This is a genomic window from Bradyrhizobium sp. 160 (genome assembly GCF_023073735.1).
Classification (GTDB): Bacteria; Pseudomonadota; Alphaproteobacteria; order Rhizobiales; family Xanthobacteraceae; genus Bradyrhizobium.
Genome location: NZ_JADPKD010000013.1, coordinates 169,064 through 281,166 on the forward strand (window position 1 = coordinate 169,064; position 112,103 = coordinate 281,166).

At 63.7% G+C, this 112,103-nt stretch carries 111 protein-coding genes and 1 pseudogene (1 of these 112 cut by a window edge); 79 read left to right on the forward strand and 33 right to left on the reverse strand.

Translation table 11 applies throughout. The annotated features are described in order from the left end of the window. Positions 1-34, forward strand: the 3' portion of a protein-coding gene (gene fghA, locus IVA98_RS06970; protein WP_247302043.1) for an S-formylglutathione hydrolase. The gene continues 812 nt to the left of window position 1, outside the view; only the last 34 of its 846 coding nucleotides appear in the window; its start codon lies off the left edge, out of view; it ends in the stop codon at positions 32-34. Between the two features lie 49 nt (positions 35-83). Here fghA and IVA98_RS06975 read toward each other — a convergent pair whose 3' ends face one another. Further along, a complete protein-coding gene (locus tag IVA98_RS06975; protein WP_247302045.1) occupies positions 84-656 on the reverse strand; it encodes a DUF3280 domain-containing protein in 573 nt (190 codons plus the stop codon). Between the two features lie 59 nt (positions 657-715). Between IVA98_RS06975 and pedA1 the strand changes: the two genes are divergently transcribed. The 6 genes from pedA1 (at position 716) to IVA98_RS07005 (ending at position 5,786) form a co-directional block, all read left to right on the forward strand. Beyond that, on the forward strand, positions 716-1,897 hold the full coding sequence (gene pedA1 / locus IVA98_RS06980; protein ID WP_247302047.1) for a lanthanide ABC transporter ABC transporter substrate-binding protein PedA1: 1,182 nt from the start codon (positions 716-718) through the stop codon (positions 1,895-1,897). Between the two features lie 232 nt (positions 1,898-2,129). Beyond that, positions 2,130-3,089, forward strand: a complete 960-nt coding sequence (locus IVA98_RS06985; RefSeq protein WP_247302049.1) for a YVTN family beta-propeller repeat protein — start codon at positions 2,130-2,132, stop codon at positions 3,087-3,089. Further along, positions 3,086-3,892 (forward strand): lanthanide ABC transporter ATP-binding protein PedB/LutE, encoded by an 807-nt coding sequence (gene pedB, locus IVA98_RS06990; RefSeq protein ID WP_247302050.1) that lies wholly within the window; start codon positions 3,086-3,088, stop codon positions 3,890-3,892. Before IVA98_RS06985 ends, pedB begins: the two co-directional genes overlap by 4 nt. Beyond that, a complete protein-coding gene (pedC, locus tag IVA98_RS06995; protein WP_247302063.1) occupies positions 3,889-4,737 on the forward strand; it encodes a lanthanide ABC transporter permease protein PedC in 849 nt (282 codons plus the stop codon). Before pedB ends, pedC begins: the two co-directional genes overlap by 4 nt. Beyond that, complete coding sequence (locus tag IVA98_RS07000) at positions 4,734-5,342, forward strand: hypothetical protein (protein ID WP_247354574.1); 609 nt, start codon at positions 4,734-4,736, stop codon at positions 5,340-5,342. Before pedC ends, IVA98_RS07000 begins: the two co-directional genes overlap by 4 nt. 144 nt (positions 5,343-5,486) lie before the next feature. Further along, positions 5,487-5,786, forward strand: a complete 300-nt coding sequence (locus IVA98_RS07005) for a copper-binding protein (protein WP_247280501.1) — start codon at positions 5,487-5,489, stop codon at positions 5,784-5,786. A 168-nt stretch (positions 5,787-5,954) separates the two neighbouring features. On the opposite strand, the gene IVA98_RS07010 is transcribed toward IVA98_RS07005, so the two are convergent. Beyond that, entirely contained in the window at positions 5,955-6,512 is a 558-nt protein-coding gene (locus IVA98_RS07010; protein ID WP_247302069.1) for a PQQ-dependent catabolism-associated CXXCW motif protein, read from the reverse strand. Next, positions 6,509-7,393, reverse strand: coding sequence for a substrate-binding domain-containing protein (locus IVA98_RS07015; RefSeq protein ID WP_247302072.1), 885 nt, complete (start codon positions 7,391-7,393; stop codon positions 6,509-6,511). The genes IVA98_RS07010 and IVA98_RS07015 overlap by 4 nt, the downstream gene beginning before the upstream one ends. A gap of 127 nt (positions 7,394-7,520) precedes the next feature. Here IVA98_RS07015 and IVA98_RS07020 point away from each other — a divergent pair, with 127 nt between their 5' ends. After that, a complete protein-coding gene (locus IVA98_RS07020) occupies positions 7,521-8,447 on the forward strand; it encodes a quinoprotein relay system zinc metallohydrolase 2 (protein ID WP_247302075.1) in 927 nt (308 codons plus the stop codon). A 42-nt stretch (positions 8,448-8,489) separates the two neighbouring features. Beyond that, positions 8,490-9,308, forward strand: coding sequence for a quinoprotein dehydrogenase-associated SoxYZ-like carrier (locus tag IVA98_RS07025; protein ID WP_247302078.1), 819 nt, complete (start codon positions 8,490-8,492; stop codon positions 9,306-9,308). A 193-nt stretch (positions 9,309-9,501) separates the two neighbouring features. Here the strand turns inward: IVA98_RS07025 and IVA98_RS07030 are convergent, their stop codons facing one another. Then, positions 9,502-9,861 (reverse strand): hypothetical protein, encoded by a 360-nt coding sequence (locus tag IVA98_RS07030; protein ID WP_247302080.1) that lies wholly within the window; start codon positions 9,859-9,861, stop codon positions 9,502-9,504. Between the two features lie 87 nt (positions 9,862-9,948). On the opposite strand from IVA98_RS07030, the gene IVA98_RS07035 reads away from it, so the two are divergent. Genes IVA98_RS07035 through IVA98_RS07050 form a run of 4 tightly spaced genes read left to right on the forward strand, consistent with a single transcriptional unit; the run spans position 9,949 to position 12,790 of the window. Further along, positions 9,949-10,947 (forward strand): ABC transporter substrate-binding protein, encoded by a 999-nt coding sequence (locus tag IVA98_RS07035; RefSeq protein WP_247302083.1) that lies wholly within the window; start codon positions 9,949-9,951, stop codon positions 10,945-10,947. A 1-nt stretch (position 10,948) separates the two neighbouring features. Then, a complete protein-coding gene (locus tag IVA98_RS07040) occupies positions 10,949-11,686 on the forward strand; it encodes an ABC transporter permease (RefSeq protein WP_247280494.1) in 738 nt (245 codons plus the stop codon). Further along, entirely contained in the window at positions 11,676-12,386 is a 711-nt protein-coding gene (locus tag IVA98_RS07045; RefSeq protein WP_247302086.1) for an ABC transporter ATP-binding protein, read from the forward strand. The genes IVA98_RS07040 and IVA98_RS07045 overlap by 11 nt, the downstream gene beginning before the upstream one ends. Before the next feature lie 50 nt (positions 12,387-12,436). Next, positions 12,437-12,790, forward strand: a complete 354-nt coding sequence (locus tag IVA98_RS07050) for a hypothetical protein (RefSeq protein ID WP_247302089.1) — start codon at positions 12,437-12,439, stop codon at positions 12,788-12,790. Between the two features lie 10 nt (positions 12,791-12,800). On the opposite strand, the gene IVA98_RS07055 is transcribed toward IVA98_RS07050, so the two are convergent. The 5 genes from IVA98_RS07055 to lanM form a co-directional block, all read right to left on the reverse strand. Next, positions 12,801-13,010, reverse strand: a complete 210-nt coding sequence (locus IVA98_RS07055) for a hypothetical protein (protein ID WP_130211758.1) — start codon at positions 13,008-13,010, stop codon at positions 12,801-12,803. Positions 13,011-13,152: 142 nt separating this feature from the next. Then, complete coding sequence (locus IVA98_RS07060) at positions 13,153-14,058, reverse strand: DUF6662 family protein (RefSeq protein ID WP_247302092.1); 906 nt, start codon at positions 14,056-14,058, stop codon at positions 13,153-13,155. 24 nt (positions 14,059-14,082) lie between these two features. After that, complete coding sequence (gene pqqA / locus IVA98_RS07065; RefSeq protein WP_008562446.1) at positions 14,083-14,163, reverse strand: pyrroloquinoline quinone precursor peptide PqqA; 81 nt, start codon at positions 14,161-14,163, stop codon at positions 14,083-14,085. Between the two features lie 228 nt (positions 14,164-14,391). Beyond that, positions 14,392-14,715, reverse strand: coding sequence for a hypothetical protein (locus tag IVA98_RS07070; protein ID WP_247302094.1), 324 nt, complete (start codon positions 14,713-14,715; stop codon positions 14,392-14,394). A gap of 123 nt (positions 14,716-14,838) precedes the next feature. Then, positions 14,839-15,231: a lanmodulin LanM gene (gene lanM, locus IVA98_RS07075; RefSeq protein WP_247302097.1), complete on the reverse strand. Its 393-nt coding sequence runs from the start codon at positions 15,229-15,231 to the stop codon at positions 14,839-14,841. A gap of 337 nt (positions 15,232-15,568) precedes the next feature. On the opposite strand from lanM, the gene IVA98_RS07080 reads away from it, so the two are divergent. The 5 genes and pseudogenes from IVA98_RS07080 (at position 15,569) to IVA98_RS07100 (ending at position 20,271) form a co-directional block, all read left to right on the forward strand. Then, complete coding sequence (locus IVA98_RS07080; protein WP_247302101.1) at positions 15,569-17,233, forward strand: methanol/ethanol family PQQ-dependent dehydrogenase; 1,665 nt, start codon at positions 15,569-15,571, stop codon at positions 17,231-17,233. Positions 17,234-17,243: 10 nt separating this feature from the next. Further along, positions 17,244-17,600 carry a c-type cytochrome gene (locus tag IVA98_RS07085; protein WP_247302104.1) on the forward strand — a complete coding sequence of 119 codons (357 nt, stop codon included), beginning with the start codon at positions 17,244-17,246 and terminating at the stop codon, positions 17,598-17,600. Then, a complete protein-coding gene (locus tag IVA98_RS07090) occupies positions 17,597-18,526 on the forward strand; it encodes a substrate-binding periplasmic protein (protein ID WP_247302106.1) in 930 nt (309 codons plus the stop codon). Before IVA98_RS07085 ends, IVA98_RS07090 begins: the two co-directional genes overlap by 4 nt. 200 nt (positions 18,527-18,726) lie before the next feature. After that, entirely contained in the window at positions 18,727-19,716 is a 990-nt protein-coding gene (locus IVA98_RS07095) for a Bug family tripartite tricarboxylate transporter substrate binding protein (RefSeq protein ID WP_247302109.1), read from the forward strand. Between the two features lie 130 nt (positions 19,717-19,846). Continuing rightward, a pseudogene (locus IVA98_RS07100) lies at positions 19,847-20,271 on the forward strand (hypothetical protein). A gap of 48 nt (positions 20,272-20,319) precedes the next feature. Here the strand turns inward: IVA98_RS07100 and IVA98_RS07105 are convergent. Continuing rightward, on the reverse strand, positions 20,320-21,288 hold the full coding sequence (locus tag IVA98_RS07105) for a helix-turn-helix domain-containing protein (RefSeq protein ID WP_247354575.1): 969 nt from the start codon (positions 21,286-21,288) through the stop codon (positions 20,320-20,322). 510 nt (positions 21,289-21,798) lie between these two features. Between IVA98_RS07105 and xoxF5 the strand changes: the two genes are divergently transcribed. The 7 genes from xoxF5 (at position 21,799) to IVA98_RS07140 (ending at position 29,682) form a co-directional block, all read left to right on the forward strand. After that, positions 21,799-23,604: a lanthanide-dependent methanol dehydrogenase XoxF5 gene (xoxF5, locus tag IVA98_RS07110; RefSeq protein ID WP_247302112.1), complete on the forward strand. Its 1,806-nt coding sequence runs from the start codon at positions 21,799-21,801 to the stop codon at positions 23,602-23,604. Between the two features lie 110 nt (positions 23,605-23,714). Next, the gene (locus tag IVA98_RS07115; RefSeq protein WP_247302298.1) at positions 23,715-24,206 is read left to right on the forward strand and encodes a c-type cytochrome, methanol metabolism-related; all 492 of its coding nucleotides are present in this window, start codon (positions 23,715-23,717) and stop codon (positions 24,204-24,206) included. 60 nt (positions 24,207-24,266) lie between these two features. After that, the gene (locus IVA98_RS07120) at positions 24,267-25,376 is read left to right on the forward strand and encodes an S-(hydroxymethyl)glutathione dehydrogenase/class III alcohol dehydrogenase (protein WP_247302114.1); all 1,110 of its coding nucleotides are present in this window, start codon (positions 24,267-24,269) and stop codon (positions 25,374-25,376) included. A 30-nt stretch (positions 25,377-25,406) separates the two neighbouring features. After that, positions 25,407-25,970, forward strand: coding sequence for an S-(hydroxymethyl)glutathione synthase (gene gfa, locus IVA98_RS07125; protein ID WP_247280480.1), 564 nt, complete (start codon positions 25,407-25,409; stop codon positions 25,968-25,970). Positions 25,971-26,603: 633 nt separating this feature from the next. Further along, positions 26,604-27,056 carry a (2Fe-2S)-binding protein gene (locus tag IVA98_RS07130; RefSeq protein WP_247302116.1) on the forward strand — a complete coding sequence of 151 codons (453 nt, stop codon included), beginning with the start codon at positions 26,604-26,606 and terminating at the stop codon, positions 27,054-27,056. A 1-nt stretch (position 27,057) separates the two neighbouring features. Next, on the forward strand, positions 27,058-29,370 hold the full coding sequence (locus tag IVA98_RS07135; RefSeq protein WP_247302118.1) for a xanthine dehydrogenase family protein molybdopterin-binding subunit: 2,313 nt from the start codon (positions 27,058-27,060) through the stop codon (positions 29,368-29,370). Positions 29,371-29,424: 54 nt separating this feature from the next. Further along, positions 29,425-29,682: a hypothetical protein gene (locus IVA98_RS07140; protein ID WP_247280477.1), complete on the forward strand. Its 258-nt coding sequence runs from the start codon at positions 29,425-29,427 to the stop codon at positions 29,680-29,682. A gap of 259 nt (positions 29,683-29,941) precedes the next feature. Here the strand turns inward: IVA98_RS07140 and IVA98_RS07145 are convergent, their stop codons facing one another. The 4 genes from IVA98_RS07145 to IVA98_RS07160 all read right to left on the reverse strand — a co-directional run bounded on the left by IVA98_RS07145 (position 29,942) and on the right by IVA98_RS07160 (position 34,125). Then, positions 29,942-31,669: a methanol/ethanol family PQQ-dependent dehydrogenase gene (locus IVA98_RS07145; protein ID WP_247280476.1), complete on the reverse strand. Its 1,728-nt coding sequence runs from the start codon at positions 31,667-31,669 to the stop codon at positions 29,942-29,944. A 116-nt stretch (positions 31,670-31,785) separates the two neighbouring features. Further along, on the reverse strand, positions 31,786-32,439 hold the full coding sequence (locus tag IVA98_RS07150; protein ID WP_247302121.1) for a QcrA and Rieske domain-containing protein: 654 nt from the start codon (positions 32,437-32,439) through the stop codon (positions 31,786-31,788). 235 nt (positions 32,440-32,674) lie between these two features. Then, a complete protein-coding gene (locus IVA98_RS07155; RefSeq protein ID WP_247280627.1) occupies positions 32,675-33,139 on the reverse strand; it encodes a group III truncated hemoglobin in 465 nt (154 codons plus the stop codon). Between the two features lie 134 nt (positions 33,140-33,273). Further along, entirely contained in the window at positions 33,274-34,125 is an 852-nt protein-coding gene (locus IVA98_RS07160) for a 3-hydroxybutyryl-CoA dehydrogenase (protein WP_247302122.1), read from the reverse strand. Between the two features lie 237 nt (positions 34,126-34,362). Between IVA98_RS07160 and IVA98_RS07165 the strand changes: the two genes are divergently transcribed. The 5 genes from IVA98_RS07165 to IVA98_RS07185 all read left to right on the forward strand — a co-directional run bounded on the left by IVA98_RS07165 (position 34,363) and on the right by IVA98_RS07185 (position 37,179). Continuing rightward, the gene (locus IVA98_RS07165) at positions 34,363-34,707 is read left to right on the forward strand and encodes an ArsR/SmtB family transcription factor (RefSeq protein ID WP_247354576.1); all 345 of its coding nucleotides are present in this window, start codon (positions 34,363-34,365) and stop codon (positions 34,705-34,707) included. 11 nt (positions 34,708-34,718) lie between these two features. Further along, positions 34,719-35,198: an ArsI/CadI family heavy metal resistance metalloenzyme gene (locus tag IVA98_RS07170; protein ID WP_247302126.1), complete on the forward strand. Its 480-nt coding sequence runs from the start codon at positions 34,719-34,721 to the stop codon at positions 35,196-35,198. Between the two features lie 15 nt (positions 35,199-35,213). Further along, the gene (gene arsC, locus IVA98_RS07175; protein WP_247302128.1) at positions 35,214-35,624 is read left to right on the forward strand and encodes an arsenate reductase (glutaredoxin); all 411 of its coding nucleotides are present in this window, start codon (positions 35,214-35,216) and stop codon (positions 35,622-35,624) included. Continuing rightward, on the forward strand, positions 35,624-36,328 hold the full coding sequence (locus tag IVA98_RS07180; protein WP_247302131.1) for an aquaporin: 705 nt from the start codon (positions 35,624-35,626) through the stop codon (positions 36,326-36,328). The genes arsC and IVA98_RS07180 overlap by 1 nt, the downstream gene beginning before the upstream one ends. A gap of 152 nt (positions 36,329-36,480) precedes the next feature. Next, a complete protein-coding gene (locus tag IVA98_RS07185; RefSeq protein WP_247302134.1) occupies positions 36,481-37,179 on the forward strand; it encodes an ABC transporter permease in 699 nt (232 codons plus the stop codon). On the opposite strand, the gene IVA98_RS07190 is transcribed toward IVA98_RS07185, so the two are convergent. Then, positions 37,153-37,962 carry an ABC transporter substrate-binding protein gene (locus IVA98_RS07190; protein WP_247302137.1) on the reverse strand — a complete coding sequence of 270 codons (810 nt, stop codon included), beginning with the start codon at positions 37,960-37,962 and terminating at the stop codon, positions 37,153-37,155. The two genes, IVA98_RS07185 and IVA98_RS07190, sit on opposite strands and share 27 nt — an antisense overlap. 173 nt (positions 37,963-38,135) lie before the next feature. On the opposite strand from IVA98_RS07190, the gene IVA98_RS07195 reads away from it, so the two are divergent. The 4 genes from IVA98_RS07195 to blaBJP all read left to right on the forward strand — a co-directional run bounded on the left by IVA98_RS07195 (position 38,136) and on the right by blaBJP (position 41,286). Continuing rightward, positions 38,136-38,447, forward strand: a complete 312-nt coding sequence (locus IVA98_RS07195) for a hypothetical protein (RefSeq protein ID WP_247337272.1) — start codon at positions 38,136-38,138, stop codon at positions 38,445-38,447. A gap of 603 nt (positions 38,448-39,050) precedes the next feature. Continuing rightward, a complete protein-coding gene (locus IVA98_RS07200; protein WP_346657689.1) occupies positions 39,051-39,896 on the forward strand; it encodes a hypothetical protein in 846 nt (281 codons plus the stop codon). Between the two features lie 61 nt (positions 39,897-39,957). Continuing rightward, complete coding sequence (locus tag IVA98_RS07205; protein WP_247302148.1) at positions 39,958-40,233, forward strand: Plug domain-containing protein; 276 nt, start codon at positions 39,958-39,960, stop codon at positions 40,231-40,233. A 168-nt stretch (positions 40,234-40,401) separates the two neighbouring features. Beyond that, positions 40,402-41,286: a BJP family subclass B3 metallo-beta-lactamase gene (gene blaBJP / locus IVA98_RS07210; protein WP_247302150.1), complete on the forward strand. Its 885-nt coding sequence runs from the start codon at positions 40,402-40,404 to the stop codon at positions 41,284-41,286. Between the two features lie 88 nt (positions 41,287-41,374). Here blaBJP and hutU read toward each other — a convergent pair whose 3' ends face one another. From hutU to hutI, 3 genes are read right to left on the reverse strand one after another with little or no spacing between them, the layout of a single operon-like run. Beyond that, positions 41,375-43,042 (reverse strand): urocanate hydratase, encoded by a 1,668-nt coding sequence (hutU, locus tag IVA98_RS07215; RefSeq protein ID WP_247302153.1) that lies wholly within the window; start codon positions 43,040-43,042, stop codon positions 41,375-41,377. Positions 43,043-43,051: 9 nt separating this feature from the next. Then, the gene (gene hutH / locus IVA98_RS07220) at positions 43,052-44,611 is read right to left on the reverse strand and encodes a histidine ammonia-lyase (RefSeq protein WP_247302156.1); all 1,560 of its coding nucleotides are present in this window, start codon (positions 44,609-44,611) and stop codon (positions 43,052-43,054) included. Then, entirely contained in the window at positions 44,608-45,822 is a 1,215-nt protein-coding gene (gene hutI, locus IVA98_RS07225) for an imidazolonepropionase (RefSeq protein ID WP_247302158.1), read from the reverse strand. The genes hutH and hutI overlap by 4 nt, the downstream gene beginning before the upstream one ends. A gap of 82 nt (positions 45,823-45,904) precedes the next feature. Here hutI and IVA98_RS07230 point away from each other — a divergent pair, with 82 nt between their 5' ends. From IVA98_RS07230 to IVA98_RS07260, 7 genes are all read left to right on the forward strand, one after another. Beyond that, positions 45,905-47,263 (forward strand): formimidoylglutamate deiminase, encoded by a 1,359-nt coding sequence (locus IVA98_RS07230; protein WP_247354578.1) that lies wholly within the window; start codon positions 45,905-45,907, stop codon positions 47,261-47,263. After that, on the forward strand, positions 47,260-47,988 hold the full coding sequence (gene hutC, locus IVA98_RS07235; RefSeq protein WP_247302179.1) for a histidine utilization transcriptional repressor HutC: 729 nt from the start codon (positions 47,260-47,262) through the stop codon (positions 47,986-47,988). Before IVA98_RS07230 ends, hutC begins: the two co-directional genes overlap by 4 nt. A 107-nt stretch (positions 47,989-48,095) precedes the next feature. Continuing rightward, positions 48,096-49,040, forward strand: coding sequence for an ABC transporter substrate-binding protein (locus IVA98_RS07240; protein ID WP_247337280.1), 945 nt, complete (start codon positions 48,096-48,098; stop codon positions 49,038-49,040). 71 nt (positions 49,041-49,111) lie between these two features. Then, on the forward strand, positions 49,112-49,885 hold the full coding sequence (locus IVA98_RS07245) for an ABC transporter permease (protein WP_247354615.1): 774 nt from the start codon (positions 49,112-49,114) through the stop codon (positions 49,883-49,885). Further along, on the forward strand, positions 49,882-50,667 hold the full coding sequence (locus IVA98_RS07250; protein ID WP_247302184.1) for an ABC transporter ATP-binding protein: 786 nt from the start codon (positions 49,882-49,884) through the stop codon (positions 50,665-50,667). Before IVA98_RS07245 ends, IVA98_RS07250 begins: the two co-directional genes overlap by 4 nt. After that, complete coding sequence (locus IVA98_RS07255) at positions 50,660-51,892, forward strand: Zn-dependent hydrolase (RefSeq protein WP_247302186.1); 1,233 nt, start codon at positions 50,660-50,662, stop codon at positions 51,890-51,892. The genes IVA98_RS07250 and IVA98_RS07255 overlap by 8 nt, the downstream gene beginning before the upstream one ends. 1,028 nt (positions 51,893-52,920) lie before the next feature. Then, positions 52,921-54,081, forward strand: a complete 1,161-nt coding sequence (locus IVA98_RS07260; RefSeq protein ID WP_247302189.1) for an MFS transporter — start codon at positions 52,921-52,923, stop codon at positions 54,079-54,081. 65 nt (positions 54,082-54,146) lie between these two features. Here IVA98_RS07260 and IVA98_RS07265 read toward each other — a convergent pair whose 3' ends face one another. Continuing rightward, entirely contained in the window at positions 54,147-56,468 is a 2,322-nt protein-coding gene (locus tag IVA98_RS07265; RefSeq protein ID WP_247302192.1) for a molybdopterin guanine dinucleotide-containing S/N-oxide reductase, read from the reverse strand. Between the two features lie 200 nt (positions 56,469-56,668). Between IVA98_RS07265 and IVA98_RS07270 the strand changes: the two genes are divergently transcribed. After that, on the forward strand, positions 56,669-57,019 hold the full coding sequence (locus IVA98_RS07270; RefSeq protein ID WP_247302196.1) for a RidA family protein: 351 nt from the start codon (positions 56,669-56,671) through the stop codon (positions 57,017-57,019). Between the two features lie 315 nt (positions 57,020-57,334). On the opposite strand, the gene IVA98_RS07275 is transcribed toward IVA98_RS07270, so the two are convergent. Beyond that, positions 57,335-58,288 (reverse strand): cation diffusion facilitator family transporter, encoded by a 954-nt coding sequence (locus IVA98_RS07275; RefSeq protein WP_247354579.1) that lies wholly within the window; start codon positions 58,286-58,288, stop codon positions 57,335-57,337. Positions 58,289-58,419: 131 nt separating this feature from the next. Further along, positions 58,420-59,202, reverse strand: a complete 783-nt coding sequence (locus IVA98_RS07280) for an SDR family NAD(P)-dependent oxidoreductase (RefSeq protein ID WP_247354580.1) — start codon at positions 59,200-59,202, stop codon at positions 58,420-58,422. 166 nt (positions 59,203-59,368) lie between these two features. On the opposite strand from IVA98_RS07280, the gene IVA98_RS07285 reads away from it, so the two are divergent. The 5 genes from IVA98_RS07285 to IVA98_RS37160 all read left to right on the forward strand — a co-directional run bounded on the left by IVA98_RS07285 (position 59,369) and on the right by IVA98_RS37160 (position 64,212). Beyond that, complete coding sequence (locus IVA98_RS07285) at positions 59,369-60,544, forward strand: zinc-dependent alcohol dehydrogenase (RefSeq protein WP_247302202.1); 1,176 nt, start codon at positions 59,369-59,371, stop codon at positions 60,542-60,544. 11 nt (positions 60,545-60,555) lie between these two features. Continuing rightward, on the forward strand, positions 60,556-61,098 hold the full coding sequence (locus IVA98_RS07290) for a hypothetical protein (protein ID WP_247302204.1): 543 nt from the start codon (positions 60,556-60,558) through the stop codon (positions 61,096-61,098). Between the two features lie 49 nt (positions 61,099-61,147). Then, positions 61,148-62,746, forward strand: coding sequence for an alpha-amylase family glycosyl hydrolase (locus IVA98_RS07295; RefSeq protein ID WP_247302207.1), 1,599 nt, complete (start codon positions 61,148-61,150; stop codon positions 62,744-62,746). A gap of 150 nt (positions 62,747-62,896) precedes the next feature. Continuing rightward, a complete protein-coding gene (locus tag IVA98_RS07300; protein WP_247302210.1) occupies positions 62,897-63,076 on the forward strand; it encodes a CsbD family protein in 180 nt (59 codons plus the stop codon). Next, positions 63,073-64,212 (forward strand): DUF305 domain-containing protein, encoded by a 1,140-nt coding sequence (locus IVA98_RS37160; RefSeq protein ID WP_247302213.1) that lies wholly within the window; start codon positions 63,073-63,075, stop codon positions 64,210-64,212. The genes IVA98_RS07300 and IVA98_RS37160 overlap by 4 nt, the downstream gene beginning before the upstream one ends. Positions 64,213-64,349: 137 nt before the next feature. Here the strand turns inward: IVA98_RS37160 and IVA98_RS07310 are convergent, their stop codons facing one another. The 5 genes from IVA98_RS07310 to IVA98_RS07330 are packed head-to-tail and all read right to left on the reverse strand — an operon-like array spanning position 64,350 to position 69,667. After that, positions 64,350-65,354: an NAD(P)H-dependent flavin oxidoreductase gene (locus IVA98_RS07310; RefSeq protein WP_247302214.1), complete on the reverse strand. Its 1,005-nt coding sequence runs from the start codon at positions 65,352-65,354 to the stop codon at positions 64,350-64,352. Between the two features lie 23 nt (positions 65,355-65,377). After that, complete coding sequence (locus tag IVA98_RS07315) at positions 65,378-66,565, reverse strand: acetyl-CoA C-acyltransferase (RefSeq protein WP_247302216.1); 1,188 nt, start codon at positions 66,563-66,565, stop codon at positions 65,378-65,380. A gap of 14 nt (positions 66,566-66,579) precedes the next feature. Beyond that, the gene (locus tag IVA98_RS07320; RefSeq protein WP_247354581.1) at positions 66,580-67,710 is read right to left on the reverse strand and encodes an acyl-CoA dehydrogenase family protein; all 1,131 of its coding nucleotides are present in this window, start codon (positions 67,708-67,710) and stop codon (positions 66,580-66,582) included. A gap of 23 nt (positions 67,711-67,733) precedes the next feature. Beyond that, entirely contained in the window at positions 67,734-68,915 is a 1,182-nt protein-coding gene (locus IVA98_RS07325; protein ID WP_247302219.1) for an acyl-CoA dehydrogenase family protein, read from the reverse strand. A gap of 14 nt (positions 68,916-68,929) precedes the next feature. After that, complete coding sequence (locus tag IVA98_RS07330) at positions 68,930-69,667, reverse strand: SDR family oxidoreductase (protein WP_247302222.1); 738 nt, start codon at positions 69,665-69,667, stop codon at positions 68,930-68,932. A gap of 360 nt (positions 69,668-70,027) precedes the next feature. On the opposite strand from IVA98_RS07330, the gene IVA98_RS07335 reads away from it, so the two are divergent. Further along, positions 70,028-70,771, forward strand: a complete 744-nt coding sequence (locus IVA98_RS07335; protein WP_247302224.1) for an SDR family NAD(P)-dependent oxidoreductase — start codon at positions 70,028-70,030, stop codon at positions 70,769-70,771. Continuing rightward, the gene (locus IVA98_RS07340) at positions 70,771-71,448 is read left to right on the forward strand and encodes a glutathione S-transferase family protein (protein ID WP_247337288.1); all 678 of its coding nucleotides are present in this window, start codon (positions 70,771-70,773) and stop codon (positions 71,446-71,448) included. The genes IVA98_RS07335 and IVA98_RS07340 overlap by 1 nt, the downstream gene beginning before the upstream one ends. A 26-nt stretch (positions 71,449-71,474) precedes the next feature. On the opposite strand, the gene IVA98_RS07345 is transcribed toward IVA98_RS07340, so the two are convergent. Both IVA98_RS07345 and IVA98_RS07350 read right to left on the reverse strand, forming a co-directional pair. Then, positions 71,475-72,674 (reverse strand): CaiB/BaiF CoA transferase family protein, encoded by a 1,200-nt coding sequence (locus IVA98_RS07345; RefSeq protein WP_247302226.1) that lies wholly within the window; start codon positions 72,672-72,674, stop codon positions 71,475-71,477. 73 nt (positions 72,675-72,747) lie between these two features. Then, positions 72,748-73,380 carry a 2-hydroxychromene-2-carboxylate isomerase gene (locus IVA98_RS07350; protein WP_247302227.1) on the reverse strand — a complete coding sequence of 211 codons (633 nt, stop codon included), beginning with the start codon at positions 73,378-73,380 and terminating at the stop codon, positions 72,748-72,750. Between the two features lie 234 nt (positions 73,381-73,614). Between IVA98_RS07350 and IVA98_RS07355 the strand changes: the two genes are divergently transcribed. Then, positions 73,615-74,127: a winged helix-turn-helix transcriptional regulator gene (locus IVA98_RS07355; RefSeq protein WP_247302229.1), complete on the forward strand. Its 513-nt coding sequence runs from the start codon at positions 73,615-73,617 to the stop codon at positions 74,125-74,127. 170 nt (positions 74,128-74,297) lie between these two features. Here the strand turns inward: IVA98_RS07355 and IVA98_RS07360 are convergent, their stop codons facing one another. Both IVA98_RS07360 and IVA98_RS07365 read right to left on the reverse strand, forming a co-directional pair. Continuing rightward, complete coding sequence (locus IVA98_RS07360) at positions 74,298-76,100, reverse strand: AMP-binding protein (RefSeq protein WP_247354582.1); 1,803 nt, start codon at positions 76,098-76,100, stop codon at positions 74,298-74,300. Between the two features lie 134 nt (positions 76,101-76,234). Then, positions 76,235-77,434, reverse strand: coding sequence for an ABC transporter substrate-binding protein (locus tag IVA98_RS07365; protein ID WP_247302233.1), 1,200 nt, complete (start codon positions 77,432-77,434; stop codon positions 76,235-76,237). Between the two features lie 565 nt (positions 77,435-77,999). On the opposite strand from IVA98_RS07365, the gene IVA98_RS36930 reads away from it, so the two are divergent. From IVA98_RS36930 to IVA98_RS07420, 12 genes are all read left to right on the forward strand, one after another. Continuing rightward, positions 78,000-78,122 carry a hypothetical protein gene (locus tag IVA98_RS36930; protein ID WP_256466521.1) on the forward strand — a complete coding sequence of 41 codons (123 nt, stop codon included), beginning with the start codon at positions 78,000-78,002 and terminating at the stop codon, positions 78,120-78,122. A gap of 88 nt (positions 78,123-78,210) precedes the next feature. Beyond that, a complete protein-coding gene (coxB, locus tag IVA98_RS07370) occupies positions 78,211-79,221 on the forward strand; it encodes a cytochrome c oxidase subunit II (protein ID WP_247354583.1) in 1,011 nt (336 codons plus the stop codon). Continuing rightward, positions 79,218-81,131, forward strand: coding sequence for a cytochrome c oxidase subunit I (gene ctaD / locus IVA98_RS07375; RefSeq protein WP_247302236.1), 1,914 nt, complete (start codon positions 79,218-79,220; stop codon positions 81,129-81,131). The genes coxB and ctaD overlap by 4 nt, the downstream gene beginning before the upstream one ends. Then, positions 81,128-81,727: a cytochrome c oxidase subunit 3 gene (locus tag IVA98_RS07380; protein WP_247280435.1), complete on the forward strand. Its 600-nt coding sequence runs from the start codon at positions 81,128-81,130 to the stop codon at positions 81,725-81,727. Before ctaD ends, IVA98_RS07380 begins: the two co-directional genes overlap by 4 nt. Beyond that, positions 81,724-82,077, forward strand: a complete 354-nt coding sequence (locus IVA98_RS07385; RefSeq protein WP_247337294.1) for a hypothetical protein — start codon at positions 81,724-81,726, stop codon at positions 82,075-82,077. Before IVA98_RS07380 ends, IVA98_RS07385 begins: the two co-directional genes overlap by 4 nt. Next, positions 82,065-82,988 (forward strand): cytochrome c oxidase assembly protein, encoded by a 924-nt coding sequence (locus IVA98_RS07390; protein WP_247302240.1) that lies wholly within the window; start codon positions 82,065-82,067, stop codon positions 82,986-82,988. The genes IVA98_RS07385 and IVA98_RS07390 overlap by 13 nt, the downstream gene beginning before the upstream one ends. A gap of 58 nt (positions 82,989-83,046) precedes the next feature. Beyond that, the gene (locus IVA98_RS07395) at positions 83,047-83,838 is read left to right on the forward strand and encodes a heme-binding protein (protein WP_247302242.1); all 792 of its coding nucleotides are present in this window, start codon (positions 83,047-83,049) and stop codon (positions 83,836-83,838) included. Positions 83,839-83,942: 104 nt separating this feature from the next. Then, the gene (locus tag IVA98_RS07400; RefSeq protein ID WP_256466522.1) at positions 83,943-85,778 is read left to right on the forward strand and encodes a methanol/ethanol family PQQ-dependent dehydrogenase; all 1,836 of its coding nucleotides are present in this window, start codon (positions 83,943-83,945) and stop codon (positions 85,776-85,778) included. Then, complete coding sequence (locus IVA98_RS07405) at positions 85,762-86,601, forward strand: substrate-binding domain-containing protein (RefSeq protein ID WP_247302244.1); 840 nt, start codon at positions 85,762-85,764, stop codon at positions 86,599-86,601. The genes IVA98_RS07400 and IVA98_RS07405 overlap by 17 nt, the downstream gene beginning before the upstream one ends. After that, positions 86,601-87,236: a c-type cytochrome gene (locus IVA98_RS07410; protein ID WP_247302246.1), complete on the forward strand. Its 636-nt coding sequence runs from the start codon at positions 86,601-86,603 to the stop codon at positions 87,234-87,236. Before IVA98_RS07405 ends, IVA98_RS07410 begins: the two co-directional genes overlap by 1 nt. 20 nt (positions 87,237-87,256) lie before the next feature. Then, the gene (locus IVA98_RS07415; RefSeq protein WP_247302248.1) at positions 87,257-87,634 is read left to right on the forward strand and encodes a c-type cytochrome; all 378 of its coding nucleotides are present in this window, start codon (positions 87,257-87,259) and stop codon (positions 87,632-87,634) included. Positions 87,635-87,639: 5 nt separating this feature from the next. Next, complete coding sequence (locus IVA98_RS07420; protein ID WP_247354584.1) at positions 87,640-90,039, forward strand: membrane-bound PQQ-dependent dehydrogenase, glucose/quinate/shikimate family; 2,400 nt, start codon at positions 87,640-87,642, stop codon at positions 90,037-90,039. A gap of 10 nt (positions 90,040-90,049) precedes the next feature. Here IVA98_RS07420 and IVA98_RS07425 read toward each other — a convergent pair whose 3' ends face one another. Next, positions 90,050-91,849 carry an SDR family oxidoreductase gene (locus IVA98_RS07425; RefSeq protein WP_247337298.1) on the reverse strand — a complete coding sequence of 600 codons (1,800 nt, stop codon included), beginning with the start codon at positions 91,847-91,849 and terminating at the stop codon, positions 90,050-90,052. A gap of 506 nt (positions 91,850-92,355) precedes the next feature. Between IVA98_RS07425 and IVA98_RS07430 the strand changes: the two genes are divergently transcribed. Further along, entirely contained in the window at positions 92,356-93,141 is a 786-nt protein-coding gene (locus IVA98_RS07430) for a Crp/Fnr family transcriptional regulator (protein ID WP_247302253.1), read from the forward strand. Here the strand turns inward: IVA98_RS07430 and IVA98_RS07435 are convergent. Both IVA98_RS07435 and IVA98_RS07440 read right to left on the reverse strand, forming a co-directional pair. Beyond that, positions 93,081-94,034, reverse strand: a complete 954-nt coding sequence (locus tag IVA98_RS07435; protein ID WP_247302255.1) for a hypothetical protein — start codon at positions 94,032-94,034, stop codon at positions 93,081-93,083. The two genes, IVA98_RS07430 and IVA98_RS07435, sit on opposite strands and share 61 nt — an antisense overlap. A 38-nt stretch (positions 94,035-94,072) precedes the next feature. Next, entirely contained in the window at positions 94,073-94,360 is a 288-nt protein-coding gene (locus tag IVA98_RS07440; RefSeq protein ID WP_247302257.1) for a hypothetical protein, read from the reverse strand. A gap of 329 nt (positions 94,361-94,689) precedes the next feature. On the opposite strand from IVA98_RS07440, the gene IVA98_RS07445 reads away from it, so the two are divergent. The 16 genes from IVA98_RS07445 (at position 94,690) to IVA98_RS07520 (ending at position 111,830) form a co-directional block, all read left to right on the forward strand. Beyond that, a complete protein-coding gene (locus tag IVA98_RS07445) occupies positions 94,690-95,790 on the forward strand; it encodes an inositol-3-phosphate synthase (RefSeq protein ID WP_247302259.1) in 1,101 nt (366 codons plus the stop codon). After that, positions 95,790-96,386, forward strand: a complete 597-nt coding sequence (locus IVA98_RS07450; protein ID WP_247302260.1) for a histidine phosphatase family protein — start codon at positions 95,790-95,792, stop codon at positions 96,384-96,386. The genes IVA98_RS07445 and IVA98_RS07450 overlap by 1 nt, the downstream gene beginning before the upstream one ends. Then, entirely contained in the window at positions 96,383-97,486 is a 1,104-nt protein-coding gene (locus IVA98_RS07455) for a CgeB family protein (RefSeq protein WP_247302262.1), read from the forward strand. The genes IVA98_RS07450 and IVA98_RS07455 overlap by 4 nt, the downstream gene beginning before the upstream one ends. A gap of 2 nt (positions 97,487-97,488) precedes the next feature. Further along, positions 97,489-98,298, forward strand: a complete 810-nt coding sequence (locus tag IVA98_RS07460; RefSeq protein WP_247302264.1) for a sugar phosphate nucleotidyltransferase — start codon at positions 97,489-97,491, stop codon at positions 98,296-98,298. After that, the gene (locus IVA98_RS07465; RefSeq protein ID WP_247302273.1) at positions 98,295-99,062 is read left to right on the forward strand and encodes a TIGR04290 family methyltransferase; all 768 of its coding nucleotides are present in this window, start codon (positions 98,295-98,297) and stop codon (positions 99,060-99,062) included. The genes IVA98_RS07460 and IVA98_RS07465 overlap by 4 nt, the downstream gene beginning before the upstream one ends. After that, on the forward strand, positions 99,059-100,012 hold the full coding sequence (locus tag IVA98_RS07470) for a glycoside hydrolase 5 family protein (RefSeq protein ID WP_247302275.1): 954 nt from the start codon (positions 99,059-99,061) through the stop codon (positions 100,010-100,012). Before IVA98_RS07465 ends, IVA98_RS07470 begins: the two co-directional genes overlap by 4 nt. After that, positions 100,000-101,205, forward strand: coding sequence for a phosphopentomutase (locus IVA98_RS07475; RefSeq protein ID WP_247302277.1), 1,206 nt, complete (start codon positions 100,000-100,002; stop codon positions 101,203-101,205). The genes IVA98_RS07470 and IVA98_RS07475 overlap by 13 nt, the downstream gene beginning before the upstream one ends. A gap of 214 nt (positions 101,206-101,419) precedes the next feature. Beyond that, entirely contained in the window at positions 101,420-102,532 is a 1,113-nt protein-coding gene (locus tag IVA98_RS07480) for an NAD-dependent epimerase/dehydratase family protein (protein WP_247302279.1), read from the forward strand. Next, entirely contained in the window at positions 102,532-103,596 is a 1,065-nt protein-coding gene (locus tag IVA98_RS07485) for an NAD-dependent epimerase/dehydratase family protein (protein ID WP_247302281.1), read from the forward strand. Before IVA98_RS07480 ends, IVA98_RS07485 begins: the two co-directional genes overlap by 1 nt. Further along, complete coding sequence (locus tag IVA98_RS07490; protein ID WP_247354585.1) at positions 103,593-104,879, forward strand: TIGR04295 family B12-binding domain-containing radical SAM protein; 1,287 nt, start codon at positions 103,593-103,595, stop codon at positions 104,877-104,879. Before IVA98_RS07485 ends, IVA98_RS07490 begins: the two co-directional genes overlap by 4 nt. Continuing rightward, the gene (locus IVA98_RS07495) at positions 104,876-105,988 is read left to right on the forward strand and encodes a glycosyltransferase family 4 protein (protein ID WP_524536348.1); all 1,113 of its coding nucleotides are present in this window, start codon (positions 104,876-104,878) and stop codon (positions 105,986-105,988) included. Before IVA98_RS07490 ends, IVA98_RS07495 begins: the two co-directional genes overlap by 4 nt. Then, entirely contained in the window at positions 105,985-107,115 is a 1,131-nt protein-coding gene (locus tag IVA98_RS07500) for a CgeB family protein (protein ID WP_247354586.1), read from the forward strand. The genes IVA98_RS07495 and IVA98_RS07500 overlap by 4 nt, the downstream gene beginning before the upstream one ends. Next, positions 107,112-108,200, forward strand: a complete 1,089-nt coding sequence (locus tag IVA98_RS07505; protein ID WP_247302289.1) for a CgeB family protein — start codon at positions 107,112-107,114, stop codon at positions 108,198-108,200. Before IVA98_RS07500 ends, IVA98_RS07505 begins: the two co-directional genes overlap by 4 nt. Then, the gene (locus IVA98_RS07510) at positions 108,197-109,321 is read left to right on the forward strand and encodes a CgeB family protein (RefSeq protein ID WP_247302290.1); all 1,125 of its coding nucleotides are present in this window, start codon (positions 108,197-108,199) and stop codon (positions 109,319-109,321) included. Before IVA98_RS07505 ends, IVA98_RS07510 begins: the two co-directional genes overlap by 4 nt. An 11-nt stretch (positions 109,322-109,332) precedes the next feature. Beyond that, positions 109,333-110,388 (forward strand): UDP-glucuronic acid decarboxylase family protein, encoded by a 1,056-nt coding sequence (locus IVA98_RS07515; RefSeq protein WP_247302292.1) that lies wholly within the window; start codon positions 109,333-109,335, stop codon positions 110,386-110,388. Between the two features lie 650 nt (positions 110,389-111,038). Then, entirely contained in the window at positions 111,039-111,830 is a 792-nt protein-coding gene (locus tag IVA98_RS07520) for a Crp/Fnr family transcriptional regulator (RefSeq protein ID WP_247298845.1), read from the forward strand. The last annotated feature ends 273 nt before the right edge of the window (positions 111,831-112,103 follow it).

Below are 112,103 nucleotides of genomic sequence, written 5' to 3' on the forward strand. Positions count from 1 at the left end.
TCTGCACTGGCACGCGGAGAGATTGACGGCGTGATCCTTCTTACCCTCCCCTGGAGGGGCCCTGGAGGGGAGGGTAAGAGCCCTTACTCCGGCTTGCCGTAATTCGGCGCCAGCAGGCGGTTGCGGATCAGATAGCTCATCGTGCGCGTCCACGCTTCGTCGCTGTTGCCGCGCATGTCGGCGCTGGCAACCGTGACCATGTTGCCGGTCTTCACGTCGCGCAGATAGATGTTCAGGTTGATGATCAGGTTCGAGACCTTCTGCACCAGGCCGGTGATCTCGAGATCGGCACCGAGCTGGCCGGCGAGCTTGAGGTCGCAGCCGCCGCAGGCCTGCAAGTTCGCGTGACGGGCGGCATCCCTGATTGGCCCGATGTCGAGCAGCTGGAACTTGCCTGAGTCAGCCAGTTCCTTGCGCAGCTGCTCGCTGATGCGCTCCAGCCGCGCCTCTTCAAGCCGCGAGCCGTAGAACTCGCCAGGCAGGCTGGTGTCGATCAGCTCGAAATCGAACACCGCCAGTTTCGGCGGGTCGGCAAGCGCGACCGACCCCATCAACAACAATGCAGCGAGACATAGCAGCGCTCGCAGGATCGTGATTCCAGTCCCCGCGCGTGCGAGGACGAAATGCGGGGTTGCATGCCCTGACAAATCGGTCATGCTTTAGCAGAGACAATTCTCCACCGGCGGTCAAGCCGGAGAGATCGTCCGGAGGAAACATGATCCGATGGTTGGTCGGCCTGATCGGCTTGGGTGTCGCCGCGACGAGTGCGCTCGCCGCTGACCCTGTTACGATCGGCGTCGGCTATCTCGGCGTCGCCGGCACCAGATCGACACTGTCGCTGGTCGAGCAGCCCGCGGAGAATGACGGCGTCGCCGGCGCCCGCCTCGCCATCGAGGACAACAACACCACCGGGAAATTTCTCAACCAGCGTTTTATGCTGGAGGAGCGCCGCATCAAGGAAGGTGAGGATCCGGTGCAGGCCGCTACCGCGCTCGCCGACAAGAACGGTTTCATCATCGCCGACCTGCCGGCCGATATGCTGCTGAAAGTCTCGGACGCCCTGCGCGCGCGGGGCACGCTGCTGTTCAACGTCGGCGCAGTCGACGAGCGGCTGCGCGAGGCCGATTGCCGCGCCAACGTCGTCCACACCGCGCCGACGCGCGCCATGCTGGCGGATGCGCTCGGTCAGTACCTGGTGTGGAAGCAGTGGAAGCGCTGGCTGCTCGTGGTCGGCTCGCATGACGAGGACAAGCTATTCGCCGACGCACTGCGTCGCACCGCGACCCGGTTCGGCGCCAAGATCGTGCAGGAGCGCACGTTTGAAGACAAAGGCGGCGCACGCCGGACCGACTCCGGCGTGACGCTGATCCAGCGCCAGATGCCGGTGTTCACGCAACAGGCGCCGACCTATGACGTGCTTGTTGTCGCCGACGAGAGCGAGGTGTTCGGCGCGTACCTGCCCTATCGCACCTGGGATCCGCGGCCCGTCGCGGGCTCGGCCGGTCTCGTGCCGCGCAGCTGGGACGCGGCGCAGGATCAATGGGGCGCAATCCAGATGCAGAACCGCTTCGTCAAGCTGAACTCGCGGCGCATGACCGCGCTCGACATGCAGGCCTGGACCGCGGTGCGCATGATCGGCGAAGCCACCTCACGCACCAATTCCGGCGAGGTCAAGAAAATCGCCGATTTCATCAAGGGCCCGGATTTCTCGGTCGCCGCCTTCAAGGGGACGCGGCTTACCCTGCGCGACTGGAATCTCCAGCTTCGCCAGCCGATCCTGCTGGTCGACGGCCGCATGGTGGTGTCAGTCTCGCCGCAGGAGGGATTCCTGCACCAGGTCTCCGAACTCGACACGCTCGGCTACGACCGTCCGGAGAGCAAATGCAAGCTGAAATGAGCAATTTGAGATGAGTTCGAGCATCCACCGCGACGACGCTGCGCCCCCTCCGCCGCTTGCGGGGGAGGGTTGGGGAGAGGGTGTCTCAGTAAGGAAGACTCCCCAAGAGGAGCGAGCCCTCTCCCGCATCGCATCTGTCGATGCGATACGACCTCCCCCGCAAGCGGGGGAGGTGAAGGCAGCCCGCGCACAACCTCAGCGCATCGAAGAGCAACGACGCTTGCATACGCTGATGTTGCCCCTCTCGCTGTTTGCCGGACTAGCGCTTGCCACCGCACCCGCGCATGCATTCATCGCTTATGTCTCGAACGAGAAAAGCAACACGGTGTCTGTGATCGACACCGACAGTTGGACCGTGACCAAGACCATCAAAGTCGGCCAGCGTCCGCGCGGTATCGATTTCACCCGTGACGGCAAGTTCGTGATGGTCGCGGTCGGCGACGACGACACCATCCAGGTGATCGACGCCAAGACGCAAGGCGTGGTGGACAGCTTGCCCTCTGGGCCCGACCCGGAATTGTTCGCTCAGGATGCCGCGGGGAAAATCCTCTACGTCGCCAACGAGAACGACAACACTGTGACCGTGATCGACCTCGAGAAGCGCGCCCGGCTCGGCGACATCCAGGTCGGCGTCGAGCCCGAGGGCATGACCATCAGCCCCGATGGCAAGACGCTGATCAACACGTCCGAGACGACCAACATGGCGCATTTCATCGACACATCGTCGCGCCAGATCATCGCCAACGTGCTGGTCGACGCGCGGCCGCGCTTTGCCGAATTCAAGCATGACAGCTCGGAAGTGTGGGTCTCCTCCGAGATCGGCGGCACCGTCTCGATCATCGATCCCAACAAGCATGAGGTGATCGGTAAGGTCACCTTCGACATCCCGGGCTTGCGGAAAGAGGCGATCCAGCCGGTCGGCATCGGCATGACCAAGGACGACAAGACCGCCTTCATCGCGCTCGGCCCCGCCAACCGCATCGCCGTGGTCGACGTCGCGACCCGCAAGGTGCTGAAATATTTGCTGGTGGGGCAGCGGGTCTGGCACATGGCGTTCACGCCGGATGAAAAATACCTGCTCACCACCAACGGCGTGTCGAATGACGTCTCCGTCATCGACGTCGCCGCGCAAAAGGTGATCAAGACCATTCAGGTGGGCGAACTGCCCTGGGGCATCACGATCGCGCCATGACCAGCCCTGCCCCCATCGCCGAACCGCGTGAGACGCCGAGGCTGGAATTGGCCGCAGTGCCGGCGCTATCGATCGACGGCGTCAGTCATTCTTACGGGCCACGGCGGGCACTGACCGACGTCTCCTTCAACGTGCAGCCCGCGAGCTTCACCGCGCTGCTCGGCCTCAACGGTGCCGGCAAGAGCACGCTGTTCTCGCTGATCACGCGCCTGTTCGGCATCCAGGCTGGCCGTGTCGCCATCTTCGGTCACGACATCAGCAAAACTCCAGGCGAGGCGCTGCGGCTGCTTGGTGTCGTGTTCCAGCCGCGTACGCTCGATCTCGACCTTTCGCTGACGCAGAACCTGCTCTATCACGCCGCGCTTCACGGCATCAGCCGGCGTGAGGCGGCTTCACGTAGCGCCGAGCTGCTCGGACGCATCGGGCTCTCCGAGCGCGCCGGCAGCAAGGTGCGCGATCTCTCGGGCGGGCAGATGCGGCGACTGGAGATCGCACGGGCACTGCTGCACCGGCCGCGGCTGCTGTTGCTGGACGAGCCGACCGTCGGGCTCGATGTTAAGGCGCGCGCCGACATCATCGGCCATGTCCGCCAGCTCGTGACCGAGCAAGGCATCGGCGTGCTCTGGGCGACGCATCTGTTCGACGAGGTCATGCCCAATGACGATCTCGTGGTGCTGCACCAGGGCAAGGTGCTGGCGCAGGGGCCGATGAGCCGCGTCCTCACGGAAGTCGGTGCGCAGGACGTCAACACCGCCTTCATGCGCCTGACCGGCGCGCAAGCGATGCCGGGAGGCATCGCATGAGCAGCATCACAACCCGCGAGGCGCCGCGCGGCTTCTCGTTCGCGGAGTACATGACCTGCCTCTCCGGCATCGTCTGGCGCGAAGGCCTGCGCTTCCTGCATCAGCGCGAGCGCTTCGTCTCGGCGCTGGTGCGGCCATTGGTGTGGCTGTTCATCTTCGCTGCCGGCTTCCGTCAGGTGCTCGGCATCTCCATCATCCCGCCCTACGAGACCTACATCCTCTACGAGGTCTATATCGCGCCCGGCTTGATGGCGATGATTCAGCTCTTCAACGGCATGCAGTCCTCGCTGTCGATGGTCTATGACCGCGAGATGGGCAACATGCGCACGCTGCTGGTCAGTCCACTGCCGCGCGGCTTCCTCTTGTTCTGCAAGCTGCTGGCAGGCACCGCGGTGTCGCTGCTCCAGGTCTATGCGTTCCTCTTGATCGCCTGGTTTTGGGACATCACGCCGCCATCCTCGGGCTATCTCACCGTGCTGCCGGCCCTGATCCTGTCCGGCCTGATGCTGGGCTCACTAGGCATGCTGATCTCCTCCGGCATCAAGCAGCTGGAAAACTTCGCCGGCGTGATGAATTTTGTTATCTTCCCGATGTTCTTCGCCTCCTCCGCGCTCTACCCGCTCTGGCGGGTCCAGGAGGGCAGCCCTTATCTGTATTACCTCTGCGAGGCCAATCCGTTCACTCATGCGGTCGAGCTGATACGATTTGCGCTATACGGGCAGCTCAACTGGATCTCGCTGGCGGTGGTCGCAATCTGCACAATCGTGTTCATGATCGGTGCGATTTTCGCCTATGATCCGTCGCGCGGGCTGGCGCGACGCGGGCCTGCGGGAGGCGAAGGATGAGGGTTCTGGTCCTGGCTGTCATGGCAATTGTGCTGTCCGGCATGGCCGCGCGCGCGGCCGATCCGCGCTATCCCGACTGGCCCTGCACCCAAGCCAAGGTGCCGGAGATTTCGCTCGCGGCCGTCTGGGCCGGCCCGCCGCTCGACGACGTGCAGAACAAATGGAAGGACGATGCCAAGATCAGCGCGCTCGTCGCAAAGCTGTCGGCGCGCAAGACGCCGCTCGACGAGGCCGAGAAGTTGGTGAAGGAGTTTCTGGCCGCCTCCGCGTCGGACAAGACGGCGAACGCCAAGCTGCTGTTCGCCGGCCTGTTCGACACGCTTAACGCCCAGCGCTCCCAGGTTATGAACGGCCTCGAACGCGTCAGCCGCAAGCAGCGCGAGGCCGCCGACAAGATCCGCGAGGAAACGCTGGCGCTCCAGGCGCTCCAGGGCGTAACGCCCCGCGACGATGCCAAAATCGAGGCGCTCAGCAACGAACTGATCTGGAAGACCCGGATCTTCGAGGATCGTCACAAAGTGGTGCGATTTGTCTGCGAGGTTCCGACCATGATCGACCAGCGCCTGTTCGCGCTCGGGCGCGTGATCCAGCAGGAAATGGAATAGCGTCAGGCTCGCTGACAGCTCACGAAAGTTCCCGCGACATCGCCGCGATCGTTAACCTTCCGGCGCGCTATCTGGCGGAACCAAATCGCTCTAGGATGTCTTGTCGAAGTCAATCCAGGACATCCAAGACATCGGGAGGCCTCGATGGGAACAACGAAATTCATCTTCGCGAGCGTTGCGGTCATCACCATGTTCGCATCCAGCGCCTTTGCCGACGATCTGACCGGAATGATCACGCGGATCGATCGGCTCAACGGCACGATCTCGATCCAGCAGACGCAGAAGGGCACCGTCGGCGCCAGCTCAGGAAGCGCCGGCGCGCTCCAGGAGTACAAGGCAAAGGACGCTGCGATGCTGGATGCCGTTCATGCCGGCGACAGGGTGACCTATACCGCCACCGAGACCAACGGCACGGGCACGCTGACGAAGTTGCAGAAGCAGTAGGTGCGGTCTTCGCCTTCACTTCTCCAAGCTGCGACACAGCGTCATGGCCGGGCTTGTCCCGGCCATCCACGTCTAGCCACGCGCAACGAAGAACGTGGATGCCCCGACCTTCGCGCCGACGCGGCTTCGGCGCGCAGGCGGGACAAGCCCCGGCATAATTGTGTGTCGTTACGGCTCCGGGCGCGGCTCCGGCTGCGCTTCCTCGGTCGGGAGTTTTGCGCCCTCCCAGCCGTCGGTGCCGTCAGGGTACCAGGCGATGTTGGAGTAGCCATACGCCAGCGCGCGCTTGGCGGCGTTCCACGACATCCAGCAATCGGCCAGGCAATAGATCACGAGCAGCGCGGCCTTGTCGCCGCGCGAGGCACGCGCGAGGCCGCGCTGCAGGTAATCGTCCACGGCCGGCGGCAACGCGCCGTAGCCGGTGTCCGGCAACCACAGGCTGCCCGGAATGTTCCTGCGCGGTGCATCTCGCCACACGGTGCCTGCGGGAAGGTTCTTCGGCTTCGGCGGCCGCGGCATCACGTCGACGAAGGCACCGCTTTTCGCCCGCCAGATCGCCTCGGCTTGCGCCGTCGTCAGCACGCGGGCGCCGGCGAGCGTCGCCGGCACCGGCGCGCGGTAATTGTCGGTGCGGTAGCCTTCAGGCTCGAACGGCTCCTGCTGCTGTGCCAATGCCGGCCCTGTCAGAACAGCGGCGAGCAGCGCAACGGCAAGATGCCGTTTCATGGCGTCTTCTTGGCCGTCTCCGCGCCGAGCGGCCGATTGTTCTCGTCCAAAAGAGGTACGCCGAAGTCGAGCAGGATCTTGTTGATCTCGCCCTGGTTCTCCTGGATTAGCTTGTTGAGCTGCCGCTTCCAGTTCTGATCGGCCGGGCGCACGCCCATGCCGATGCGATAGACCAGCTTCGGCCCGGTGGTTTCTTTGACCAATGGCGTAACGTGAAGCGAAGCGCCGGCCTTTTTTGCATAATAGCCGGCCATCGGGCCCCACAGCACGCCGGCGTCGATCTTGCCGGCGGCGAGGTCGTCGATCATGGCCTGCGCCGAATTGTCGAAGCGGGTGTCGATCATCAGCGGATAGGGCTTTGCATCGCCCATCAGACCGGCTATCGCCATGTTGGTCGCCGGCGGCGTGCCAGCGACGATGCCGACATGCTTGCCCTTCAGCCGCGCGTCCTCCAGCGTATCGACGTCCTCGAGTCCGCTGCCGACCTTGGCGACCAGCGCATAAGTCGTGCGGTAATAGGGATTGGTGCCCTGAACGAGGTCGTCGCCCTGCGGGAAGCCCATGATGACGTCGCAGCGATGCGCACCCAGCGTCATGCGCACGAAGCCGGTGGCCTGCGGGAAGAAGACGTAGTCGAGCTTCTTCTGGAGCTTGTCCGCCAAGAACTCGGCGAGCTTGTTCTCGAACCCCTCACCCTTCTCGTTCGAGAACGGCAAATTGCGCGGGTCGGCGCAGACGCGCAGCACCTTTGGATCGACCAATTCGAAGGAGAGGTCGCCGGTCTCGTTGGTCTGCGCGATCGCAGCATTGCCGAACGCGCAGGACGCCACCAGGATCCACAGTGAAAACAACCAGCGACGATGTCGTCCGGCCTCCGTCATCGCGCTTCCTCCTCGTTTTGTTTGAATGTATCCATGCAACGCATGACGCGCCATGTCTTGCCAGCTTTGTGTTGGTGTTGCTTTGTTGCAGCGCAATGCAGCAAACACTCTGAACTGAGGCGGAAAAGTGTCTCACATCGCTTCAACAATCGCAGTCCTGTTCCTGCTGGGGTTCGTCACGCTAGCACGCGCCGAGGCATCCGAATTGCCTGTGAGCGAAGTCGCGCCGGGAATCTTCGTACACTCCGGGACCATCGCCCTCATGACCCGCGAAAACGAGGGCGACATCGCCAACGTCGGCTTCATCGTGGGCGGTGATGCGGTGGCTGTGATTGATACCGGCGGGAGCTACCGCGAAGGCAAGGCGCTGCTGGCGGCCGTGCGGGTGAAGACGCCCAAGCCGATCCGCTACGTCATCAACACCCACGGCCATCCCGATCATGTTTTCGGCAATGCGGCCTTCGCCGATGGAAACACCATCTTCGTCGGCCATCACAAGCTTCCCCAGGCGCTCGCGACGCGCGGGCCTTTCTATCTCGACAATTTTCGCCGCATCATGGGCAATCAGCTGATCGATCCCGTGAACATCATTGCCCCTACCCTGCTCGTTTCGGACACGACGACGCTCGATCTCGGGTCGCGCCGGCTGACCCTGCGGGCCTGGCCGGCCGGGCACAGCGACAATGATCTGACTGTGTTCGATGAGACGACCAAAACCTTGTTCGCGGGCGATCTCGTCTTTCTCCGCCACATTCCGGTCGTGGACGGCAGCATCCGCGGCTGGCTAGACACTTTGAAGGAATTGCAGGCCATTCCGGCGCTGCGCGTCGTTCCTGGTCACGGCCCCGTGAGCGACTGGCCTGCCGCGCTGACCGATGAGCGACGCTACCTGTCAACGCTGCTGTCCGACGTCCGCGCACTGAACAAGAAGGGCGAGCCGATCCGAACCGCCGCCGACAAGGCCGCCGGGTCGGAACGGCCGCGCTGGGCGTTGTTCGAGGACTACAATGCCCGCAACGCAACCGCAGCATTTTCAGAAATTGAATGGGAGTAGCGGGCGCGCTACGATGGGCGAAACGCCCGCAGGACCATGACCATGTTGGGATGCACACGCCGCCTGGCCTTGACCGCCGTACTGCTTGGCATCGCGTTCGCGATGCCGGTGCAGGCGGAAGAGGCCGACGACCCCTGGCCGGGCTTGGTGCAGGACATCTTCAGCAACCGTCCGATGAACGACGGCAGCACCGTCATCGGCATCGAAATGCCCTATCGCGCCGAGGATGCGGCCATCGTGCCGGTCACGCTGCGCAGCAAGCTGTCGCCCGGCGATGCGCGGCGCATCCGTTCGATCACGCTGGTGATCGACCGCAATCCCGCTCCGATGGCAGCGAAGTTCGAACTCGGACCGGATGCCAATGTGACGGAGATCTCGACGCGCGTGCGCGTCAACAATTACACCGACGTGCATGCGGTCGCCGAGCTCAGCGATGGCCAGCTCTATGTCTCCAAAGTCTATGTCAAGGCCTCTGGCGGTTGCTCTGCGCCGGCGGCAAAGAACGTCGAGGAGGCCAAGAACCGCCTCGGCCAGATGCGCTATCGGCAATTCGCGCGCGAGGACGCGCCGGCGAGCCGCGTCCGCGAGGCGCAGATCATGATCGGCCATCCCAACAATTCCGGCCTGCAAATGGACCAGGTCACGCAGCTCTATATCCCGGCCTTCTTCATCAACCAGCTCAAGCTGACGCAGGACGACAGCCCGGTGCTGTCGATGGAAGGCGGCATCTCGATCTCGGAAGATCCCAATCTGCGCTTCACCTACGTCTCCAACGGCGCCAAGCGCTTTCGCGCGGAGGCGAAGGACACGGATGGGCACGTGTTCCGCAATGAGTGGGACGTGGAGAAGCCGGGGACGTAAGGCGAGGAGCACCCTCCCTTGGAGGAGACCGGGACGAGCGTAGCTCGCCCGTGGGTCGGCTCCCATGGAGCGCAGCGGAATGTGAGACGGGGTGGGGTGACGGTCTCTCCACACCCAACAGTGCCCGAGGTGGAGAGATCACCCCCCGCTCGCGCTGCGCGCAATCGACCCTCCCCCTCCATCGCCGCACAACTCAAAAGCACCTCACCTCGGCTTCGGCCTGCGCGCGCCGGAGATCATTCACCGCCGAGTTCGCCTGCTCCGAGGTGCGGAACTGGACGCCGAGATTGCCGCGGACCTGGGACATGCTGAGCGCGGTTTCCGCGGTGACGTAGCGCTCATAGGGCACGATCGAGGCGACTACGTCGATCGAGCACGAACATTGCTCGATCGCAGACCGCGTCTCGCCATTGGCTTTCATGCAGCCGTAGACGTACTCCGCGCGCGCCGATGTCGGATAATCATTGGCGTCCTCGGCCCGCGCCGCGCACGCGGTCACTGCCAATACGGTCAATGCGGCGACAATCGGTCGTAGCTGTCCCGCCAGTTTCATACGCATCCTCCCGCTGGTTGCGACCAAAGCTATGCTATGCGTATTGTCCTGAAAAGCACTCCGTCAGAGGAAACGGCTCACAAGGTGATGAGAGCACGTGGTGTGATAAGAGCACTCGGTCGAACATTGGTGCTCGCAGTGACGCTGGCGTCGACGCTGGCCGTACCCGGCCGCGCCGCCGAGACCATCCGCCTTGCGGTGCAGAAAACCGGAACATTCTCCTGGGAGCTGGCCGCGATCCGCGCGAACGGTCTGGACAAGGAGGCCGACCTCTCGCTCGAGGTCACCGAGCTCGCGAGCACGGAAGCGGGCAAGATCGCGATGCGCGCAGGTGGCGCCGATATCATCCTGTCGGACTGGCTATGGGTGTCGCGCGAGCGCGCGCTCGGCGCCAAGCTCACTTTCTATCCCTATTCCAGCGCGCTTGGCGCGGTGATGGTGCCGGCGGCTTCTCCGATCAAGACGCTCGCCGACCTCAGGGGACGCAAGCTCGCGATCGCCGGCGGAGCGATCGACAAGAGCTGGCTGCTGCTCCAGGCCCGCATGAGGCAGGATGGCATCGACCTGAAGTCTGCGGCGACCATCGTCTATGGCGCACCACCCCTGATCGCGGCCAAGGCGCTCGACGGCGAGATGGATGCGAGCCTCAATTTCTGGAATTTCTGCGCGCAGCTCGAGGCCAAGGGCTTTCGCCGCCTCGCCGGCATCGAGGACATCCTGCCAAAACTCGGTGCCAAGGGCCCGGTCGCCGCGGTCGGCTATGTCTTCGACGAGAGCTGGGCGGCAAGCCATCGTGACGCCATCGCGCGCTTCATCGCAATGACCCGAAAGGCCAAAGAGCTGCTGGTGACCTCGGACGCGGCCTGGGACAAGGTCGCGCCGCTCACCGGCACTGCCGATCCGGTCCTGCTCAAGACCTATCGCGACCGCTATCGCGACGGCATCCCGCGCCGGAGCATCGCCGACGAGGAGGCGGATGCGCGCGTGCTCTACCGCGTGCTCGCCGAGATCGGTGGCCGCGATCTCGTCGGGCCGGCGGCCGAGCTCGATCCCGGCACCTTCTATCACGCAGTCCCCGGAGACTGAGGTGCTGCGTCTTGTCTCGTCTGTCCTGTTCCTCGCAATCTGGTGGATCGCCGCGCTGTTCGTCGGCGGCGCAAAGCTGCCCTCCCCGCCTGCCGTGCTCGAGGTGATGATCGCGGAAGCCGCGAGCGGCGCGTTGTTCCTGCATCTCGGCGTCACGCTGGCCCGCGTCACACTCGCCTTCGTGCTGGCAATGTCGCTCGGCAGCGCCATCGGCTATCTGATGGGACGGGTGAAGCTTGCCGACCGGCTCGGCGATCCCTGGCTGATCCTGCTGCTCAATTTGCCGGCCTTGGTCGTGATTGTGCTGGCCTATATCTGGGCTGGCCTGACTGAAGCCGCCGCGATCGCAGCGATCGCCATCAACAAGCTGCCGACCGCCATCGTCACCTTGCGCGAGGGCACCCGCGCGCTCGACCGCTCGCTCGACGAGATGGCGAGCGTGTTCGCGATGCCGCGCTGGCGCGCCTTCCGCCACGTCGTGCTGCCGCAACTCGCGCCCTATATCGCAGCCTCCGCGCGCTCCGGGTTGTCTCTGGTATGGAAGATCGTGCTGGTCGCCGAGCTTTTGGGCCGCCCTAACGGCGTCGGCTTCGAGATCGGCGTCGCTTTCCAGCTGTTCGACACGCCGCGGCTGCTCGCCTATTCGCTGACCTTCGCCGCCGTCGTGCTCGTCATCGAAACCTTGCTGGTGCAGCCGTTCGAAGCCCGCGCAACACGGTGGCGGCCCCGTGCGGCTTGAGGTCGAGATCACAGGCAAGACGTTCAGGAGTGCCGCGGGCGGGACGCACGAGGTGCTGGCGCCCGTCAAATTCGCGCTTCAATCCGGCGAGGTCGGCGTGCTGATCGGCCCCTCCGGCTGCGGCAAGAGCACGATGCTGCGCATCATCCTCGGGCTCGATCATGAATTTCAGGGGCGCATCGCGCGGCCGCCGAAGGCGCGGATCGGCATGGTGTTCCAGGAGCCGCGGCTGCTGCCGTGGCGCTCGGTCGAGCAGAACGTGCGCTTGGCTGCGTCCGGTGTGACCGAGGCCAAACTATCCGAGCTTTTCAGGATCCTGGAGCTTCAGGCGCATCGCGACCATTTCCCCGGCGAGTTGTCGCTGGGCCTTGCCCGGCGCGTGGCGCTGGCCCGCGCCTTCGCGGTCGAGCCCGATCTGCTGGTGCTCGACGAGCCACTCGCCTCGCTCGACGACGCGCTCGCCGGCCGCCTGCGCGACGAGATCGCAACGCTGGTGGCGAGCCGTCCGGTGATGACGCTGCTCGTCACCCATAGCATCGACGATGCGATCCGGCTCGGCGACCGACTGCTCTTCCTGTCGCCCAGGCCGGCGCGCATCGTGCAGGAGGTGCCGATCGCGATCCCGCGAGCGGAGCGCAGCGAAACCGATCTCGGCAGGATCAAGGCCGAGCTCGCGGCGCTGCAGCTTGAATCGAAATGAACACTCGTGGTCAACTGGGGCCAAACAAGACCGTCGAGGGAGGTTTCACGATGCGACGTCAGCTGATTGCGATCGGCATCCTGTTGGTCGCGATGCCGGGCGCGGCGCTCGCGCAGACCAAAGGCAAGGGCATCCGGCTCTGGAATCTCACAACGGAGACGATCTCCGGCTTCCAGCTCGCTCCGGCCGGCAGGACCGACTGGGGTCCGAACCAATGCTTGAACGACAAGGACAAGGAGGTCGACCACGACGAGCGGCTGCGCATTACCGGCGTCGAGCCGGGCCGCTATGATGCCAAGGTCAGCTATGCCAATTCACGGCAGTGCATCGTCCGCGACATCGAGATCAGGGCGGATGCGGTGTTCTCGATCGCCGACAAGGATCTGAAGGACTGCACCAAATAGCGAGGCCGGCTTACGCCTTGTCGTTCGGGTGCGGATATTCGCAGCGCCATCGCACCGCATGCCACTTCGGATGCTCGCCGACCCATTGCGCGATATAGGGCGGCGCGGCCATCGCGCATTGCCGTGGCGACCCGGAATAGTTGAACACCAGATGCTGCTCCTCGCAGGTCGCGGGCGAGAGCACCGCACAGACAGTCACCACCAGGTCAATCGGGTTCATGCCGGGATCCTCTCGCAAAGGGGCGATGGAGACTAGCACGAAAGGTTACGTGCAAAGGAGCGGGAAGTTTCAATCCGGCGTGAGAGAAAATGGGGCTTCTTTCTCCTCTCCGCGCGCGCGAACAGAGGGGAACATGGCTGCGTTAAAAGTTAACCCCGAATACAACCCTCGCCTGGTGACGCTCGAAATTGACGAGGTCGAGATTGGCGGATGATCCGGCCGGACGTCCCCAAGCCTGCATGCTCCAGCTCAAGGTCAGCCGCGAGCGCTCGGAGAGCTGAAAATATGCGGTGGGGCCGACGAACAGGGCGTGGCCCGAAAACTCGCCGAGGCCGATGCCGTCGTATTGCCGGAAATAACGCATCTCCCCGCCGAGCAGCACATTGGGCCGCACGCGCACCATGCCGGCAACCGCCGCCCCGATCGTCGAGCTCTTCTCGGACAGTCCCGCCATCTCGAAGCGCGCCCATTCCGGCTGATAGATCAGATTGAGCGCGGCGATGGCGAAGTTCGGAACGAGCTCGCGGTCGAACGCAAGCGTGAAATCGGTGCCGTACGTCCGTCCCTTCGCGCCGCTGGTCTCGTCGATGCGGTCGCCATGGAGCTCGGCGGCGACAGTCAGGCCGAATGGCGCGTGCGCGCGGTCGAGCAGACGATAACGCAGATCGAGCGAGGCGCCCTGGAAGTTGAACTGGCGGCGATCGTCGGTGTCGGGGACGCCGGTGATGTCGTGCAAGCTGGCGGTACCGCCAACCTCGATACGCAAGTTCGGCAGCGGCACCACCTCGATCTCGACCTCCTTCGTGAGCGCGCGATAGGTCCCACCGCCCTTACCAAATCGTCCCGTCGTCTCGCTCTGGAATTCGCGCTCGCCGACGCTGCCGACATCGGTGCCGATCATGAAGCCGAAGATATGCTCGGTATCAAAGCCTTCTTCGGCGCTGACGCATACAGGTAGAAGCGCGACTGTGCAGGCAGCTATGGTCCAGAAGGGATTGGCTCTCGCGCGCATTCCTGACACTACCACGGCTTCGACGGCGTTTGCCATCGAAGCCGCGGCAGGTCGTCAGTCTTACTTACGCGAAGCGCAGGCGTACATGTTGATTTCCATGCCGACCGGCACTTCCACGATCTTCGGAGCTTTCCAAGCCATTCGGGGTCTCCCAAGGTATTCAGCGCGACATCGCGCGGGGCAAAACCTAGGGCTGGGTCCCCTGTAGTTCAAGCGCCGATTCGAAGGCCGCACGCGTCTGTGTCGATTCTTCGCGGCCGCATTTCGCTCTCGGGCAAAGTCAGTTCTCTCTTGGTCAATTACAGATCTTGGGGACATTGCCCTGCGCGAGAAACCGCGCCTCGAATCGACACCAACAGTGCCGCGTCGTCAGCAGTCCTTACCTGCCGTTTGCGTGTTAGGCTTAGCACCTTCCGCCCGCTCCGCCGCAGTTGGCTGGCTCTGCATCTGCCGCTGCGCATCTTCGGACGAGGCAGCTGCGCCGCTGCTGGCACGATTCATCGTGCTGGTCGGCGGATGCTGCCCCGTTTCGCTGGACGAACTCTGCGACTGCGCCGAGCCCACGGTGACTGGACCGGAACCGGCATCCTTGTCAGTGCTGGCGCTGCCGGTGTTGCACGGACCGGCCATGGCGACGCCCGCGCTCAACGTCAGGATCGCGCAGGCAGCAAAAACGGAATGTTTCGTGTTCATCTGCTTCTCCTCTTCTCCTGCCGCGCTGCCCCGGCGCGGAGCAGGACATCGCGAAGAGAACAGGCCGAATAGCCCGATGTTCCGGGCTTCCGATCGGAATTAAGTTCCTGCCGGGAGCGGACCTCAGCGCAGCAGCCGCAGCAGTGCACGGCCGGCCCGCGTGTTCAGCTCTTTTGCGTCGAGCGTCCCGTCCTTGTCCGGATTGGCCGCATTGAAGCGCTGCTCCACCACGGACAGGTATTCATCGAGCGTAAGCGTCCCATCGCGATCAGGATCGGCGGCGGCGAGCTCTTTCGCCGACAGCCGCCCCCGCAATTCGCGAGCGTCGAGCGTGCCGTCGTGATCAGGGTCGAGCTTGGCGAACAATGCGCTGGCCGCCTTCTTCACCTCGGCGAGATCGAGCGTTCCGTCATTGTCAGTATCGAACATCTTGACCGCGTTGCCGGATGCCGCGAAGGCCGGACCGGACAGCAATGCAATCGTGAGCGCAAGCGCGACTGAGCGACGTGACATCATCGAAACCTCCTGAGAATCTCGATTCGAGCGGGATCGAAATGAGATAAGGCCACAAATGTGACCCGGTTCAAGCCGGAAATTACAACCTGCGCGCGCCACGACTCGCGCAAGCGGGCCGCGCCGACCCGGCCCGCTTGCGGCCCAGCGCTTCGCGTCGCGGAATTTTTCCAGCGTCTGCGCACAAGTGGGGGGCTGAGCTGTCAGGTCTCCGTCAGGTCACCGGCATCCGGCGCCAGCATATCGGCGCCGGACTTGCGACTTTCGTATTGACGCGTTTTGTATTCGGGCGGAGTGTTGCTCCTGCAGCGTCAAAAGGCGCGCACATTGGGAGGAACGGATGAAACGCTTTGCGATGGCCGCGAGCCTCGTCATGCTTGCATCGACTTGTGCAAGCGCACAGACCACCGAGCAACTGGTCAAGGGCGCGACCGATACATCGAATGTTCTCAATTACGGGATGGGCTACAATCTGCAGCGTTTCTCGACGCTGAACCAGATCAATAAGGACACCGTCAAGAACCTCGTCCCGGTCTGGAACTACTCTTTCAACGATGATCGCAGCGAGGAATCGCAGCCGCTGGTGTACCAGGGCGTGATCTACGTGACCTCGCACAATGCGACCATGGCGGTGGACGCCAAGACCGGCAAGCAGATCTGGAAAACCAAGGTCGAGTATCCCGCCGAGACGCCGCGCATCGTCTGCTGCGGCATCATCAATCGCGGCGCCGCGCTCTACGACGGCAAAGTATACCGCACCACCCTCGACGCCAACGTGATCGCGCTGGACGCCAAGACCGGCAAGGAGTTGTGGCGGCAGAAGGCCGCCGACATCAAGGAAGGCTATTCGATGACTGTGGCTCCGCTGGTCGCCGACGGCGTCGTCATCACCGGCATCTCGGGCGCAGAATTCGGCACGCGCGGCTTCATCGACGGCTGGGATCCGGCGACGGGCAAGCATCTCTGGCGCACCCATTCGATCCCTTCCCCTGACGAGCCCGGCGGCGACACTTGGAAGGGCGACACCTGGAAGCTCGGCGGCGGCTCGACCTGGATCACGGGGTCCTACGATCCCGAGCTGAACACCGTCTATTGGGGCATAGGCAATCCCGGCCCGTTCAATTCGGCGGTCCGCCCCGGCGACAATCTCTACACCTGCTCCGTGCTGGCGATGGATCCCAAGACCGGCAAGATCAAGTGGCACTATCAGTTCTCGCCGAACAATCCGTTCGACTATGACAGCGTGGCCGAGATGGTGCTCGCCGACATGAACATCGAGGGCAAGCCGACCAAGGTGCTGATGGACGCCAACCGCAACGGCTTCTTCTACGTGCTCGACCGCACCAACGGCAAGCTGCTCGCGGCCAACCCCTACGTGAAGGTCAACTGGGCCACCGGAATCGATATGAAGACCGGACGTCCGATCGAGACCGACATTTCGAAGGACGCGCGCGAGGGCAAGAAGGTCACCGTCTATCCGTCGATCCTCGGCGGCAAGAACTGGGAGCCGATGTCGTTCAATCCGCAGACCGGCCTGGCCTATGCCAACACGCTCGCCTTCGGCGGCAGGTACAAGACCGAGCCCGTCACCTTCAAGCAGGGTGAATGGTATCTCGGCATGGATCTGACCGATCTCTGGGAGTACGGAGACGGCCCGCGCGGCCATCTCAAAGCGATCGATCCCCTGACCGGCAAGGCGAAATGGGAGGCACCTGTCGACATCCCGCGCTTCTCCGGCGTGCTGTCGACCGCAGGTGGCGTCGTGTTCACGGGCGCGCTGACCGGCGAGTTCGAGGCCTTCGATGCCGACACCGGCAAGAAGCTCTGGCAGTTCCAGACCGGCTCCGGCATCGAGGGGCAGCCCGTGACCTGGCAGCAGGACGGCGTGCAGTACGTCGCAGTGACAAGCGGCTATGGCGGCGTCTACTCGCTGTTTTCCGGCGACGAACGACTGGCCCAGATTCCGCCCGGCGGCTCGCTATGGGTTTTTGCGGTCAAGCAATAACCACGACACGATGCTGAAGCAGATATCTCACAAGACGGCGGCGATGTTCGCCGCCGTCGCGGTGTTGACGGTCGCGCTTGCGGCGACCGTTCGCGCCGCGGACGATGCAACCGGCAATCCGCTGCAGGCGCAGATCGACCATGGCAAGTCGACCTATGCGGAAAAATGCTCGCACTGCCACGGCCCGAACCTGATGAACTCCGGCACCATTACGCCGGACCTGCGCACCATTCCCGACGACAAGACGCGCTTCGTCACCACGGTGAAGAATGGCAAGAACAACAAGATGCCGCCCTGGGGCGACATCCTCAGCGACGACCAGATCGGAGACCTCTGGGCCTTCATCTCGAGCCGGAGGAAGCCATGAGGGGCCGGCTTGCCGCGTGGAGCGTTGCCGCGATCCTCGCCGCGGCGCCTACGGTCGCGCACGCGGCGGAGGATCCGCTGAAGGTCTGTCTCGACGAGGACCGGCCGCCGCTCTCGGTGCATCAAAAGGGCAAGCCGGATGCGGGCTTCGACGTGCTGCTGGCGCAGGCGATCGCGGAACGGCTGAGACGGCCGCTCACGATCCAGTGGTTCGAGAGCAAGCTCGATGAGGATTCCAGCCCACAGCTCGAGGCCAATGCGCTGCTCTCGGACGGGCGCTGCGCACTGGTCGGCGGCTACGCACTGACGCAGGACTCGCTCGTCAAGCCCGGCATGAAGACGGCGCGTCTGCCGGATTTCGCCGGCGCCACGCGTGACGACCGGCGCCGCCGCGTCGCGATCGGCGTGCTCGCGCCGAGCCGGCCCTACCTCTATTCGCCGATGACGGTGGTGCTCGGGCCGAAGGCGAAGGGCCGCAAGATCGGCGACATTGGCGATCTTGCCGGCCTTCGCCTCGTGATCGAAAGCGGCTCGCTCGGCGATGCCATCCTGATGACCTTCGACAAGGGGCGCCTGATCGACAATATTACCCATCTCGTGCCCGGCCGCGACGACCTGCTCGGCGCGCTCCAGCGTGGCGATCATGATGCGACGCTGATCGACCTTGCGCGCTTCGACGCCCATCGGGCCGCGCACCCCGATACGGCGCTCACCGCATCCGGCTACTATTATCCGATCGGCGTCAATCGCGGCTATGTCGGGCTTGCCGGCAATCCCGCGCTGATCGAGGCCGTCAACACGGCGCTTGGCCAGCTTGCTGCCGAAGGCAAGATCGCCGAATTCGGCAAGCAGGCCGGCCTCACCTATCTGCCGCCGCGCGAGCCTGCGATCCTCGGCGATGTCTGGATGAAGATCATTCAGCGGTGATTGCCCGTCATTCCGGGCGTCCGAACGGCGGGCCCGCAATCCATCTCTCGGCAGTGCAGCCCGATGGATGCCAGGCCGGCGAGCCGCGCTCGCATCCAGGAACGACTGGTGATGCGACCAATGCGCCAATCTGTCTCGGCTGTCGCGGATGGCAGAGACGACCCGATGCAGTACCCTCGATGAAAATGCTGGAGGGAATCATGTCCGCAAAGCTCGATCGCCGCCACTTCGTCGCCGCCGGCGCCAGCGCATTCGCGATGCCTTTCGTCTCGCGCGGCGCCTCGGCGCAAGCTGCATGGCCGTCGCGGCAGATTCGCATGATTTGCAGCTATCCCGCCGGCGGACAGACCGACCTGCTGGCGCGCGCCTATGGCGAATTCATCGCCAAGCAGATCGGCAAGACCGTCGTCATCGAGAACAAGCCCGGCGCCTCCGGCGCAATCGGCACGGCGGAGGTCGCCCGCGCCGAGCCCGACGGCCACACCGTGCTATGCTCGATCTCGACCACCTACATCATGAACCGGGTGGTGATGAAGAATCCCGGCTACGACATGGACAGGGATCTGACCCTCGTCAGCGTGATTCCCGGCGCCGGCCTGTTGCTGGTCGCGAACCCCAAAACCGGCGTCAAGACGTTGGAGGATTTCGCCGCCTTCGCGCGCAAGAGCGGCAAGGTGAATTTCGGCACCTACAGCGCGGGATCGGCCCCGCACATGACGATCAACGAGCTCAACAAGCAATACGGTCTCTCCATCGAGCCGGTGCACTACCGCGGCGAAGCCCCGATGTGGACCGGCATGCTGGAAGGCACGCTCGATGCCGCGATGGGCAGCTATACGGCGGCGCAATCGGTCCTGCAAAGCGACCGCGGCACCGTGTTCGCGGTGCATTCGAAGAAGGTCGACGCGATCCCGACCGTGAAGACGCTCCCCGAACAGGGCGCGACGTCGAAATTCTTCACCGTGAGCGGCTTCACCGGCTGGGCGGTGCCGAAGGCGACACCGCAGCCGGTCGTCGACCGGCTAGCCGAGCTCTGCGTCGCGGCCAACAAGGATCCGAAGGTGAAGGAGGTTCTCGCGACCTTCGTGCTCGAACCGGCCCTCGGATTCAAGGAAACCAATGCGCTGTATCAGCGCGAATTGCCGGTCTGGATCGAGAGCGCAAAGTCGCTCGGCCTCGAGCCGGCCTGAATCGGAGGCAAGGCGCGGTCGCGCTCACGGCGCTGGCGTCCGACCAAAGCCTAGCTAGTGTCGGAAATGCACTTTCGCGCTATGATTGTGCGGCGCCAGCTCGCCGGCGCCAACGAGAAGGGCCGATCCTATGACACCGGATGGCGTCGCCGTAGCTGTCATGATCATCCTGCTCTTTCCGATGGGCTATTTCACGTTGGCTTCGCCCGCCTTCCTGCTGGTGAAGCTGGATATTGCGCCCGTCGCCCAGCTGCTGCGCGGAATGTTCAATGCCCACTTTCTGGTGATGCGTGTTGCCGGAATCATCGGAACGATAGCTTTCCTGCTCGACGGTCGCCTGGTCGCCGCGGGGGGCGTTGGTCTGCTTGCAACCTTGGCGATGTGGGGACGTCGCTGGTTCCTGCAACGGATGGACGATCAGCTAAGCGCGACGGAAGCCGGCGATACCGAGGCCCCGCGTCGCTGCGCCGGCTGCATTGGAGCGGAATGCTGGCGAACGCGGTGCTGCTTGCCGTTCTGCTGGCCAGCATTCCCTATATCGCCGTGTCGGCTTGACCGACGTCGCATCACGGCACAACATTGCCGGCGACGGCCGCAGCGCGCCTAATGCTCGCCCGAACTCGCGGTGCCATGCTGCGCCTTGTGGATCGAGGACGGCACCACGCCAAAGTATTTCCGGAACACGCGGCTGAAATGCGATGAGCTGGAGAAGCCCCAGGAGAACGCAACGTCTGTGATGGTCTTGCCGGCGTGGGCCTCGAGCTCCTGACGGCAGTTCTGCAGGCGGGCCTGCCAGATGTAGTCGCTCACCGTGGTGCCGCGCTCGGAGAACAGCATGTGCAGATAGCGCTTGGAGCAGCCGAGCTCGGCTGAGATCTGGTCGATGCACAGATCCGGATCGCGCAAGTGCTCGCGGATGAAGAACTGAGCCCGCACATACATCGCCTCCGGCCCGACACGGTCCAACATCGTGTCGGCCTCGCGCAGCGGTAGCAGCAGGAGGTCGATCAGTGAATCTGCAACGCCAACCGCGCTGTTCGCCGACAGCTTTGCCGCCTCGTCGAAAGTCGCGTGAACGAAATCATGGGCGATCCGCCCCGTCCCGGTCTTCGCCGACAATTTGCACGCCGGCATCCGCTGCGAGGGAAAGCCGCGGTCGCGCAGCAGTGCCTTGGGCACAATCACCACGTCGTGGCGCGTGAAGGCCGGGCTGATGATCGAATGCGGGCAGGAGACGTCGTAGGCGATGATGTCGCCCGGGTTGATTTCGATGTGGCGGCCTTCTTGCTCGAAATAAGACACGCCGTAGGTTTGGAAGTGGATCTTGATGTAGGGGTGTTCATTGGCCTTGGCACGCGCCAGCGTATGCGCGATGCGATGCTGGCTCACCTCGATCTGGCAGAGCTTCAGGCGCGAGACGGTGGTGTAGTCGATGCGACCTTCAAGCGAGGACGCCTCCAGCGGATCGACGTCGAAATGGCCGCACAGGCTCGTCAGACCATCGATCCAGCTCTGGATCTGCCGCTTCGGCGTGAGCCCCGTCGTCGAGAGCGTGTGAATGGTGTCGGACATTGATCCAGCCACTGGTTTGATCCGGAGATTCGACGCGAATCGCGACCAGCGCTGCGGAGCCCTCAGCCGTGATTGCGTGACGTTTACCTCAAACTTGGGCGGTCTATTGGAACTGCACCTCCGTTCCATTGCCACCTTTGAAACTTAATCCTCCGCCTTAGTTGCAGCGCCGTCAAGGGGAACCTAGGCGCAGACCGCGGCGCGGGCCCGCGCGGAAACCGCTGAATTCGCTACTGCAAAATCAAAATCTTCGCGCCCGTGCGCTGTCGAGCAAACCGGCTTCTCTCTTGGGCAAGTTTCCCGTTGACGAAGTCGTTAGGGATTGCGGCAGGAACAACAAGAACGGGCCGCTCCTGCACGCGGACCCGTGGCTCTCATCAGGAGGAGGAAACAGCACAGCATCGTTTCTGGTCTCGATCGTGACCGCCCTGCACGAGCAGACGCCGGACGAAAAGCCCGGTGATTGAGCAATGCTTCGGAAACAATAAACGACCAACGGAGGAATTAACTATGCGCAAGGTGCTACTGGCGACCTATCTTGGCTCCGCGGCGGCTCTCGCCGTCGGCAGCGCCTCAGCCAATGACGAGCTGATCAAGATGTCGCAGAACCCGAAAGACTGGGTGATGCCCGCGGGCGACTATGCCAATACCCGCTATTCCAAGCTGAACCAGATCAACGCACAGAACGTCGGCAAGCTCCAGGTGGCCTGGACCTTCTCGACGGGCGTGCTGCGTGGCCACGAAGGCGGGCCGCTGATCATCGGCAACATGATGTACGTCCACACCCCGTTCCCGAACAAGGTCTACGCTATTGACCTTTCGAACGAGAACAAAATCGTCTGGAAGTACGAGCCGAAGCAGGATCCGAATGTCATCCCGGTGATGTGCTGCGACACCGTCAATCGCGGCCTGTCTTACGGCGACGGCAAGATCATCCTGCATCAGGCCGACACCACTCTCGTGGCGCTCGACGCCAAGACCGGCCAGGTGGCTTGGTCGGCGACCAACGGCAATCCTGCGAAGGGCGAGACCGGCACATCGGCCGCGCTGGTGGTCAAGGACAAGGTTCTGGTCGGCATCTCCGGCGGCGAGTTCGGCGTGCAGTGCCACGTCACCGCCTACGATCTCAAGAGCGGCAAGCAGGTCTGGCGCGCCTACTCCGAAGGTCCGGATGACCAGATCAAGTTCGATCCGGCCAAGACGACGTCGCTGGGCAAGCCGGTCGGACCGGACTCCAGCTTGAAAACCTGGCAAGGCGATCAGTGGAAGATCGGCGGCGGCTGCACCTGGGGCTGGATCTCCTACGATCCCGCTCTGAACATGGTCTATTACGGGTCGGGCAACCCCTCGACCTGGAATCCGAAGCAGCGTCCGGGCGACAACAAATGGTCCATGACCATTTTCGCGCGCGACGCGGACACCGGTATGGCCAAGTGGGTCTATCAGATGACGCCCCACGACGAGTGGGACTATGACGGCGTCAACGAGATGATCCTCACGGATCAGCAGATCAATGGGCAGCCTCGCAAGCTCCTGACCCATTTCGACCGCAACGGTCTCGCCTACACCATGGACCGAGAGAACGGCGAACTGCTGGTCGCCGAAAAGTACGATCCGAAGGTGAACTGGACCTCCGGCGTCGACATGAACAAGAGCTCGCCGACCTATGGCCGCCCGAAGGTGCTCGACGCAGCTTCGACCGACAAGGCGGGCGAGGACGTCAACGTGAAGGGCATCTGCCCGGCCGCGCTCGGCACCAAGGACGAGCAGCCGGCAGCTTACTCGCCCGACACGCAGCTGTTCTACGTTCCGACCAACCACGTCTGCATGGATTACGAACCGTTCAAGGTGAGCTACACCGCGGGCCAGCCCTATGTGGGTGCGACGCTCTCGATGTATCCGCCGCAGGGTGAAAGCCACATGGGCAACTTCATCGCCTGGGACGGCAAGACCGGCAAGATCGTCTGGTCGAACAAGGAGCAGTTCTCGGTCTGGTCGGGCGCACTCGCAACCGCCGGCGGCGTGGTGTTCTACGGCACGCTCGAAGGCTACCTGAAGGCGGTCGATGCCAAGACCGGCAAGGAGCTCTACAAGTTCAAGACTCCCTCCGGCATCATCGGCAACGTCACCACCTATGAGAACAATGGCAAGCAGTACGTTGCCGTGCTCTCCGGCGTGGGTGGCTGGGCCGGCATCGGCCTGGCGGCAGGTCTGACCGATCCGACCGCCGGTCTCGGCGCCGTCGGTGGCTACGCGGCTCTCAGCAACTACACGGCGCTCGGCGGCACGCTGACCGTGTTCGCGCTGCCGAACTAGGCCCGCTCAGCATCGCTCCGGCGCGTGGATCAACTCCACGCGCCGGCTCGTCTCCACCGAACGCCTTCGAGGACAATCTCTTGCGTAAAATCTGCTCTGTCATTGCTGTGATGATCTTCGTTGTGTCCGGAGGAGCTGCGGTCGCGGAAGGTCCGGGTGACCCGACCGCGGTGAAGAAGGAAGACGACGGGAAGTGGCTCGATAAAGAAGGAAACCCGACTTACAAGATTTCAGCCGACGGCACCGTGGACTGGTTCACCTATTCCGGATACCGCCGCTATCATTCAGACTGCCACGTGTGCCACGGGCCGGACGGGATGGGATCCACCTACGCACCGGCGCTGAAGGATTCCGTCAAGTCGATGAGCTATGGCGACTTTCTCGGCGTGATCGCCTCCGGCCGCAAGAACATCTCGACGGCGCAGGAGAACGTCATGCCGGCCTTCGGCGACAACCCGAACGTCGCTTGCTACATGGACGATCTCTACGTCTATCTGCGCGCCCGCTCCACCGAAGCATGGGGCCGCCAGCGTCCCGCCAAGAAGGAAGAGAAAACGGACGCCTACACCAAGGCGGAAGATGCCTGCATGGGCAAGAAATGAACGTTGCCAGGATTGCCAAGACGACTTCCTGGCGTCCTACGAGGATTTGAGGAGTTTACGATGAAGACACGTGCCGCCGTCGCTTTCGAAGCCAAGAAGCCGCTCGAGATCGTCGAGGTCGACCTGGAGGGACCAAAGGCCGGCGAAGTCCTGGTCGAGATCAAGGCTACCGGCATCTGCCATACCGACGCCTACACGCTCGACGGCTTCGACAGCGAAGGAATCTTCCCGTCGATCCTCGGCCATGAGGGCGCCGGCATTATCCGCGAGATCGGTCCCGGCGTGACCTCGGTGAAGCCGGGCGACCACGTCATCCCGCTCTACACGCCGGAATGCCGGCAGTGCAAAAGCTGCCTCAGCCAGAAGACCAATCTCTGCAGCGCGATCCGCGCGACGCAGGGCAAGGGCGTGATGCCCGACGGCACCAGCCGCTTCTCCTACAAGGGCAAGCCGATCTACCATTACATGGGCTGCTCGACCTTCTCGAACTTCACCGTGCTGCCCGAAATCGCCGTCGCCAAGATTCGCGAGGACGCGCCGTTCGACAAGAGCTGCTACATCGGCTGCGGTGTGACGACCGGCGTCGGTGCCGTCGTCAACACTGCGAAGGTCGAGCCGGGCGCCAACGTGGTCGTGTTCGGACTCGGCGGTATCGGCCTCAACGTGATCCAGGGCGCCAAGATGGCCGGCGCCGACAAGATCATCGGTGTCGACATCAACGATTCCAAGGAAGATTGGGGCCGCCGCTTCGGCATGACCCACTTCGTCAACCCGAAGAAGGTCACCGGCGACATCGTCCAGCACCTCGTCGGCCTCACCGACGGCGGCGCCGACTACACCTTCGACTGCACCGGCAACACCACGGTGATGCGCCAGGCACTGGAAGCCTGCCATCGCGGCTGGGGTACCTCGATCATCATCGGCGTCGCCGAAGCGGGCAAGGAGATTGCCACCCGCCCGTTCCAGCTCGTCACGGGGCGCAACTGGCGCGGCACCGCTTTCGGCGGCGCGCGCGGCCGCACCGACGTGCCGAAGATCGTCGACTGGTACATGAACGGAAAAATCCAGATCGACCCGATGATCACCCACACGCTCAAGCTCGAAGAGATCAACAAAGGTTTTGACCTCATGCATGAGGGCAAATCCATCCGTTCCGTCGTCGTGTTCTAGCTCACAGCCATCACCCAGGAGGATCGACCCATGACTGTTGCACTCCATCCATTGATCGACAACGGCATCAAGCAAGGCAGCGGCAACTTCGCCGGCGGCACGCTGGTCTGCAAATGCAAGGACCAGCCGGTGAAGGTCGGCATCAAGGGCGACGTCGCGCACAACCACGCCTGTGGCTGCACCAAGTGCTGGAAGCCGCAGGGCGCGACCTTCTCGGTCGTCGCCGTGGTGCCGCGCCAGAACGTCACCGTGCTCGAGAACGGCGACAAGCTCCAGATCGTCGATCCCTCCGCGGTGATCCAGCGCTATGCCTGCAAGGCCTGCGGCACCCACATGTACGGCCGGATCGAGAACAAGGGCCATCCGTTCTACGGCCTGGACTTCATCCATCCCGAGCTGTTCCAGGAGGAGGGCTCACAGGCGCCGCAATTCGCCGCCTTCGTCTCCTCGGTGATCGAATCGGGCGTGAAGCCGGAGCAGATGGCGGGCATCCGTTCGCGGCTGAAGGAGATCGGACTGGAGCCCTATGACTGCCTGTCGCCGGCACTGATGGACGCGATCGCGACCCACGTGGCGAAAGCCAAAGCCGCCTAAGCAAGGCGCCTGAGCAGGGCCGCCGCGCCTTCGCCCAGACTTCTGTCGGTTCGCTGGCGTCCACCAACGCCAGCGGGCCGGCCGGTCCCTTCCGGGACCATCACGGCGATCCCGCCGCTTCTGCACCACGCGTATGTGAGGGCCATCAGCTCCTCAGTCCTGGTCTCTGAATGACTGCGCAGGGCCGCCGGCTTCCTGTTTGAAATTCGCGGTACTTGCGTTTCTCCCTCCCTCGACTGAGGCACCCTGCTTCGTCCGTACAGTCTTCTGGCGGACGAAGCTTTTTTTGGTTGCGCCCGTTTCGCAAGCGCGCGGCATCAAGCCGCGCCCTGCTTTTGACAAACCATCGATGCAATCTTTTCCCGGTGAGAACACTCGGCTGTGAACGCCGGGCCGGCGCGACCTCTGCTACGATCGCGTCGTCACGATGCCGCGCGAAATGCAATCAATTAAGAACAAAACGGGAGGTATCGAGCACATCCGGACATTGCGATTCGTATTCCTGCCGCCCGCTGGGATCTGCCCGTGCGGGATGACGGGCCGGGATGCGGCGGCACGACGCAACCGGCATTGCGCTCCGGCGGCGTCAATGGGTTTTGAATTGAACATGCTTATGAAGAGCGAGGGACAATCATGATCAAGGTGAAGATCAACGGCCAGGAACAGAGCTGGGACGGCGACCCGGATCTCCCGCTACTCTGGTTCCTGCGTGACGAAGCCGGACTGACCGGCACCAAATACGGCTGCGGCCAGGCCCTGTGCGGCGCGTGCACCGTCATCGTCGACAAGGAGGCCGTCCGCGCCTGCATCACGTCGATCAACGACGTCGCCGGACGCGAGGTCACGACGATCGAGGGACTGCACACTAACGGCGATCACCCGGTGCAGAAGGCCTGGCGCCAGCTCAACGTGCCCCAATGCGGCTTCTGCCAGGCCGGCCAGATTATGCAGGCCGCGGCACTGTTGATGGACAACCCAAAACCCTCGCACGACCAGATCCGCGAGGCGATGTCCGGCAACATCTGCCGCTGCGGCTGCTACCAGCGCATCGAGAACGCCGTCCATCTCGCATCGACGGGAGTGTGACATGAATTTCATCGACAATCCCCGCAAGCTTCGCGGCTTCGAAAAGCACGTCAGGGTCGAGAAAGTCTCGCGCCGCAGCATTCTCAAAGGCCTCGGTGTCACCGGCGGCTTCGTGCTTGCCGCCCCCGTGATGTCGCGCCAGGCCTTCGCCTACGAAACTGGTGCCGGAAAGATGCCGCATGGCGTCGTGGTCGATCCGCGCGTGTTCGTTTCGGTCGCGCCGGACGGCATCGTCACCATCGTCGGGCACCGTTCGGAAATGGGCACTGGCGTGCGCACCAGCCTGCCGCTGATCGTGGCCGAGGAGATGGAAGCCGATTGGACCAGGGTCAAGGTGCAGCAGGCCCATGGCGACGAGGTCAAGTACGGCAACCAGGACACCGACGGCTCGCGCAGCACGCGGCATTATTTGATCCCGATGCGTCAGATCGGCGCCTCCGCCCGCACCATGCTGGAGCAGGCCGCGGCGAAGCGCTGGGGCGTACCGGCGACCGAGGTGAAGGCGGTCAATCACGAGATCGTCCACAGCGCCAGCGGCCGCAAGCTCGGCTTCGGCGAGCTCGCCGCCGATGCCGCCAAGGAGTCGGTGCCGAGCATCGAAGGCCTCAAGCTGAAGGACCCCAAGGACTTCCGCTATCTCGGCAAGGGTCAGATCGGCATCGTCGATCTCCACGACATCACCACCGGCAAGGCAGTTTATGGTGCCGACGTGCGGCTGCCCGGCATGAAATATGCCGTGATCGCCCGCCCGCCGGTGACCGGCGGCAAGCTGGTCTCGTTCGATCCCGACGCGGCGCTGAAGGTCCCCGGCGTCGAAAAGGTGATGCAGGTGCGCGGCTGGCCGTGGCCGTCGAAGTTCCAGCCGCTTGGCGGCGTCGCCGTGATCGCGCGCAACACCGGCGCCGCGATCAAGGGCCGCGACGCGCTCAAGCTCGTGTGGGACGACGGTCCCAACGGCAAATACGACTCCGTCGCCTACCGCAAGGAGCTCGAGGAGGCGTCGCGCAAGCCCGGCCTCGTCCTGCGCAAGGAGGGCGATGCGGACGCCGCCTTGAAGAGCGCCGACAAGGTCATTGTCGGCGAGTACTACATCCCCCATCTCGCCCATGTCGCCATGGAGCCGCCGGTGGCGGTCGCCGACGTCAAGGGCGACAAGGCGGAGATCTGGGCGCCGGTGCAGAGCCCCGGCGGCACCCGCGAGGACGTCGCCAAGACGCTCGACATTCCCGAGCAGAACGTGACGGTCAATGTCACGCTGCTCGGCGGCGGGTTCGGACGCAAGTCGAAATGCGACTTTGCGCTCGAGGCCGCGCTGCTCTCCAAGGAGCTCGGTGCACCGGTCAAGGTGCAGTGGACGCGCGAGGATGACATCCATAACGGCTTCCTGCACACCGTCTCGGTCGAGCGGATCGAGGCCGGCCTCGACAAGAGCGGCAAGGTGATCGCCTGGCGCCATCGCAGCGTGGCACCCAGCATCGCCTCGACGTTTGCCGCCGGCACCGTGCACCAGGCGCCGTTCGAAATCGGCATGGGCCTTGTCGACATGCCATTCGAGATCGCCAACATCTCCTGCGAAAACCCGGAGGCGGCCGCGCATACCCGCATCGGCTGGTTCCGCTCGGTCTCGAACATCCCGCGTGCCTTCGCGGTGCAATCGATGGTCGGCGAGATCGCGCAGGCGACCGGCCGCGACCAGAAGGAGACACTTCTCGCGCTGATTGGCAGCCCGCGCATCGTCAAGCCCGAGGTGAAAGACCTTTGGAACTATGGCGAGCCCCAGGACAGCTACCCGATCGACACCGCGCGCCTGCGCAAGGTGGTCGAGCTGGTCGCCGAGAAGGGCGAATGGGGCCGTCAGGTCCCGAAGGGCCACGGCCTGGGCATCGCCGCGCACCGCAGCTTCGTCAGCTACATCGCGACGATCGTCGAGGTCGCGGTCGACGACAAGGGCAAGCTGACGGTGCCAAGGGTGGACACGGCGATTGATTGCGGCACCTATGTCAACCCCGAGCGCATCGCCTCGCAGATCGAGGGCGCAGCGATCATGGGGCTGAGCCTTGCCAAATATGGCGAGATCACCTTCAAGGACGGCAAGGTCCAGCAGAAGAACTTTGACGACTTCCAACTCGTCAGGATCGACGAAGCTCCCGCAGTGACCAACGTCCACATCGTGCCGCCCGGACCCGACACGCCGCCCAGCGGCGTCGGCGAACCCGGCGTTCCGCCGTTCGCGCCGGCGCTGATCAATGCGATTTTCGCCGCGACGGGAAAACGTATCCGCTCGCTTCCGATCGGCAAGCAATTGGAGGCCTAGCGGGGAACGCAACACGGCTCACACCGTTGCCATCGATCTGACAGGAGCAGATCGATGACCAATATCTCAAAGGCGCTCGCAGTCTCGCTGTCGGGCGCCTTTCTTTTGACGAGCGCCGGCGCATTCGCCCAGAGCAGCACCAGCCCGCCGACAACAGCGACGCGCCCCACCACGCCGGACCAGAACTCGCTTCCCAACGCCAACGCCCCGCCCGCCTCGACCACCCAGACCACGGGGCAACACAATCCTGATCCGAAGGTTCGGGAGATGAACCAGAAGGAGAAGGACAAGGTCGAGCGCGAGGGGAAGTAGTTATCTGACGGCTGCGCATGGATCCCTTTGCGGAGAGGGCAGCGACGCTGGCCATCACGATCTCGCTTGGATGAGGGGTTTGTCTCCACGCAAATCTCGCGATGAGTGCGCGTGAATAGAACCCCTCATCCCGGCGCGCGCAATTCGCGCGCCACCTTTTCCCACAAGGGGAGAAGGAAGATGCAAAATGCGGCGGACGTTGCCGTCCGCCGCATTCGCCACCCCCCCGCTGCTCCGCTTTTTCGATCCGCCCGCGGAGCTATTTCTTGAGCGCGAACACCCAGATCACGCCGCCCTGCGGGACGTTGGCTTCGATGCCGATGTTGTTGGTCGCAAGCGCATCCTGGATGCGCTGAGCGTCCACGCCCCATCCGGACTGGATCGCGATGTACTGCGTGCCGTCGATCTCATAGGAGACCGGCATGCCCATGATGCCGGAGTTGGTCTTCTGCTCCCATAACAATTCGCCGGTCTTGGCGTGGAAGGCGCGGAAGTTACGGTCGTTTGTGCCGCCGACGAAGACGAGATCGCCTGCGGTCGCCGTCACCGAGCCGAACAGCTGCGACTTCGGGAAGTTGTGCTGCCACACCTTCTTGCCCGTCGCGGGATCCCAGGCCTGGAGCTCGCCGAAATGATCCGCGCCGGGCTTCGTCTTGAGGCCGATATCCTCCGGCTTGGTGCCGAGCCAGAGCTCGCCAGGCTTCAGCGCGACCTTCTCGCCGGTGAACCCGCCGCAGAAATTCTCGTTGGCAGGCACATAGACGAGGCCGGTCTTCTGGCTATAGGCCGCCGACGGCCAATCCTTGCCGCCCCACAGTGAGGGGCAGAACTCCACGCGCTTGCCGATCACCGGCTTGTGCGCGGGATCTACGATCGGCTTGCCGCTCTCTGGTTCGATGCCCTTCCAGACATCGGTGGAGACGAACGGCCAGCCGGCGACGTAGTTGATCTTGGTCGGCGTGCGCTCGAGCACCCAGAAGATCGCGTCGCGTCCCGGATGGACCAGGCTCTTGATGTTGCGGCCATCGCGCTGCAGGTCGATCAGCATCGGCGCCTCGACCTCGTCCCAATCCCAGGAATCGTTCTGGTGGTACTGGTGATAGGTCTTGATCTTGCCGGTGTTGGGATCGAGCGCGAGCACCGAGGAGGTGTAGAGATTGTCGCCGGGATGGGTTTCGCCAGGCCATGGCGCGGCATTGCCTACACCCCAGTAAATCGTCTTGGTCTCCTTGTCGTAATTGCCGGTCATCCAGGCCGAGCCGCCGCCGTTTTTCCAGTCGTCGCCCTGCCAAGTGTCGTGACCGGGTTCGCCTTCGCCGGGAATGGTGTAGGTCCGCCACAGCTCCTTGCCGTCCTTGGCATCGTAGGCGGCGACATAGCCGCGCACACCGAACTCGCCGCCGGAGCCGCCGACGATGACCTTGCCTTCGACGATCAGCGGCATCAGGGTCATGTACTGGCCCTTCTTGTAATCCTGCACCTTGGTGTCCCACACCACCTTGCCGGTCTTGGCGTCGAGCGCGACGACGTGGTCGTCGGTGGTGGCGAGATAGAGCTTGTCCTCCCATAGGCCGACGCCGCGGCTGGTCGGATGCAGCTGGAACAAATCGTCGGGGAGTTGCCGCTTGTAACGCCAATATTCGTCGCCGGTCTTCGCGTTCAGCGCGATCACCTGGCCCATCGGGGTCGCCACGAACATCACGCCGTTGTTGACGATCGGCGGCGCCTCGTGGCCTTCGACCACGCCCGTAGCGAAGGTCCAGACCGGCGTGAGGTTTTTCACATTCGAGGCGTTGATCTGGTCGAGCGGACTGTAGCCGTGCCCGTCATAGGTGCGCCGGTAGAGCATCCAGTTGCCGGGTTCAGGATTTTCCAGCCGTTGCGCGGTGACTGGAGAATAATTCTCGATCGGGCCTGATACAGCGGCGGTCGAGGCAAGACACGTGAAGGCGACGAAGCCGGACAGTAACCATTGCTTCCTGGTCATGGACGTTCCCCTTTTCAGCCATTTGAATTCTTGTTGTGAATTCTTGTTGTTCGTCCCGTCGTCCGCCCATCGGCGGATGCGGCCTCTCCTGGCGCGGGCACGGCCCGCACTGTCCCTCATCCCGGCTGCGCGCCTCCTACCTTTCCGATGAAATTCCCGGAGACACTGAGCGAACCGTCAACGAGCGCCAGCGGCAGCGCCGCAAGCCGTCGCGGTGCCGGCCCGAACACGACCTGCGCGCCCTCGCGGGGATCGAATTCGGAGTTGTGACACATGCACTTGAACACCTCCTTGTCGCCGGCATCGCTCTTCACCCAGGCGGTGACGGGACAGCCCGCATGCGAGCAGATGGCCGAATAGGCGATGATGCCGTCGACGGCACGCGCACGAGTCTTCTCGTCGAACTCGGCGGGATCGAGCTTGATGATCAGGATCTCGTTGAGGCGCGAGGCGCTCCGCACCACCGACGTGTTGGGATCCTTCGGCCAGGCATGGACCGGGGGCCCGCCGGCCGGCACATCGGCCGCAGTGATGAGTTTTCCCTCCTTGTCGCCTTCGGAGAAAACGAGCACATCGCCCTTCTGGGGCCGCTCGTCCGAGCCAGGTGGATCTTCACCTGCGCGCGCCGCTTGGGAACAGCCGAGACACGCGGTGGTCGCGAGCGCGGCAAGCAGCAGCGTTCGCCGCGTTTGCTCGATGCCCGCGTCGGCTTCAGGTTCCGCAATGGGTTTGGAGGGTGAGGAATGGGCGGTGGACGGTGCGCGCGACATGTCTATTAGCAGGCGCTGGAACTCTGCCAAAAACAAGGCAAAGAATTGGCACTGCACTGCATCAATATGGCTTTACTCGCTTTGATTGCGCGATCATCAGCCCATTCAAAGGGATTTTCGCGATTTCAACGTCACACCGCGCGATCTGCATGATGATTTTGCAGATCAGACCAATGATGCTGGAATTGGTGCACCGCGCTCTTCGTTGCGGAGCGCAAACGCGGAGCAGATCGCTCTAGGACCGGAGCACGTGGCGCGGCGATGCGATACGCCCTGCGACCGTCGCCGACGCCATTTCGAAACTGTCGGCGATGCGCCGCGCCTTGTCTATGAAGAGCGCGGCCGCCGCCGGCGGGCAGATCTCGCGCGCAGTCTGTTCGAACAGGTCGAGCCAACGGTCGAAGTGGTCGCCACTCAGGCTCAGCGGCAGATGCGCCCGCATCGGCGAACCACGATAGCGGCCGCTCATCAGAACGACCGATGACCAGAAATCGGTGAGCTTGGCGAGATGCTCGTCCCAGTTCTGGACGATCGCAAAAACCGGACCGAGCAGTGCGTCCTCGCGCACCCGTCCATAGAAACGGGTGACGAGTTCCCCAATCATCTCCTCGGTGATCCCGGTGCGCTCGATCGCATCCTCGGTCAGCAGGTTCCGCCGCGCAGCCGCCGCGTCGCGCTCGGCCTTCAGTCGATCCGACATGTCCTTCGTTGTCCGTTCCGTTGTTCCCGCGAGCCCCCGTTCGACATTGTCGGGCCAATTGCGCGGCGTCTTTGTCGCAGCGCAAATTGCGGGATCTAGCGGCGGACGCTGAACGCCCGCCGCTGATGCCTTCATCAGGCGCTATAGGTGTAGAAGCCCTGCCCGGTCTTGCGGCCGAGATGACCGGCATCGACCATCTCTTTCAGCAGCGGGGCTGGCCGATATTTAGGGTCGTTGAAGCCTTTGTAAAAGACCTCCATCACCGAAAGCATGGTGTCGAGGCCGACGAGATCGGCCAGCGCTAGCGGCCCGATCGGATGGTTGCAGCCAAGCTTCATGCCGGCGTCGATCTCTTCCGCCGTCGCGATCCCTTCCTGAAGCGCGAAGATCGCCTCGTTGATCATCGGACAGAGGATGCGGTTGACGGCGAAGCCCGGGCTGTTCTTCGCCGTGATCGCCACCTTGCCGACCCGCCTGGCGAAATCGAGCGCCTTGGCGTGGGTGTCGTCGGAAGTCTGCAAGCCGCGGATCAGCTCCAGCAGGGCCATCACCGGCACCGGGTTGAAGAAGTGCATGCCGATGAAGCGGTCAGGGCGGTCGGTCGCGGCGGCGAGCTTGGTGATCGAGATCGAGGAGGTGTTGGTCGCAACCAGCGTGCGCGGCGACAGCGTCGCGCAGAGATCCTTCAGTATCTTGACCTTGAGCTCCTCGTTCTCGGTCGCCGCCTCGATGACGAGGTCGCAATCCGACAGCTTCGACCGGTCCGTGGTGCCGGTGATGCGCTTGAGCGTCGCCTCGCGATCGGCCGCCGACATCTTCTCCTTCTTGACCAGCCGCTCGAGGCTGCCCCCGACGGTCGAAAGTCCGCGGTTCACCGCAGCATCAGAAATATCGACCATCACGACCGAGAGCCCGGCCGCCGCGCAGACCTGCGCGATGCCGTTCCCCATGGTGCCTGCCCCGATGATGCCAACGGTTTGGATCATTGCGTCGTGTCCTTCATGCTTGGGCGGCGCCAGGACGGCTCAGCCCCGTTGTTTCTGCATCAGGGTCTAGCACCCCCACCGGGCGCGTGCGACCTGATCGTGCCACTCCTTAAAGCATCCATCGCCGGAATAAAGTCGCCTACCGCTGAATGCTGCGACCGACCGTCAATTCGAGACTGGGTAGACCCCCTACGCTCTCGATTGACAGCCGTCCATTATTTCCATAATCGTTGAAATATGGAAACGAACGATGCCGTCGCGGCGCTCGCCGCGCTTGCACAGGACAACCGTCTCGAGGTCTTCCGCCTGCTGGTGCAAGCCGGGCCCGACGGCATGACTGCCGGCGCTGTCGCCGAAACTTTGGATCTCGCCCCCAACAAACTGACTTTCCATTTCGACCGGCTGCGGACGGCCGGACTCGTGACCGTCCGGCGCGAGGGACGCTCGATGATCTACGCGGCGCGCTTTGAGACCATGAACGCGCTCCTCGGTTTTCTGACCGATAACTGCTGCGGCGGCGTGTCGTGCGCTCCGGCCACGCCTTCGAAATCCGCGCGAAAGCACAGCAGAGTGCCAGCCTGAAAGGACCGACCATGAAGCGCCTGCATGTTCACGTGTCCGTCGAAAATCTCTCTCACTCGATCGGATTCTACTCCGCCTTGTTCGCTAGCGAGCCCTCGGTCGTGAAATCCGACTATGCCAAATGGATGCTGGACGATCCCCGGGTGAATTTTGCGATCTCGACGCGCGGACGCGCGGCCGGCCTTGACCATCTCGGCATCCAGGTCGAGACCAGTGAGGAACTCCAGGAAGTCTATACGCGGCTGCGCCAGGCCAGCGGCAACGTGGTCGAGCAAGGACAGACCACCTGCTGCTATGCCAAGTCGGAAAAATCCTGGATTGACGATCCGGCCGGCATCGCCTGGGAAACCTTCTACACCAGGGGCGAGAGCACCGATTACGGCGACGGCAGCGGCGAGAACCGGGCGCGGGTCGCTCACAAGAAGCGGGAGCAGCAATCGGCCTGCTGCGCGCCGCAGGCAGCGCCCACAGCCTCGCAGGCGTGCTGCTGAGCACGAGGACTCCCCATGGATGCGATCATCTATCACAATCCCGATTGTGGCACCTCGCGCAACACGCTGGCGATGATCCGGTACGCCGGCATCGAGCCGCACGTGATCGAATATCTGAAGACGCCGCCATCGCGCGCGCTGTTGCAGCAGCTCATCGCGCGCATGGGGATTTCGGTGCGCGAGGCCGTTCGCGAGAAGGCGGCGCCCTATGCGGAGCTCGAGCTCGATAACGCGGCGCTGACTGACGACGAGCTGCTCGACGCGATGATGGCGCATCCAATCCTGATCAACAGGCCGATCGTGGTGACGCCGAACGGCGTCAGGCTCTGCCGTCCCTCCGAACGGGTGCTCGATCTGTTGCCGGCGCAACAGGGCGAATTCGTCAAGGAAGACGGCGAGCGCGTCAGGCTCGATCGCGGCGCCTGATGTCGGGCCTGCGACAGCGCGCCTTCGCCGAAACGCTTGGGACAGCGTTCCTGCTTGCCGCCGTCGTCGGCTCGGGGATCATGGCGCAAAAGCTCGCCGCCGGAAACGTCGCGCTGGCACTGCTGTGCAATACGATTGCCACGGGCGCAATCCTCGTCGTGCTGATCCTGATGCTCGCTCCGATCTCGGGTGCGCATTTCAATCCAGCGGTGACGCTGGCACTAGCTTGGCGCGGCGAAACGTCATGGAGGGACGCCGCGATCTATCTTGTCGCTCAGATCACCGGTGGCATCGCCGGGGTTGAGATCGCACACCTTATGTTCGAGCTTGCAGTCCTCCAGCATTCGCTCACGGAACGCGCCGGCGCCGGACAATGGCTGGCCGAGGCCGTGGCGACCTTCGGTCTGCTGTCGACGATCCTTGGCGTCCGGTATCGGACACCCGCCGCGGTTCCTTATGCCGTCGGCCTTTATATTACTTCGGCTTACTGGTTCACGTCATCCACGTCGTTCGCTAATCCCGCGGTCACCATCGCCCGCGCGCTGTCTCATACGTTCGCGGGTATTGCCCCGCGGGACGTGCCAGCTTTCATCGCCGCTCAATTCGTAGGGGCAGTTCTTGCCGTTGTGGTGGCGCGCTGGCTTTGGAGCCCAGCCTCTGTAAAGCCGAACGCCGCCGAGATCACATCGGGAACGCCTGCATAACGCGGCATTTGACGGTTATTTTGCGCTAAATCGCCTGTCCAAATCATCTCGCCCGAGTATTCTGTCGGACTCGCAGAGACCAATCCCGTGATTCGATTGCGCGATATCGACGATCCCGAGGCATCCTCCCCGGCGCAACAGCGTCCGGCCGGATGAACGAGTTCGCGCAATCCATTGTTGCCGCCTTCACGCTGATCGGCGAAGTGGACGCCGAACTGCTCGGCATCGTCGCCTTGTCGATTCGTGTCAGCCTGACCGCCAGCATCGTCGCGTTGCTGATCGGTGCCCCATTCGGGGCCCTGCTTGCGATCACGCGCTTCCGCGGACGTCAGGTCATCATCATTCTGACCAATGCCTTGCTCGGTCTTCCGCCGGTCGTGGTCGGGCTCGCGCTCTACCTCCTGCTGTCGCGGTCCGGCCCGTTTGGGCCCGCCGGCTTGCTGTTCACGCCAACTGCCATGGTGATTGCGCAGACGCTGCTCGCGACGCCGATCGTGGTGGCACTGGTGCACCGGCCGGCCAGCCTGCTGTGGGCGGAGTATGGCGATCTGGCGCGGATCGACGGACTGTCGGCGCTGCGCAGCATGGCACTCCTGTTCGCGCTGGGACGGACCTCGCTGCTGACGGCCTTTCTCGCGGCCTTCGGCCGCGCCATCGCTGAAGTCGGCGCCATCATCATCGTCGGCGGCAATATCCGGGGCTTCACCCGCACGATGACAACGGCGATCGCGCTGGAGACCAGCAAGGGCGACCTGCCGCTGGCACTGGGGCTCGGACTGATCCTGCTCGCGCTCAGCGTCGCGGTGTCAACCATCGCGTTCCTGCTAGTGGGACGCGTTGGGGAAAAATAGCTGCTCGCCGCCCACCTTGTAGCCTGCGATCGCGTCCTGCCCCTTGGATGAGATGAGCCAGTCTATGAAGGCCTGCCCGTCCTTCACCTTGACGTTCGGATGCAAGGCCGGATTCACCAGCATAACGCCATACTGGTTGAACAGCCGCTTGTCGCCCTCGGTCAGGATGGCGAGCTCACCCCGGTTCTTGAACGAGAGCCAGGTGCCGCGGTCCGAGACAAGATAGGCATTCGACGACGACGCCATGTTCAGCGCTGGTCCCATGCCCTGGCCGATCTCCCGATACCAGCCGTCCTTGGCCGCACTGAGATCGACGCCTGCCTCCTCCCATAGCCTCAGCTCGGCCGCGTGCGTGCCGGACTTGTCACCGCGCGAGATGAACGGCGCCTTCGCCGCCGCGATCTTGCGCAGCGCATCAGTGACGTCCTTGCTGCCGGCGATCTGCGCCGGATCGCTCTTGGGACCGACGATGACGAAGTCGTTGTACATGACGTCGAAGCGCTTCACGCCCTGCCCCTCGGACATGAACTTGTCTTCGGCAACCCTGTCATGAACGAACACCACATCGGCGTCGCCGCGCCGCCCGATGTCCAGCGCCTGGCCGGTGCCGACGGCAACGACCTTCACGTCGATCCCGGAAGCCTTCGAGAACAATGGCAGCAAATAGCCAAACAGCCCCGACTGCTCCGTCGACGTCGTCGAGGCCACGGTGATTGTGCGATCCTGCGCCAACGCGATGGTGGACCAGAGCAGAAGCGCTCCGATCGCGGCGATCTTCCTCATACGTATCCTCGAACAAGCAACGGGCTTCCTGAATAGCCACGAACGGACGAGACGGGAACCGTCAAATTTGGGTGCAACGCGAATTGATCCGAGGCGGACGCCGACAGGCCATCGTCCAGGAACGTCGCCAGCATCGGCATGTTGTCTTCGAGGTGAAAGGCAAGGAGACTGCGATGAAGAAGATCATTTTGGCATCCGCGTGCGTCATGGCGCTGGCGACCGGGGGCGCATTCGCGCAGACACAACCCGCTCCAGGCGCATCCGGCCAAGGCGACGTCGGTCCCTCGTCGCGGGGGCCCGCGACCAAGGGCATGACGACGGGCCGTTCGTCGAACATGCAGAACGAGGCCAGCGACAGCAAGGGCACCCAACAGCCATCCGCAGGAGGCACCAATACGAATAACATGGGCAGCCAAGCCGGTGGCGGCGCTGGCTCCGGTGGCGCTGGCTCCGGCGGCGGTGCAGGCTCCGGCTCCGGGCGATAGCCGCGAGAGGACGTTACAGCTTCGCCTAGCCTGAAGATTCCCCGGGAGTTCGCTGCTACGCCGCGCCCCGGCTGATGCCGATCGTAGCTATGCCAATGACCGCTCGCGCTGTTCAGTGAAATCAGCGATAGCGCAGGCTTTGAGATACCGCCGACAATCACAATTACAAAAGCACGGGCGGTTTCCGCCTCGTGTGTGAGCGCACCGATGTTCTGCAATTGGTCCCGTCTCGATTGACATCGGTGCGAGGGCCGGGGCAGTTTTTTACATTGCTGGCGAATCAGCGATAGCCTCACGCCGGGTACCTCTTGGATAACTCCAGTGCTTTCGAGACTGATATCGTTGCTGCGCCGCCTCCCTGCGGTGAATTGGGCGTTCACCCGGCTTCGGCCCCCGCCGCACAGCCGCAGCGTTGACGTTGCACCGAGTGCCGTAGATGGCCCAGCCGCCCTCATCGACGTTGCGGAAGCCGCTCCGGCTCGCGTCACCGACGTCAGCGCGGAGCCTTTGCATGACAATTCCGACCTCGCGGTCACGGCTCCGGTAGCCGAGAATGACACGGCTGTCTCTGTCGATGCGGAGAGCCCCTCGACCGAAATGCGCGTGGAAGACGCTTCAACTCCGGAGACACTGATAGGAGCCGAGGCGGCCTCGACATACCCGGCCGTCGAGGACGTTTCTGCTTCATCGCCCGACGTGGAGCACGATCCGGTTTTGGTTCCTGATCTCGTCATCGTCAGCGAGACGGGCTCTGAAGTGCCGGCGGCGGTTGAAGCCGTCGCAGCGAAGGTCTCGCTTTCGTCTGGAGAGGTCGAGACCCCTCTCACCAGCGACAAATCCTCGCCCAGCGCTTCCGCGGCCGTCGCCGATCAAATTCCCGCCGTTGTCGTCGATACCATCAGCGTTGCTGCGGACGTGCCTGAAACCAGCTCCGGCAGCGCCCCATATGGCAGCGCCGAGATCGCGCCCGCCACCGCAAATGATGCGCCGCTCGCCAAAGCCGTCGCTACGGGTGTTCCCTCTGCCTATTCGCTCGGCGCCATCACGAATATCGAGCCGGCTCCCGCTGTCGTGTCTGCTTCTCCGGAGATTCGCAGCACACGGAAAGTTCGCGCTAGACCCACAGAGCCGACCGATCGTGCCGCGCTGATCCGGCAGCGCTGGGCCGAGACCGGGATCAGGATGTGGAATCCGCGCCTGCACGGCACCGGCGATGCCACGCTCAACATCCAGGGCAGTGTCGGACTGCTGCCACCCGCGACCGGCGAGACGATGCCGCGCTACGACAAGCTGGAATTCAAGATGCTGGGCGGGCAAATCGTCTGCGAGGGCGTCATCGTCGAGGCGCCTGCGCATGCAAGCCAGCGCAGCTTCACCCGGCTCGCAGAGCCCGGGAAACACGACCGGGTCCGCGAGCCGGTGCGGGAGCGCCAGGCCGCTCTCGCCTGATCCTTTCTTCTGCGGCCACTGGCGATGTGCTAGGTTGATGTCCCAACATGGGAGATCGCATATGCGCGCAAGGTCATTGTCTGTGGTCCTGCTCGCCGCCTTCTGCATTGGGCAGCCCGCTCTCGCGGCCGGGAAATGGCCGCGTCACGCGGCTGCTCCCGTCGCCGATCCGGCCACACTCTACAAGGCCGATCGGCTCTCGTCCTCGCGCAGCGAGACGATCCTCAACACGCCCGGCCAGACCACCGTGCTGACGCGGCAGGTCCTTGACGACATGAACGCGACGAGCCTCCGGGGCGCCATGCGCGCGACCGCCGGGGTGACGATCGGGCGCTAGGCTCTTGTGGCCTTCGGCCGGCCTGGCGCTATTGCCGCGCGGCAGATCAAATTTTCCAGACACGAAGCAGTTGCCCGCAACGCCGATCGCGACGTAACTTGCGCACCGGTCGAGCACACGATTTCCGCGCCCGATCGAGACGACAAGAAAACTAATGGGAGGCAGACTATGAAGAAGCTCGCGGCCGCGCTGTGCGCGCTGGCATTGTTCGCAACTGACGCGCAGGCGCAGACCATCAAGGATTTCCTGGCCGCGGTCATGCAGAAGTGGACAGCCCCATTCGAGCCGTTCCAGCTCATCGGCAACATCTACTATGTCGGGACCGAAGGCATTGCCGTCTACGTCATCAAGACCCCGCAGGGCCTGATCCTGATGGACACGGCGATGCCCCAGTCCACCGGCATGATCAAGGACAACATCGCCAAACTCGGCTTCAAGGTTTCAGACATCAAATACATCCTCAACACGCATGCGCATCTCGACCACACCGGCGGTTTTGCCGAGATCAAGAAGGAAACCGGCGCGCAGCTCGTGGCCGGTGAGCGCGACAAGCCGCTGCTCGAAGGCGGCTACTATCCCGGCGACGAGAAGAACCAGGACCTCGCCTTCCCTGCGGTGAAGGTTGACCGCACGGTGAAGGAAGGCGACAAGGTCACACTGGGCGACGTCACGCTGACGGCGCATGCAACGCCCGGCCATTCGCCGGGCTGCACGAGCTGGGAGATGAGTGTCAAGGACGGCAAGGAGGACCGCGAGGTGCTGTTCTTCTGCAGCGGCACGGTCGCGCTGAATAGGCTGGTCGGTCAACCGACCTATCCCGGGATCGTCGATGATTATCGCGCGACATTCGCCAAGGCCAAGGCGATGAAGATCGACGTGCTGCTCGGGCCGCATCCGGAGGTCTACGGCATGCAGGCCAAGCGGGCGCAGATGAAGGACGGCGCGCCGAACCCGTTCGTCAGGCCGGGGGAGCTGGCGACCTACATCACCGGCCTGTCCGAGGATTTCGACAAGCAGCTGGCCAAACAGACCGCGGCACTGGAGAAGAAATAGCGGCCGTCTAGCATTGCCTTCGCCTCATCCGGCACGGCGTTCGGCGAAGCAGAGACGGAGCCGCAGCCAAGGTCGCGATCTGATCGCACTAGGCCAGGCTCGGCAGATCGAGGCCGTTGGCGTGAGCGCAGTCGATCGCGGTCTCATAGCCTGCATCGGCATGGCGCATCACGCCGCTGGCGGGATCGTTCCAGAGCACGCGCTCGATCCGCTTCGCGGCTTCCGGCGTGCCGTCGGCCACGATCACCATGCCGGCATGTTGCGAATAGCCGATGCCGACGCCGCCGCCGTGATGCAGCGAGACCCAGGTCGCACCGCTGGCGCAATTGAGCAACGCGTTGAGCAAGGGCCAATCCGACACCGCGTCCGACCCGTCCTTCATCGCCTCGGTTTCGCGGTTCGGGCTTGCCACCGAACCGCTGTCGAGGTGATCGCGGCCGATCACGATCGGCGCTTTCAATTCGCCGCGCGCCACCATCTCGTTGAAGGCAAGGCCCAGACGATGGCGATCGCCAAGGCCGACCCAGCAGATCCGCGCCGGCAGGCCCTGGAACTTGATGCGCGCCTTCGCCATGTCGAGCCAATTGTGCAGATGCTTGTCGTCAGGCATCAGCGCCTTGACCTTGGCATCCGTCTTGAAGATGTCCTCGGGATCGCCCGAGAGTGCGGCCCAGCGGAACGGCCCGACGCCGCGGCAGAACAGGGGACGGATATAGGCGGGAACGAAGCCCGGGAAATCAAAGGCATTCTTCAGGCCCATGTCCTGCGCCATCTGGCGGATGTTGTTGCCGTAGTCGAGCGTCGGAATGCCCTGTGCGTGGAAATCCAGCATGGCCTTGACGTGCTCGACCATCGACGTCTTCGAGGCACGCTCGACCGACTTCGGATCGGACGCGCGCTTCGCCTCCCACTCGGCCAGCGTCCAGCCTTTCGGCAAGTATCCATTGATCGGGTCGTGCGCGCTGGTCTGATCGGTGACGATGTCGGGCTTGACACCGCGGCGCACCAGTTCCGGGAAGATCTCGGCGGCATTCCCGAGCAGGCCGACCGAGACCGCCTTCTTAGTGTTTCCCGCCTCTTCGATGATCGCAAGCGCTTCGTCGAGCGTTGCGGCCTGCCGATCGAGATAGCCGGTGCGCAGCCGCATGTCGATGCGGCTGGGCTGGCATTCGACCGCGAGCATCGAGGCGCCGGCCATGGTTGCGGCCAGCGGCTGCGCGCCGCCCATGCCACCAAGGCCGGCGGTGACAATCCATTTACCAGCGAGGCTGCCGCCATAGTGGCGACGGCCGACCTCGACAAAGGTTTCGTAGGTGCCCTGCACGATGCCCTGGCTGCCAATATAAATCCAGGAGCCCGCGGTCATCTGGCCGTACATCATCAAGCCCTTCCGATCGAGCTCGTTAAAATGATCGAGCGTCGCCCAGTGCGGCACGATGTTGGAGTTCGCGATCAGCACGCGCGGTGCGTCGGCATGGGTACGGAAGACACCGACCGGTTTTCCGGACTGGATTAGCAAGGTCTGGTCGTTTTCAAGCTTGCGCAAGGCCGCCGTGATCCGATCAAAACTCTCCCAGTCGCGCGCGGCTCTGCCAATGCCGCCATAGACGACGAGCTCGCTCGGCCGCTCCGCCACGTCGGGATCGAGATTGTTCATCAGCATGCGCAAGGGCGCTTCCGTCAGCCAGCTCTTGGCGCTGATGTCGCTGCCGCGCGGCGCGCGGATGGTGCGGTCGTTGTCCAGTCGGCGGTTCATGCGGACCTCTTAATCAAGTCTCGGAAACGGATCGGATGGAAGTGCGGCAATCGCGTTGGCCGGCAACGCGTCGGCCTCGATCAGTGCAGCTGCCTTGGCGAGATCGCCGGCCATGTAGCGGTCGGCACCGAGTGCGGGCACTTGCTCACGAAGCGTGGCAATGACGGCAGCGAGCGGCGCGCTGGTCGCATGCGGCGCACGAAGCGTGATGCCTTGGGCGGCGACCAGAAGCTCGATGCCGAGAATGGCGGCGAGATTGTCGGCCATGTCGGACAGGCGCCGCGCGGCATGTGCGGCCATCGAGACGTGATCTTCCTGGTTGGCGCTGGTCGGGGTCGAGTCGATCGAGCAGGCGAGCGCCCGCTGTTTATTTTCGGCATAGAGCGCGGCCGCCGTGACCTCGGCGATCATGAAGCCGGAATTGACGCCGGGGTCGGGCGTCAGGAACGGCGGCAGGCCGAAATTGAGTGCAGGATCGACCAGCGTCGCGATGCGCCGCTCGCTGATCGCGCCGATCTCCGACAGCGCGAGCGCAATCGCATCGGCGGCAAAGGCCACCGGCTCGGCGTGAAAATTACCGCCGGAGACGATCTCGCCCGTCTCGACCAGCACCAGCGGATTGTCGGTGACGGCGTTGGCCTCGATCATCAGCGTGCGCGCCGCCTGCGTGATCAGGTCTAGTGCTGCGCCCGCGACCTGCGGCTGACAGCGCAGGCAATAGGGGTCCTGCACGCGCTCGTCGCCTTCGAGATGCGACAGGCGGATGTCGCTGCCGTCGAGCAGCGCCGTCAGCGTCGCCGCCGCGGCGATCTGCCCGGCGTGGCCGCGCAGCGCCTGGATTTCAGGGCGGAACGGCGCCGTCGAGGCCATCGCCGCATCGACGGACAGCGCCCCCGTGACGAGCGCGGCGCGAGCGAGGCGAAAAGCGCGCAGCACGCCCGAGATGGCGTAGGCGGTCGAGAACTGCGTCCCGTTGATCAGCGCGAGCCCTTCCTTAGGCCCGAGCGTCAGCGGCGCGAGTCCGGCGGCCTTCAGCGCTTCGGCGCCAGATACAATTTTCCCGTCAACGATCGCCTGCCCTTCGCCGATCATCACGGCCGTCATATGCGCAAGCGGTGCAAGATCGCCGGATGCGCCCACGGAGCCCTGCTGCGGCACCAGCGGATAGACACCTCGCGCCAACATGTCCTGCAGCTGCTCGATCAGCTCGCGACGGACGCCGGAGGCGCCGCGGGCGAGCGAGACGATCTTCAGCGCCATCATCAGCCGCACGATCGATTCGGGTGTCGCCGGGCCGACTCCGCAGCAATGCGAGACGATCAGGTTGCGCTGGAGCACCGCGGTCTGATCCGGCGGAATGCGCTTCGACGCAAGCTTCCCGAAGCCGGTGTTGATGCCGTAGACGGGGACATCCGCGCGCGCGGCTCTTGCGACGATCTCCGCCGCTGCTTCGACGCGCGCCCAAAACGAGGGATCGAGCACGACGGGCGCACCATCGAGCACACACCCGAGATCGTCGAGACGGACCATCCCCGGTCTGACGACGATCGCTGCGTCCCGCTCCGTCACTGGCCCCTCCATATCCGCCCGTGCAGCGGATTGAAGCCGATCCGGTAGACAAGCTCGGCCGGCCGCTCGATGTCCCAGATCGCGAGGTCGCACCATTTGCCGGCCTCTAACGTACCGCTCTCATCCAGCACGCCCAGCGCCCGCGCACCTTCGCGCGTCACGCCGGCGAGGCATTCGGCCACTGTCATCCGGAACAGGGTCGCCCCCATGTTCATCGCGAGCAGCAGCGAGGTCAGCGGTGAGCTGCCGGGATTACAGTCGGTCGCCAGCGCCATGTGGACGCCAAGCTTGCGAAACGTCTCGACCGGCGGCTTTTGCGTCTCGCGGATGAAGTAGAAGGCACCGGGCAGCAGCACGGCTACCGTTCCGGCCTTGGCCATCGCGACGGCGCCGGCTTCATCGGTGTGCTCGAGATGATCGGCCGAGAGCGCGGAGAATTTCGCGGCAAGCGCAGCACCGCCGAGATTCGAGAGCTGGTCGGCATGGAGCTTGACCGGCAGTCCAAGTTCCCGCGCTGTCTCGAACACCCGCGCGGTCTGCCCGGCGGAGAACGCGATGCCTTCCATGAAGGCATCGACGGCATCGGCAAGTCCCGCCTTTGCGATCGCGGGCAGCATCTCATGGCACACGAGATCGATGTAACGATCCTTGTTGTCCTCCGCCTCCGGCGGCAGTGCATGCGCGCCGAGGAAGGAGGTGCGGATCGCGACCGGCCGCCGACCACAGAGGCTGCGCGCGGCGGCAAGCTGACGCATCTCAGTCTCGGTATCGAGACCATAGCCGGACTTGATCTCGACCGTGGTTGCGCCCTCGGCGATCAAGGCGTCAAGCCGCGGCAGCGCGCCTACGACGAGCTCGGCCTCGCTCGCCTGCCGCGTCGCAGCCACCGTCGAGACGATGCCACCGCCGGCGCGCGCGATCTCCTCGTAGCTCGCCCCCTTCAGGCGCAGCTCGAACTCGTGCGCGCGGTTGCCCCCATAGACCAGATGGGTGTGGCAATCGACGAGACCGGGCGTGATCCAGCGTCCCGCGCAATCGATCTTTTCCACCGCATCGGCATCCGCCGGAAAATCGGTCTGCGCGCCCGCATAGACGATACGGCCGCCGCGCGCGGCGATGACGCCCCGCTCGATCTCGCCAAGGTCAGGACGGTCAGCCCGCATCGTGGCGAGCCGGGCATTGTGCCAGATCCGGTCGAAGCGCTCTGCCATGCAACGGCCCCTTCGTGGGATGCTTGACTTATATGTCTAGACATATAATCGTGGGGCGGTTCTGTCCAGCCGGCGTGTAATCATGACCCGACTGCATTTCGCCTCCGCGCTCTTGCCCTCGGGCTGGGCCAATGACGTGCAGGTGGTCGTCACCGCCGGCACGATCGCGGCGGTGACGCCGAATGTGGCGCCGGCAGCCGGGGACGAGCGCCACGCAATCGCGCTTCCGGGATTGGCGAGCCTGCACAGCCACGCGTTCCAGCGCGGCATGGCGGGTCTCGCCGAGCTGCGCGGCGACAGCACCGACACTTTCTGGACCTGGCGCGAGACGATGTATCGCTTCGCGCTGGCGATGACGCCAGATGACGTGACCGCCGTCGCGACGCTGCTCTATGTCGAAATGCTGGAGCAAGGTTTCACCCGCGTCGGCGAATTCCACTATCTCCATCATGATCGAGACGGCTCGCCTTATGCTGACGTCGGCGAGATGGCCGCGCGCATCGCACAGGCTGCCGAAGCTTCAAGCATTGCGCTGACGCTGTTGCCGAGTTTTTATGCGCACGGCTCCTTTGGAGGCGCACCGCCGCATGCAGGCCAACGCCGCTTCATCTGCTCGGTCGATCAGTTCGCCGCGCTAATGGCCGCCTCGCGCAAGGCGATCAGCGGGTTGCCGGGCGCGAATATCGGCATCGCGCCGCATAGTCTGCGCGCGGTGACGCCTGACGAGCTCAAGTCGATCATTCCGCTTGCCGATGGCGGGCCGGTGCACATTCACGCCGCCGAACAGGTGAAGGAAGTCGAGGATTGCCTCGCATGGTCGGGACGGCGACCTGTGCAATGGTTGCTGGAGCACGCGCCGGTCGATCAAAGCTGGTGCCTCATCCACGCCACCCACACGACGAATGAGGAAGTCACCGCATTCGCCAAGTCCGGCGCGGTCGCGGGTCTCTGCCCGATCACCGAAGCAAGCCTCGGCGACGGCATCTTTCCGGCACGCGAATTCCTCGATGCCGGCGGCGCGTTCGGTGTGGGCACCGATTCCAACGTGATGATCGGCGTCGCCGACGAGTTACGCCAGCTCGAATATGGCCAGCGCCTCAAGCATCGCCAGCGTAACGTGCTCTCCAGCGGCGCCGGGCGCTCGACCGGACGCACGCTGTTTGATCATGCGCTCGCGGGCGGCGCACAGGCGATGGGGCAGACGACCGTCGGCCTCGCGTCAGGAGCGCGCGCTGACATCGTCACGCTCGACACGGCACATCCGTCACTGGCGGGACGCGCACGCGACGCCGTCATCGACGGCTGGATCTTTGCGGCTGGCAGCGGCGCGGTCGATTGCGTCTGGGTCGGCGGCGACAAAGTGGTTGAGGGCGGCCGGCACAAGCTGCGCCAAGCCGCACGCGAGCGCTTCAACGCCTCGGTCCGGAGGCTCGTCGCATGAGCCTAGCAACCGATGCGGCCGACAAGCCGACGCTCTACAAGCGAATCCGCGCCGATATCGAAAAGTGCATTTTGACCGGCGAATGGCCGCCCGGGCATCGCATCCCCTTCGAGCACGAGCTGGTCGCGCGCTACGGCTGCTCGCGCATGACGGTGAACAAGGCCTTGTCGGAGCTGGCGCAAGCCGACCTGATCGAACGGCGGCGGCGCGCCGGATCCTTCGTGCGCCGGCCGCAGCATCAGTCTGCCGTGCTCAAGATCGCCGACATCCGTGCCGAGATCATCTCGCTCGGCCGCAGCTACGGCTACGAGCTGATTGGCCGCAAGCTGCGCACGGCGACCGCCGCTGACCGCGCCCGCCTGGGCGTCAAGAAGTCCGGCAAGGTGGTCGCGATCGCCTGCCGGCATAGCGCCGACAATGTGCCGTTCGCCGTCGAGGACAGGCTGATCGACCTTGCGTCTGTGCCGAACGCTGCGACCGCGGATTTCTCGCGCGAGCCGCCAGGCTCGTGGCTGCTCCACCATGTCCCGTGGACGGAGGCCGAGCATACCATCAGCGCCATTGTTGCGGATGATCGCGCGGCGAAGGCGCTCGACATCGCGGTTGGCGCGCCTTGCCTCGTGATCGACCGCTATACCTGGCGCAGCGCGCGCACGATCACCGCGGTGCGCCTGCTCTATCCGGGTGACTCTCACCGCCTTGTCGCCCGATTCAAGGGAGGCTGAGAGAATAATGGCGGCACAATTCGTGCAATGCTTCGGGCAGCGGTCCAAATGGACAGACAAGGATCAACAGGACGTTCAATCCATCGATCGGCAGGAGGACGACAATCATGCGTAGTTTGAAAGTATTTGTGACAATCATTGCCCTCGCGGTCTCCACTCCGGTGCTCGCCGACGACGTCAAGGTCGGCATCGGTATCTCCGGATGGACGGGCTTTGCGCCGCTGACGCTGGCGAAGGAAGCCGGCATCTTCAAGAAGAACGGCCTGGACGTCACCATCAAGAAAATCCCGCAGAAAGACCGTCACCTCGCGATCGCCTCCGGCGACGTCCAGTGTGCGGCAACGACCGTCGAGACCTGGATCTCCTGGAACGCCAACGGGGTTGCCACCAAGCAGATCTTCCAGCTCGACAAGAGCTACGGCGCCGACGGCATGGCCGTCCGCAACGACCTGGCCTCGATCAAGGACCTGAAGGGCAAGACCGTCGCGGCCTCCGCGCCCGGCACCTCGCCGTATTTCGCGCTGGCCTGGATGCTCAAGAAAAATGGCCTGTCGGTGAAGGACGTCACCGTCGTCAATCTCGAGCCGGCTGCGGCTGCGCAGGCCTTCGTCTCCGGCCAGAACGATGCCGCGATGACCTATGAACCCTATCTTTCGACCGTGCGCGCCGCGCCGGACAAGGGCAAGATCATCGCGACCACGCTCGACTACCCGATGGTCATGGACACTTTTGGCTGCACGCCGAAGTTCCTGACGGAGAACCCCAAGGCCGCCAAGGCGCTCGCCGACAGCTATTTCGAGGCGCTCGACATGATCGCCAAGGATCAGGCCAAGGCCTACGAGATCATGGGCGCCGATGTGAAGCAGACCGGCGAGCAGTTCGGCAATTCGGCGAAATATCTGCGCTGGCAGGACAAGGCCGCGAACCAGAAGTTCTTCGCCGGCGATTTCCTGACTTTCAACAAGGAGGCCGCCGACCTCCTGCTCGAAATCGGCATCATCAAGGCCGCCCCGAAGGTCGAGGATCTCTTCGACGCGAGCTTCATCAAGTAAAGCTCTGCAAGTTGCCGGTTCCGCTGAAGCGCGGGACCGGCGCATGATCGGCTATTCGGATAGACAGTTTGATGCGTCCCCTGGATCCCGTGACATCGAAGCAGCGCATGGCGTACGGCTTTGCGTTCTTCGTGCTGTTCGTTGCCCTCTGGTCGTGGGCAACGCTCGGCGGCCAGGTGTCGAAGACCTTCCTCGCCAACCCGCTGACCATGGTGCAGGAAGGTTATGACCTGCTGGCCAAGCAGGGCTTCGTCTACGACATCGGCATGACGATCTGGCGCGTCGTCGGCGGCTTCGCTCTCGCCGCGATCATCGCGGTGCCGCTTGGCGTGCTCATGGGCGCCTACAAGCCGGTCGAAGCGTTCCTCGAACCGTTCGTCTCCTTTGCGCGCTACTTGCCTGCCTCCGCATTCATTCCGCTCCTGATCCTGTGGGCCGGCATCGGCGAGTTGCAGAAGCTGCTCGTCATCTTCATCGGCTCGGTGTTCCAGGTCATCCTGATGGTCGCCGTGACCGTCGGCGCGACGCGCCGTGACCTGGTCGAGGCGGCCTATACACTCGGGGCCAGCGACCGCGGCATCATCCGCCGCGTGCTGCTGCCTTCCTCCGCCCCTGAAATTGCGGAGATCCTGCGGCTGGTGCTGGGCTGGGCCTGGACCTACGTCATCGTCGCCGAGTTGATCGGCTCGTCCTCCGGCATCGGCCACATGATCACCGACAGTCAGGCGCTGCTCAACACCGGCCAGATCATCTTCGGCATCATCGTGATCGGATTGATTGGCTTGATCTCGGACTTCCTGTTCAAGGCGTTCAATGCCTGGCTGTTCCCATGGAAGCTCGCATGACGACGCTCAAGATCGAACAGGTTTCGCGCATCTTCCCGGCACGCCACGGCAACGCGCCGACGAAGGCGCTGGAGCCCACCGATCTCATCATAGGCAACAACGACTTCGTCACCATCCTCGGCCCCTCCGGCTGCGGCAAGTCCACGCTGCTGCGCATCGTTGCGGGCCTGGATCGCCCGACCAGCGGGCGCGTCACGCTCGATGGGCGCGAGGTGACCGGCCCCGGCGCGGATCGCGGCATGGTGTTCCAGTCCTACACGTTGTTCCCCTGGCTGACCGTGCGCGAGAACATCGCCTTCGGCCTGCGCGAGCGCGGCGTGCGCGAGGCGGAGCGCAAGCGGATCGCCGATGCCTTCATCCGCCAGGTCGGACTATCCGGCTTCGAGAACCACTGGCCGAAGCAACTCTCCGGCGGCATGCAGCAGCGCACCGCGATCGCCCGCGCGCTCGCCAACGACCCGAAAATCCTGTTGCTCGACGAGCCGTTCGGCGCGCTGGACAACCAGACCCGCGCCTTGATGCAGGAAATGCTGCTGGCGATCTGGGAGCGCGACCAGAAAACGGTGCTGTTCGTGACCCACGATATCGAGGAGGCGATCTTCCTCGGTAGCCGCGTCGTCGTCATGAGCGCGCGCCCGGGCCGGATCAAGGCCGAGATCCATGTGGACCTGCCGCATCCGCGCTCCTACAAGATCAAGACCACGCCGGAATTCGTCCAGCTCAAGGAGCGGCTGGTCGAGGAGATTCGCAGCGAGGCGCTGAAGGTTGCCGAACATGCCTGACACTCCGCCCTGCGCCGACGGGAAGCGCGTCCTCGCCGACCTCAACGCACTGCGCGCCATCGGCGCCTACAAGACCGGCGTGCACAAGCCGACCTTCTCCGAGGCGCACAAGTTTTCGCTGGACTGGCTGATCCGGAAGCTGCCCGACGCCGGCCTCTCCGCTGCCATCGACGGCATCGGCAACGTCTTGGGTACCAGCGCGAAGCCGGGACCGAAGCTGCTGGCGGGATCGCATCTGGAGAGCCAGAACTACGCCGGCTGGCTCGACGGTCCGCTCGGCGTCGTCTATGCGCTCGAGGCGGCACGCGTCCTGAACGCCGATCCCTCGTTCGAAGGCGCGGTCGAGGTTGCCGCCTGGTGCGATGAGGAAGGACATTTTGGGCATTTCCTCGGCTCACGCTCCTATGTCGGTCAGGTGACCGAGGCCGACATCGATGCTGCCCGCGACCGCACCAGCGGCCGCACCATGCGCGACGCACTCACCGACATGGGGCTCGCAGGACGTCCGCGCATCACCGCGCCGCCGGGACGACACGTCGGATATATCGAGGCACATATCGAACAGGGCGACACGCTCGAAAGCGGCGGCCTCGCGATCGGCGTCGTGACCTCCATCGTCGGCATCTGGCAATACCGGATCAACTTCGTCGGCGAGCAGAACCACGCCGGCACCACGCGCATGGCCGTGCGAAAGGATGCGGGGCTGGCGCTGGCCAAATTCTGCGTCGCGATCGACGAGCGTTTCCCTGATGCCTGCGGCCCGCGCACGGTGTGGACCACCGGTCGCATCACGCTCGATCCCGGTGCACCCAGCATCATTCCTGGCGGCGCGGAAATGCTGTTCCAGATCCGCGACGACGACCCGGCGGTCATCGCGCGGCTGGAGCGGTTGCTGCGGACCATGACGGACGAGGTCAATGCGAAGGGCCCCTGCACCGTCACGGTGGAGAAACTGCGCACCGGCGCGCCGGCCATGATGAACGCCGGCTTTCAGGATGCGATCGAAGCCGCAAGCAAGGCCCTGGCCGGCGGGCGGTCGGTTCGCATGCCCAGCGGCGCCGGGCACGATGCGCAGATGCTGGCAACGATCATGCCCGCGGGGATGCTGTTCGTACCGTCCATCGGCGGCATCAGCCACCACTGGACCGAGAACACCGCCGATGCCGACATCGTCACCGGCGCGCAAGTGTTCGTCGATGCCTGCCGCCGCATCCTCGGCGGCTAGACGAGATTCTGCCCGCGAAAGCGGAGAATCCACTACGCCACGGCCTCTCGATTGATCCACAACGGTCTCGGAGTACTGGATCGCCAGGTCAAGGCCGCGCGAAGACAGCGCGTGTGGTCGCACACACGCCTTCGCATCCTCGCGGCGCGTTTCGCCCGAGCTTTGCTTCGTCGCTCCACCCTCTCAAGCCAAGAGGGCGCAGGGAAGGCCGGGTGCTGACCTGGCACCCACGGTCCGCTGTGCGAAAGGCACACGCAGAAGAACTGCACAGCGGCATACAGGTGAAGCCCAACACACGGCCTTCCCTGCGCAGTGGTTTGACGGCTTATGCCGCGCTCTCCCGGGAGCCGAGTTCGTTCTGGCCTCCCTCGCCTTCGTGGAAGTCGCGGACACCGCGCCGGTTGGCGCCAATGCCGCATCCGCAAGAGCTTGACCGTAGCAACGACGGCCAGGACCACACGGTTTTGCCGTACGCGCGGCTCGCCTGCGCCACAGGGTTCGACGGCGTTGTGCACCTGGCCATCGACATGCTGGCGCGACGAACCTGACAGCGCCGTCCGTCTGCGCGAAGCTTAAGGGCTCACGGAGAGCAATCCGCCCTGCCCCTGACTTTTCGCGCCCGACGCTGCCGCGTCCACCGCAAGCCCGCTCCACGATCATCACGACACATGATCGCCCCTCTCGGATGAGCCGGGATGGCCGATACATACGTTATTTCCGAATTTCGGTAAAGGAGAATATTTTTCCGCTTAGGGCTTGACACACATGTGGAAACGGTCGGGTGTTTTGCCTGACGGACCCGCGCCGGCCTGGCTACGTCTGTTTACATCCATCCACATTTCACCAGCCGGGCGTCTAGTCCCGCCTCGCCCAGCCGATGCGCGGGGCCATGGGCACCTTCCCCTGCGCGCCGGCGCCAGCTTGCATTTTTCACAAGCTGCCTGCGACAATTCGTGCACCGTTCGGACATAATGGTGCGGCAATCCTGGGGCTTGTCGGCCGCCCGCCCATGCTCCCCCGGAGTTCCCATGCTTTCTGCCGACCGGCCGGCAACACGCCTTGCGACCCGGCTCGCCTTCCTCGTCGCGGGCTTTGGCATCGCGTGCTGGGCACCGCTGGTGCCGTTCGCGAAGACGCGCCTCGGCGTCGATGACGGCATGCTCGGATTGCTGCTGCTCAGCCTCGGCATCGGCTCGGTCCTCGCCATGCTTCTGACCGGCGTGCTGAGTGCGCGCTACGGCAGCAGACCGATCATCATCGCCGGCGGGCTCAGTCTCGCCCTGGTGCTGCCGCTGCTTGCGATCGCGAGCTCGCCCGCAGCGCTGGCGCTGGCGCTCTTTGCCTTCGGGGCCGCGCTCGGCTCGATCGACGTCGCCATGAACATCCATGCGGTGGAGGTGGAGCGCGCCGCGGCCCGTCCGCTGATGTCCGGCTTCCACGCGCTGTTCAGCATCGGCGGTTTCGCCGGCTCTGCGCTGATGACGGCACTGCTCTCGCTGCAATTCGGCGCGCTCACCTGCGCGCTGGTCTGCTCTATCCTGATGCTGATCGCGATGTTGGTGATGTGGCCGCGCCTGCTCCGCTCAGCGCAGGTGCAGGGGGGACCTCTGTTCGTGCTGCCGCACGGATCGGTGCTCCTGCTCGCGCTGCTTGGCGCCATCACTTTCCTGGTCGAAGGCGCGATGCTCGATTGGGGCGCTCTGCTCGTCATCGGCGCGGGTCTCGTCTCGGAGGCGCAAGGCGGCGCCGGCTATATGGTGTTCTCGATCGCGATGACCGTGGGGCGGCTCGGCGGCGACGCCGTCGTCGCACGCATCGGAGACCGCGCCACGCTGTTGTGGGGAAGCCTCATCGCCATCGCGGGCTTCGTGGTCCTGCTCACGGCTCCCGTGGCGGCGGTTGCCATAGCCGGCTTCCTGCTCATCGGCCTCGGCGCATCGAATCTGGTGCCCGTGCTGTTCCGCGGGGCGGCCAAGCAGAAAGCCATGCCCACGGGCCTCGCCGTCGCGGCGATCACGACTGCCGGCTATGCCGGCGTGCTCCTCGGTCCCGCCGGCGTGGGCTTCGTTGCTCGCGCCAGTGGGCTGCCAACGGCGTTCTGGCTGTTGGCCGCGCTGATGGGTCTCGTCACGCTGTCGGCAGGCATCGTCACGAAAGAGCAGCACCGGACAGCGCGCGCCCGGGCGTGAGCGGCCGATGCTGGACGAGCGGTCACGGATTACGCTCGCGCTCCATCCGGGCTTCGACGAATACCCTACACCGGATCGAACGCCCGGATCGGTGGCAGATTGCCCGTGAACTTTTCCACCTCGACCGCTGTCAACTGTCCCGTGCAACCCTGCGCCAGGGACGAGGTGCCGATGTCGCGGGTGAGCACGTTCGGATTGCCGTGCACGCAGAGCGGCGCGTCGTCCTCGGGATCCATCGGGTCATACCACGCGCCGGTCGGCAGTTGCACCACGCCGGGCGCGATGCCGTCGGTGACGTGGACTGCGGCAAGGCAGGCGCCGCGGTCGTTGAACAGGCGGATGATATCGCCATCCCTGATGCCGCGCGCTTCAGCGTCACGCGGATTCATGCGCGCGACCTCGCGGCCGCGATGTTTAGCGGCCAGCGAATGTCCGCCGAAATCGAGCTGGCTATGCAGGCGCGTCACCGGCTGGTTGGCGACGAGGAAGCACGGCGCATTGGGCTTCGGTGTGTCGGTCTTCTCCAGCCAGACCGGATGACCAGGACAATCCGCATCACCATGGCCTGCGATCTTCGCCGAGAAGATCTCGATGCGGCCGCTCGGCGTCGGCAACGCGTGACCTGTGGGATCCTCACGGAAGCGGCGCAGCCTGCCGCCGTCATCGGGCTGCTGCGGCACGATCAGGCTGCCGCGTTGCCAAAATTCATCGAAGCTCGGCGCCTCCAGGCCACGCTTGGCCAGCGAGGCGCGGGTCGGCTCATACAGATGCTCGAGCCACTGCCGCGAGCTGCGGCCTTCAGTGAAAGGTTCGCGCGCACCGAGACGCTCGGCGAGATCGGCGAAGATCTCGTAGTCGTCGCGCGAAAGGCCAAACGGCTCGGCGATGCGGTGCATAGCGACCATGAGGGGATCGTTGGTGGAATAGCCGATGTCCTCGCGCTCAAGCGTCATGGTTGCGGGCAGCACGATGTCGGCATGCCGGGCCGTCGCGGTCCAGCCGAGCTCGTGCACGACCAGCGTGTCCACTTGCGCAAACGCCTTGCGCAGACGGTTGATGTCCTGGTGGTGATGGAAGGGATTGCCGCCTGCCCAGTAGACGAGGCGGACGTCCGGATAGGTGCGCGTCTCGCCATTGTAGCGGTAGGTAGCGCCCGGGTGGAGCAGCATGTCTGCGATGCGCGCGACCGGAATGAAATCGGCAACGCCGTTGCGGCCCTGCCCCAGCGTCGGCCCCGGCACGTCGTTGACGCGGCGGCCGTAATAGCCGATCGCACCTAACGAATAGGCATAGCCACCGCCGGACAAACCGATCTGGCCGAGCGCTGCCGCCAGCACCAGCCCCATCCACACTGGCTGCTCGCCATGTTCGGCGCGCTGCAGCGAATGCGATACGGTGATGAGTGCGCGCTTTCCGGCGAGCCGGCGCGCCAGCGCACGGATATGGTCGGCGTCGACGCCGCAGATCGGGGCGGCCCATTCGGCGTGCTTCGCTTGCCCATCGCTTTCGCCGGTGAGATAGCGCAGGAAGATCGGCCACCCCTCCGTATAGCGATCGAGGAAGGCCTGATCGTGCAAGCCTTCGCTCACCAGCGTGTGGACGATGCCGAGCATCAGCGCGGTGTCGGTGCCGGGCACGCAGCTCAGCCATTCGGCGCCGGCTTCGACCGGAAGGTCGTCGCGCAGCGGGCTGACCAGGACGAACTCGCAGCCGCGCCGGCGCGCCGCTGCCATGGCGCCGCGCTCGACATGCTTGCTGATCGAGCCGCCGGCGACCATAGAATTCTTCAGCGCCATGCCGCCGAAGGCCAGCACGATCTCGGTGTCAGCCGCGATCTGCTCCCAGGTGACGTTGCGCTTGGTGATATCCTCGTATCCCGCCAGGATCTGCGGCAGCAGCACCGAGGACGCGCCGGAAGAATAGGTGTTGACCGAACGCACATAGCCGCCCAACGCGATGTTGAGGAAGCGATGCACCTGGCTCTGGGCGTGATGAAAGCGGCCCGCGCTCGACCAACCATAGGAGCCGCCGAACACGGCGCCCGGACCGTGCGTGTCGCGGACGCGCGCCAGCTCGTCGCCGAGCAGATCGAGCGCCTTCTCCCAGCTCACGGTAACAAATTCGTCGCGGCCGCGGCGATCGTCCGGGCCGGGACCGCGCTCGAGCCAGCCGCGGCGGATCGCCGGCCGGGCGATGCGGGCCTGATGGCGCAGTGCGCCCGGGAAATTGTCGATGATACCGTTCGGATCGGGATCCCCCGCATAGGCCCTCACCTCGAGTCCGGCCTTGCCTTGGCGCGCGGAAAACACGCCCCAATGCGAAGTATGCGGCTTGAAGCCGTCGGACAGGTCGAGGCCGGGGTCGGGGAAGCCAATCGTGTCGTCCATTAGATCGTCCTTGTTCCGATACGTGGTGGCAGTATAGCGATCCGCATCCCGATGTCATCGAGATCCGGGCTGATGCAAACGCCGGGCTCCCGTGTGTGAAAAGCAAGGCGTCGAGCGGAGCACGAGCGCGGTACGGGGCTCGTGTTGGTCGTGGACATGTGCGATATGCGTCCCTCCCCTCAAGCCACAACGGTCTCATCATGATCAAGCGCGTCTCGCCTTACGAAGGTCTGCTGCACGAAGTGGTCGAGCACAATGGCGTGCTTTACATCGATGGAATCGTTCCCGAGGACACGAGCCTCGATATGTCGGGCCAGGCAAACGACGTCCTCCGGCAACTGGCGCAGCTGCTGAAGACCCTCGGATCCGATCTGGCCAACATCTTGCAGGTGACCATTTACATGACCGACCTGAAGGAGAAGGCCGAGTTCAATGCGGCCTGGAAGGCGCACTTTGCAGAAGCTCATCTGCCGGCGCGCGCCGCAATTGGCGTCGCCGATCTCGGCCCGGGCGTCAAGCTCGAGATGACCGCCATCGCTGCGCGGCAATAGTGGTGCAGGCCGATCCGCTGTGCGGATTCGCGTCGCGGCCTGCGTGGCGGTCGCAAAGCGCCGCTTCCCTCAGGGGATTCTGCGCTCGAAGGATACTGATGTAGATCTCTTGCATTAGAATGGCTGCGGGCGTTGGGACCTGTGTTGTTTGACTGGGATGATCTCAAGTACCTGACGGCGATGGCCTGTCGCGGCCAGCACGCTCGCGCCCGCAGAATTTCATAACGGCTGCAATACGCTCCCTGCATCACATCTCCCAAGGCTCGGAGCGTTCTTTGGCTTCATGGCGCCGGCGGGCCGCTAACGCCGCCGTGGCTAGGACCTCCGGCTCCAGCGTTTCGCCCGAACGGCGTGAAAGCGCGCGTTCGTCTGCGGCTTGATGAACAGGGCCGCGACGCTCGGATGATGCTTGCGGATTTCACTCTCGAGCGAGATCACGCATTGCTCGATATCGTCGGCGCGCTTCTCGTCGGCGAACTCGACGCTGAGGGCGGCGACGATCTCGTCGGGGGATAGTTGTACTGTCAGGAGCCCGTTGGCTTGTAGCACACCCGGCGAGCGCCGCGCGATCTCGAGGATCGATCGCGCAAGCTCAGGGTGCGCCGGCTCGCCGATCAATAGACTCTTGCTCTCGCGGGCGAGCCCGACGGACGTGATCCCCAGGAGAATCCCGATCAGGATCGAGCCGACGCCGTCCCACACCGGCTGCGCCAGCGATACCGCCGCCGCCGTTGCCGCGGCCGCAATGACGATGCCGACCAGCGCCGCACTGTCCTCGAGCAGCACCATGAAGGCGGGCGGGTCCTTGCTGCGGACAAAGGCCTGATAGTAGCCAAACCGCGCCGCGTCCGAGCGGAAACGGCGCAGTGCGACCAGCCACGAGGCGCCCTCGAACAGGAACGACAGCCCGAGCACGATGAAACTGACGATGGGATCCTCGATCGGATCAGGCGCGACGACATGCACGACGCCCTGATAGAGCGAGACGCCCGAACCGAGCGCAAAGATCAGCAGGGCGACGATGAAGCTCCAGAAATACAATTCGCGCCCATAGCCGAGCGGATGGGATTCGTCCGCTGGACGGCTGGCGCGACGGTAGCCGTAGAGCAGCAGGACCTCATTGGAGGTATCGACCACGGAGTGCACGGCCTCGCTGGTCATCGCCGAGCTTCCCGTCCATATGGCGGCGCCGATCTTGGTGACCGCGACGAGCAAATTGCCGGCAAGCGCGGCATAGACGGCGGTCTTCGATGATGATGCAGCGGCCATGTTCACCAACGCCAGTCCTCCTCTGCAGTCGTCGGCCCCGCCGGTTACGCAAAGGTCAGCGCTTTCGCCGGCACAGCGGAGGGAACCAGACGCCGTTTACGGCGAGCCGCGAGAGTTGGTGCACTCACGCGCTACGATTTTGCCGTGCCCGGCTCGGCCATCTTCCGATGCTGCTTGGCCAGCATCTCGTTCGGCGTGATGTCGGCGACCGTCGTCTGGATCTTGTTCTTCAACCCGGTGACGATATCGGCCTCACCCCGCAGCATTGCATCGAAGCCGGCCTTGGCTACGTCGTAGGCGCCATCCTTCTGCTCGGTGCCGACCTTGGTGTCCATCATTTCGGCCCGGCGGAAGAATTCGGTGTCGGTGGCGCCAGGCATCAGGCAAGTGACGGTGACGCCGCTATCGCGCAGCTCTTCGCGCAGAGCGAAGGAGAACGAGTCGAGAAAAGCCTTGGAGGCGTTGTACACCGCCTGGAAGCTGCCGGGCGTGAAGCCGGCGACCGAGCCCGTGATGAGAATGCGCCCGGAGTTGCGGCGCAGCATCGCATTGCCGACCCGGTGGATCAGGTCAAGCGTGCCGGTGATGTTGGTGTCGACGACGCGCCTGATGCGCTGGAAATCCTGATCGAGGAAGGCCCGGCCGAGGCCGATGCCGGCATTCGCCAGCAGCGCGTCGACCGGCCGGTCGGCAATCGCGGCGCAGAGCTTATCGATACCTTCAGTGGTGGCGAGATCGGTCTCGACCGGCTCCACGCTACCGCCGAGCCTACGCAGGTCGACGGCCACCCGCTCGATCGCGGGCTCGTCCGCGGCGATGACGAGATTGAAACCTGCCTGGGCGCAGCACCTGGCGAGTTCCAGGCCAATACCGGTTGAGGCGCCGGTGACGACGGCGAGTTGATTGGCGGGCATAGGGCATATCCTTGCGGATTGGGATGATGACGCCCAATCGCCCGACCGGCCACCCTGTTCCAATTTCCGCCCCCGGCTCGTGCAGTGCGAGGAATTTGCGCGTCGCATAGCAACCATCGTTCATTCCTGGACTTAGATGCCACGTGATTGATGGCGGAGGACGGAGATGAAGGCGCTGGTATGGCATGGCAAGGAGGACATCCGGTGCGACAGCGTCACCGACCCGGAGATCCAGGACCCGCGGGACGCCATCATCAAGGTCACGAGTTGCGCCATCTGTGGTTCGGACCTGCACCTCTTCCACAATTTCATCCCAGGCATGCTGCCCGGTGACATCATGGGCCATGAGACCATGGGTGAAGTGGTCGAGGTCGGCTCCGGCGTCGACGGCAAGCTGAAGAAAGGCGACCGCATCGTCGTGCCGTTCACCATCATTTGCGGCGAATGCGACCAGTGCAAGCGCGGCAATTTCTCCGTCTGCGAGACCACCAACCGCAAGCGTCATCTGGCCGAGAAGGTGTTCGGTCATTCCTGCGCCGGCCTGTTCGGCTACACGCATCTGACCGGCGGCTATCCCGGCGGGCAGGCGGAGTATCTGCGTGTGCCCTATGCCGATGCCACGCACATCAAAGTTCCCGCCGGCATCCCCGACGAGCAGCTGTTGTTCCTCAGCGACATCTTCCCGACCGGCTGGCAGGCCGCGGTGCAGTGCGACATCGAGCCGACCGACACTGTCGCGATCTGGGGCTGCGGCCCGGTCGGGCAGATGGCGATCCGCAGCGCCATCCTGCTCGGCGCCAACCAGGTGATTGCGATCGATTGCCTGCCCGAGCGGCTCAGCATGGCGGAAGCCGGCGGCGCCACCACGATCAATTTCGAGACCGAGAGCGTGGTTGAACGGCTGAACGAACTCACCGACGGCAAGGGACCGGAGAAGTGCATCGATTGCGCCGGCATGGAGGCGCATGTGATGGCCTCGCAACCGGACACGCTGCTCGACCGCGCCAAGCAGATGGTGATGCTGGAGAGCGACCGGCCCCACGTGTTGCGCGAGATGATCTATGTCTGCCGTCCCGGCGGCATCATCTCGGTCGCGGGCGTCTATAGCGGCTTCTCTGACAAGATGCCGATGGGCGCATTCATGAACAAGGGGCTGACGATGCGGACCGGCCAGACCCACGTCAACCGCTGGACCGACGACCTGCTCCGCCGCATCGAGGAAGGCGAGATCGATCCGTCCTTCGTCATCACCCATACCGTGCCGCTCAGCCAAGGGCCCGAGATGTACCAGGTGTTTCGCGACAAGCGGGACTCCTGCGTCAAGGTCGTGCTGAAGCCCTGAGGAAGTCCGCCATGTTTCACTTCTCCAACATCGTCCGCACCAAGGGTGATCCGAAAATCCTCGAGGGCGGGCCGAGCCTGAAGCGACCCGAAGACCAGCTCGCCCGCGCGCTCGGCTGGTTCAGTATCGGTCTCGGCGCCGTGGAATTCCTTGCGCCAAGGCGCATCACCGCGACGCTGGGCATGGAAGGCCATGAGACGCTGGTCCGCGCTTTCGGCGTGCGGGAGATCCTTGCCGGGATCATGTCACTGTCCGTGGACAAGAACGCCGGCCTCTGGGCCCGCGTCGGCGGCGACGGCCTCGATGCCGCCGCGCTGCTCTCCGGACTGACATCCGACAATCCCAAAAAAGGCAATATCGCGCTGGCGCTCCTGATGGTCGGGGGCATCGCCATGCTCGACTATCGCGCCGCGCAGGACACCAGGCCGCGGCGGCCGCCGCGCGAAGCGAGGCGCAAGCTCTATCCGAACCGCAGCGGCTTCCCCAAGGGGCTGGAAAACGCCAGAAGCGGCGCGAAGCAGATCGCTGCGCCCCCCATGCCCGAGCGATCCTGAGCTCGCGCGAGAGACACACTGTCAAACTGTCACGAGGTGAATCGAGGCAATGACCGAATCCCGTGACGAACGCGCGTGGTGGCAATCCGCAGTCGTCTATGAAATCGCGCCGATCTCGTTCCAGGATTCCAATGGCGACGGCAAAGGCGACCTCGCCGGCTTGATGTCGCGGCTCGACTACCTGAAATGGCTCGGCGTCGATGCGGTGTGGCTCACGCCGATCTACCGCAGTCCTTTTCGCGACCTCGGCTATGATATCTCCGATTATTGTTCAATCGACCCGAGTTTCGGCACGCTCGACGCGTTCGATCGCCTCCTCAGTGCCCTGCACGCGGAAGGCATCCGGATCATTCTCGACCTCGTCCCCAATCACACCGCCGACGACCACGCCTGGTTCGTCGAGAGCAGCAGTTCGCGCCACAGCGCGAAATCCGATTGGTACATCTGGGCCGATCCGGCCGAGAATGGCGGGCCGCCGAACAATTGGCTCAGTCGTTTCGGCGGCAGCGCCTGGGAATGGTGTGAGGCGCGGCGGCAGTATTATTACCATTCCTTCCTGGTCGAGCAGCCCGACCTGAACTGGCGCAATCCGGACGTGAGAGCAGCGATTGCCGACGTCATGCGCTTCTGGCTCGACCGCGGCGTCGACGGCTTTCGCGTCGATGCCAGCGCCGTGCTGATCAAGGACGATCTCTTGCGCGACAATCCACCGAACCCGAAAGCCAAGGACAAGCCGCCGCCGCAACGCCATACGCCCGTATTTACCGACGACCGGCCGGAGACGATGTCGTGCATCGAATTCATCCGGGAGGTGATCGATGCCTATCCGGACCGGGTGTTGTGCGGCGAAGTTCAGGGCAAGACCGACCGGATCGGGCACTTCTACGGCAACGATCGACCTCGCCTGCACCTGCCGCTGAATTTTGCGCTGCTGGACTCGCAATGGGACGCGCTGTCGCTCCAGGCGACCATCGACGCCTATCTCAACGCCATCCCCAAGGGCGCTTGGCCGGTGTGGGTGATCGGCGGGCATGACAAGCAGCGGATCGCCAGCAAGATCGGTGCGGCGCAGATGCGCGTGCTCGCGATGCTCTTGATGACCCTGCGTGGAACGCCATTCTTCTTCATGGGCGACGAGATCGGCCGCAAGCGCGTTCCCATTCCGGCCGATTGCGTTCACGATCCCTTTGAGAAGCTCGTGCCGGGCTATGGACTTTGCCGCGACCCCGAGCGCGCGCCGATGCGCTGGGATGACGGCGAGAGCGGCGGATTCACCACCGGCAGCCCGTGGCTGCCGCTGGGGCCTGGCGATGCGCCAAACGTGGCGCAACAGAGACGGGACGAGCGCTCCATCCTGGCGCTGTTTCGCGCGCTGATCGCGCTACGGCGCGAGCATGCCTGTCTGCGCGAAGGCAGCCAGGCGCCGCTGCGCTCGCAAAACGACGTGCTCGCCTTCAAACGCCTGGCGGGCCCAAGCGAAGTGCTGGTCGCGCTCAACATGGCCGCCGAGCCGCGAAGATGGCACTGGCAGGGCCGCGGGCGCCTGCTGATGTCGACCGACCTGGACCGGCCGCGCGAACCATTGCCGGATGCATCGATCCTGCTTCGGGGCAATGAAGGCGTGATCATCGAACTCGCGCGGCGATGATCGGAGGAACCATCGGCGCGCCGAGGAGTCTGATCAACGCCTCCGGCATCTTCCCCCATGCTGCCGGACGCATTTTGGACGAAACCGCTAGCCCCGGCGCTCATTCCCCCCTTTGGGGGCCGGGGCGGCGGCGTGAGCTTGGAGGCTGCAATGGGCAAGGTGAAGGGTCTTAAGCAGCGGATCGCCGGCAAGGCGAAACAGGCTGTCGGCGAGATCGTCGGGGATCAGGAGCTCCATGAGGACGGCAAGGCCGAGGCGGAGCGCGGCCGCGACGAACAGGACAAACCGAGCGAGCTCAATCCGCTGAAGAAGCTCCATCAGCTGACGTGAACGCGCCATCTGAGCCGGCGCTTTCCGTCAGCAGGAGGCGACGTCGCTCGCGCTGGACCGCGGCCATCGCGCTCGGCCTCATCAGCAGCACCTTCTCGACCATCGTCAGCCAGCTCTTCGCCGCGCGGATCGGCCGCGATGCAGCGGTCGACTGGATGATTGTCGCCACCATTCCGGCGCGCGACTGGGCGATCAGCGCCGATCCCTCATGGAGTGCGGTCGCCACCGGCATCGCGTTCCATCAATGGGCGGACTTTTCCTGGGCGGTCGTCTTCTTCGGCGTGCTGGGACGCTGGACGGCGGACTTGCGGCCGCTGACGATCCTGCTGCTCGCGCTGCCCTGGGCGGTGTTTTCCTCAGGCATGGAATGGTTCGTGCTGGTACCGCTTTTTCCGTTCTGGCAACCCCTGTTCACACTGCAGCAGCCCTACTGGATCGGGCTTCTCGTGCACGGCTCGTCGGCCGTGATGTATCCCCTGTTCGCGCGGCTGCGCTGGGCCCACGGCAATACGCCCGCCCGCGATCTGCGCTTCACCAATGCCTGGATCACCGGCGCCCTGATCGTGATCGCCCTGCTCGGGACGATCGCTTTTTTCGGCCGCCATGGCTACGAGCTGCCGTGGATGGGACGCGACAGGGATGTCGACCAGGCCTATATCCGGCACATGACCACACACCACGCGCAAGGCATCGAGCTTGCGCGGATCGCAGCCGAGCGCGCGCAAGACCCGCATTTGCAGAAGCTCGCCATGCTGATGATCGCAAGCCAGGCCGGCGAGAAAACAATCTTCGAGAACTGGTGGCTGAGCTGGTTCGACACGGAGATGCCGGACTGCACCGCGCAGGAGCGCTCCGCCATGCCGGGCTTTCTGACGCCGGCCGAGATGCGTCAGGTCAGGATCGCCGCGCCGGAGGCGTTCGCCCGCCTGTTTGTCGAGATGATGACGTTGCATCATCGGGGTGCGGTGAAGATGGCGGACCAGATGTGGCACAGCCGTGGCGATCCGCGCCTGCGCATCATGGCTCATGCCCTCCGCCATGAGCAGCAAGGTGAGATCGCGCTGATGCAAGGCGTGAGCGGCGTCGCCGCGGTGGCGACGGCCTTTCGCAACATGTTCGGCGACAACGTCAATTGAGCGCGAGCAAGCTTGGCTCGCATCGATGCGGCAGGCCAGGAAGTCTCTTTGCGGCAAGACCGTCTTCAAGACTCATCAGACGCACTCGTGGGAGTGCGCTGCTCGATCCAGAAAAAGCCGAGTCGCTCGCCCCGGCTTCACGCCACCTTCAGCGCGGCCCCGCTGTCAGCGTCGAGAAATCCCGTAAGCCTGCCCCTGATCAGTCGCTCGGCATCCGCCATGATGCGGTCGACCAGCTCCTTCACGGTTGGAATGTCGCGGATGAGCCCCACGACCATGCCGCAGCTCCAGGCGCCCGCGTCCATATCGCCCTCGATCATCACCTTGGGATAGACGCCCGCCACCTGATCATGGATGTCGTCGATCTTGAGGCTCTTGCCTTTCTCCCGCTCGACCCCGAGCAGCTGCTCGACGCCCTTGTTGTTCAGGACCCGCTCGGTGTTGCGGAGCGCCCGCATGACCAGCCTTGTATCGAGCTCCGACGCCCGGACCAAGGCATTCTTGACGTTCTCGTGCACCGGCGCCTCCTTGGTGGCGATGAAGCGCGTGCCCATGTTCATGCCGGCGGCGCCCATTGCCAGCGCCGCAACCAGGCTGCGCGCGTCCGCCATACCGCCGGAGGCAACAAACGGGATGTTCAGTTCCTCGGCCGCACGCGGCAACAGGATCATGTTGGGCATGTCGTCTTCGCCCGGATGGCCGCCGCATTCGAAGCCATCGACGCTGACGGCGTCGCAGCCGATCTGCTCGGCCTTCAACGAATGCCGGACCGAGGTGCATTTATGGATCACCTTGATGTCGCCCGCGTTCAAGGCCGGCATGTACTGTTCGGGGCTGCGTCCGGCGGTTTCGACGATCTTGACGCCGCCTTCCCTGATCGCAGCGATGTATTCCGGATAGGGCGGCGCGCTGAAGGTGGGCAGGAAAGTCAGGTTCACCCCGAATGGCTTATCCGTCATGTCGCGGCAGCGCGCGATCTCCTTGGCCAGCAGTTCCGGCGTTCGCTGCGTCAGACCGGTGATGATTCCGAGCCCGCCGGCATTCGACACCGCAGCGGCGAGCTCGGCGAAGCCGACATAGTGCATCCCACCCTGGATGATCGGATGTTCGATGCCGAACAGTTCAGTGATCGCTGTCTTCACGAATGACCTCCCCGCGTTTCCGCTCAGTGAATGATTTCGAACAGTCCCGCCGCGCCCATGCCGCCGCCGATGCACATGGTCACCACGCCGTACTTCGCCTTGCGCCGCCGGCCCTCGAGAAGGAGGTGGCCGGTAAGCCGCGCTCCGGTCATGCCGTAGGGATGACCGATCGCGATCGATCCGCCGTTGACGTTGAGCTTGTCCGGGTCGATGCCGAGCTTGTCGCGGCAATAAATCACCTGCACCGCGTAGGCCTCGTTCAGCTCCCAAAGATCGATGTCGTCGATCTTGAGGTCATGCCGCTTGAGCAAGCGCGGGATCGCGACGACAGGGCCGACGCCCATCTCGTCGGGTTCGACGCCAGCGGCGACGAAGCCGCGGAAGATGCCGAGCGGCTTGAGGCCCTTCCTGGCCGCGATCCTGTCGCTCATGATAACGCAGGCCGAAGCACCGTCCGAAAGCTGGCTGGCGTTGCCCGCGCTGATCGTCTTGCCTTCGAACACCGGCTTGATCCTGGACAGGCCCTCGGCCGTGGTCTCGGGGCGTGGGCCTTCGTCCTTTGTCAGCGTCACCTCCTCGTAGGTGACCTCCTTGGTGTCCTTGTCGACAAGCGCCATCCTGGTCGTGAATGGCACGATCTCGTCGTTGAAGCGGCCGGCCTGCAAAGCAGCGCCGACGCGCCGTTGGCATTCGAGACTGTATTCATCCTGCTTGTCGCGGCCGATCTTGTAGCGCTCGGCGACGATCTCGGCGGTCTCGAGCATCGACATGTACATTTCGGGTTTCATCGCCATCAGCTCATCGTCGACGGCGTGGAACTTGTTCATGTGCTCGTTCTGCACGAGACTGATCGACTCGATGCCGCCGCCGATCGCAACTTCGACGCCATCGAGCATGACCGACCGCGCTGCAACTGCGATGGCCTGCAGCCCCGACGCACATTGGCGGTCGATGGTGGTGCCGGCGACGGTGACCGGCAGGCCAGCGCGGATCGCGCCCTTCCGGGCGACGTTCATCACCATGGTGCCTTGCTGCATCGCGCAGCCCATCACCACGTCCTCGACTTCGCCGGGCGCAATGCCGGCGCGCTTCACTGCTTCGGCCATCACATGCCCGGCCATGGTGGGGCCGTCCGTGTTGTTGAGCGCGCCGCGATAGGCTTTGCCGACGGCGGTCCGAGCCGTGGAAACGATGACTGCTTCAGTCGTCATGCTGGCCTCTCTGTTTACGCGGCTGTGTCCAGCTGCGCGTAGCGCAGCACGTGGAACGCGGGATCGCCGAACTGGATGTTGATGGAGGAGATTCGCTTGAAATAATGTCCGACGTTGAGCTCGTCGGTCATTCCCATGCCGCCATGAAGCTGTACCGCCTGCTCGGCGACGTACTTGCCGGCATAGCCGATCTTCGACTTGGCGCCCGAGGCGAGCCGCGAGAGTCCCACATCGCCCGCGGCGAGGCTGAGGTTGAGATGTTGCATCAGGGAGAGCGCCTCCTGATGCGCGATGAACATGTCGACCATGCGATGCTGCAGCACCTGGAAGGAGCCGATGGTGGCGCCGAACTGCTTGCGGGTCTTGGAATATTCCAGTGTGGCGGAATTCAGTTCGCCAATCGCACCGACGCCTTCCGCGCAGAGCGCGCCGATCGCGCGATCGCGGCAGGCCTCCAGCGCGGCAACGCCCTCGCCTTCCGGTCCGAGCAATTGCGCACGAGCCTCGCGCAGGCTGATCTCGGCGGCGCGGCGACCGTCGATGGTCTTGAAGCTCTGAAGATCGACGCCGGCGGCGCGGCGATCGACCACCAACAGGCTGACGCCGCCACGGTCACGGTCATCGCCGGAGGTCCGGGCCGAGACGATCAGATCGTCGGCCCACGGCGCGGCGATCACCATGGTCTTCGCGCCGCTCAGGATGTAGTCATTGCCCTCGCGCCGCGCTCTCGTCGTGACATTGCCAAGATCGAAGTGCGATTCCTTCTCCGTCCAGGCCAGAGCCCAGGCCTTTGTGCCGTCGATAATGCCGGGGATGAAGGCTTGCTTCTGCTCCGGCGTGCCAATCTGCTCGATCAGGCCGCCGGCCAGCACCACCGTTTCGACGAAAGGCTCGATGACGAGGTGCCGGCCGAACTCATGCATGATGATCATGGTCGACAAAGGACCACCGCCGAGACCGCCGACCTCCTCGGAGAACGGCGCCGCCAGCAACCCGAGCTCCGCGAAGGCCTCCCAATGCTTCCGGCTGAAGCCTTGCTCGCTCGCCACGATCTTGCGGCGCGTGTCGAAATCGTATTGATCGCGCAGCAAACGCTGGACGCTGGATCGCAGCATGTCCTGCTCTTCCGTGAACTGGATGTCCATCCGATCCTCCCGATGCGCCGCGTCTAAAGACCGAGCACTGCTTTGGCGATGATGTTTCGCTGGATCTCGTTCGATCCGCCGTAGATGCTGAGCTTGCGCGCGTTCAGATATTTCTCCGACGCGGTATGAGCGTACTCCGGGCCCGGCATGAAGTGGTTGGCGCTGACCGGATGCTCGCGGATCGCAAGGCCGTAATTGCCAATCGCGCGATGAGTGAGTTCGGTGATGCTCTGGAATATCTCGGTGCCGCGGATCTTGAACAGCGACGCCGCCGGCCCCGGGTCGATGCCCCGCGCCATCTGGCCGACGACGCGCAGTTCGGTCGCCTCCAGAGCCAGGACATCGAGCTCGATGCGGGCGATGTCCCGCAGAAACTCGAGATGTGCCGGATCGTGCGCTGGTATCTCGGCCTTCACGATCTGCTTCAGCTTCCCGATGTAGCGGGTCGACCGGCCGATGCCCGCCATGCTGGTCCGCTCATTGCCGAGCAGGAACTTGGCGTAAGTCCAGCCTTTGTTCTCCTCGCCGACCAGGTTCTCCACCGGCACGCGGACGTTCTCGAGGAAGACGTCGTTGACCTCGTGGCTGCCGTCGATCGTGATGATCGGCCGCACGGTGACGCCGGGCGACTTCATGTCGATCAGCAGGAAGGAGATGCCGGATTGCGGCTTCGCGTTCGGGTCGGTCCGCACCAGGCAGAAAATCCAGTCGGCGTGCTGCGCCAGCGTGGTCCAGGTCTTGTGGCCGTTGACGATGTAGTGATCGCCGTCGCGCACCGCCTTGGTCCTGACGGTTGCAAGGTCCGAGCCGGAGCCCGGCTCCGAATAGCCCTGGCACCACCAATCGTCGCCGGAGAGAATCCGCGGCAGGAAGCGCTTCTTCTGCGCCTCGTTGCCGAACGTGTAGATCACCGGCCCGACCATGGTCACGCTGAACGCGAGCGGCGGCAGCGTTCCGGCCCGGGAGGTCTCCTGCTCGAAGATGAAGCGTTGCCTGATCGACCAGCCCGGACCGCCATACTCCTTGGGCCATAACGGCGCGATCCAGCCCTTATTGTAGAGAATGCGATGCCAGAGCAGCGACTGCTCCTTGGTCAAATCGGTCTCAGGATTCGGAACGCGCATTTCCGCCGGATAATTCTCTGCGATGAAGGCGCGCACCTCATCGCGAAAGGCAGCATCCTCGCTGGAAAGGTTGAGCTCCATCGCAGCTGTCTCCGCTACCACTTCTCACCGAAGGGGCGGATCTCCAGCTCGAAGGTCCAGGCGCTGCGCGGCTGCTGATACAGCAGCCAATAGGATTCCGCGACCGACGACGGCGGCATCAAGAGATCGGGATTGTCGAGGGCGTCCGGACCGAGCGCCTCGACCCGCCGCTGCCGCACCCATTCGGTGTCGACCCCGGAGTCGATGATGAGATGCGCAACGTGAATGTTCTTCGGCCCCAGTTCGCGCGCCGCGGCCTGGGCAACGGCCCGCAGACCGAACTTGGCACTGGCGAAGGCGGCATAGCCGATGCCGCCGCGCAGGCTCGCCGTGGCACCGGTAAAGAAGATGTTGCCCTTGCCGCGAGGCAGCATCAGCCGCGCGGCTTCGCGGCCGGCGAGAAAGCCGGAATAGCAGGCCATCTCCCAGACCTTGCGGAAGACGCGCTCGGTCGTTTCCAGGATGGGGAACTTGACGTTGGCCCCGATGTTGAAAATGCAGACCTCGAGCGGCGCATGCTTGTCGGCGTCTCCCAGGAAGGAAATGATCTCCTCCTCCTTGCGCGCGTCGAGCGAACGCGCGTGGATTTCGCCGCCCGCCGCCTCTATCTCCTTGACGAGCGGATCAAGCTTGGCGCCGTTGCGGCGCCCGGCAAACACTGTGAAGCCCTCCGAGGCAAACTTCTTTGCGATCTCGCTGCCGATATAGTCGCCGGCACCAATCACGGCCACGGTTGCGTTTCTCTTCTGCAAGGGTCGTCTCCCGGATTAGGTTAGATCTGTTGAAGCTGCTCTGCCGGTGCCGGAGCATCCAGCATGATGCGCTGTCCGCGCACCGTGATCACCCGGTCGCCGGCGATATCGACCGCGCCTAAAAAACCGCGCCACTGCCAACCTCCCGAACCATGGGCCCGGTTCTTTTCGAGACCTATTCGAATTGGAGTTAACGTTCTTTTTTAGAACTCGTCAATTGCTAAATTGCCGTCTGGCGATTTCGCGCCGGAACGGCAGAGTAGCTGTCGCTTTGCGTTGGACTGACAGAACGTCGTTTACAACGTTACTGCGAACGGCTACTTGTAAGTATCAAATAAGAACTTATAGGGAGAAGCGATCATGATTGAGGGTCCCGGCGTGGCGATCCTGGTGGGCGCGGGCGATGCGATCGGTGCCGCCGTCGCCCGGCGCTTTGCCAAAGGCGGCTACACAGTCTGCATCTGTCGGCGTGACGCAACCAAATCCCAAGGGCTCGTGGACGAACTGACGGCTGACGGCCATCGCATCCATGCCTTCAGCGTCGATGCGCGGCAGGAAACCGAGGTCCAGAAGCTCTTTTCCGACATCGAAGAGAAGATCGGAGCCATCGAGGTCTGCCTTTTCAATGCCGGATCGAACGTCAACAAGCCTCTCGTGGAGACCTCCGAAAAGCTGTTTTTCAAGGCCTGGGAGCTGGCCTGCTACGCCGGATTTCTCGTCGGGCGCGAGGCCGCGCGCGTCATGCTGCCGCGCGGGCGCGGCACCATTTTCTTTACCGGTGCGACGGCCAGCATTCGCGGCGGCCAGGGGTTTGCCGCGTTTTCGTCCGCGAAGTTCGGACTTCGCGCGGTGGCCCAGGCCATGGCGCGCGAGCTTGGGCCGAAGAACATCCACGTCGTCCATCTCATCATCGACGCCGGCGTCGACAGCGAAGCCATCCACCAGCGCATGAAAGCGGCGAAGGGGATCGAGGCGAGCGAGATCCCGCCGGACAGCCTGACAAAGACCTCCTCTATCGCAGAAGCCTATTGGTTCACGCACCAGCAGAGCCGCGACGGCTGGACCCATGAACTCGATCTTCGCCCGTCGGTGGAGAAGTGGTGATGAGTACGATACCCGACCTCACCCTGTGGGGTGCCGGAACAAGCCGCACCATTCGTGCACATTGGGCAATGCACGAACTTGGCTTGTCCTACAAGGTCAAGCCGATCGGACCACGGACAGGCGAAACCAAGACCGCTGAATACACCCGGCTCAATCCCCGCCAGAAGATTCCGCTGTTGCAGGATGGTGACTTCTGCATCGGTGAAAGCGCCGCGATCGTCGCGTACCTGTCGCGCATGTATTCCACGCCGGAGGGCTCGCTGATTCCGGAAGCCACCCGCGACTATGCCGCGTGGCTCGAATGGTGCTTCTTTGTCGTGGCCGAGCTCGATTCGACGAGCCTCTATGTCATGCGCCGCCACCGGGCGGATGCGCTCGGACACATCTATGGCGTCGCCCCCGAGGTCGTCGCCCAAGCCGGCCAATATTTCCGACAACAATTGCGGCATGTGGAGGTCGCGCTGATGGACGGGCGCCAGTTCCTGATGGGGGACCAGTTCACCAGCGCCGACCTCCTGCTCGCGACGTGCCTCGATTGGGCCATCGCTTATGGGGTCGACATTTGCGACAATGCGCACCCATACCTTGAGCGCATTCACGGGCGGGACGCGTATTGCAGAGCCCAGGCGGCGAATGTTCCCGTGGCGCCAATTACGCCGGTATCGGCAACCGTTTGAGAGCAATCCCCGGTGCGCGCTTCCGTCTATACGGCCGCGCGCACGCTGCGCTCGGCGATCATCTTGTCGATGGCACGGTCGTCGTAGCCCAGATCGCGCAGTACCTCGCGCGAATGCTCGCCGACCCGGGGGGCCGGCCCGCCGATCGCGGCCTGGTTGACCTCGAAGCGGGCTGCCGGCCTCGGCTGGCGCACCCGGCCGACCTTCGGCTGATCGAATTCGGCGATGATGCCGCGGGCGAGGACCTGTTCGTTGTGGATGATCTCGGCCCGACGCAGGATCGGCGCGCAAGGCACATCCGCTGCGTCGAGGCGTTCCAGCCATTCGGCTGTCGTATTTTGGCTGATGTATTCCGCCATCTTGTTGATCCGCGCGGTGGCATTGACCGAGCGCGCCGCTGGCGTCGCAAAGCGGGGATCCGTGGCGAGCTCGGGGTCGCCGGAGGCACGGCAAAAGCCCTGCCATTCGGAATCGGAGATGGTGCCGGCGGTGATGTAGCCGTCGCTGGTCTTGAACACCAGGTCCGGCCGATCATTCGGATCGGCGGCGATTGCCTCGGCGCCGAGCACCGTGTACTGCATCATGCCTTCCGGCCAGAGGTAGGAGATCATCGCATCAAGCATCGCCACTTGGATGTGGTCGCCCTGCCCCGTCTTCTCACGGGCATAGAGCGCAGCCGCCACGGCTTGCGCGGTGAACACCGCGGTGGTCTTGTCGCAGACGATGGTGCGGATCATCTGCGGGCGGTTCGTGACGGGCTGCGACTGGATGTCGGCGAAGCCGGACAAGCCCTGAATGATGGGATCATAGACCCGTTTCTTCACGTAGGGGCCGCTATCACCGACGCCGCTGATCGACACGTAGATCAGGCGCGGATGGCGCTGGCGCAATTCCTCGACCCCCAGACCAAGGCGTTCCATGGTACCTGGTCGGAAATTCTGCACCAGGATATCGGACTGCGCGATCAGCTTGGCGAGCACCTCGCGCCCGGACGCGCTCTTGACGTCGATCGACAGCGAACGCTTGCCGCGGTTTGACGAGATGAACAGTGCGGAGAACTCGCCCTCCTTGTCGATGGTGGCACGGCTGCGGCGGGTGATGTCGCCGCCGATTGGCTCGATCTTCAGCACGTCGGCGCCCTGGTCCGCCAGAAACATGGTCGCGAACGGACCCGACACCACGCCGGTCAAATCGAGCACTCGAACGCCGTGAAGTGGGCCGGGCATGGGCATTCTCCCTGAATTTGCGTTTGCTTTGGGTCCGAGTGGCTTTCGCCACTCAACCTGGACAGTCGGCCCGTCAGGCCGTCTTGGAAACAGGTTGTCTGGTCTGCTCAAGGATCGACTCCTCGACATCGCGGATCTGGTCCTTGCCGAAGAACATCTCCTTGCCAACGAAGAATGTCGGTGAACCAAATGCACCGCGGCTGACGGCGTCATTGGTCAGATCGATCAGCCTCTTCTTGACGTCATCCTGCTGCGCGCGCGCAATCAGCCGGTCGATGTCGATCCCCGAGGACACGAACGCGCTCCGGAAGATTTCCGGATCATCCATCTTCTTGGGCTCTTCCCACATATGACGATAGGCGGCACGGAAGTAGGGCTCGAACATACCCTCGAGCTGGGCGGCGACGGCGCCACGCATCAGCATCAGCGTGTTGACCGGGAAGAATGGATTCTGACGAAACTTCGTGATGTTGTGGCGGCGGATGAACCGCTGGGTCTCCAACGCCTGGTATTCCGGCTTGTTTTTGATCCCGCGAAGCGAGTCGAACGGCGACATGTTGCCCGTCGCCTTGTAGATGCCGCCGAGCAGAACCGGGACATACGCGAACTTCACGCCGGTGCGCTGCTCGATGCCGGGAATGGCAACTTCCGCCAAATAGGCGTTCGGGCTGCCGAAATCGAACTGGAATTCAACCTTCAGGGTCATCTGGGCCTTCTCCCGGGAGCGAATGGCGGTCAGCGGCGATCCGCTCGCCAGCTCGAGGTTCGGCCAAGCATATAGTTCTGAAATAGAACTGTCAAACATACCTGCAATCTGCTGGTTTCGCCTATTAAGGAGGGGTATTGTTTGGAATTCAGTACCTATCTAGAATGCGAGGGCCGGCGGCCGGCCTCCGTGACGATTCGAGACGGCCCATGCCGGGACGATTGGAGTGGCTGAATGAAGTGGAAAGAGCTCGAGGAAGAGCCCTGTTCGATGGCCCGAACCATCGGCGTGATCGGCGATCGCTGGACTCTTCTGATCCTGCGCGAATGCTTCCTGCGCACGCGCCGCTTCGAGGGATTTCAATCGGCGCTCGGGATCACGCGGCACTTGCTCGCCGAACGCCTGAAGAAGCTGGTTCGGCAGGGCATCCTGCGCCGCATTCCCTACCAGGACTCCCCCAAGCGCCACGAATATATCCTGACCCAGAAGGGCCTCGACCTCTATCCGATCATGATGGCGATCGTGCATTGGGGCGATACCCACATGGTCGACGAGCGCGGCCGGCCCTTGCTGCACCAGCACCGCAAGTGCGGAAAGGACTTTGATCCGGTCATGGTGTGCTCTGAATGCGGCGAGCCGCTCTCGGCCAAGGAGGTCCATACTCACCCTGGGCCGGGTGCGCGCAGCACTCCGGCGACGGCGGTGCCGGAGGTCCGAAAGACAAAGGCGCGCTCGCGCGCCGCTTGAGGCCTGCGCATCGAGGCCTCGTGCCAGAGATGCCAATACGAGGAGGAAAGCGGCGTCGGCGCCGATTGAACCTGCTGCCACACACTATGTCCTGATCTGGCGGCCCGCCGACGGCGGGCGTCTCGTTGAATGTCGCAGCGAAGCCGTCTTCCAAATGCGATTGCCCTGCCCTACACCCGCGCCACATCCCGGCATGGTTCGTTCATATAGAGACGTTCAACCTGCTCGGCGCGAGCTTTGAGCACCGCGCGCTGGTTGACATAGGCCTTGTCGGTGATTTCTCCTGCTGCCATTGACGGCGGATCCTTCAGCAGGGAGAAGGCGCAGACTCGTTCGCTGCTTCCGACCGCCTCGTTGTATTCCCGAAAGCGGTCCTTCAGAAACTGAACCACGACAGGATCGCAGGTCAAATCAACGGCTGCAGTCTTGGATATCCGGCCTGCCTCGGTCGGGTTCAGCCAGCACAGCAGCGCGCACGTCTCGCGATTTTCGCCGGCAACAACGATGTCCAGCAAGACGCCACGTGTGGCGGCCAGGATTGCCGCACGCATGTTTCCGATTGAGACCCAGGTGCCATTCGCAAGCTTGAAGTTCTCGGAAATTCTCCCGGTAAAGCGAAGGCCCCGCTCCGGCCTCTGCGGATCCAGAAACGAGACGGTATCGCCAATGCGATAAAATCCTTCCTCGTCGAAGGCCTTTGCCGTCAGATCGGGCCGTTCGAGATAGCCGGGCGTAACGTTGGGGCCCTTGACCCTGGCCTCGTAGGTATCGGAGACCGGAATGAGCTTGAGCTGCAGCCCCGGCGCGGGAAGACCGATCTCTCCGGGCTGATCCGTTGCCCAATGCGTCGAACTGATCGTCGGCGCGGTTTCGGTTGTGCCGTAACCCGACATGACCGGAATTCGCCGGCCGGTGGCGGCAAATGGCAGGCGATAGAGTTTCTCGAGAGTGTCCTGAGAAATTGCGGCGCCGGCATAGCTCAATCGGTCCATCCGCTTGAACACGCTGGCGCCAAGGTCGAGGTCGTTCTCGATTGCATCACACAGGAGGTTATACCCGGCAGGCACGTTGAACATGGCGGTTGGCGAGATCTCCCTGAGATTGGCGACCGTCTTGTGAAAGAGATGCGGCAGCGGCCGGCCATCATCGATATAGAGCGTCCCGCCATTTCTGAGGATGCCGTGAAGGATGACATTGCTACCCATCGTATGGTGCCAGGGCAGCCACTCCACCTGGACCGGCGCATCGGGCGGAGACACCAGCAGACTCCCCATTTGCAGGGAGCTTGCCATCATGCGGTGGGTGTTGAGCACGCCCTTGGGGAAGCCGGTCGAACCGGACGTGAAGAGAATTTTCGCGACGGCGTCACAAGGCACCTCGCGCGATGCGCGTTCGAATCCTTCGCGCCCGGTTCGCGCCGCCAGAGCCTGAAAAGGCACTGTGTCCGGCGCACCATCGACGCTGATCCAGGTCGCGGCTGCCAATTCGGGAATGGCGCGGCCGGCGGAAAAGTCGCGTCCGCTTTGAACGAACACGAAGCTCGGACGCAGCACTTCCGCGATGTCCTTGAGACGTGCGAGGCCCCCCGGCATCAAGGTGTAGTTCGGCGAGATCGGCGCCAGGATGACCCCGATCGACATCGCCGCAAACGAGATCACCGCGTTCTCGATGGAGTTTCCGGAAAGCACCGCCAGCTTGTCGGCCGGCCTTGCGCCCATATCGATCAGGCCTTGGCCGACCGCCTGAACCTGCGACCATGCCTCACCATAGGTGATCTCGTCCCATCCTCCCTTCGTATTGCGTTGCGCAAGGAAAACCCGATCCGGAACGGCATTGGCCCAGCGCGGCAGAAAATCGGTGATGCGCCAGTCGCACGGCGTCCATTCAAGAGGCGAGCTCAAGATGAGCGTGCCGTCGGGGCGACGCTCGATCGAAACCTCGCGCGGGGCAAACGTCAGTGCCGTCCTCGACATCGAAAATGATCTCCCGAATTGCTGAAAGGCGACCACATGCCGTGCATTCCCGTAACGCCCAGCGGCGGCCTACCGGCGCATTGCAAGCTTGGGACGCAGCTCATGCGGCATCCGTCACTCTGGCTGGGGCGAGTTCATTCGGACCTGGCGTCGAGCACCTCGCCGAAGGCTTCCCAGGTTGATCCGGTCCATCGTTGCAAGCGCATCTGCGTCCAGATCATGTTCTCGGATTCGCTGGTGTTCACCTTGATCCCGGGCAGCGCGGTTGGGACGATGAAATCCTTGAGGTTCTTGGCCTGCGCCAGAATGTTCTTGCGGGATAGATCATTGCCGCATTGCTTCAGGATCTGCTCGAGCAGGATGCCTTGCTGATAGCCGGTCAGATAGCTGCCGTTGGTGATATCGACGCCGGCCAGGTACTTGTCGAGAAACGCCCGATAGGTCTGCATGGCGGGATCGTCTTTCCATGTCGGATCCACGACGTCCTTGTTGATCGTCCCGACGATCACGCCGACTGATTTGTCGAGGCCAGCCGGCACGAGCGTGCCCCCGACCGAACCGGACGGAAAGTTGATGATCACCGTCGCCTTCCAGCCGATCACAGAAGCCTGCCGGATCGCCTGCGCGGCGAATTTCGGCGTTCCCGCGATCATCAGGGCGTCGGCACCGGAGCTTTTCAGGTTTGTGATCTGCGAGTCGACGGTCGGCTCGGTGATCTCATAGGACGCGCTGACGACCTTTCGATCGTAGTCCTTGCCGAGAAAGGTCTTGAAGGCATTGACGTAATCTTTGCCGAGATCGTCGTTCTGATAGAGGATCGCATATTTGGCGTTCGGCAGCGTCCTGGTCAGATATTTCGCGTAGATTTTTCCTTCGGTGTCGTAGCTGACAAGACCTGTCGTGGTCAGCGGGTAGCTGGCGACGTCCGTGAACTTGGACGAGCCGCTGATGATCGCGATGCTCGGCACGCCTTTCGCTCTCAGGTATTTTGCCGTGGCCGAAAGGCCGGGCGTGCCGAGCTGGCCGAACATGAACGCCACCTCATCGCTCTCGACGAGCTTGCGGACGTGCTCTACCGCTTTCGGAGGGCTGTAGGCGTCGTCATAAGCGATGTAGTTGATCTTGCGGCCGTTGATGCCGCCGCGGTCATTCACCGATTGAATGTAGGCGATAAGACCCTTGCCGACGAGACCGATCGATGACGCCGGTCCGCTGAACGGAAACACCCCGCCGATCTTGATCTCGGTCGCAGTAACGCCGACCTCGTCGGCCGCAAACGCCGGACCATTCAAAAGCAAAGCCAGGGCCGCAACGGCCTTCCATTTCGTCAACATTGTTCGTCCTCCCAAACCCGCACCTTCCTGGTACGTGGTCCTGTCTATTTGCGCGGCTGCACGCCCGGCCTCACGCGTAGGGCTGAGCTGGTCCGGCGCGGCAATCCGTAGATGGGCGGCCGTTACGATCGGGCCATCTTGTCGGCCCATCCTACAGTTCTATTTCAGAACTGGTCAAGCGATTAGATGACGGCACGCGGAAAGTCCCGTGACGCGCCCGGGAGGTGCCGAACTCGACCTGCGGATACCCGTTCAAATGCCACCATTGCACAGGTAGCGACAGCTCTGATCACCGGGGAGCAAGCCTCGGCGCAGAGCCGGTGAAGAATAGTAAATTCCAATACTGAACTCTCTTGCCGATACTTTGCCCAAGACTTAGGAACCACGACAGCACGCTCGCATTTCCCGCATGTCTGACGGAGCACTCAAATGGGCAATAGCGGCCTCGGCGTGCTTTTGACATTTGCGCCGCAACGAGCGCGCAACGGGAGCGAAGCCGCGCAGCGCCGCACGATCCACAAGAGCTGATGGCAAGGTGATTGAACCGCAAAGTCGAGGATGATCAATGCTTGAAGACCTTCGCGCGATTGCCCAGCCAGGGGCGATGATAGCCGTCCTGATCGTCCTGCTGCTGATGGCCGTGGGCGACGCGGCAATCTTCATCGCGACCAGAGGATGGCCGTTCTGAGACGCTGTGATCCAGCCATTTCGCGGAGATAGGAACCTTCATACGAGTGACCGGTTCGCCCTCCAACAGGGGAGCGCGGCGAACATCGATGCCTGTCCGGATGCGAACGGCTCTGGTGCTATTTGCGACGTTGCCGCTGGCCGCTTGCGCCGGCCGGCAGTCCGTGCTCGACCCGCAGGGACTTCAGTCCAGCCAGATCCTTCATACCATCTTCATCTTCCTGACCGTTGCGGCCGCCGTCTGGATCGCCGTCGTGGTCGTGCTTGGCGTCAGCATGCTGCGCCGAAAGCGCCCGGCCGACCAACCACTCGCGCTGCACCAGGGGTTTGAGCGGACGTCCGGTCGCGTCGTCTTTGTCCTGGGGCTCGCAACCCTCGTCATCGTGCTCGGACTCTCCATTGTGAGTTATGCCGGTCAGCGCACGATCTTTGCCAAGGACGAGAACGCCCTTACGCTCAAGATCATTGGCCACCAATGGTGGTGGGAAGTCCGCTATGAAGCTGACAGTCCGCATCGGAGCTTCGTGACCGCGAACGAGATCCGCATCCCGACCGGCCAACCGGTGAAGGTCGAGCTGGAATCCGCCGATGTGATCCACAGCTTCTGGGTGCCGAGCCTGACCGGGAAAATGGACCTCATCACCGGGCAAAAGAACGAGCTGCAATTCACGGCGAAGAATGCCGGCGTCTATCGCGGGCAATGCGCCGAATTCTGCGGCCTTCAGCATGCGCATATGGCCTTCGCCGTGCTCGCGCTGCCGCCGGATGAATTCGGCCGCTGGCGCGACCATGAGAACCAGAGCGCGAACAGCCCTACGGATCAGCTCGGCAAGCAGGGCGAGGCTCTTTTCCGAGCCCGCGGATGTGCCTTGTGCCACAACATCAGCGGCACGCTGGCCGGCGGGCAGCTCGGCCCGGATCTCACGCATATCGGCAGCAGAACGACGATCGCGGCGGGAACGCTGCCGAATACGCCGGCGACGCTCGCGGCCTGGATCGCCGATCCCCAGCACATCAAGCCCGGCACTCTCATGCCAAAGATGCCGCTGCAGTCGGGCGAGCTCATCGCGATCCTACACTATCTGGAGCAGCTCAAGTGAGCATCGCCGCTGAACCACGTGAGATACGGGATGACGTCCTGAATGGCCTTCAGCTGTCCACGCAGCTGGAGCGGGTGTGGCGTACGCCGTCCGGATGGACGGGTGCGCTCACGTCGGTGGACCACAAGGTCGTCGGCCGCCGGTATATCGTCACCGCTTTCGCTTTCCTGCTTCTCGGCGGCATTCTCGCGATCCTGATGCGCGTTCAGCTTGCCGGACCGGAGAAGACGTTCCTGTCGGCCGACAAGTACAATCAGATCTTCACCATGCACGGCTCGACGATGATGTTCCTGTTCGCCGTCCCGGTCATGGAGGCGTTCGCCGTCTATCTCGTGCCGCTGATGGTCGGCACGCGGAACATCGCCTTTCCGCGCCTCAATGCCTTCAGCTATTGGATGTTTCTGTTCGGCGGGTGCTTTCTCTGGATTTCCTTTGCGCTCAATGTCGGCCCGGACGTCGGCTGGTTTGCCTATGTCCCGCTCTCCTCGCTGCAATACACGCCGACGAAGCGCCCGGACGTGTGGGCGCAGATGATCACGTTCACCGAAGTCGCTGCGCTTGCAGTCGCCGTGGAGATCATTGTCACCGTTTTCAAGCTCCGTGCGCCCGGGATGACCCTTGACCGCATTCCGCTATTCGTGTGGGCCATGCTGGTAACGGCCTTCCTGGTGATGTTCGCGATGCCCTCGGTCATGGTCGCATCGACGTCGCTGATCCTCGATCGGCTCGTCAACACCCGCTTCTATGATTCATCCTCCGGTGGGCATCCGCTGCTCTGGCAGCATCTGTTCTGGTTCTTCGGCCATCCGGAGGTCTACATCATCTTCATTCCAGGCACCGGCATGGTTTCGGCAATCCTGGCGACCTTCGCGCGCAGGCCGGTGGTCGGCTATCCCGTCGTCATTCTCTCCCTGATCGCGACTGGCTTCCTGTCGTTTGGCCTGTGGGTCCACCACATGTTCGTCACGGGCCTGCCTCAGCTCGGCGCCGGCCTATTCACGGCGTCCAGTATGCTCATCGCGGTGCCGAGCGGGCTGCAGATCTTCTGCTGGCTGGCAACGCTCTGGGACGGACGGCCGGTCTACCGCACGCCGCTCCTGTTCGTGATCGGTTTCATCGTCATCTTCGTGCTCGGCGGCCTGTCCGGCGTGATGGTCGCCTCGGTCCCGATCGACACCCAGGTGCACGACACTTACTTCGTCGTTGCGCACTTTCACTATGTCCTGATCGGCGGCGCGGTGTTCCCGCTCATCGGTGCCGTCTATTACTGGTTTCCGAAGATCACAGGCAGGATGCTCAGCGAGAGCCTCGGTCGCTGGAATTTCTGGCTGGCCTTCATCGGCTTCAACGTCGCGTTCTTCCCGATGCACATTCTCGGGCTGATCGGAATGCCGCGTCGGGTCTATACCTACACGGCCGACATGGACTGGGCGCACTTGAACCTGTTGTCCAGCGGCGGCGCGCTCGTTTTCGCGCTCAGCTTCGCGCTGCTTCTGGTCAATGTGATCTACAGCCTGCGCAAGGGTGAGCTCGCGGGCGACAATCCTTGGCACGCTTCAACATTGGAATGGGCGACGTCCTCGCCACCGCCGCCGCAGAATTTCGACCGCATTCCCGTCGTCAAACACCGCGATCCGCTGTGGGCCGATAGCATGAGCCTGCCTGTCGTCGCGGGTCTGAGCGCGGAGCGGCGCGAAGTCCTGCTGACCTCACTGGCAGAGGCCGATCCGCAAATCCGCGAAGCATCGCCCGAACCCAGCATCTGGCCACTGCTCACAGCCATCGCAACCACAGTGTTCTTCATCGGTTCGATCTTCACGCCATGGGCAGTGCTCTGGGGCACGCCGCCGATGGCCGTCGCCTTGATCGGCTGGTTCTGGCCGACCGGCAGCAGGGAGGACGAGGAGTGAGACAGACCATCGTCCGTAATGTCGCCGAACTGCCGACTTACGGGTACGGCCCACGCAGTGGACCATGGTGGGGCGCCATGGGCTTCATGGCGCTCGAAGGCATGGGCTTTGCCATCGCGATCGGCGCCTATCTTTATCTCTACGCCGTCAATCCGAACTGGCCGATCGGCGCGGCGCCGCCCGATCTTTGGCCAGGTACGGCCGAGGTCGCGGTCTATCTGCTCAGCATCATCCCGAACGAGATCACCAATCGGGCCGCGCACCGGCAGGATCTTGCGAAAGTGCGGGTCGGTCTCATCGTGATGGCCGTGATCGGCACCGCCCTTCTTGTTCTGCGCGGCTTCGAGTTCGCCCATCTCAATACGCGCTGGGACAATTCCGCCTACGGATCGATCGTGTGGCTCATTCTCGGATTGCACACGACCCATCTCGCCACCGATGTTGGCGACACGATCGTTCTGGCCGTCCTGATGTTCACGAGGCACGCAAAGCCGCGCCGCTTCAGCGATGTAACCGACAACGTCTTCTACTGGAACTTTGTCGTGCTTGCTTGGCTGCCTCTGTACGTGCTGCTGGATTGGGTGCCGCGCCTATGACCGAAGCTGACGGACATTCCAGATTGCTGTATTGGGCCGGCGTTGCGCTTGGGCCCGTTGCATGGGGTATTAGTTTGCAAGGTGTCTACGTGTTCGCGCACTTCTCGTGCGAGAAGACGAGGCTGAGCGGAGCAATCCTGAGCGCTGTTCTGGCCATCGTCGCTCTTGCAGGCACCATCATATCGGCACGCGCGGTTCGACGCGGTGCCAGCGCTGAATGGTCCGATGCGCAAGGTGGCGGTCCCAGGACGTTCATGGCGTGGCTCGGCGTCGGCTCCGGCGTGCTGTTCGCGCTGGTCATCGCGAACCAGTTCGCCGCGTCGCTCATGATCAGCCCATGTCTGCGCTGAGCTTTGCGGCGTTGTTGCTTGCGCTGCTCGCGCAGCCGGCCGCCGCGCACGGACTATCCGATGTCGATTCGGGATCACTCTGGAGCTTCGACCCATGGCTCATGGCCCCGCTCTATGCCACGGGCATTGGCTTCTATGTTGGAACGCAGCGCCTCTGGCGGCACGCGGGAGGCGGCCGCGGCGTCAGCTTCCGGCAGGTCGCCGCGTTCTGGACCGGCTGGCTCGTGCTCGCGCTTGCGGTGACCTCGCCGCTACACTGGCTGGGCGAGCGGCTGTTCACCGCGCACATGGTTGAGCATGGCTTGCTCATGCTCGTCGCGGCGCCACTGATGGCGTTTGCCCGGATCAACGGCCCGCTGATGTGGAGCCTACCGGCCTCGTTCCGGCCATCGGTGGGCCGAATTCTCAATCTGCCGATACTGGTTTGGCCTTGGACTTTTGTGAGCCACCCCATCAGCGCGACCATCTTCCAAGGCGCGGCGCTCTGGATCTGGCATGCACCACCGCTCTACGCGCGGGCGCTCGAGAGCGCCGGGATCCATCGCCTCCAACATGTCAGCTTCTTTGTGACCGCGCTGTTGTTCTGGTGGGTGCTGCTGCATGGCCGCGGACGGGGCCGCAGCACCCGAACTCGCGACGGCATCGCCGTCGCCTGCCTGTTCATCACCATCCTGCATTCCGGTGTGCTCGGGGCCCTGCTGACCGTATCGCCGCGGCTCTGGATCCCGGCCCAGGGCGCCCTCGCCGGGGAATTCGGCCTCTCGCCACTTGAAGACCAGCAGCTCGCAGGCATCCTGATGTGGGTGCCCATGGGAATACTCTACACAGCCGCCGCATTGTTCTTTGCTCACCGGTGGCTGACCACGAACGCTGGCCACTCGCACCTGCCGCTCATGCGCGGTCCTGCATAGGAACCGCAACTTCTCTTCGGACGTTCGCCTGCTGAGTGCGACACTCCACGGAGGCCACATGGGCAAACGATCTGTCATGGCGGCAACGGCTGTCCTGTCCACGGCATTCTTGGCGCCTGCAATCTTGAACGCGCAGGACCAACCCCGGCCGGCTATGTCGTGTCCGGTCGACCATGACCAGCTCGCCGATATCCTCAAAAAGAGTGTGAAGCCCGGCGGCGGGCCGGGCAATGGAGGCTTCGACAACAACGAATGGGCTGCTGTCGTCAACCGACAGGGTCTTGTCTGCGCGGTCGCCTACAGTGGCAGCAAGGTCGATGATCAGTGGCTGGGCAGCCGGGCAATCGCAGCCGAAAAGGCGAATACGGCGAATGCGTTCAGCCTGAAGGACAAGGCGATGGCCACGGCCAACCTCTACGCGGGCGCGCAACCTGGCGGAATTCTGTTCGGCGCAGGTCTCAGCAACCCACCGTCGCCAGAGGTTCTGTACTCGGGCTCGCCCGACGAATTCGGCACGGCGCGCGATCCAATGGTCGGAAAACCCGTGGGCGGCGTGATCGTCTTTGGCGGTGGTCTGGCGCTCTATGACGGCAACGGGATCGCCGGTGCGCTTGGTATCAGCGGCGACAGTTCCTGCGCCGATCACAATGTTGCCTGGCGCGTCCGCCGCCTGCTTGGACTTGACCGCGTGCCGGCCGGAGTCAGTCCCAATATGAAGGACGCGATCATCTATGACATCGGCCCGGACGGCAAAAGCCCGTCAGGATTTGGCCACCCCAAGTGCAACGGCAAGGAGGATCAGATCGCGGTCGATCTCGGCGCAGGCGTATCGGGCAACGTCGTGAGATAGCTGCGAATCCCTCCTTTTGGAACCAAGGGGAAGCGCAACGTTTGTACGTTCGCACCGGCCTGCAACGCGGCATGGCCTCGTCACCGCCATGGAGTGCTTTACACATGTTAGTGCGTGGTTTCGCGCGGTTGCTGAGCGTCCTTTGCGCATTCGGCGCGTTGCTGTCGTCGGGATCGGCACAAACCGATCTCGCCAGCCGCATGAAGGATCCGGGCCAATGGCCCATGGCCGCGCGCGATTACGCCAACACGCGCTACAGCGAGCTCGACCAGATCAATGCGACCAACGCCTCGCGCCTCCAGCTTGCGTGGACCTTCTCGGTTGGCGCCGATCGCGGCCAGGAAGCGGCGCCGCTCGTGGTGGACGGCACCATGTACGTGGTCGGCCCTTATGCAGGCCCCTACCCCAACCGTGTGTTCGCACTCGATGCCACGACAGGTGAGTTGAAGTGGTCCTACGCGCCGAAGCCGGAGCCGGCAGCCGCGGGCGTTGCCTGTTGCGATGTCGTCAATCGCGGGCTCGCCTTCGACAACGGCAAGGTCTTCCTCAATACACTCGATAACCACACCGTCGCGATCGATGCGAAGACCGGCAAGGAGCTCTGGCACACCAAGCTCGGCGAGATCAACAAGGGCGAGACCATCACGATGGCACCCATCGTGGTGAAGGGAAAGATTCTCGTCGGCAACAGCGGCGGCGAAATGGGCGTTCGTGGCTGGGTCACGGCGCTAGATGAGAACACCGGCGCCATCGCCTGGCGCGCCTATTCGACGGGCCCCGACAAGGAGGTGCTGATCGGGGACGATTTCAAGCCGTTCTATGACAATCTCAAAGGCACGGATCTCGGCGTGAAGAGCTGGCCGGCCGATCGCTGGCAGGTCGGCGGCGGTACAGTCTGGGGCTGGATCTCCTACGATCCTGATCTGAACCTGATCTACTACGGTACTGCCAATCCCAGTCCCTGGAATGCCAACCAGCGCAGCGGCGACAATCTCTGGAGTACCACGATCTTTGCGCGCGACCCGGACACCGGTCGCGCCAAATGGGCCTACCAGATCAACCCGCACGATCTGTTCGATCACGATGAAGTCAACGAGAACGTGCTTCTCGATCTCGATCTTAGCGGCCAGACCCGCAAGGTGCTGATCCATCCCGGCCGCAACGGCTACATGTACGTCATGGATCGCGCGACCGGCGAAGTGATCTCGGCCGACGCCTATGAGTTCGTCAATAGCTACAAGGGCGTCGATCTGAAGACCGGCAAGATCATCCCAAACGAGGAGAAGACGCCGCTGGTTGGCAAGACCGTCGAGAATATCTGCCCGAGCGCGCCCGGCGCCAAAGATTGGCAACCGTCGGCCTGGTCACCGCGGACCAAGCTGCTGTACGTGCCGCATCAGCACCTTTGCATGGACTTCAAGGCCTCGCAGGTCGGATATATCGCCGGCACGCCCTATGTCGGCGCGGACGTTGATATGTATGCCGGCCCTGGCGGGTATCGCGGCGAGTTCATGGCGTGGGACCCGGTCGCGCGCAAGAAGATCTGGGAGATCCACGAGAAGCTTCCGGTCTGGAGTGGCGCGCTGGTGACGGCCGGCGACGTGGCGTTCTACGGCACCATGGATCGCCTTTTCAAGGCGGTAAACGCCAGGGATGGGCGTGTGCTCTGGCAATTCCGTGCCGGCTCCGGGTTCATCGGCCAGCCGGTTTCCTATCGCGGCTCCGACGGACAGCAATACATCGCGATCCTCTCGGGCGTCGGCGGTTGGCCGGGGGTGGTTGCCAATGCTGAGGTCGATCCGCGCGTGCGCAATGCCGCACTGGGCTTTGCGGGCGCGACGCAGGATTTGCCGTTTTACACCGCCGGCGGGAGCGAGTTGCTGGTGTTCAAGCTTGGAGACGCAAAGGGTGAGGACACCAGCCATGCGCCCTCGAAGTAATTGTCCGGGCATCGCCCTCGGCATCCTGATCGGGCTCGCGAGCACCGGAGCGGCGGCATCGGATGGCGAACTCCGCGTCTGTGCCGATCCGAACAATCTGCCATTCTCGAACAGCGCGGAAGCGGGATTCGAGAACAGGCTCGCAGCCATGGTTGGCGAGCATTTCGGCCAACAGGTCGCCTACACTTGGTGGGCGCAGCGGCGCGGCTTCGTCCGCAACACGCTCAATGCCGGCAAATGCGACGTCGTGATGGGCGTACCGGTCGGCTATGATCTCGTGGAGTCGACAAAGCCGTATTATCGCTCGAGCTACGTGTTCGTGGCTCGGCAGGATAAGCAGCTCGATCTTTCGTCGCTGCTCGACCCGCGCTTACATCACCTCGTGATCGGCGTGCATCTGATCGGCGACGACGGCAACAATCCACCGCCTGCGCAGGCGCTCGGCGAACAGGGCATCGTCGACAATGTCCGCGGCTATTCTATCTACGGCGACTATCGCCAGGCTGATCCGCCCGCGCGCCTGATCGAGGCAGTCGAGAGCGGCGAGATCGATGTTGCTGCCGCCTGGGGGCCGCTGGGCGGCTATTTCGCGCAGCGCTCTCCCGTCCCGCTGACGGTCACGCCAATTCGGGATTACGAGCGCTTTGGCCCCCAGCAGTTCCAGTTCTCCATTGCCATGGGCGTACGCAAAGACGACCACGCGCTGCGCGACCGGCTGAATGCCTTCATCGACGAGCATCGATCCGAGATCATGTCGCTGCTGCGCAGTTTCGGCGTGCCGCTGGTCGAAAAGCCGGTCACGGCATCCGGAGGGCATGAGTGATGTCTGCTCCAGCATTACGCATGAGCTTCCTATCGTTGCTCCTCGCGATCGTGTCGAACGGCGCCGGAATCGCCCAGCAGACTCTGCCGCAGTCACAGGAAGCGCAGATGCCGATGCCGGCACCGCGCCCGAATTTCGGCGGCAGCGTCGGCAACGGTAGGCCCGGCGTCTTCATGCAGGTCCCGGTCAGCCACCTCTTCCCCGGCGCGCAGCCGGACCGACCCCAGATCAAGAATCCCGTGCAAGGCGATCCCAATGCAGAGCAGCGCGGGATGACCTATTTCGTCAACTTCAATTGCGTCGGCTGCCACGCGCCGAACGGCGGCGGCGGCATGGGGCCGGCGTTGAGTAACAGCATCTTCACCTATGGCTCGCAGCCCGAGAGCATCTATCTGTCGATCTACCAGGGACGGCCCAATGGAATGCCGGCCTGGGGCGGCGTGCTGCCCGACAGCGTGATATGGGACCTCGTCACTTATATCGGCAAGATCAGCAACGAGCCGAACCGGCAATGGGGCCGGACCTTCTCGGCAAATCCGCTATCCCCGGAAGTGGAGCAAGTCCCGAGCGAGCAGGTCTCGACGACCGATCCGTGGTCCGCCACCAAAACCTTCAATTCCGGCCGAAAACCCTGATCGGGAAAGCGGAGCAGCCGATGGGGACTCCAACGACACGATCGCTCATTGCCTCCCTGCTGGCCCTGACGGCGGTGGCCTGCGACAAAGGCACGGCTGCCGGCCCGGACAATTTCATCGGCGATGCACGCCGCGGTATCGACCTCGTCAAGCAGTACCATTGCGGCAGCTGTCACGACATACCCGGCATCGCCGGTGCCGACGGCAACGTCGGCCCACCTCTGCACCGGATCGGCACGCGGACCTACATCGCCGGCTACATGCAGAATTCGCCCGACAACATGGCGGACTGGATCGAAGATCCGCAGCGGGCGTTGCCGGGCAACGCCATGCCAAGAATGGGCATCCCGCAGAAGGACGCGCGCGATATCGCGGCGTTTCTCTATACGCTGAAGTAGGAAATATGACCCCCATCCATCGCCCGGCAAACTTGTTCCGTGACGCGCCATTGCTGGCCGTCACCATTGTGATTGTCGCCATCATGGGATTGGCCCTCGCCGGCGGCGGCGCCTGGCTCGCTGTGCTTGGCGGCTCCTTTTACTATCTCGTCGCCGGGGCCATGCTTTTGCTCACCGCGTGGCTGCTTACGCGCCGTCGTGCCGAGGCGCTCTGGGTGTATGCCGCGCTGCTGCTTGGCACGATGGCGTGGGCAATTTGGGAGGCCGGCCTCGATTTCTGGTCCCTGGCGCCGCGCGGCGACGTGCTTGCGCCGCTGGGCGTCTGGCTGCTGTTGCCCTTCATTACGCGTCGTTTGGCACCTCGCTTGCGTGCCGCGCGATGGGCGCTCGGCGTCGTACTGATGGCGGCGGCCGCCGTCCTCGCCCTCTCCCTCACGCGCGATCGCCACGATCTTGCCGGCACGGTGCCGGAGAGCGAAACGACGGGCGCCATTGCCTCCTCCGAAGCAGCCCCGCCCGCCGCCGGCGAAAACTGGACCGCCTATGGCGGCACCGGCTGGGGGACGCGCTATTCCTCGCTCAGCCAGATCACCAAAACCGATGTGAAGGACCTCAAGCTCGCCTGGGAATTCCGCACCGGCGACCACAAGGGACCCGATGATCCCGATGAGATCACCAACCAGGCGACGCCGCTCAAGATTGGCGATCTCCTCTACACCTGCTCGCCACACCAGATCGTGTTCGCGCTCGACGCTGCGACCGGCAAGTTGCGCTGGAAGTTTGACCCTCAGATCCAGCACAACAAGGCCTTCCAGCACATGACCTGCCGCGGCGTGTCGTATCACGCGACAAAGCCTGGCGCGGTCACAACCGACGGCGCGCCGGCCCCAAGCGATTGTCCGCAGCGCATTTTCGTGCCGACGAATGACGGCCGGATGTTTTCGCTGGATGCCCAGAGCGGCACGCCCTGCGCCAGCTTTGGCAACCAAGGTCAGATCGACCTCAAGGAGGGAAGCGAGGTCCAGACGCTCGGCTTCTACGAGGGTACCTCGCCGCCCGTGGTGACCGAGAAGGTTCTGATCGTCGGTGGCGCCGTCATCGACAATTATTCCGACCGCGTGCCTTCAGGCGTGATCCGCGGTTTCGACATCTATTCCGGGCGACTGATATGGGCGTTCGATGCCGGCAATCCCGATCCGAACGAGATGCCCTCCGCCTCGCATCATTTCACGGCCGGTTCACCCAATTCGTGGAGCATCTCGGCGGTCGATGAAAATCTCGGGCTCGTCTACGTCCCGCTGGGCTCAAGCTCTCCGGACATCTGGGGCGGCGGCCGTTCGTCGGACAAGGAGCGTTACGATTCAGCGCTGATCGCGCTCGATATCGCCACCGGAAAACTACGCTGGTCGTTCCAGAACGTGCACCATGATCTCTGGGATATGGACATGCCTTCGCAGCCGAGCCTGGTCGATCTGCGTTCGAATGGCGGCACCACGCCGGCGATCTACATTCCGGCAAAGACGGGCGACATTTTCGTGCTCGACCGCCGCGACGGGCATCAGCTGGTGCCCGCGCCGGAGAAGCCCGTGCCGCAGGGCGCCGCACCCGGCGACCGGCTATGGCCCACTCAGCCCTTCTCGGAATTGAGCTTCCGCCCGCCCGGCATGCTGACGGACGCGCAGATGTGGGGCAGCACGATGTTCGACCAGCTCGCCTGCCGTATCAAGTTCAAGCGTCTCCGTTACGAAGGGCCGTTCACGCCGCCTTCGGAGCAAGGTACGCTGGTGTTCCCGGGTGATTTCGGCATGTTCGAGTGGGGCGGAATTGCCGTCGATCCAAAGCGGCAGATCGCGATTGCAAACCCTCAATCGATTCCGTTCATTTCCCGCCTGGTGCCGCGTGGAAAAGACAATCCGGCCGCGCCGAACGCTGCGCATCCACCCGGCACCGAACTCGGCGTTCAACCGATGTACGGCGCTCCCTACGGCGTCGAACTCGGCATCTTCCTGTCGCCGCTCGGCATCCCCTGCCTCGCCCCGCCCTGGGGGAATATCGCGGCCATTGCCCTCAAGACGCACAAGGTGGTGTGGCAACACCGTATCGGCACGATCCGCGATCAGGCCCCTGTCCCGTTTCCGTTCAAGCTGGGCGTTCCCATGCTGGGCGGGCCGATCGTGACCGCGGGAGGCGTCATCTTCATCACGGGGACAATGGATGACTATATCAGGGCATTCGACGTCAGTGATGGCAAGCAGCTCTGGCAGGACCGTCTTCCCGCTGGCGGCCAATCAACGCCAATGACTTATGAGACCGGCGGCAAGCAATACGTGGTGACGGTCGATGGCGGCCACGGCTCGTTCGGCACCAGGCTCGGGGACTACGTGCGGGCCTACGCGTTGCCATGATGTCCGTCGGTCAAGACGGCCTTGCTGCGGTACGTCCCGTCGACGTCCGGCGACGCCTGGTCCTGATCTGCGGCCGACGCGGCCGGACGGCTATCGCGGCCACGAAAGCCACACACGCAGCCATTCCCACAACTGCAAGCCCCTTGCTGATGACCCCAGCCGGTGGAAGCTGCTTCCGCCCCAGCCACCCCCCGTCTACCGACGTGCCGAGCGGCGAGGCTTCGATGATACTTCCCTCGCTGATCGGTGCGCGTCCGGCGCGCGACAGGAGGAATCGGAATGCGCCACCTAACAGATTTTCGGTCAATTTCGGCGCGATGGCGTAGGCGATCTGGCCACCGCGCGCGGGCCAGCCGACGGCCACTTCATCGCGCGGCGCGCGAACGAGGTTCAAAAATGTCTGAGCGACATCTTCTGACTGGTACAGCAGCGGCCCCGGATCGAGCCTCTTCCCAGACATGTTGGCGCCGTGGACGAAGCCCGGCGTATCTACCATCGCCGGGAACACGCCGCAGACATGGATGTTCGGATGCGCGTCGAGCTCCTGGCGCAGGCTCGCCGTGAACCCGCGCAGGCCGAACTTGCTCGCGGTGTAGGCGGCCGCAAACGGCGTCGGCATCCAACCTCCCAGCGAGATGTTGTTGATCAGGATGCCTCGGTTCTGGCGGAGAAAGATCGGGAGCACCGCGAAGGCGCCGTGCATCATTCCCAGGAGATTGACTTCGATGGTTCGGCGGTGAAGCGCGAAGTCGGCGTCCTGATAGGCGCCGAATACACCGGTGCCGGCGTTATTGATCCAGACGTCGATTCCGCCGAATACATCGTCGACCTGCGCTGCCAATCGCTGCACCGCTTCCGCATCGCTGACATCGGTCTGGACCGCCAAGGCACGGCCTCCCAGCGCCTCGCACTCTGCCGCGAGGCTTGCCAGGACCTCACTGCGACGAGCGGCAAGCGCCACGCTCGCCCCTTGCTGCGCAAACGCCAGCGCCGCCGCTCGGCCAATTCCGCTGGATGCTCCCGTAATGACGACCCGTGTGCCCGCCATTGGCCGCCGCGAAGATCCGGAGGCATCCATTGGGACAAGCCAGCGCAACGACCGCCGGAGGCGCACGGCCGCGTCCGCTTTGAACCAGTCACCATGCGCGAAGATGACCCGCTCGGGCGCCAGGCGCACGAGCCGTTCGGCCGCGGCCTGTACCGAATGGCCGCCGAGGCGCAACAAGAGCCGGAGATAAATCGGCGCCTTGCCGTCAGGCTTGGCGATGCCGAGCAGGTTTGCGGCGGCCTGATTTGACGCGGAAAGATCATGGGAATCAAGGTTCTGCACGAGATCCGTCAGGATCAGCGTGCGGCTCCGCTTGTCGAATATCTCCACCTCGGAGAACATCGGGGCATGCACCGAGATGGTCTGAAGCTCGGCGGCCCACTCTCCGGGGGTGGTGTCGCCAAGTTCGCGGTCAACGCGAAGCCCGGCCTCTCGCACCTGCTTCCGCGCAGACAGTCCTCGCGCAGTAAAGGTCAACGTTTGCGACAGATGTCTTTGCCAGGCAGGCAGAAACATCCAGTGCGCCACGTTCGGCGCGACCAGATATTTGATTGATCCCAACCGCTCCAGCTCATTGCGCAGAGCAGGCGAATATCGCACCGGCGAGTGCAGCACGAGGTCACCATTCGACAGCCGAATGACCGTCATGCGAACAGGCAGACGCAGACCGGCCGCGCTGATTGGCACATCGTCCGCGATCCAGATGTCATCTGTCTCCCTCGTGAGGGCGGCGGTCGATGAGGCGGCGTCAAATCTGTGCATGAGCGTCTTCCGGTCGGGACCTTGCTCAAATCCCTGACATGACGCTCGTTCCTCGCCAGGGCGGCCCGGCGCAAAAGCTTCGATGACTCAAAGATGTACAGGAGCGAATCCGTTCAGGCGAGCCGCGCAGGTGCCGGCGTCGCGAGTTCGCCACGACCCCGATTCCCGCCCGTTACCGCCGCATGGCTGAGGCTTCGGACAAGGCCCTGGAACCGGCCTTCCGGAGGACCGCCAAGAGAGGCCTATCTCTTGTCCCCATCGTGTCGGTGTCGAACAGGGGGACCGCCTCCCGCGGAAAAGCCTCACGCTACACGATAGTGCCGGCGAAACGAAGTGCGGACGACTGCCGCTTTCCCTAATTTCATTTCACAGGAACATTGAAGACTGGCGAACGTCGACTCGCACCCGTCGATCATACCCTGATCGAGGGAGCGTATCACAGGTTAATGCCTGCCCTTTGCCATTTGGGTCAGAGTTGCGGTAGGCGGCGGGCGATCGGATGACCGATGCAGACGGGATTTGCCTTTTCCAAGCTTGCCGATCACCTGGCGAGTATTGGCGACGTGACCGCCGACGACCTTGATCTGCTGGCAGAAATGCCGAGCACGATCGCGCACTTCAGTTCACATCAGGCTATCCTGCGCCACGGCGACGACAGCCAACAATGCTGCCTGCTGCTCCAGGGCTACCTGTCCTGGCAGGACGCCCAGGCCGCAGACGGGCAGATCACATCGATCTCGGTTCCCGGCGACATCGCTGACCTCCAGACCCTCTATCAGCCCCGCATCAATGGCAACCTCATTGCGCTCGGACCTGCCGTGGTCGCGCTGGTGCCGCATCGCTTCTTTCGCGAACTATCGGCGCGCTCGCCCGCGATGTCGCGTACCCTACTGCTGATGCTGCTTGGCGACCACGCCAGACAGCGCAACTGGGCCGTAAACCTCGGCAGCCGGGACGCCTTGACGCGTGTAGCGCACCTGCTCTGCGAGATCACGACACGCCTGCAGAATGTCGGGCTCGCAAAGGACTTCAGATTGGCTTCGCCGTTCACCCAATCCGACCTCGCGGCGGCCTGCAGCATCTCCCCAGTCCATGTCAACCGCACCATCCGGGAGTTGCGCCGCTGCAACCTGTTGCACTGGCACGGCAAGACCTTGATGATCTCCGACTGGCCCGGACTGGTCCGGCTGGCAGGCTTCGATCCCACCTATCTAGGCATCCGGCCAACTGATCAAGGCCGACGGCCAGTGCAACTGGAATTGACCAAAGGCGCCGTCGCGTCGGCGAGATGATATTGCGTAACCTTCTGCTCACACCTCACGCGCTCCTGTAAGGCTTCGCGCACTTCCAGAATGACAGCCCCCCAATCGCCGGCCGTCTTTTGACGAAACAGCCGCAGGCTCGGATACCAGAACGTGCGGCATCCGGATGAAGGCCAGCGCCAGTCGCAATCGGCGTGCAGCAGCACCCAGGCTTCGCATCCGAGTGCTCCCGCGAGGTGTGCGACCATGGTGTCGACGCAAATGACGAGATCGAGCTGGCAGAGAAGACGACCGAGAGCCGCGATATCGGGCGTGCTGATGTCGCGAGCGCCGATCTGCGCGAGTTCGTCGGTCCCCGCCTCTCTCTGGAGCGAATGAAGCGCTACGCCAGGAACGGCGAGACGTCGCAACAATGCGGGGAGAATAGCGCGCCGCTTATCCCATTGGCCCACCTCCCAGACCAAGCCGACGGGCAGACCTTCGCAGTCGAGCGACACAGGCATGCTTCTCGGCGGCAGCGTCAAATATGGCGCGCTCATCCCGATCTGCTCTCTCCCGACCTTGAGCGCGTGCGGCACCTCCATGATCTCGATGTCGACCTCAAAGTCAGCTTCAGGCGTGCCCGAATGGAGCGCAAGCGCGCAATCGACGCCTGCCGTGCGCTCGACCAGCGGCAACAGTTCGGGCTGACACCAGACCGTGACACTGCGCGCTACGCCGCGAAGGGGCTGCATGAAACGCAGGAACTGGATCGTGTCGCCGAGCCCGTGATAGCACCGCACGAGCAGGTGCTTGTTCGCAAGCGACTCCCCTCGCCAGATCCGCTGGAGATGACGCGGACCGGTATGCTTGGGCGGGTACCCGGACGTCGCGAGATCGTGGTCATTGATGGCCCAGGCACGCGCAAAGTCGCCTGCTCGCATGGCCTCCACCCAGCCGTTCGTCACGTCCCGAGATCCGGCTAGCGACGGACGAATTTGTGGAAGCGGCTCAGCTCTCCGTCCTTGGTCCGGTCCTGGTGCAGGAAGGCAATGCCGGCCTCGTCGAACTTCTCGAAGAACTCATCCCACCCGATGCGGTCGAGCCCCTCATCCGGCGGATCGAAATCGATGCGCAGGATGCCGGCGTGTCCATCCTCTTCGGTCGCCTTGACGGTCGCCGGCCGCCCACCGCGCTCTTCGATCCATTTGCGGATCGCGGCGTGATCGGTGGTCTGCTGGGCTTCATTGTTCTGCGTCTTGGACGTCATGTGGCACCTCGCTTGTGCAGGCCCGGCAATGACACGGCCATCGCCGAAGCCATTTGCGATGAAACGCGGGCCGGCAGGATTTGTTCTTCACGGCGCGCCGGGGCCGACGCCGGACAACCAGCATCATCTTCTTCATCTTCATCCAGGATGATGTTCGTTCCGTTGATCCGGCTGCGGATCTTATCCCAAGTTAAGCGCGCTGCATTTTTGTTGCCCTGAATCGATGCGCACGCCGGCTCGGCGGCTCCAGCACAGGAACGAACATACCTTCCGACACGTTCGCCGATCTACTTACGCTGATGCCATCGTCTTCCCGGAGGTCTTAGTCCATGCATTCCCGTCTTCAGGACAGGCGCCGCGTGCGCGTCGGCATCGTCGGCGTCGGCAATTGCGCAAGCTCCTTCGTCCAGGGGCTCACCTATTACCGAAACGCCAAATCGAACGAGCCTGTGCCCGGCCTGATGAACGTCGATCTCGGCGGGTATCACATCAGCGACCTCCAGATCGCGTCAGCTTTCGACGTCAACGCCGGCAAGGTCGGACGCGATGTCGCCGACGCCATCTTTGCCAAGCCGAACAACACGCATCGGTTCTCCGATGTCGAACAGACCGGAGTGATCGTTCAGCGCGGCCCGGTCATGGATGGCATCGGGCACTATCTCGAAGATGATGTTCCGGTCGCCGACGTCCCGGAGGCCGATGTTTCGGAGGTCCTGGCAATGTCACGGACCGACGTGCTGGTGTCGTACCTGCCCGTCGGCTCGCAACGCGCAAGTGAATGGTACGCAGCGCGCGCCATCGAAGCCGGCTGCGGCTACGTTAATTGCATCCCCGTTTTCATCGCTTCCAATCCGGACTGGCGGCAGCGGTTCGAGAATGCAGGCCTTCCGATCATCGGCGACGACATCAAGAGCCAGGTCGGCGCAACCATCCTGCACCGCGTGCTCGCCAATTTGTTTCGCGATCGCGGCGTGCGGCTGGACCGCACCTACCAGCTCAACGTCGGCGGCAATACCGACTTCAAGAACATGCTCGAACGAGAGCGGCTGACCTCGAAGAAGATCTCCAAGACTCAGGCGGTCACCAGCCAGTTCGACGTTCCGATCGATCCCGACAACATCCATGTCGGGCCGAGCGATCACGTGCCCTGGCTGACCGATCGCAAGCTCGCTTTCATCCGCCTCGAAGGCACGACATTCGGCGGCGTGCCGCTGAGCGCCGAAGTCAAGCTCGAAGTGTGGGACTCCCCGAACTCCGCGGGCGTCGTGATCGACGCGGTCCGCTGCGCAAAACTTGCCATGGATCGCGGTCAGGGCGGCGCCCTGACCGGTCCCTCCAGCTATTTCATGAAATCGCCGCCGCAGCAGTTCACCGACGAGGAGGCCGGACGGCGAACGCGCGCCTTCATCGAGGACAAGGTGTATACTTGATGGCGAGGATCATTCATCTCGTGCGTCACGGTCACCATGCTTTGCTCGGCCGCACGCTATGCGGCCGGATGAATGGCGTCACGCTCGACGACATCGGCTGCGAGGAAATGGCGCGCTGTGCAATCACGATCAGCCCGTGGCCAGCCTTGATCCAGTCGAGCCCGCAGCGGCGCTGCATGCAATCAGCCTCCATTCTGGCGGCGCACTTCGGACTGCCGATCGAGATCGTTCCCGCTCTCGACGAACTCGACTATGGCGAATGGAGCGGCCGGTCGTTCGAGGAGCTCCGTCAGGACCCGCAATGGTCGCGCTGGAACAGGCGGCGCGGGACTAGCCGCCCACCCGGGGGCGAGAGCATGCGCTCGCTCCAGAATCGCGTCGTTGGCCATCTGGAGCAGTTGCGCAACGATCATTCTGCGGGCACCGTCATTGCTGTCAGTCATGCCGAGCCGATCCGTGCGGCGCTCTTGCATTACGCGCGCATGCGGCTTGACGACTTTCTCTCGATCGAAATCGACCCATCCAGCATCTCCACTCTCAGCGTGGACAGCCGCGGGTTCAGGATTACCGGGATCAATCAGCGGGTGCCGGCGTGAAGATCGTCATTTTCGGGCTGACCATCTCCTCCTCCTGGGGCAACGGCCACGCGACCCTGTGGCGCGGCCTCTGCAAGCATCTGGCACACCTCGGCCACACTGTCGTCTTCTACGAGCGCGATGTGCCCTATTACGCCGGCGCCCGCGACTTCAATGAGTTGCCGGGCGGCCAGCTGCGGTTGTTTTCGGACTGGGACGAGACCCGCTCCTTCGCTCGCCGCGATGTCGGGGATGCCGATGTCGCGATCGTCACGTCTTATTGTCCCGACGCGATCGCGGCGACCGACCTGATCATGTCGGAAAGACGCGCCGTTCCCGTCTTCTATGATCTGGATACCCCGATCACGCTGGCGCGGCTCATGGAGGGTGGATCCGTTCCGTATATCAGCCCGCGGGGCCTACGGGATTTCGCGCTCGTCCTCAGCTTCACCGGCGGGCCCCGCGTTGCCCACGAATTCCGCGACCGGCTCGGCGCCCGCGACATTCGCCCCCTATACGGCCACGTCGATGTCGATATTCATCGCCCGGTGCCGCCCCGACCGCACTACCGCGCAGATCTCTCTTATCTCGGCACCTATTCCGAAGACCGCCAGCGCGGACTTGAGGCGCTTTTCGTCGAACCGGCACGCGCGCGGCAGGACCTGCGCTTCCTGATCGGCGGGGCGCAGTATCCTGACGACTTCCCATGGTCGCCCAACATCTACTTCGTGCGGCATCTGCCGCCATCGGAGCATGCGCCTTTCTTTGCATCCTCCCGCTTGACCCTCAACGTCACACGCAAAGCCATGGCGGAGATGGGCTGGTGCCCCTCCGGCCGTCTGTTCGAGGCGGCTGCCTGTGGCGTCCCGCTCCTGAGCGACGACTGGCCGGGTATCGAAGAGTTCTTCGCGCCTGGCAGGGAGATCCTGATCGCCCGCGACGCGCAGGACACATTGACGGCATTGGCGATGCCGAGCGCCGAGCTCCAATCTATCGCTAGATGCGCCTATGAACGGACAATGGATCAGCACACATCCGACAAACGCGCACGCGAGCTGGTGTCGCTGCTCGAGCAGGCGGCGTCCAGCGGCACGCATCGCCAGCAATCCGAGGAGGCCTGACCATGTGGGGCATCGTTCCGGCCGCGGGCCGCGGCAGCCGCATCCAACCGCTGGCGTTCTCCAAGGAGCTGCTGCCCGTCGGCAGCCGGCGCGACGACGGCACGGAGCGCCCCTGCGCGGTCTCCGAATATCTCCTGGAGCGCCTCATCCTTGGCGGCGCGGACAAGATCTGCTTCGTCATTTCGCCGGGCAAATCCGACATTCTGGAATATTTCGGCGATCACTACGGCAGCGCTCAGCTCGCCTATGTGGTCCAGCCCGACGCATCCGGCCTGTGCGACGCCGTCTTCCGGGCCGGCACCGTGGTCGGCCATGACGAGCACGTCGTCGTCGGCCTGCCCGATACCGTGTGGTTTCCAAAGGCCGCCTTGCAGGCTCTGCCCGATGCCGACCTCTCCTTCCTGCTCTTCCCGGTCGAGCGCCCGGAATTCTTCGACGCCGTTGTGGTCGAGGGAGACAACGTGCGGGAGATCCAGGTCAAGCAGCCGACCCCAACCTCGCGGTGGATCTGGGGCGCTTTCAGGATGTCGGCCACCGGCTTCCGCGAATTGCATGCGCTCTGGAACGCGCGAGATCGGCGAGACGAATATTTTGGGACTTTGGTCAATGCGTACCTCCAGGCAGGTGGCGTCGGCATCGGGGTCAAGGCCGGGGAGTCCTATGTCGATGTCGGAACCGTCGACGGCTATCGCAAGGCTATGGCTCTTCTCGCGGACAGCGCCGGCGCTGACGGCCGGTCGAGGTCGCGGGTCGGCACCTCGTCGGATGGAGCTCGACCGATCCCCGCGATGGACAACGGAGCGACTGCATGACGAGAGCGCTACTTACGCGCGAGGAAATTCGCAGGCGCGTCGATGCGCTCGGGCCGTGGTTTCACAATCTCGACCTGAATGGCGTGCCGACCGCCCCCGCCCACTTCCTCGGCGACTATCCCAACGTGAAATGGCGGCGCTTTTCCGGAATCATTCCGGACCGCCTCGAAGGCAAGACCGTGCTCGATATCGGCTGCAACGCCGGCTTTTACGCCATGGAGATGAAGCAGCGGGGTGCCGAGCGCGTGCTTGGACTAGATACCGACGAGGAGTATCTGGCGCAGGCGCGCTTCGCCGCCGAAGTGAAAGGCCTCAGGATCGAATTCCGCAAGATGTCGGCCTATGATGTCGGGCACCTCCGCGAGAAGTTCGATCTGGTGATCTTCATGGGCGTGCTCTACCACCTGCGCCATCCGCTTCTGGCGCTGGATCTCATCCACGAGCACGTCGCCAAGGACCTCCTCCTGTTCCAATCGATGCAGCGCGGCGACAGTCACGTCGACGCGATCGAGAAGAACTACGATTTCTGGACCACCGATCAGTTCGATTCCGCCGGCTATCCCAAACTGCACTTCATCGAGCACAAATACGCCGACGACCCCACCAATTGGTGGGTCCCGAACCGGGCCTGCGTCGAGGCCATGCTGCGCAGCGCGGGCTTTGCCATCACTGCGCATCCCGAAGAGGAGGTCTATCTCTGCGAGCGAACGGAGCGCCCCCAGTCCGATGGACCCGTTTATCCTTGCCGGAGCACAAGCCCATGATCGAGGCTGCCAAGATCTGGAACGAGCCGAACAACAAGTCGCATTGGAATCTCCTGATCGATCCGGATTGGGCGATGTTCGCGAACTTGGCCATTGCTGCCGGCAAATCGATCCGCAGTGCGCGGCCCGCATTGCCAATCGTGCTCGGCGGCATCTCGCCGATTGATCCGTCCTTCATGCGCAACATGCAGAGCCGCAGCGTGCTCGACAATTTCGATGCAGTCGCCGTGCATGGCTTTCCGCTCGACTGGAACCTGTGGCAGATCGGCGAGTGGCCGGCCAAGATCGAGGAGATCAAGTCGGTCACCGCCCTGCCCGTCTGGGTGACGGAGGTCGGCGTCTCCTCGTTCGGCGCCGAAGAGGTGCAAGCCTGGGGCCTGTCGCGCACAGCCGAACTCCTGATCGGCCGTGCCCCGCGCATCCATTGGTACAGCCTCTACGACCTTCCCTCCGCCTGGGAAGCAACGACACGGCACAAGGAAGCCGAAGGCTCCTCCTATTACAGGCATTTCCACATGGGCCTGCTGCGCGAGGACGGCACGCCAAAGGCGGCGGCCGATCAGTTTGGCATGTATGCGCCTGCAATGGGTCTGTGCCAGTGGTTCCACTTCGAGGATCATCGCCTCAACGACGCCGTGCACTGGATGCGCCGTCTCGGCGTGACCCATCTCAGGACAGGTCTTTCGTGGGCCGACAGCTTCCGGCCTAATGCGCTCGCATGGTTCGACCGCCAGATGGAGGCGCTGGCGGAATTTCAGGTCACGGTGACGTTCTGCTTCACGCCCGAGCATCGGGGCATCGAGCCGCATCACACCAGCCCGCCACTCGACGTCAATGAGTTTGCGGATTTCTGCGCATTGATGGTCGATCGCTACTGCACGAAGACCGGTGCTGCATCCTCCGCAACGTCCGCCGATCCCCCTATCAGAGAACCGACATGCGTGCCCTGATCCTGGTGATGGACTCCGTCGGCATCGGCGGCGCGCCGGATGCCGCTCGCTATGGCGACGATGGCGCCGACACTGTCGGCCACATCGCCGAAGCCTGCATGGCCGGTCGCGCCGACAGCGCCGCCCGCGAGGGTCCGCTCCGGCTTCCCAATCTCGTCGCGCTCGGCCTCGGCCAGGCCTGCCGCCTCGCCGCGGGGCGCGTGCCGCCGGGGCTGGACGGTCGGGTCGAGCACCGGAAATTTGGGTGCGCAAGCGAGATCTCGAAAGGCAAGGACACCCCGTCAGGCCATTGGGAGATCTCCGGAGTGCCCGTACCGTTCGAATGGGGCTATTTCCCCCGAACGGTGCCCTGCTTCCCCGCGGATCTGACTAAGGCCTTCTGCGAGCAAGCCGGATTGCCCGGCATTCTCGGGGATTGTCACGCCTCCGGCACGGAGATCATCGCCGAGTTCGGCGAGCGCCACATGCGAACGGGAATGCCGATCTGCTACACCTCAGCCGACAGCGTGTTCCAGATCGCAGCGCATGAGGAGACCTTCGGGCTCGAACGTCTGTATGAGATTTGCGCGATCGCAAGGCGGCTGATCGATCCCCTCAACATCGGCCGCGTCATTGCCCGGCCATTCGTCGGCACAAGTGCGAGCGACTTCAAGCGCACCGTACACCGGCGCGACTATTCGGTGCCGCCGCCCGGGCGAACCATCTTAGATCTCGCTGAAAGCGCCGGCCGTGACATCGTGACGATCGGCAAGATCGACGACATCTTCGCTCATCGAGCAACGGGGCGAAACATGCGCGGCGACGGCAATGACGGGTTGTTCGACGCCTCGCTCAAGGGGCTGGCCGGCCTTGCGGATGGAGGAATGCTGTTCGCCAACTTCATCGATTTCGACACCCTCTACGGCCATCGCCGCGACGTCGCGGGCTATGCCGCGGCACTCGAATTCTTCGATGACCGTCTTCCCGAGCTACTGTCGCGTCTGCGGAGCGACGATCTTCTGATCATCACCGCCGACCATGGCTGCGATCCGACCTGGAGCGGCACCGACCACACCCGCGAACAGGTGCCTATCCTGGCCTGGACGACGCAATCATCTGCTCCGATCGGCCGGCGTGCCGGCTTTTCCGATATCGGCGCGACCGCGGCAAGGCACCTGGACCTGCCGGAACCGCTGCACGGCGTGCACTTCTAGCCGCCGGCAGAGCTGCGGATTCACCTAGGTTATTGATCCAGGTTAGAGAAATATTCGTTTGTACAATTTCGAGGAACGAACATTCCTTGCATCGCTTCTGACTCCAAACGTGACTGGCGTGCAGGTCGTCCGACCAGACAGTAAGGCGCGCTTCAGCTCCCATCATCGGTCGATTTCCCAGAGGGATCGATCTTACGGCGGCACGGAGTGGTGCATGACGCGGGTATTAATCACTGGAGGCGCGGGATTCATCGGCTCGCATGCAACCGACATGCTGCTCGCTGCCGGTTATGAGGTCCGGCTGCTCGACAATCTTTCGCCGCAGGTCCACGGCGGCAATCGCCAGCGCCCGTCCTATCTCGCCGATGAGGCCGAGCTCGTCGTTGGCGACGTCACCGACAGCGTTGCGGTCGAACATGCCTTGCGCGGGGCCGACATGGTCCTGCATCTCGCTTCCGCCGTCGGCGTCGGCCAGAGCATGTACGACATCGAGCCTTTTGTGCGGACCAACGAGCTCGGCACAGCGGTGCTGCTCCAGGCGGTGTCGAGGCGCCCGGTCGAACGGCTGGTGGTCGCCTCCTCCATGAGCATCTACGGCGAAGGCCTCTATCGCAGGCCCGATCAAAGCGTCGTCGCCTGCGACGAACGGCCGATCGAGCAGCTGCGCAGAGGGGAATGGGAGTTGCGCGACAGCGCGGGTCACCCACTCGTCCCCGTGGCGACGCCGGAGAACAAGCTGCCGTCACTGAGCTCGGTCTACGCATTGAACAAGTTTGCGCAGGAGCGCATGTGCCTGATTACAGGCAAGGCTTACGGCATCCCGACCCTGGCGCTGCGCTTCTTCAACGTGTTCGGTCCCCGCCAGGCTCTGTCAAATCCCTATACCGGCGTACTCGCGATTTTCGCCGCGCGGCTCCTCAACGGTCGGCCGCCGCTTGTTTTCGAGGACGGCGAGCAACGACGCGACTTTGTTCACGTGCACGACGTCGCCCGCGCCTGTCGCATCGCCCTGGAAGTGGAGCAGACGCAGGACGTCTTCAACGTGGGCTCGGGCCAAAGCCGGACCATTCTGTCCGTCGCCGAGGACCTCGCCGAGGTCATGGGCCGGAGCGACATCGCGCCCGAGATCACGCGGAAATACCGCGCCGGCGACATCAGGCACTGCTTCGCAGATATCGGCAAATCGCGCGACCTTCTCGGCTTCGAGCCGCATGTGGCTTTCAGGGACGGCCTGGAGGAGCTCGCGGAATATCTCGCAGACCAGATCGCCGACGACCAGGCCGAGCGGGCGACCCAGGAGCTGCTGCAACGAGGATTGGTTGCGTGATGAATGAGCGAGACAACAGGCCGGTTCTGATCACAGGCGGCTGCGGCTTCATCGGTTGCAATCTTGCCGACCGGCTGGCGGAGCGCGGCGAGCGCGTACTGGTGCTGGACAATCTGGCCCGCGCCGGCGTGCGCGAGAACGCGCAATGGCTGAAATCCAGGCATCGCGACCTCATCACCATCGCGGTGGCCGACATTCGTGAGCCGATCCCGGTGATCGATGCCGTACGTGAGGCCCGCGCGGTGCTGCATTTGGCGGCTCAGGTCGCCGTCACGGGCAGCGTGAGCGATCCCGCCGCCGATTTCGAGATCAACGCGCGCGGGACCCTGAACGTGCTTGAAGCGGTTCGGCTGCACAACAGCACCGCTCCGGTCGTGTTCGCCTCCACCAACAAGGTCTATGGCCGCCTGATCGAGGACAGCGAGATCGCACTCACCGGCCGCCGTTATACGCCCACCAGCGACTTGCTGGCCGAAGGCATCTCCGAGAACGCTGCGCTCGATTTCTACAGCCCCTATGGCTGTTCCAAAGGGACGGCGGATCAGTACGTCCACGATTATGCGCGGGTTTACGGGCTACAGACCGTGGTGCTGCGCATGAGCTGCATCTATGGGCCGCGCCAGTTCGGCACCGAGGACCAGGGCTGGATCGCACATTTCCTGCTGAGCGCGATCCGCGGCAAACCACTGACGATCTACGGCGACGGTTATCAGGTCCGCGACGCGCTGCATGTGTCGGATGCAGCTTCTGCCTGGCTCGCGGTACTCGACCGGATCTCGCTGGCGCGTGGACGCGTGTTCAATCTCGGCGGCGGACCAGCCAATGCGATCAGCCTCCGGGAATTGATCGACCACATTGCCGAACTGACGGGCCATCAGGTCACATACCGCTTTGCCGATTGGCGTCCGGGCGATCAGCCTTGGTACGTCACCGACACCCGGGCGCTGTCTACCGCCCTCGGATGGGCACCGCAGGTCTCGGTCGCCGACGGCCTTCGCTCGCTTCACGCCTGGCTGGACAGCCGCTTCGGAACAACTCGGGGCAACCGCGAGGCTCTCGCATGACACGCGTCGCCCTGATCAATCCGAAATGGGATTTTGGCGGCAGCATCTATTTCGGCTGCCGGTCCCCCCACCTTCCGCTCGAGCTCGGCATCGCCGAGCATTATTTGAAAGCGGCCGGGCACCGGACGCTGCTGCTCGATGCGCACATGTTCGATCTGACATTGCGGGACGTCGAGGCTGAGCTGCGCGCCTTCAAGCCTGACCTGATTGTCATCACGACGGCACCGACCTACCTGTTCTGGCGCTGCGCACCGCCGGAGCTGCGGGTTCCGCAGGAGCTTGCACTGGCGGTACGGGATCTTGCACCGGTCTTGGTCGCCGTCGGCCCGCACGGCTCGACCACGCCGCGAGCGGCCCTGAGGAAGCTCGCGGTCGATATCATCGTCATGGGTGAATGCGAAGCATCTTTGCTGCGGCTGGCCAACGGGGAGCGGGACTTCCCCGGCCTGTGCTTGGCGGACGGCGCCTCGGTCCGGGTCAATGGCGGCCCGCAGGCGGTCGACTTCAAGGATCAGCCAGCGCTCGACTGGCCGGACGAGATGATCCGGCGGCATCGTCACCACCATCATCGCTTCGAGGCCGAACCGATGGGCCCCGGCGCGGAGGTCGAGGCGTCGCGCGGATGCCCCTATAATTGCACGTTCTGCGCCAAGGAGAATTTCCGCAACGCCTACCGCAAACGGCCGCCCTCGATCATTCTCGACGAAATTGATCGACTGCGCGGCCAAGGCGTCGAATATGTCTACTTCATCGACGAAATCTTCCTTCCGAATCCAGAACTTCTGGAAGGGCTGAGTACGCGCGGCCTCAAATTCGGTGTCCAGACCCGCATTGATCTCTGGAAGCCGGACATGCTCGCTTTGCTGGGTCGCGCTGGCTGCGTCTCGATCGAGGCTGGCATCGAAAGTCTCACCGTCGAGGGCCGCGCGGCACTCGCCAAGAACTGCAAGATGACCACCGACCAGCTCGCTGACCGCCTGGTCGAAGCCCGACGCTACGTCCCCTTCGTGCAGGCCAATCTGATCGAGGTCCCCGAGGACGACGATCCCGTAGTGCAGCGCTGGCGCCGCAAGATGCAGGATGCCGGCATCTGGGCGAACGACCCGGTCCCGCTCTATCCCTACCCCGGCTCGCCGGACTACCGAAAGCTGTGGGGCGAGGCTGACGATTTCGCCTGGGAGCGCGCGCATCGGCACTATCTCGGGATGTTCGACCAGTTCAGTGACGTGCAGAACGATCGGCCGGTCCCGCTCGACGCCCTCGAACATCCGGTTGCGCCATGAGCCGCGGTTCGGACATCGGAATCCTGATGACGACCGACACTGTCGGTGGCGTGTGGACCTATTCCTGCGCTCTCGCCTCGAGCCTTGCCGCCGCGGGCGCCCACGTGACGCTGGCGACGATGGGTCCATCCGCGCGCGCCGACCAGCGCGAGATGCTGCACGGCTCGGAGGTCCGCCTCATCGAAACCGACCTCGCTTTGGAATGGCAGGACCCGGAAGGGCGTGACCTCCTCAATGCCAGGCGTGTCCTTCTAGGGCTCGAAGCACGGTTCAGGCCGGACATCGTCCACCTCAACAGTTTCCGCGAGGCAACCCTGTCGTGGCGTGCGCCAACCGTTCTCGTGGCGCACTCCTGCGTCAACTCATGGGCGCTGGCCTGTCGGGATACGGCCTGGCTCGGCGAGCCCCGTTGGGCGCGTTATACGGAACGGGTGGCGGCGGCGCTCAACAGCACGCAGGCTTGGGTCTGCCCGAGCCGGTCGTTCCACGATGAGATCGTGGAGATCTATCGGCCACGGTCTCCCGGCACCGTGATCTGGAACGGGATTGTTGCTGGAGACCTCTCAACTCGAAAGCAGGAGCTGATCTTCGGGGCCGGCCGGCTGTGGGATCACGCCAAGAACATCGGAGTGTTGGCTGCGGCTGCACCGGATCTGGATTGGCCGGTTCAGGTCGCAGGACCCGCTGAAGCAGATCCGTCCGTGGGCGTCACTTGGCTTGGGCAATTGCCGCACAGCGCCTTGCGCGGACATCTCCAGTGCGCGGCGATCTTTGCAAGCCCAGCACTTTATGAGCCGTTCGGCCTCTCCGTTTTGGAGGCAGCCGCCGCCGGCTGCGCCCTCGTGCTGTCGGACATCCCGACGTTCCGGGAATTGTGGGGCGGAGCCGCGCTGTTTTTCGATCCCTGCGATAGTCAGGCGTTGCACCGAGCTCTCGCAGAACTTTGTGCGGACGATCTCGGAAGAGAACGGCTGCAACGCGCCGCCTACGAGCGTTCCCTGACCTATTCGCTGTCGCGCACGACCGGCGCTTATCTGAAGCTCTACAAAGGGCTGCTCGCTGCCAACCGCACGACACCTCAAGCCGGCCAGATCGAGGTGCGGGCATGAAATGCGTCCTGTTCTACCACGCATTCACCTCCTGCTGGAACAATGGCAACGCTCATTTCCTGCGCGGCTACGCCCGCGAGCTGCATGCGCTTGGTCACGAGGTCGTCGTTTTCGAGCCGATCGACGGCTGGAGTCGGTTGAATGCCATCCGCGAGAGCGGCAGCGAGGTCCTGCAAGACATCGGACAGCTCTTCCCAGGTATTTCCATTCGTCGCTATGATGCCTCGCTCGATTTCGACGAAGCGCTCGATGGCGCCGATCTCGTCGTCGTGCATGAATGGAACTCGCCCGATGTGATCGAGCAGATCGGGCACAGGCGCGCGCACGGCGCTCCCTTCACATTGTTGTTCCACGATACCCATCATCGTGCGATTACGGCGCCGGACGAACTTGCACAGTTTGACCTCGACGCATTCGACGGCGTGCTCGCCTTCGGCGAGGTGCTTCGCCAGATCTACGTGAAGCTCGGCTGGGCCGACCGGGCCTATACCTGGCACGAAGCCGCCGACGTCGCCTTGTACCACCCGCTGCCGAATGTCGAACCTACCGACGATCTGGTCTGGATCGGCAATTGGGGCGACGGCGAACGCAGCACTGAGCTCAACGAATTCCTGGTCGAGCCTGTTGCCGAACTGAATTTGCGCGCGAGCGTCTATGGCGTGCGTTACTCGGATGCCGCCCTCCAGACCATCCGGGCCACAGGTATCCGCCACGGCGGCTGGCTGCCTGCGCATTGGGCTCCGGTGGCATTCGCCGGCGCGCGCGCGACCATTCACGTCCCGCGCGGGCCCTATGTACGGTCGCTTCCGGGCATCCCTACCATCCGTGTGTTCGAGGCCCTCGCCTGCGGCATTCCTCTGCTCTCGGCGCCCTGGTCCGATGCGGAAAGCCTGTTTCCGGACGGCGCTTATCTCCAGGTGGCCAACGGCGCGGAGATGAAGCGCGCGCTCCGCGCCGTTCTCGACGATCGGGAGCTGTCTTCGGCGATGGTGGAGACCGGCCTTCGGACAATTCAGGAGCGCCATACCTGCTGTCATCGCGCACAACAGCTTGTGGGCATCGTGGAGGCCGTTCGTGCCTCCGATAGCTCGTCACAGCCGCTGCATTACATCGGAGCCTCCGCATGAAGATCTGCTTCTTCGGATCCAGCCTTGTCTCGTCCTACTGGAACGGCGCCGCCACCTATTATCGCGGCATGCTCAAGCAGATTGCGGCGCTCGGACACGACGTCACCTTCTTCGAGCCTGACGCCTTCGAGCGGCAGGCCCACCGCGACATCGACGACCCCGACTGGGCCAGGGTCGTCGTCTACCCCGCGACCGCCGACGGCTGGCGCGGCTCGCTCGATGCGGCCGCGCGATCGGCCGACATGCTGATCAAGGCCAGTGGCGTCGGCGTCTTCGATCAGGAGCTGGAGACCGCCGTTGCTGCCTTACCCTCCCGAACCATGCGCATTTACTGGGATGTCGATGCTCCCGCCACGCTCGAAGCGATGACAAACGATCCGGAGCATCATCTGCGCCGTGCAATTCCATCCTACGATATGGTCTTGACCTACGGGGGCGGCGATGGCGTCGTATCGGCCTACCGCGCTATTGGTGCGCGAGACTGCGTTCCGATCTACAACGCCCTCGACCCCGAAACGCATTTTCCATCGCCGCCCAAGCCGGACTTCACCTGCGATCTCAGCCTGCTGGCAAATCGCCTGCCTGATCGCGAGCAGCGCGTCGAGCACTTCTTCCTCGACATCGCGCGCCAGTTGCCGGACAAGACGTTCGTTCTCGGCGGCTCCGGCTGGGAGACCAAGGATACGTCCCGCAACCTCCGAAAGGTCGGGCATGTCGGCACCGGCGAGCACAACGCATTCTTCGGCTCCGGTCTTGCCACGCTCAATGTCAATCGCGACAGCATGGCGCGCTACGGATTCTCGCCGCCGACGCGGATATTCGAGGCGATCGGCGCAGGCGCCTGCTTGATCACCGATCAATGGGTCGGCATCGACCATTTCCTCGAGCCGGATCGCGAAGTGCTGGTAGCCGCGAATGGAGCCGAGATTGCCGGCCATCTCGGCGCCCTCAGCCCTGATCGGGCCGCCGCGATCGCCAGCCGTGCCCGCGCGCACATTCTCAGCCAACACACCTACCGGCACCGCGCCCGCCAATTCAACGATCTCTTCGTCGGAAGCAGCTCGCACATCGAGGCAGCAGAATGAACCTTAGCATCGTCGTCGTCGGTCTTTCGGTCACGTCATCATGGGGCAATGGTCACGCCACGACCTATCGCGCCCTGATCGAGGCCCTCGCGCGACGAGGCCACCATGTCACCTTCCTGGAGCGCGACGTCGCCTGGTATCGCGAGCATCGCGACCTCACCAAGCCGTCGTCGTGGACTGTCGAGCTCTATCAGTCGCTGAAGGATATCCCTCGCCGCTTCGGAAAGCTGATCCGGGACGCCGACCTCGTCATCATCGGCTCCTATGTGCCCGACGGTATCGCCATCTCCGAATGGATCATGAGCCAGGCGCGAGGGATCACCGCCTTCTATGACATCGACACGCCGGTGACGCTGGCGAGACTCGACAGGGGCCTCGACTATCTCTCCGCTGCGATGATCCCGCGTTTTGACCTCTATCTATCATTCGCCGGTGGCCCGGTGCCCGACATGATCGAGGCGCGTTACGGCAGCCCGATGGCACGGGTTCTCTATTGCAGCGCCGACGCGGACGCCTACGTGCCGCAACAGGCCCAGACGAAATGGGCGCTTGGCTATCTCGGGACTTATAGCGAGGACCGGCAGCCCGTCCTTGAACAATTGCTGTTGTCCCCGGCGCGGATGCTGCCGTCCGAACAATTCGCCGTCGCGGGCGCGCAATATCCTGAACATATCGCCTGGCCCGACAATGTCATGCGGATCGAGCACCTCGCGCCAAAGCAGCACCCGATGTTTTACGCGGAGCAGCGGTTCGCCCTGAATGCGACCCGCGCCGACATGCGCGCGTTGGGCTTCTCGCCGAGCGTTCGGCTGTTCGAAGCTGCCGCCTGCGGCACGCCCGTGATTTCCGACCGATGGCCGGGGATCGAGACCATCTTCGAGCCGTCGCGGGAAATCTTGCTGGCCTCAACGGCGCGCGACGTCATCGAGATCCTGCGCGACATGCCCGAGGAACGTCGACGCACCATCGCCGAGAGCGCGCGCCGCCGCGTTCTGACCGATCACACCTCCGACCATCGGGCCCGCCAGTTGGAGCTCTACTGCGCCGAAGCAACCGCGCGCCGCCGCCGCAAATCGGCGCGGCTACCGGCTGGCCGACCGGTTCAAGTCGCCGAACTCTGAGGGAGCTTGCCATGACACTCCAGACCCGCATTCCCACGCTCCGTCGCTCGCCGACAGTGCTCATCGCCGGCGGCGCCGGCTTCATCGGCTCTCATCTCTGCGATTCGCTTCTGCAACGCGGCAACAGGGTGATCTGCCTCGACAACCTGTTCACGGGCACAATCGACAATATCAGGCCGCTGCTGAACCATCCGAACTTTCGCTTCATCGAGCATGATGTGCGCGAGGAGATCGAGATCGACGACGAGATCGACCGGATCTACAGTCTCGCCTGCCCCGCCTCACCCCGGCATTACCAGAAGGATCCGGTCGGCACGATGAAGACATGCGTGCTCGGCACCATCAATTTGCTCGAGCTCGCCCGCCGCAAGGGCGCCCGGGTCCTGCAGGCCTCGACGAGCGAAGTCTACGGCGATCCGGAGGTGCATCCACAGCCGGAATCCTATCTCGGCAACGTCAACCCGATCGGGCCGCGGGCCTGCTACGACGAGGGCAAACGCGCCGCCGAGACGCTGATGTTCGACTACCACCGCACGCACGGAACCGAGATCAAGGTCGCGCGCATCTTCAACACCTATGGCCCGCGCATGCTGGAGAACGATGGCCGTGTCGTCTCCAATTTCATCGTGCAGGCGCTGCGCGGCGAGCCGATCACGATCTATGGCGGCGGCACGCAGACAAGGAGCTTCTGCTTCGTCGACGATCTGGTGCGGGGCCTTCAGCTGCTGATGGAAAGCCCGGCCTCGGTGACCGGCCCCTGCAACCTCGGCAATCCGCACGAGGTCACGATCGAGGCCATAGCCCGGGAGGTCCTGACGTACACAGAATCGGCCTCCCCACTCCGCTTCGTGGCACTGCCGAAGGACGATCCGAAGCGTCGCAAGCCGGTCATCGACACCGCCGCGCGACTTCTGGGATGGCGTCCGCGCGTCGCGCTGAAGGACGGTCTTCAGGCGACGATCGCCTATTTCGCGTTGCGCATCGCGGATGAGTCACCGACGCTGGTGCCGGCTCTTGCACGGCGAAGGAGAGGTCCGACGCGCGACCTCCTTAAGATCGCGGATTAAGATCAACGCGCTTCTCGTTGGATCGGATCGCGTTGATAAGCGACATCCGCTCAGCCCATCAAAGTCTAGTATCCACGCGAAACAGCCGAGCTGGGGGCGAAGCCATGGAATCGTGGGCGCATCAGGCCTCGAATCTGGGACGCGCTGATTAAGAGATAGCAACGGGTTGAAGACCATCAATGACTTGCCGATCGCGTCCCAGGGATTGTCTGGCAGAAGATGGGCATAGCCGCACATTCATACCAGTGTTAGTCCGATCGGCCAGAAACTATTCTGGAGGTTGTTCGATACGGACACTGGGTGATTCAGAGCGCGTTTGCAGGCGTCTTGCGCTTCTCTAATCGTGGTCGAAGAGCTGGTTCGGAGAGCGTTCCCTGGCGAGGACACTCTTCTGCCCTCGCGCAGCCTGCTCGCGACAAGGTTGATGCGATCGGTGTGATGTCCGCGGCGGCCTTGCCTAGCGCCAGCTGAAGCCAGAGGCATAGGATCTCCGCTACAGCGTGCGGCTGTGGGTCCTGCGCATGCTCACCATCCATCATAGGAACCATATCTGTGGCGGCCAGTTGGCTTGCCGTTGAGCTGTCATTCTGCAGAGCAGCTCGACAAACCGGCATGAGTCCTAGGCCGAGCATCCGTCGGGGACCAATCCCATGATGGACCACGCGACCAGAGTTGGTAATCGGTTGTTAGCAGCGTTGCCGCCAGCAGATTTTGCTTTGCTTGCGCCTCATTTGCGGAAAGTCGAGATCGAGCGCGATTCCGTGCTGGCCCGATCGGGCGACCGGGTCGAACATCTTCTCTTCCCCCTGAGCGGCGCGATCGCCGCTATCATGGCGCTGCCGAACGGCCAGACAGTTGCCACAGCGATCATCGGCCACGAGGGGGCTGTGGGCCTGACGTCAGCGCTTGGCGCATCCAATTCGCCCGCGACGGCAGTCGTTCGCATACCTGGGTTCGCGCTGCAGATCTCGCCGGTGCAATTTCTGGCAGCGCAACATCGCAGCCCTCCAATCACATCCATGGTGCAGGTCTTCACGAGATCGTTGTTGACGCAGCTTCAGCACGTAGCCGCCTGCAATGCACTGCATTCCGTCGAAGCCCGCCTGGCGCGCTGGCTGCTTCACATTCACGACCGGTCGAATGGAGGCGATCTCCTCCCGTTGACCCAGGAAACATTGTCGGAATTGCTGGGCGTCCGCCGCACCACCGTCACACATGTCGTAAGCACAATGCGCGCGTCAAGAGCGCTGAAATCCAATCGGCGCGGCCAGCTCGAGATTGATCGGCCGCGGCTCGAAGCCGTGGCATGCGAGTGCTACAAGGTCATGAGCCGCAAAATCGATCGGATAGTTTCGCAGGGCGCGGTCGGACTCGTTCATGGGGGGCCAGCGCGACGGGCCTCCCACTTGCCCGGTAGCCGAATAGCCGGGACAAGCTCGTAGAGCCGGTTCGCTTTCGCGAACCGGTCCCGTGTACCTTCGCAATTTTGGCAAAAGTGCGCGGGACTCTGTCGTTGCAAACGCCCAATCCTGCGCGCAAGCGAGCTCAGAACCTTGGCGGCTTAGGGTCCGAGCCCTCGGCCGAAGCCAACCATAGCTTGCTCAACGCGCTTTCGGCCACACTTTCAGCATGCTGGAGCAAAGGCCCAGTGTTGCTGGCCGCACGGCGGCCCATCGCGCTCATGCATGGGCTGAGAAGACTCCTACCGGCTGGAT

Excerpts from the sequence above, each read along its gene's own strand:
- IVA98_RS06975 (WP_247302045.1), bottom strand. The coding sequence starts at position 656 with ATGACCGATTTGTCAGGGCATGCAACCCCGCATTTCGTCCTCGCACGC.
- pedA1 (WP_247302047.1), top strand. The coding sequence starts at position 716 with ATGATCCGATGGTTGGTCGGCCTGATCGGCTTGGGTGTCGCCGCGACG.
- IVA98_RS06985 (WP_247302049.1), top strand. The coding sequence starts at position 2,130 with ATGTTGCCCCTCTCGCTGTTTGCCGGACTAGCGCTTGCCACCGCACCC.
- pedB (WP_247302050.1), top strand. The coding sequence starts at position 3,086 with ATGACCAGCCCTGCCCCCATCGCCGAACCGCGTGAGACGCCGAGGCTG.
- pedC (WP_247302063.1), top strand. The coding sequence starts at position 3,889 with ATGAGCAGCATCACAACCCGCGAGGCGCCGCGCGGCTTCTCGTTCGCG.
- IVA98_RS07000 (WP_247354574.1), top strand. The coding sequence starts at position 4,734 with ATGAGGGTTCTGGTCCTGGCTGTCATGGCAATTGTGCTGTCCGGCATG.
- IVA98_RS07005 (WP_247280501.1), top strand. The coding sequence starts at position 5,487 with ATGGGAACAACGAAATTCATCTTCGCGAGCGTTGCGGTCATCACCATG.
- IVA98_RS07010 (WP_247302069.1), bottom strand. The coding sequence starts at position 6,512 with ATGAAACGGCATCTTGCCGTTGCGCTGCTCGCCGCTGTTCTGACAGGG.
- IVA98_RS07015 (WP_247302072.1), bottom strand. The coding sequence starts at position 7,393 with ATGACGGAGGCCGGACGACATCGTCGCTGGTTGTTTTCACTGTGGATC.
- IVA98_RS07025 (WP_247302078.1), top strand. The coding sequence starts at position 8,490 with ATGTTGGGATGCACACGCCGCCTGGCCTTGACCGCCGTACTGCTTGGC.
- IVA98_RS07030 (WP_247302080.1), bottom strand. The coding sequence starts at position 9,861 with ATGAAACTGGCGGGACAGCTACGACCGATTGTCGCCGCATTGACCGTA.
- IVA98_RS07035 (WP_247302083.1), top strand. The coding sequence starts at position 9,949 with ATGAGAGCACGTGGTGTGATAAGAGCACTCGGTCGAACATTGGTGCTC.
- IVA98_RS07050 (WP_247302089.1), top strand. The coding sequence starts at position 12,437 with ATGCGACGTCAGCTGATTGCGATCGGCATCCTGTTGGTCGCGATGCCG.
- IVA98_RS07055 (WP_130211758.1), bottom strand. The coding sequence starts at position 13,010 with ATGAACCCGATTGACCTGGTGGTGACTGTCTGTGCGGTGCTCTCGCCC.
- IVA98_RS07060 (WP_247302092.1), bottom strand. The coding sequence starts at position 14,058 with ATGGCAAACGCCGTCGAAGCCGTGGTAGTGTCAGGAATGCGCGCGAGA.
- pqqA (WP_008562446.1), bottom strand. The coding sequence starts at position 14,163 with ATGGCTTGGAAAGCTCCGAAGATCGTGGAAGTGCCGGTCGGCATGGAA.
- IVA98_RS07070 (WP_247302094.1), bottom strand. The coding sequence starts at position 14,715 with ATGAACACGAAACATTCCGTTTTTGCTGCCTGCGCGATCCTGACGTTG.
- lanM (WP_247302097.1), bottom strand. The coding sequence starts at position 15,231 with ATGATGTCACGTCGCTCAGTCGCGCTTGCGCTCACGATTGCATTGCTG.
- IVA98_RS07080 (WP_247302101.1), top strand. The coding sequence starts at position 15,569 with ATGAAACGCTTTGCGATGGCCGCGAGCCTCGTCATGCTTGCATCGACT.
- IVA98_RS07085 (WP_247302104.1), top strand. The coding sequence starts at position 17,244 with ATGCTGAAGCAGATATCTCACAAGACGGCGGCGATGTTCGCCGCCGTC.
- IVA98_RS07090 (WP_247302106.1), top strand. The coding sequence starts at position 17,597 with ATGAGGGGCCGGCTTGCCGCGTGGAGCGTTGCCGCGATCCTCGCCGCG.
- IVA98_RS07095 (WP_247302109.1), top strand. The coding sequence starts at position 18,727 with ATGTCCGCAAAGCTCGATCGCCGCCACTTCGTCGCCGCCGGCGCCAGC.
- IVA98_RS07105 (WP_247354575.1), bottom strand. The coding sequence starts at position 21,288 with ATGTCCGACACCATTCACACGCTCTCGACGACGGGGCTCACGCCGAAG.
- xoxF5 (WP_247302112.1), top strand. The coding sequence starts at position 21,799 with ATGCGCAAGGTGCTACTGGCGACCTATCTTGGCTCCGCGGCGGCTCTC.
- IVA98_RS07115 (WP_247302298.1), top strand. The coding sequence starts at position 23,715 with ATGATCTTCGTTGTGTCCGGAGGAGCTGCGGTCGCGGAAGGTCCGGGT.
- IVA98_RS07120 (WP_247302114.1), top strand. The coding sequence starts at position 24,267 with ATGAAGACACGTGCCGCCGTCGCTTTCGAAGCCAAGAAGCCGCTCGAG.
- gfa (WP_247280480.1), top strand. The coding sequence starts at position 25,407 with ATGACTGTTGCACTCCATCCATTGATCGACAACGGCATCAAGCAAGGC.
- IVA98_RS07130 (WP_247302116.1), top strand. The coding sequence starts at position 26,604 with ATGATCAAGGTGAAGATCAACGGCCAGGAACAGAGCTGGGACGGCGAC.
- IVA98_RS07135 (WP_247302118.1), top strand. The coding sequence starts at position 27,058 with ATGAATTTCATCGACAATCCCCGCAAGCTTCGCGGCTTCGAAAAGCAC.
- IVA98_RS07140 (WP_247280477.1), top strand. The coding sequence starts at position 29,425 with ATGACCAATATCTCAAAGGCGCTCGCAGTCTCGCTGTCGGGCGCCTTT.
- IVA98_RS07145 (WP_247280476.1), bottom strand. The coding sequence starts at position 31,669 with ATGACCAGGAAGCAATGGTTACTGTCCGGCTTCGTCGCCTTCACGTGT.
- IVA98_RS07150 (WP_247302121.1), bottom strand. The coding sequence starts at position 32,439 with ATGTCGCGCGCACCGTCCACCGCCCATTCCTCACCCTCCAAACCCATT.
- IVA98_RS07155 (WP_247280627.1), bottom strand. The coding sequence starts at position 33,139 with ATGTCGGATCGACTGAAGGCCGAGCGCGACGCGGCGGCTGCGCGGCGG.
- IVA98_RS07160 (WP_247302122.1), bottom strand. The coding sequence starts at position 34,125 with ATGATCCAAACCGTTGGCATCATCGGGGCAGGCACCATGGGGAACGGC.
- IVA98_RS07165 (WP_247354576.1), top strand. The coding sequence starts at position 34,363 with ATGGAAACGAACGATGCCGTCGCGGCGCTCGCCGCGCTTGCACAGGAC.
- IVA98_RS07170 (WP_247302126.1), top strand. The coding sequence starts at position 34,719 with ATGAAGCGCCTGCATGTTCACGTGTCCGTCGAAAATCTCTCTCACTCG.
- arsC (WP_247302128.1), top strand. The coding sequence starts at position 35,214 with ATGGATGCGATCATCTATCACAATCCCGATTGTGGCACCTCGCGCAAC.
- IVA98_RS07180 (WP_247302131.1), top strand. The coding sequence starts at position 35,624 with ATGTCGGGCCTGCGACAGCGCGCCTTCGCCGAAACGCTTGGGACAGCG.
- IVA98_RS07185 (WP_247302134.1), top strand. The coding sequence starts at position 36,481 with ATGAACGAGTTCGCGCAATCCATTGTTGCCGCCTTCACGCTGATCGGC.
- IVA98_RS07190 (WP_247302137.1), bottom strand. The coding sequence starts at position 37,962 with ATGAGGAAGATCGCCGCGATCGGAGCGCTTCTGCTCTGGTCCACCATC.
- IVA98_RS07195 (WP_247337272.1), top strand. The coding sequence starts at position 38,136 with ATGAAGAAGATCATTTTGGCATCCGCGTGCGTCATGGCGCTGGCGACC.
- IVA98_RS07205 (WP_247302148.1), top strand. The coding sequence starts at position 39,958 with ATGCGCGCAAGGTCATTGTCTGTGGTCCTGCTCGCCGCCTTCTGCATT.
- blaBJP (WP_247302150.1), top strand. The coding sequence starts at position 40,402 with ATGAAGAAGCTCGCGGCCGCGCTGTGCGCGCTGGCATTGTTCGCAACT.
- hutU (WP_247302153.1), bottom strand. The coding sequence starts at position 43,042 with ATGAACCGCCGACTGGACAACGACCGCACCATCCGCGCGCCGCGCGGC.
- hutI (WP_247302158.1), bottom strand. The coding sequence starts at position 45,822 with ATGGCAGAGCGCTTCGACCGGATCTGGCACAATGCCCGGCTCGCCACG.
- IVA98_RS07230 (WP_247354578.1), top strand. The coding sequence starts at position 45,905 with ATGACCCGACTGCATTTCGCCTCCGCGCTCTTGCCCTCGGGCTGGGCC.
- hutC (WP_247302179.1), top strand. The coding sequence starts at position 47,260 with ATGAGCCTAGCAACCGATGCGGCCGACAAGCCGACGCTCTACAAGCGA.
- IVA98_RS07240 (WP_247337280.1), top strand. The coding sequence starts at position 48,096 with ATGCGTAGTTTGAAAGTATTTGTGACAATCATTGCCCTCGCGGTCTCC.
- IVA98_RS07245 (WP_247354615.1), top strand. The coding sequence starts at position 49,112 with ATGCGTCCCCTGGATCCCGTGACATCGAAGCAGCGCATGGCGTACGGC.
- IVA98_RS07250 (WP_247302184.1), top strand. The coding sequence starts at position 49,882 with ATGACGACGCTCAAGATCGAACAGGTTTCGCGCATCTTCCCGGCACGC.
- IVA98_RS07255 (WP_247302186.1), top strand. The coding sequence starts at position 50,660 with ATGCCTGACACTCCGCCCTGCGCCGACGGGAAGCGCGTCCTCGCCGAC.
- IVA98_RS07260 (WP_247302189.1), top strand. The coding sequence starts at position 52,921 with ATGCTTTCTGCCGACCGGCCGGCAACACGCCTTGCGACCCGGCTCGCC.
- IVA98_RS07265 (WP_247302192.1), bottom strand. The coding sequence starts at position 56,468 with ATGGACGACACGATTGGCTTCCCCGACCCCGGCCTCGACCTGTCCGAC.
- IVA98_RS07270 (WP_247302196.1), top strand. The coding sequence starts at position 56,669 with ATGATCAAGCGCGTCTCGCCTTACGAAGGTCTGCTGCACGAAGTGGTC.
- IVA98_RS07275 (WP_247354579.1), bottom strand. The coding sequence starts at position 58,288 with ATGGCCGCTGCATCATCATCGAAGACCGCCGTCTATGCCGCGCTTGCC.
- IVA98_RS07280 (WP_247354580.1), bottom strand. The coding sequence starts at position 59,202 with ATGCCCGCCAATCAACTCGCCGTCGTCACCGGCGCCTCAACCGGTATT.
- IVA98_RS07285 (WP_247302202.1), top strand. The coding sequence starts at position 59,369 with ATGAAGGCGCTGGTATGGCATGGCAAGGAGGACATCCGGTGCGACAGC.
- IVA98_RS07290 (WP_247302204.1), top strand. The coding sequence starts at position 60,556 with ATGTTTCACTTCTCCAACATCGTCCGCACCAAGGGTGATCCGAAAATC.
- IVA98_RS07295 (WP_247302207.1), top strand. The coding sequence starts at position 61,148 with ATGACCGAATCCCGTGACGAACGCGCGTGGTGGCAATCCGCAGTCGTC.
- IVA98_RS07300 (WP_247302210.1), top strand. The coding sequence starts at position 62,897 with ATGGGCAAGGTGAAGGGTCTTAAGCAGCGGATCGCCGGCAAGGCGAAA.
- IVA98_RS07315 (WP_247302216.1), bottom strand. The coding sequence starts at position 66,565 with ATGACGACTGAAGCAGTCATCGTTTCCACGGCTCGGACCGCCGTCGGC.
- IVA98_RS07320 (WP_247354581.1), bottom strand. The coding sequence starts at position 67,710 with ATGGACATCCAGTTCACGGAAGAGCAGGACATGCTGCGATCCAGCGTC.
- IVA98_RS07325 (WP_247302219.1), bottom strand. The coding sequence starts at position 68,915 with ATGGAGCTCAACCTTTCCAGCGAGGATGCTGCCTTTCGCGATGAGGTG.
- IVA98_RS07335 (WP_247302224.1), top strand. The coding sequence starts at position 70,028 with ATGATTGAGGGTCCCGGCGTGGCGATCCTGGTGGGCGCGGGCGATGCG.
- IVA98_RS07340 (WP_247337288.1), top strand. The coding sequence starts at position 70,771 with ATGAGTACGATACCCGACCTCACCCTGTGGGGTGCCGGAACAAGCCGC.
- IVA98_RS07345 (WP_247302226.1), bottom strand. The coding sequence starts at position 72,674 with ATGCCCGGCCCACTTCACGGCGTTCGAGTGCTCGATTTGACCGGCGTG.
- IVA98_RS07350 (WP_247302227.1), bottom strand. The coding sequence starts at position 73,380 with ATGACCCTGAAGGTTGAATTCCAGTTCGATTTCGGCAGCCCGAACGCC.
- IVA98_RS07355 (WP_247302229.1), top strand. The coding sequence starts at position 73,615 with ATGAAGTGGAAAGAGCTCGAGGAAGAGCCCTGTTCGATGGCCCGAACC.
- IVA98_RS07360 (WP_247354582.1), bottom strand. The coding sequence starts at position 76,100 with ATGTCGAGGACGGCACTGACGTTTGCCCCGCGCGAGGTTTCGATCGAG.
- IVA98_RS07365 (WP_247302233.1), bottom strand. The coding sequence starts at position 77,434 with ATGTTGACGAAATGGAAGGCCGTTGCGGCCCTGGCTTTGCTTTTGAAT.
- IVA98_RS36930 (WP_256466521.1), top strand. The coding sequence starts at position 78,000 with ATGCTTGAAGACCTTCGCGCGATTGCCCAGCCAGGGGCGATGATAGCC.
- coxB (WP_247354583.1), top strand. The coding sequence starts at position 78,211 with ATGCCTGTCCGGATGCGAACGGCTCTGGTGCTATTTGCGACGTTGCCG.
- IVA98_RS07385 (WP_247337294.1), top strand. The coding sequence starts at position 81,724 with ATGACCGAAGCTGACGGACATTCCAGATTGCTGTATTGGGCCGGCGTT.
- IVA98_RS07390 (WP_247302240.1), top strand. The coding sequence starts at position 82,065 with ATGTCTGCGCTGAGCTTTGCGGCGTTGTTGCTTGCGCTGCTCGCGCAG.
- IVA98_RS07395 (WP_247302242.1), top strand. The coding sequence starts at position 83,047 with ATGGGCAAACGATCTGTCATGGCGGCAACGGCTGTCCTGTCCACGGCA.
- IVA98_RS07400 (WP_256466522.1), top strand. The coding sequence starts at position 83,943 with ATGTTAGTGCGTGGTTTCGCGCGGTTGCTGAGCGTCCTTTGCGCATTC.
- IVA98_RS07405 (WP_247302244.1), top strand. The coding sequence starts at position 85,762 with ATGCGCCCTCGAAGTAATTGTCCGGGCATCGCCCTCGGCATCCTGATC.
- IVA98_RS07410 (WP_247302246.1), top strand. The coding sequence starts at position 86,601 with ATGTCTGCTCCAGCATTACGCATGAGCTTCCTATCGTTGCTCCTCGCG.
- IVA98_RS07415 (WP_247302248.1), top strand. The coding sequence starts at position 87,257 with ATGGGGACTCCAACGACACGATCGCTCATTGCCTCCCTGCTGGCCCTG.
- IVA98_RS07420 (WP_247354584.1), top strand. The coding sequence starts at position 87,640 with ATGACCCCCATCCATCGCCCGGCAAACTTGTTCCGTGACGCGCCATTG.
- IVA98_RS07425 (WP_247337298.1), bottom strand. The coding sequence starts at position 91,849 with ATGCACAGATTTGACGCCGCCTCATCGACCGCCGCCCTCACGAGGGAG.
- IVA98_RS07430 (WP_247302253.1), top strand. The coding sequence starts at position 92,356 with ATGCAGACGGGATTTGCCTTTTCCAAGCTTGCCGATCACCTGGCGAGT.
- IVA98_RS07435 (WP_247302255.1), bottom strand. The coding sequence starts at position 94,034 with ATGCGAGCAGGCGACTTTGCGCGTGCCTGGGCCATCAATGACCACGAT.
- IVA98_RS07440 (WP_247302257.1), bottom strand. The coding sequence starts at position 94,360 with ATGACGTCCAAGACGCAGAACAATGAAGCCCAGCAGACCACCGATCAC.
- IVA98_RS07445 (WP_247302259.1), top strand. The coding sequence starts at position 94,690 with ATGCATTCCCGTCTTCAGGACAGGCGCCGCGTGCGCGTCGGCATCGTC.
- IVA98_RS07450 (WP_247302260.1), top strand. The coding sequence starts at position 95,790 with ATGGCGAGGATCATTCATCTCGTGCGTCACGGTCACCATGCTTTGCTC.
- IVA98_RS07460 (WP_247302264.1), top strand. The coding sequence starts at position 97,489 with ATGTGGGGCATCGTTCCGGCCGCGGGCCGCGGCAGCCGCATCCAACCG.
- IVA98_RS07465 (WP_247302273.1), top strand. The coding sequence starts at position 98,295 with ATGACGAGAGCGCTACTTACGCGCGAGGAAATTCGCAGGCGCGTCGAT.
- IVA98_RS07470 (WP_247302275.1), top strand. The coding sequence starts at position 99,059 with ATGATCGAGGCTGCCAAGATCTGGAACGAGCCGAACAACAAGTCGCAT.
- IVA98_RS07475 (WP_247302277.1), top strand. The coding sequence starts at position 100,000 with ATGCGTGCCCTGATCCTGGTGATGGACTCCGTCGGCATCGGCGGCGCG.
- IVA98_RS07480 (WP_247302279.1), top strand. The coding sequence starts at position 101,420 with ATGACGCGGGTATTAATCACTGGAGGCGCGGGATTCATCGGCTCGCAT.
- IVA98_RS07485 (WP_247302281.1), top strand. The coding sequence starts at position 102,532 with ATGAATGAGCGAGACAACAGGCCGGTTCTGATCACAGGCGGCTGCGGC.
- IVA98_RS07490 (WP_247354585.1), top strand. The coding sequence starts at position 103,593 with ATGACACGCGTCGCCCTGATCAATCCGAAATGGGATTTTGGCGGCAGC.
- IVA98_RS07495 (WP_524536348.1), top strand. The coding sequence starts at position 104,876 with ATGAGCCGCGGTTCGGACATCGGAATCCTGATGACGACCGACACTGTC.
- IVA98_RS07500 (WP_247354586.1), top strand. The coding sequence starts at position 105,985 with ATGAAATGCGTCCTGTTCTACCACGCATTCACCTCCTGCTGGAACAAT.
- IVA98_RS07505 (WP_247302289.1), top strand. The coding sequence starts at position 107,112 with ATGAAGATCTGCTTCTTCGGATCCAGCCTTGTCTCGTCCTACTGGAAC.
- IVA98_RS07510 (WP_247302290.1), top strand. The coding sequence starts at position 108,197 with ATGAACCTTAGCATCGTCGTCGTCGGTCTTTCGGTCACGTCATCATGG.
- IVA98_RS07515 (WP_247302292.1), top strand. The coding sequence starts at position 109,333 with ATGACACTCCAGACCCGCATTCCCACGCTCCGTCGCTCGCCGACAGTG.
- IVA98_RS07520 (WP_247298845.1), top strand. The coding sequence starts at position 111,039 with ATGATGGACCACGCGACCAGAGTTGGTAATCGGTTGTTAGCAGCGTTG.